Source organism: Geomonas propionica, from assembly GCF_016458235.1.
In the GTDB taxonomy this organism is placed as follows: domain Bacteria; phylum Desulfobacterota; class Desulfuromonadia; order Geobacterales; family Geobacteraceae; genus Geomonas; species Geomonas propionica.
Genome location: NZ_JAEMHK010000009.1, coordinates 1 through 115,343, shown reverse-complemented (window position 1 = coordinate 115,343; position 115,343 = coordinate 1). Strand labels below are relative to the sequence as shown.

The following is a 115,343-nucleotide window of genomic DNA, read 5'->3' as shown; positions in this document are numbered from 1 at the left end:
TGAACGGAAGCTGCCACCAACCCGGCACCACCCACCGTACCGTCGGCATGGCCTGCTCGGGGTGCCACGGCAGCTACAAATCCCACAACCCCGCTACCACCTTCTCCGTCGCGTTGAACGCCTGTTTCTCCTGCCATGGTGCTCCCAACTCCACCCACTACCAGGTCAAGGCCAGCCTCGCCTCCAGCAACTGCCTGGTCTGCCACAACCCCGCGGGGCACGACCCGGCTCCGGATGCCCGCGTGACCGCGGCACACTTCAACGGCTACACCTCCTACACCAACCCCGCCTATGCCGCGGCCTATGTGACCCCGGCCACCGGTTGCGCCGACTGCCATCAGGATGGAACTCCCAAAGGGAGTGCCGATCAGGCCCTGCTCCCGTACCGCAGCGAATGGGCGGCCTCGGGCCACGGCGACGGCAGTGCCGCCGCCTGGAAGAACTCTCCTTCTTTCAACTGGAAGAGCGCTGGCACCGCGGGCGCTACCGCCACGAAGAGCATCAGTGTGGTGACCGACTGCCAACGCTGCCACAGCGCCTCCGGCTACCTCCAGTTCGCCTTCTACACCAGCGTCGCCCCGGTTTCGGCCAGCGCCGAACGCTACAGCGAGCCACTGACCTGCAACGCCTGTCACCAAAGCGGCGACTTCGCCGCGCCCCGGGCACTCTCCCCCCGCACCGGCTACTACAACTACTCGTCCGCAGCGACGGGAAGGCTCGGGGTCACGACATCCTACCCGGATGCGGGCAGGTCCAACATCTGCTTGGGGTGCCATGTCGGCCGCCAATCGGGCACCACGGTGCAGGCGCTCTCCCAGGCGACGGCGCAAAAGAGCTACTCCAGTTCCTTCTGGCGCAACCTGCGCTTCGTCGACGCGCACTACCTCTCCGCCGGGGGCCAACTCTACGGCGCCACCGGCTACCACTACCCGGGCGTCTCCTACGATAACGCCGGGGTCAACCACATCGCCGTGGGCGCGACGGGCGCCGGCCCCTGCGTCGCCTGCCACCTCCCCGGGAGTTCGCACACCCTGTCCGCCGCCGCCGGCAACTTCACGCTCTGCAACGGCTGCCACATCGACGGCGGGATAGTGAGCGCCGGGTTCCTGGCCCAGAGAAGTGCCGAGTTCGCCTCGGGGCTGAAGGCGCTGGCCGCGGCCCTGGCCGGCAAGGGGTTCACCCCCCTTAGCGATGCCGCCGGCAAACCGCAGTACCCGTACTTCAGCACCACCAACTGGGGCGGACACGGTGACGGGCCGGGCAACCTCGGCGCCGCCTTCAACTACAACCTTTTGGTGCACGACCCCGGCGCCTTCGCCCACAATCCCGCTTATGTGAAGCGCCTGGTGCGGGACTCCATCGACTTCTTGAGCTTCGGCAGCGTCGACCGCGGCCGCGACTTGAGCTCGACCATCGACACCCTGCTCAGCTCGAGCTCCGACCGGGAAAGCGCCGCCGCCTTCCTCACTTCCGCCGGAAGCGGCGCCTCCGCCTGCCAGGTCTGCCACCGGGGCGCCACCGACCCGTTGACGGGGGGGAGCATATTCGCCGACTACGGGGCGAGCAAGCACGCGCTGAGCGCTGGGGGCGCCGCCTGCGTCTCCTGTCATGCGCCCTCCGCCACCAGCGTCCATCCCAACGGTCAGCCGATGTTGAAGGCCACCGCCGACATCAACGCGAAGTGCCTCAACTGTCACCCGCTGCATTCCTGGCCCAGCGAAGGGATCTGCACCAACTGCCATAACGGGCACCGTTTGAAGGCCGTACTTCCGGCGCCGCACCTGGCCAGCTTCACCACGGCGCAATATGTGACCCCCAACGTGCAGTGTCTGAACTGCCACCACCAGGACAACGGCCAGGGGGGCACCTCCTTCCAGGTGCTTGGCGAGCACCGCGACTGGGAGAAGAGCGCCAAGGGGAACTACCGCGCCGCCGCACTCACCAGCTTCGACTTCAAGACCATGGGAACGGCCGGTGCCTCGCCCGCGACCACCGTGCAGCAGGATTGCGTCCGCTGCCACACCGCGACCGGCTACCGCAACTACGTCGGCTCCGCCTTCACCGACATTTCCCCCTTCGGCATCCCCGGCGACGCACCCGGCGGTGACCGCACCCGCGAAATGATCGGCTGTCCTGCCTGCCACGCTCCCACCCCGTTCAACAGCACCTATGGCAGAGTGAGCGTCGGGATCGTCGACGAGCTGACCGGCACGCGGGACGTCAGGTCCTGGTATAACTACTCCTCCGCAGCCACGGGAAAGATCCTACGCTCCAAGCTCTTCTTGGACGGCAACGCCTACGACCTGGGAGACTCCAACATCTGCATCACCTGCCACGCCGGCAGGCTGGCCGGCGACGTGATCAAGCAGACGATCACCAACACCGAGACCGGGACCGTCAGCTGCTCCCCGGTCCCCTCCATCGTCTGCCGCCTCGGGAAGAACAACCCGGCCAACGGACTGGTCGACGATTTCTGGGGGAACGTCGACTTCATCGATCCCCATGGCGGCGTCGCCGCCAACATGATCTACCCCGACAACCTGCGGCCCGGCTACGAGTACATCGGAGCGGCCTTGACCACCGCCCACACCAACGTCAGCACCAGCGCCGGCAAAGGCCCCTGCGTCGGGTGCCACATGAGCGCTCCTGCCGCCAAACACGCCTTCACCGCCTTATCAACCGCGACAAACGGTGTCATCGGGGCGATCAGGAGCAAGGCCTGCACCAACTGCCACGGCGTAAACGCAGTGACCATCACCCCGTCCGATCTGCAGACAAAAAAGGAGGGATACAACGCAGCGCTCTCCTTCATCGCCGCGCAACTCACCGCCCAGGGGATCCACTACAACCGGGGACAGTCCCCCTACTTCTTCAACACCGGTGCAGTCGCCGAGCAGTCACCCGCCACGCGCGTGACCAACTGGAACAAATCCGCCACCTTCCGGGGCGCCCACCTGATGGGGGCGGCGTTCAACCTGAGGCTGCTCGACTCGGGGAGTGGCTGGGTTCACAACGGGGTCTATACCAAGCGACTCCTCTACGACACCATTGACTACCTGGACGACGGACTGCTGAACGACACCGTGGCCCAGACGCTCGAGGACCAGACGTTCATCTCCTACGTCGTCCCGCGGCGCTAGCGCCGCCCCCGGCAGCCACGAACCGGTGCCGCAAAAGAGCAGAACAAGCTGAAAACGCAAAGAAGGCTTCGAGGTCATTGCCCTCGAAGCCTTCTTTTTGTAAAAACCCTGTCGTAACGCAAAGCCGCAGAGGCGCAAAGACAGCTACTGCGTTTGTTGTCTCAACCCGATTTCGGGTTTCTTCGCGGCTTCGCGCCTTTGCGTGAAATAAGCCTTTGCTTTACTGCTTTTGCACCTTTTGCTGCTCCCTCAGATCCTCCACCTGCTTTCTCAAAAGAGCCACTTCCTGGGCCAGGTTATGGTTGCTCTCGGAGAGCCGGGAAAGGGTGACCGAGTGCCCGACGGCTACCAACAGCAGGAACAAAACGCCGACCAGGAACAGCAGGGAGGGAGGGTAGTAGATGCCGATGGAGAGTGCCGCAACTTCGAGGATGCGGCGCGACACGGTAAGGAGGATGACGAAAACGGAAGTACACAACCAGAGCAGGGCGTACTTCTCGCGCAGGCGGCGCTCCCTGACCAGCCAGACCACGAAGCAGAAAATGCCGACGCTAAGGCCCAGCGACGCAATTTTGGTTAAATCCAAGTTATGATTCCCCGACTAGGTCCCTGCCGCGCATGGCGTCCACCACCATCGCCAGCGTGACCTTCAGCATGTAGTAGGCGGACTTCCTCCTGGTGATGGAAGAATGCCCGGAGAGCCTGCCGCGCATCAGCACCGGGACCTCCACCACCCGCAGCCCGTTGCGTGCGGCGGTGATGATCGACTCGACCTCGGGGTAGTCGTCGGTGTAAAAGCGCGAGAACAGGCGAATGGTCTTCTTGCCGTAGCAGCGGAACCCGGACGTCGGGTCGTGGATCGCTTTTCCGGCCAGGCAGCGGATCAGGCAGTGGAATATGCGCGAGCCGATGAAGCGGGTGATCCCCATTTTGTAGCCGCCCGGCAGCGTCCGCGAACCGATCACCAGGTCCGCCTCCCCCTTCTGCACCAGCTCGAGGATCTTGAAGACCTGGTCGCCGCGGTGCTGGCCGTCGCCGTCGAACTGGATGGCCATGTCATAGCCATGTTCGTAGGCGTATCTCAGGCCGGTCTGCACCGTCCCGCCGATGCCGAGGTTGAAGGGGTGGCTGACCACGTGGGCGCCGAGGCTCTTGGCAACGGCGGCGGTATCGTCGGTCGAGCCGTCGTTCACCACCAGGATGTCACCGCGAAAAGACTTGAGGTCCTCGATGACTGCCGTGATATTACGGGCCTCGTTGTAGGCCGGTATTATTGCAAGAATCCTCATATCCCCACCTATGCCAACGCCATATGACGTAAAAAAAAGCCGAAAACGGATCGTTTCTGAATGAATACAAGATCCGCACCAACTTTCCTGGCATAAAACTGGAGATAACGCTTGCCAAGCGACCCGATACTAATATAAATATCGGGCCGGTAGCAATTAAAAAAATTATAGAGAGAACGGGAGCGACTGCAGCAAAGCGTTATGCAGTTTTAACCGAAGTGCTGTGCCGTCCCCTCCCCTTCCCGCAGTTCCATCAATCAGCTTTACGGAGCAGTCGTGCGCGTATCGGTCATCATCGTCAACTGGAACGGCCTTGGCCATTTGCCGGAATGCCTGGACAGCCTGCAACAGCAGACCTTCAGGGATTTTGAGGTGATCGTGGTCGACAACGGCTCCAGCGACGGCTCCGTTTCCTACCTGAAGCAGCGCCCGGAGGTCCGACTGGTGCCGTTCCAGGAGAATGTCGGTTTCGCCGCCGGCAACAACGCCACCCTCCCCGTATCAAGGGGCGAGTACCTGATCACCCTGAACAACGACACCAAGGCCGAGCCGGACTGGCTGGAAAAGCTGGTGCGGGTAGCCGACCGGCACCCGGAGGCGGGCATGGTGGGGTGCCGGATCATGAACTATCACGAGCGGGAGCGGGTCGACTCGCTGGGGATGGCGATCTGCAGTGACGGCATGTCTCGCGGCAACTTCAGGGGGAGGCGCTTCGCGGAACTTGCCGTCGAGGATGAGGCCGAGATCCTGTTTCCCTCCGCCTGCGTCGCGTTGTACCGGCGCGCCATGGTGGACGAGATCGGCTTCTTCGACGGCGACTTCTTCGCCTACTGCGAGGACAGCGACCTGGGGCTGCGGGGGCGCCTCGCGGGCTGGCAGGCGCTTCTCGCGCGCGACGCCGTCGTCTACCACAAGTACTCCATGACCGCGGGCTCGCTCTCCCCCTTGAAGCTCTACCTGGTGGAGCGCAACCACTTCTACGCGGTGCTGAAGAACTTCCCCCTGGTGCTGCTCGTATTGCTCCCCCTGTACACCCTGCTGCGCTACCTGGTCCAGGCCCGGGTGGTTTTGCGCGGCAAAGGCACCGGAGGCGAATTCATGGCCAGCGGCAGCAGGAACGATTGTATCCTCGCCCTGCTGCGTGGCATGCGCGACGCCCTCCTTGCCCTCCCCACCCTCCTAAGGAAACGCGCCGAGGTCATGCGGCACAAGAAACTGTCGAACCGGGAAACGTTGCGGCTGCTAAAACGCCACCAGCTCACCTTCCACGAACTGCTCGACGTGCAGGACTAACGCCCCGCCCCCCCGCCCCGTCGATCTCCGGAATTTCGAACCTCTCAGTGCATCGCGGCAAATTTGGTTATCAACGCTGAAAGCGAGCCACCGTATATGCGATATCAACAGCGGCTAACAAGCACCCCATGCACCGCCTCCTGTTGAGATCCCTCCATCAAAGAAAGTGGTCGCGTAAGCCAGACAATCGGCGGTTAATGTAACGATTACATGACACCATGTAACGGTTACATGATCCTCAGTAGTGGTTACAGCTCCTCCGGCCTGCCATGCATCGTCCAAATCACCGCCCCCAAATCCCAAAATGAAAGTAAATCTTGCGCCGACAGGCGTGCCGCCCCCCACGAGCGGACTACTTTCTCCTCCGCAGCCCGCTCGCCCCCCATGTCAATAGTCAAATCGTCCAAAATTGGCGTTACCAGTTCCATGTAAGCGTTACATTGCCCCATGTAACAGTTACATCGCCATGTACAGTCTCCGCAATTCGGCACAACCGTTTCCAAGACGGCACCGGACGGCTACGGCCCACCGTATCCGGTCGCAGCGGGCACCAAGCACCACCAGTACATCGCCGCTTGACACGTTAGAGAAAACTTATAAACTTCAGAAAAATGCTTTACACACTTCATAAAATATCTGGCTGGGCCGAAGGAGGTGAGAGTCTGTGGGCGCAAATACCACCACGATGATTACGCGCATGAGTCACTCCGAGGTTATCGTCAGAGTAGAACCGATCGTCGACGCCTTCATCACGGGCAATCCGATACAGGGGTCAATCCCGTCGTTTCTCGTTGTCGGCGAGCCACTAAAAAGCATGTTCGAGCATTTCAAGGAAGTGCACCGAGGAGCAGAAACGGGGAATCACACCATGGTCGCTGAACGCAACGCCCTTCGCCCCCCGTTCAACCAGGTTTTTATCGACATCATGGATTTCGTGGAATTAGCAGCACGGAAGGATTCCACTCTGCCTTACCGGGCCGGGTGCGAGTACTTCTGGCACAAGAAAGCCGCCCCGCTTCGCACTGTAGCGGTGGGCAAAAACATCCCAAGACTTACGGTGTCAAACCTCAACGAGCGGGGAGCCATCTTAGGGAAGGTGACGGGGGTGTCAAAAGCCAGGAGTTTCGAAATGCAGTACACCTATGGTGATCCTACCGTAGAGGCGAACTGGGGACATCTGGCCGTACATCCGACCGCCAGCAAGATGGTCACAAAGAATCTTGAAGCAGGAAAGAACTGTTCCCTCAGAGTCAGAGCAGTGGCCACCACCGGGGTCAGTCCCTGGTCCAACTATGTCACACTCATCATCACCTAATTAGCAAAGGGCACTCAATTCAGCAATGAAACGGGCTCAGCGTTTGACCGCTGGGCCCGTTTCATTGCTGCGAACAGCGGTATTCGCGTAAAATGGTCTTGTGTGGGGGAGTGCAAAAGGCTCAATTGCCAGAAAGGCTGACGGTATATCTAAGGTAATGGTATTGCAGGTGTGCCCCCCCAAATATCTATTGTACCGGTTCAGCAATTCAATTATATTAACAGCGATCTAGAAATTCCTGCTGCTCCTAAAATTGCAAAGGAAGTGCATGCACAGTATCAGGATGTTCATCTTTTTCCTCCAGGAGCTGCTCTCGCGCCGGAACGTCGTCTACGAGTTGACCAAGCGGGACTTCAAGACAGGGTACTTGGGCTCGTATCTGGGCATAATCTGGGCTTTCATCCTCCCCATTGCAACGACGCTCATATTTTGGTTCGTGTTTCAGGTCGGATTCAACTCGAAGCCAGTAGCCGATCATCCCTACATCCTCTGGCTGGTCTGCGGTCTTGCTCCTTGGTTCTTCATCAGCGACTGTGTCAACAACACTGCCAACTCAATCATCCAGAATGCCTTCGTGGTCAAGAAGGTAGCCTTCAGTATCGCGATATTGCCGATAACTAAAATTCTGTCGGCTCTCATCATCCATCTTATCTTCGTAGTCGTGGTATTCAGCCTCTTCCTCTTTTACGGCTTCGCCACCGACCTCTATGTCCTCCAGGTGTTTTACTACCTTTTTTGCGCCCTCGTCTTCCTGACGGGGCTGTCGTGGATCACCTCGTCGGTGATGATCTTCTTTCGCGACCTGGGTCCCATCATCACCATCGCGCTGCAGATGGGTTTCTACCTGACGCCGATTTTTTGGAATCTGGAAATCCTGCCCAAGCAGTACCACCTCTTCATACAGTTCAACCCCATATTCTACATAGTCCAAGGCTACCGTGAGAGCTTCATTCTGAAGGTGTGGTTCTGGCAACATTGGACCACCACCATTTATTTCTGGGCGGTGGCGGCGACCGTACTGGTCGCCGGAGCAGTGGTGTTCAGGCGGCTGCGCCCGCATTTCGCCGACGTACTGTAAAACATCTGAAAGGTTAGAACATGCATACCAGTTCACTGGAACATATGGGCAGGCTGGTCGCCCAGTACCTCGACCCCGCCCAGCCACTTGACGTCCTGGATATTGGGAGTTGGGATAAAAACGGCAGCTACAAACAGTTCTTCCATCACCCCGCATGGACCTATACCGGCGTCGATCTCAGCCCCGGCAATAACGTGGACGTGGTACTGGACACCCCGTACCGCCTTCCTTTCGCCTCCAACTCGGCCGATCTCGTCATCTCCGGACAGGCCTTCGAGCACATTGAATACTTCTGGCTCACCTGGCTCGAGATGGTTCGGGTGGTGAAGCCCGGAGGGCAGATCTTCCTCATTGCCCCCTCGCGCGGCAACCAACATCGCTACCCGGTCGACTGCTGGCGCTATTATCCGGATGGGTATAGCGCGTTGGCCAAATATGGCGCCATGGAGCTGCGCGAAGTCCATACGGACTGGACCCCACATGAAGCCAAGGACAGCGCTCTATGGGGTGACACCGTGGGTGTCTTCAGGAAACCCGTTTTCACTTTCTGGCAGGAGGCGAAGCAGAAGCTGCGCTACCTGCTCTCACAAAAATTGTGGCCTGGCGACAATGTCTGAAAACACAGCCATAACAGTAGAAAACCTGACCAAGGTGTACCGCCTTTACGACTCTCCGTCTCTGAGGCTCAAGGAGGCGCTCAACCCGTTCGGCACGTGCTACCACAAGGACTTCTACGCACTCTCCGGTGTCTCCTTCGAGATCCGCAAAGGCGAGACAGTGGGCATCATAGGGCGTAACGGCACCGGGAAATCCACGCTGCTCAAGATCATCACCGGCGTCATCGCCCCGACCAGTGGAAAGGTGACCGTGAGCGGCAGGATCTCGGCACTGCTCGAGCTCGGAGCCGGTTTCAACCCCCTGATTAGCGGCCTCGAGAACATCTACTTCAACGGCACCCTTATCGGGTTCAGCAAGGAGGAGATAGATGCGAAACTCGATGACATCCTCGCCTTTGCCGACATCGGCGACTTCATTCACCAGCCGGTACAGACCTATTCCAGTGGCATGTTCATCCGCCTCGCGTTTGCCGTCGCGGTGCATGCCGAGCCAGAGATACTGATTGTCGACGAGGCGTTGTCCGTCGGCGACCTCATGTTCCAGGCCAAGTGCATGGACAGGATCAAATCCATGATGGAGGCTGGTGTCACCACCCTCTTTGTCACGCACTCCATGGAATCGGTCAACACGCTTTGCAACCGGGCCATCATGCTCGACGGCGGCAAAATCTTCACGGAAGGCAAACCCCAGGTGGTGACCCTGCAGTACTACCAGCTGCTGCGCGAACAGGAACACGCGGCGCAGGAAAGCAAGAAGATGGGACACACCAAGGAAGCCCAGGATGAGAAGTACCGCAAGATAAAGGAAGAGATCCAGGTGAAGGACCAGCAGGAGGATTACCGCTACGGCACGGGCGGAGCACGCATCACCGATTTTGATCTGTTAAACGGCGCGAATCAGCAGGTTCCCGTGGTCCGCTGCGGTGAAAAATTCAAGGTGCGTATGGCGGTGGAGTTTCTGGCCGAGGTCCGCAACCCGTGCTTCGGTTTGATCATCAGCAACGTCGCCGGGCAGAACCTCCTCTCCGTTCACACCTATCACGACGGGAACGTGACCTTTCCGCCTCAAAAGCCGGGCGACGTCCTCGAGGTCGAGTTGGAAACCAGCATGCTGCTCAATCCCGGCAACTACCTGGTTTCCATCGGGGTCTCTGATGTCCGCACCCTAGGTGACTTCACCAGTCTGGATGCGCGAAAGAACATCTGCAAGATCGAGGTATACGGCAAAGAGCACCACCACGGCATAATCCACCACCAGCCGGCGGTCAGGATCGTCGGCCCACAGGCGCCTGAGTTGTGCCTGAACCAGCTGCAGGAGCTCTTCTGCAGTTGGAACGCCGAGCGGCTCGGCATCAGTGAGGCGGAAAGCAGAGAGCGCTACGAGAAGTCCTGGAACGTGCTCCCGGGTGGCCACAAGGGGGCGGCTTACCGGGAGTTCGGCGCGACCTCCCACGAGATATACAGCGTATTTTGGAGCGACAGCAAAAGCGAGATGTTCCAGGCCTGCAAGATGCATGAGTACCTGCATTTACTGCGCATGATCGCCTACTCCAAGCCCTCCTGGCCCCAGGATCACGTGATCATCCGCGAACTGCTGAAGCTGCCGTCAGTTTCCATCATCGACTACGGCTGCGGCATGGCCCAGAGCTCGATGGCGCTCGCCCAACGGCTGAAGGCCCAAGGCAAAAACGTCCGACTGACACTGGTTGACATCCCCTCAATCGTCACCGACTTCCTCACCTGGACCACATCGAAGCTCGGTCTCGATGCCTCCTTTGCCGGGTGCACCGGTGATACCCCTCTGCCAGAGCTCCCCGGATGCGACCTGGTCATCGCCACCGAGGTCTTCGAGCACATCCACGAACCGGTCGAGGCGTTCCGCGTGCTCGATGCCGCCCTCGCCCCCGGCGGTTTCGTGGTAACCGACGTGAGCGACCATGCCGAGGAGTTCATGCACGTCACCCCGAACCTTGCACCGCTTCGGGACGAGATCGAGAAGCTCGGCTATGACGCCCTGGAAGAGAACCGCATCTTCAGAAAGATGCGAGACTGAGGCCGCCCATGGAACCCGTGATCAAGATAGATCTCGACACCATGCTCGCCGCCGGCGCTCCCATCGTCCTGGAGCTTGGCTGCGGCAGGACCAGAAGGCCGGGCCGAATCGGCATCGACCGGCTCGATTCCGTGGCGGTCGATATCGTGGCGGACGTGGAAGAAGGGCTCTCGTTCCTCCCCGACAACTCGGTCGACGCCATCCACTCCAAGAGCTTCTTCGAACATGTCGAAAACCTGGAAGGGCTGATGAGGGAGATCGTCCGGGTGCTGAAGCCCGGTGCGCTATGCCATGTCTTCGTCCCCCATTTCTCCAACCCTTATTACTACTCGGATTACACCCACAGCAAGTTCATGGGGCTGTACACCTTCTACTATTTCGTGGACGAGCAGCATCAGCTGAAAAGGAAAGTGCCTTCCTTCTACACGGACATTCGTATCAGGGTCTCCACTCAGCGTCTGGTCATCGCGAACCCGTTCAAGAAAGGCGCCTGGTTCAAGAGGCTACTGGAGGGGCTGTTCAACCGAAGCACCGCGCTCCAGGAGTTTTACGAGGAGAACCTCTGCTACATCTTCCCGTGCTATGGCCTCCAGATAGCATTCAGGGCCGACAAGTGAACAAAATGCTTCAGCGGCTCGCAACCCTTTTCCGTCGCCCCCGACCACTGAAGGTCGGCTGGCTGCTCCTGGGCAACGTCAACACCGGAAGCTCCCGAATCCACGGGCTCAACATCCACAACTACCTGCTCGAGCAGGGCGTCGAATCGGTTATTTTGCAAAGCAGCCCCCGGATGTTCAACGGTCTGCAACTCTCCCGGGAGCAACAGGAGTCGGTACTCTCTGCGGGATTCAACGTGCTGATGTTTCAAAAGGTGCGGGACGAGAACGTACAAGCCTTTGTCCAGGAAGCCCGCAGGCGCGGCATCCGCACCGTGTTCATCCAGTGCGACTGCATCGAGACCGACATGGTCACGGGCGTCGATGACGTAGTGGTGACTTCCCGGAACCTGCGGGACTTCTACCAGGGGAAATACGGCATCGAGGCGCAGATCATAGAGGACGCCATAGAGGTCGACCCAAGTCGCGCCAAGGTCCACGCCGCAAAAGAGCCCCTTGGGCTGGTCTGGGTGGGGCATTCCGACAACTGGGACTCGGTCGGCATGGTGCGGGAGGTGCTCTCCCTTCCTGGCGGAACGGGATTCACACTGAAGACCATCTCAAACCATCCCGACGCCGACGTCCCCTGGGCCATCGATACGGTGACCGATGAAATCCTGTCGCAGGACATCGCGGTGATCCCGGCCCATCTGCAGCATTGGGGAATGGCGAAATCGAGTAATCGACTGACCATGTTCATGGCGCTTGGCATGCCGGTTATCGCCTCACCTGTGCCCTCCTACCTCGATGTGGTGCAAAACGGCAGGAACGGCTTCGTCGCGGGAAACACGCCGGAATGGCTGGACGCACTGGCAAAGCTGCGCGATGTCGAGACCCGGGCCGCAGTGGGAAAACAGGCACGGGAGGACGCCAAGAGGGATTTCAGTCTCGACACGATCGGTCCTCAATGGCTCCGGTTTCTACAGTCGTGGACGAGAACGTGAGGCGCATGTCAAAAGTAAATCGCTGCACCGACTTCTTCTGGATAGCCCCCGGCCCACACCAATCCAGCAAAACGGTGACTCGCGGAGGTACCGCTTGAACAACATACTGAACTTCTTCGGGCACGACGCGTCGCTCTCCGCTAACCGGGTGGAGTCCCACGACTGGCAGGCGGCCGGAGTGGATTGCATCTACATCATCTTCATCACGGGGCGCTGCGGCAGCACCTGGCTCACCCACCTGCTGGAAGACTCCGGGATCTGCGGGCACCCGCACGAGCTGTTCAACGAGACGCTGATGCCCCGGTTCAACCAGAGCATCGAAGCGGGCAACTTCAAGGAGTACTTCGCCGGAGCGGTGACCCAGTTTTCCAGCGGCGGCCGGTTCGGGTTCAAAATAGACGAGTGGCGCCTAAGTCACCTGCTACCGCTCGTCGACTTCAAGACCCTGTTCCCGGCGGAGATCACGCACTGTTTCTGGATGACCCGGCGCGACCTGGTGAGCCAGGCCTTCTCCTTCGGGCGTGCCAAGACGACCGGCCACTGGCACGACTTCACAGCCAAAGTCGCGGAGCAGAAGCAGGATCTCGTCGAGCTGTCGGACGCGCAGATGTGGAAGGAGATCATCGACATCCTGGCCAAGGAGCGCCGCATGGCGGCCTTCTTCGAGAGGGAGGGGATCGCCTACTTCCCGGTCGACTACGAGCAGATGCTCGCGGACCGGCTGCTCACGGTGATGCGGGTGATGATCGAACTTGGCTGCGGCCACGAAGAAATCAACGGCTTCATCCAACGGATGGAGGACAAGACGCTCCGGCTCGAATTCGGCAACAAGTACGAGGTGCTGGGGCGCTTCTGCGCCAAGTACGGCAAAGTCCTCCTTACCCTCGACAAGGAGCGCAGCCAGTTCCCCGTTGAGGAACTGAAGCGGCAGCTCGAACTCGACTACCACCTCTCCCTGTGAAAGAGGCGGGCAAATGATCCCAGCGGGAGAGTGATCGCATGGCATCACCAGCAACAGATATCATCATCGTGGCGGGTTCGGGCCGCAGCGGGACCACGTGGCTTGGCAACGTCATCGCCGGTGACGACCGCCGCATTATCTTCGAGCCCTTCGAGTGCCGACGCGTGACGGAATTCGCCGAACTCGGCATGCGCCCCTACTTCCCAGCCACCGAGCCCCAGCCGCAATGGCATCCGAAGGTAGAGGCGCTCTTCTCCGGCCGGATCGGTAACGACTGGACCGACCAGGACCGGAAGCGCCTGGCCCCGGAGCGCGACACGGGCGGGGTGGTGATCAAGGAGATCCGGGCCAACGGCATGCTGGCCTGGCTCAGCAACAACTTCCCCTGCCGCATCGTCTACCTGGTACGGCACCCGTACGCCGTCATCGCCTCGCGCGTCAAGCAGCAGTGGGATTCCCACCTGGAGGCCTACCTTTCCCAGCCCCGCATGGTGCAGGATTTCCTCGAACCGTATCTCCCGGTGATCGAGTCCGCGCAGGGGAGCGTACAAAGACACGCCGTCATGTGGTGCCTGGAAAACCTGGTCCCCTTGGGCCAGATGCCTAGCTACCCCTGGCTCTTCTGCCGCTACGAGGACCTGGCGGTACACCCCGAGGCGGAAGCGCGCCGGCTGCTCGGCTTGTTGGGGCTCGAGTTCACCGAAAGCCGCAGGCAGGCACTCGCCGAGCTCTCCAGAACGTGCTCCCTGCGCCCCACGGACCGCTCCACCGAGATGCTCACCGACCCGCGGGGCGCACTGCCGGACGAGGAGCGCCGGGAGGTGGCGCGGATTATCGATGCCTTCGGCATCCACCTGTACCAAGAACAGATGTGACCCGGGAAAGGGACGTTGCGCCGCCCTTTCCGGCAAGGTTTCGCCGGTCCAAGCATCAAGGCAACGACAGTTATTCCCGTAACCGCTTCAGGAGTATCGGATGACAAAGATAAACAGCAACATCAGATGGGAACATCGGAAGCTCTCCCGCGAGGACTACCTCGAGCGCAACGGTCATCCCTCCATGGTGCTCTGGTTCACCGGTCTGTCGGGTGCGGGGAAATCGACCCTGGCTCAAAGGGTCGAGGAAAAGCTCTTCGCCACGGGGTGGTACACCTACATCCTGGACGGGGACAACGTGCGACACGGCCTGAACAGTGATCTCGGCTTCTCGGAGCATGACCGCCGCGAGAACATCAGACGGGTCGGCGAGGTTGCCAAACTCTTCACCGATTCAGGCGTGGTGGTGCTGGCGGCATTCATATCCCCTTACCGGGAGGACCGTGACCGCGTTCGTGCCCTGTTCGAGCCGGGCGATTTCATAGAGATCCACGTGAAATGCGCGTTGGACGTCTGCGAAAAGAGGGATCCCAAAGGGCTTTACCGCAAGTCCCGGGCCGGGGAGCTGCCGGAGTTCACCGGCATAGACAGCCCCTACGAGGAGCCGCTCGTTCCGGAACTTGTGGTCGACACCGCACGCCTGGACATAGACCAGTGCGTGGCGCTGATCCTCGACCACCTCCGGGGCAGGGAGTCTAAGCGAAGAATGGTCGATGCGGCCGGTACCGGTGCAGGAGTCTCTCCATGAAGCACCTGCAAGAGCTAGAGGACAAGTCTGTCTATATCCTGCGCGAGGCCTACAAGAACTTCGACAACCTGTGCATGCTGTGGTCGATCGGAAAAGACTCCACCGTGCTGCTTTGGCTCATGCGCAAGGCGTTCTTCGGGCACGCCCCCATCCCGCTGGTGCACATAGACACCTCCTACAAGATCAAGGAAATGATCGAGTACCGGGACCGCCTGGCGCGCGACTGGGACCTCACGCTAGTGGTCGGCCAGAACAAGGATGCGCTGGAGGCGGGGATGTCGCCCGAGCGCGGCCGGATGGAATGCTGCACGGCGCTGAAGACCCGGGGGCTGCAGATGGTGCTCGACCAGAAGCGCTACAACGGCGTCATCGTGGGAGTCAGGTCGGACGAAGAAGGGACCCGGGCCAAGGAGCGTTACTTCTCACCCCGGGACAAGAACAACGACTGGGACTTCAGGGACCAGCCCCCCGAGCTTTGGGACCAGTTCAAGACCCGTTTCGAGCCCGGCACCCATGTCAGGATCCACCCTCTGCTGGACTGGACGGAAATCAACATCTGGGAATACATCAAGAAGGAAGACATCCCGGTGATCCCGCTTTACTTCGATCGTGGCGAGGGGCTTCGCTACCGCAGCCTCGGCTGCGCCCCCTGCACTTCCCCGATAAGATCCACCGCCAGGACCGTTGACGAGATCATCACGGAACTGCGCAACACCAAGGTCGCCGAGCGCTCCGGAAGAGCGCAGGACGCCGACCGCGGCATGGAAAAACTGCGCAAAGACGGGTACATGTGATGGATACAGCCAAGGAGCATTTCCAGATAGTTTTCGTTGGGCACGTCGACCACGGGAAGTCCACCCTGCTCGGACGCCTCTACGCGGACACCGACTCCCTCCCGATGGGGCACCTGGACAAGGTACGGGACATCTGCGCGAAACAGGGCAAGGTCTTCGAGTACGCCTTTCTTTTCGACGCCTTCCTGGAGGAGCAGGAGCAGGGGATCACCATCGATACCGCTCGCACCTTCTTCAGTTGGGGGGAGCGGCAGTACATCATCATCGACGCACCCGGGCACAAAGAGTTTCTCAAGAACATGATCTCCGGCGCCGCACGGGCCGAAGCGGCGGTGCTGATCATAGACGCCGGAGAGGGGATCCAGGAACAGTCCAAGCGGCATGGCTACCTGCTGAGCCTGTTGGGGATCCGGCAGGTCGTGGTGGTGGTCAACAAGATGGACCTGGTGGAGTACGGTGAGGAAGCCTTCCGAAATATCGAGCAGGAGTACCGCGCCTTTCTCGCGCCACTGGGTCTGCAACCGCAGTACTTCATCCCTGCCAGCGCCCGCAACGGCGACAACGTGGCGGCATCAAGCGGCGCCATGCCGTGGTACGGCGGCCCCACCCTCCTCGAAAGCCTTGCCAATTTCGTGAAGCGTCCGGCGCGAACCGATCTTCCGTTGAGATTGCCGGTGCAAGACATCTACAAGTTCGATCCCAGGCGCATCCTCGCGGGCAGGGTAGAAGCCGGCCAGTTCAGCGTCGGCGACACCCTGGTGTTCTCCCCGTCCAACAAGACCGCCGTGGTAAAAAGCATCGAAGCCTTCAACGTGCCCAATGTCATCCACTCGGTCCCCGCCGGGAGGTCGGCCGGATTGACGCTGGACGAGCAGATTTTCGTGGAAAGGGGCGAGGTGGCGTCGCACAAGGATGCCGCGCCGGAGGTTTCCGATCGTTTCAAAGCCAACATCTTCTGGATGGGGAAAAACCCGGTGCTCGCCGGCGGCCGCTACCTGCTCCGGGTCGCCACGACCGAGGTGGAAATGGAGGTGGAGGCCATCCTCGGGATCATCGACGCCTCAACCCTAGGACGCGGCGAATCACCCCAGCGGATCGAGCGAAACGACGTCGCCGAGGTGCTCATCAGGACCAGACGTCCCATCGCACTTGACCGCTTCGCCGACATCGACACCACCGGCCGCTTCGTCATCATCGAGGGGTACGACATTCAGGGGGGCGGCATCGTCATCGAGGTGTTCAAGGACGAGCAGGAGCCGTTCCGCGCGGAGGCCCGCCGACGTGATTTCGAATGGCGACGTGGGGAGATTCACCTCGAGGAAAGGGTGCGAAGAAATGGGCACTATCCCGGCATCATCCTCTTCACCGGCGAAAAAGGAAGCGGCAAGGCCCGACTAGCCAGGCACCTCGAACGCCGCCTGTTCAACGGGGGCAAACAGGTCTACCTCCTTGACGGCAAGAACCTGCTGTACGGGCTGGGGACCGATCTGAGCGGAGCGGACAAGGAAGAGATGGTGCGCCGTTTCGGCGAAGTGGCGCAAATCCTGCTCCGCGCCGGCCAGATCGTGGTCTCCACCACCAACACCTTCGCCTTGGCCGACCACCAGATCATCCGTGCACTGGTGCACCCCCACATGGTGATCACCGTGCACATGTCCTTTGTCGAGGGGCCACTGCCGGACAACACGGACCTCCACTTCCTCGAGTCAGACGACCTGAAGGCGGCGGCCAAGACCATCATGGAATTAATGGAAGCAAAAAACATCCTTTTGTGATACTAATCGGGGCTGCAAGACCCCTAATACCGTAGGTGGTGCACAAGGTGCCGTTGTGAGCAAGCCATTGATATCCGTAGTGATGAGCGTGTACAACGGGGAACGGTACCTTGGCGAGGCGGTGGACAGTGTCCTCAACCAGTCTTGCACCGACTTCGAGTTCATCGTCGTTGACGATGGCTCAACCGACGGCACGGCCGCCATCCTCGCGTCCTACAGCGATCCACGCCTCAGGATCATCCGCCACGACAACCTGGGACTGACCCGGTCCCTGAACCTGGCCATCGCGCAGGCACGGGGGGAGTACGTGGCGCGCCAGGACGCGGACGACCGCTCCCTCCCCGAGCGGCTGGCCATCCAGGCGGAGTTCCTTGACTCCCACCCCGAATTAGCCCTGGTCGGCACCGCCGTGAAGGTCATCAGCAGCGCGGGGGCCGAACTGGCCACCTTCCGCCACCCGACCGAACCCGCCGAGATAGCTGTCACCCTGCGCACCTACAACTGTTTCTGGCACGGTTCCATCATGTTCCGGCGCGACAGCTTCCTGGAGTTGGGTGGCTACGACGAGCGGTTCGTGACCGCCCAGGACTATGACATGTGGCTGCGCTTCAGCGAGCGGCACCAACTCGCCAACCTCCCCGAGCCCCTCTACGCCTACCGTTTCACCGTGGAGTCGGTGACCGTGAAGCGGATGGTGTCGCAACACCGCCTGGCGGTGCTGGCACGACGCTGGGCCGAGGAGCGGATAGCCGGCACCGACACGAGCGGCCGTGACGTCACCGGCCATCTCGCCGCGCCGCTCACACCCGCAGAGAGGCTCCAGATCATCAGCAATTACAAACCCTGGTGCCGGCTGCTCCTCAAAAACGGCCTCTCTGCGGAGGCCGCGACCTTGATGGCTGCCCTGTTCAAACACCACCCGCACCCCCTGTTCCGACTCACGTTTGCCATCGCCCGGCAGATGAACAACCCATCGCTGCTCACGAGGTTCCTGGAACATGCCTAAGCTGAAAATCCTCTTCATCTCCCACTCCTCGTACCTGTTCGGCGCCGAGAATTGCGCCCTGTCACTGATCGAGGGGCTGGACCGGGAACGCTTCGACACGGCGGTGGTGCTCCCGGCCAACGGCCCCTTCCAGGAAAGGCTCGCCGGCCTCGGCGTGAAGACCCACATCCTGCCGCTCGAGTGGTGGGTGAAAAACGAGGGACGGCTGCTCCACGCCCAACACGAGATCCCGCTGGCCCTGGACCGACTCCTGCGCATCATCGACGAGGAGAAGCCGGATGTCATCCACTCCAACACCTCGGTGATCTGCTGGGGAGCGGTCGCCGCGGCGTTGAAAGGAATCCCGCACGTCTGGCACCTGCACGAGATCCTGAACGGGCACCCGAGCCTGCAATCCATCCTACCCCTCCCCCTGCTCTACGAGTCGGTGAACTTCCTGACCGACCAGGCGGTCACCGTTTCGCAGGCGGTAAGCGACGAGCTCGCCGGTTTCGTCGCCCCTGCCAAGGTGCGGCTCATTTACAACGGGGTTCCCTACCATACTCCCACCGCCCCGGGAAAACTGCGCGCCGAGCTTGGTGCCTCTCCGGAGCAGCACATCGCGGTCTGCGTCACGTCGCTGCAGAAATACAAGGGGCTCGACAACCTGATGGCGGCGGCCGCAAAAGCCTGTGCGCGGGACGAAGGGCTGCTGTTCGCCATAGCCGGAGCCGGGCCACCCGAGGCCGTTGCCGCCCTGCAGCGGCAGGTCAAGGAACTGGACCTGGAGGGAAAGGTCTTCCACCTCGGGTTCCGTAACGACGTCGCGGACCTCCTCGCCGGCTCCGATTTGTTCGTGCTCCCTTCGACCAAGGAGGCCTTCCCCCTGGTGGTCCTCGAGGCCATGTCGCACGGCAGGCCGGTAGTGGCGACCGACTGCGGCGGGACCCGCGAGATGGTCTTGGAGGGGGAGACCGGGTTCGTGGTTCCGGTCGAGGACCCCGAGGCACTGGCAGAGAAGATCGTCGAGCTCTGCAACGATCCCGCGCGTGGGATCGCCATGGGCGAAGCAGGACGTCGGCGCTACTGCGACAGCTTCACCCTGGAACGGTACGTCGAGGCCTTCTCGAGTCTCTACCGCGAACTTTCTGTCGCAACGAAGACGCCGCTCACCTCGCGCCAGGCATCGCTGCTGGACAGTTTCGTGGCGGCCTACGTCGAGCACCTGAAAACCATGCGGGTGATCCCGAATCTGGAGCAGGAGCTCAATCTGCAGAAAAGGCAGCTGGCGGAGGTGAGCGCCCAGCTGTCGCGGCAGCAGGAGGCACTGCTGAATTGCGAGCAGCAGAAGACGCTCCTGGCGCAGGAGCATGCACAACAGCTGTTGTCCCTCGCCAAGGAGGTCGAGGACAGGTACGCGCAGCTCGAGTCGCGGCTGGAGATGAAGAAGCTCCAGAAGGCCGACCTGAACGACGAACTGGCGCTCGCACGCGAGCTGCGTGCGGAGCTGGAAAGTTACCTCGACTACCGCTCCACCGAGCTGGAGAGCCGGGATCAGCGGATCAGGCAGATGGAACTGGAGCTGGCGGAACGCTCGGCACTGCAAAGTGGTCTCGAAGCGGGGTTGCGCCAGCGGGATGCAGAAATTGCAGCCCTGACGGCGCGGGCGCAGGAACAGGAATCGGCTTTGGAGGCGGCGGAGGCGACACGGGTCAGCCTTGCGGCCAGCCTGGACGAGGCTACATCAGACCTCGCATCAGCACAACGCTACGCGGTGGAATTGAAAGAAGAGCTGCAGTCGAAGCACGTGGAGATTGCCGCCCTGAACCAGCGGCTGCAGCAAGTCGAGGAGGAGATGTTCCGGGAGCAGGAGCGGGTCGCGCAGTTCGTGGCGCTGCATGAAGAGAACATGGCGGCTGCGGAAACTCTCAGGGGCGACCTGGAGCGCCGGCTGCAGCAGCAGGCGGTCCGAATCCAGGATCATGAACAGCGCAACCGCCAAGCCCTGGAAGAACTGGAGCGCCAAAGCGCGCAGTCCCAAGCACATCTAGGCGAGAAGGAAGAAACCATCCGTCACCTCGGCGAAATGCTGGAGAGCACCGCGCACAAGCTCAAGGCTGCGGAACAGGGACTGGCGCAGGCTAAAAAGGAGCAGGAGGAGGAGAAGGCATGCTGCGACTCGCTGCTGCGGGAGAAGGACCAGAGGATCGACGATCTGCTCAATTCCTTGAGCTGGAAAATCACGGCGCCGCTACGGAAGGCTTACGATCTGGCACGGGGAAAGTAGACAATGAGCAGCGAATCAACAACTTGTTTTTTAGACATCTTTCCACTATAACAAGGAAGTTTTAATTACGAAGGAGACACGCATGAGAACAATTACACGCACTTCATCCACAGTAGCTATCGCTTTGATAGCCGCATCTTTTTTCACTGGCTGCAAGAAAGAAGAAACCGCGAAAGAGCCGGCACCGGCTCAGCCCCCGGCACAGCAGGTCGCGGCACCGGCTCCTTCCCAGGCAACCGGAAGCTATGACTTCGAGAGTGGAGCAGCAGGGTGGATTCCGAGCACTAAAGGGGTGACTGTTGCAACCTCGACAGAACAGAAGCATAACGGGCAGGAGAGCCTAAAGGTATCCGGGACCTCGGCCGATGTCTGGAACTTCGCCTCCTCTCCGAAATTCGACATTGAAGCCGGGAAAAAGTACAAGATCAGCTGCTGGATGTACATCGACTCGTGGGACAAGGCTGCATTCCCCCCGCTGGTGAAATACGGCGTCTATCAGGACAACAAATTTGCCAGCAACGCCTTTACCGCCAAATATGACATGACCAAGGTGAAGCAGTGGCAACAAATCGGAACCATTTTTACGGCACCAAAGGATGGCAAGATAAACGGGTACCTGTCGATCGAGAAGGGGACCAAGGATCCGATTACGGCTACCATCTATCTTGATGACGTGAAAGTCGTCGCCGCCCAGTAGCCTGTGGCGGCCAATGGGGCGGATGCGGAAACCTCACGCCCCTTTGGCCGCACTTGGAGTTCGTGCACAATGTCCAAAGCCCGCCTCATAGCCCTTTACCTCCCCCAGTTCCACCCGATCCCCGAGAACGACGAATGGTGGGGCCCCGGTTTCACCGAGTGGACCAACACCGTGAAAGCCAAGCCGCTGTACATCGGGCACCAGCAACCCAACCTCCCTGCGGACCTCGGCTTTTACGACCTGCGCCTCCCCGAGTCACGGGAGGAGCAGGCGAACCTCGCGCGCGAGTACGGCATCGAAGGGTTCTGCTACTGGCACTACTGGTTCGGCGGCGGCAGGAGGCTCCTGGAGCGCCCCTTCCGCGAGGTGGTGCAGTCGGGCAAGCCCGATTTTCCCTTCTGCCTGGCCTGGGCCAACCACACCTGGTCCGGTGTCTGGCACGGCTGCCCTGACCGCATCCTGATCGAGCAGACCTACCCCGGCGTCGAGGACTACACCGCGCATTTCTACCACATGCTCGACGCCTTCCGCGACCCGCGCTACCTCAAGGTCAACGGCAAGAACATCTTCGGGGTCTACAAGCCCAAAGACCTCAAGGAACCGGAACTGTTCATGAACACCTGGCGCGAGCTCGCCGCCAAGGAAGGGCTCGGCGGCTTCCATTTCGTCGCCATGGTGGACTACCCATGGGACCCGGTACCCGGCGGCTTCGACGCCTTCTCCTCCAACCCGCCGGTCGCCATGGTGACCCGCCAGGATGTGCAACCGCTCAACGAGGAACTCGAGAAAGAGATCCTCAAGTGGCGCTTCTTCAGCAAGGAGAAACCCGAGCTACCGCAGGTCTATTCCTACCAGTCCTTCGTCGAAAACGCTTTCCCTGAGAAGACACTGCGTCGCGATTTCCACCCGTGCGTCGTGCCGAACTGGGACAACACTCCGCGTTCGGGGAAAAACGGGTTCGTCCTGCACGGCTCCACACCTCAACTGTACGAGCGACACCTGGAGGAGGCGGTCGACCTCGTCGAGGACCGTCCGGAAGACGAGCGGGTCATCTTTGTGCAATCCTGGAACGAGTGGGCGGAAACCAACTACCTGGAGCCCGACCTCAGGTGGGGCAACGCCTACCTGGAGGCGACGCTCAGGGCCGTGACGCGGGAGACTAGCGACCGGATCAGGGTTCACTTCGTGAACGTGAGAACCGCGCATCACTCGCCGCACTCCGGCTACGATCGTTTTCTCGACTACATCCCCAATCGCAGGCTCCCCAAGGCGGTCAGCTTCGGCGCCGTCAGCGAGGAGGAACGTGAGCGCCGCTACCAGCAGGCGAAGCGGGAGGTTAGCTGGTACAACCCGAGCGACCTCGAACTGGAGAGCGCGGTGAACGAGTTCGCCGCCGGCGAGCACCGGCACGTCTGCCACTACCTGTACGGCGAGAACTCCCTTTACCACACCGAGCGCTCGAAGGATCCGAACAAGAAGGTGTTTGTTTCCTTCCATCAGCCCCCGGCGGCCCACCAGGAGTTCGTCCGGAACAGGGAGCCTCTCATGAACGTGGACGGCGTGGTCGTAGTGGGAACGAACCAGATCCCGTTCTTCTCCCAGTTCGTCGATCCCGCCAAGATCCACTTCGTGCCGCACGGCGTTGACACCGACTTCTTCCATCCCAACCCGGGACTTAGGCGGGAGGACCGGATCCTCTTCGTCGGCAACTGGCTGAGGGATTTCGACACCCTGGTCGCGGTCTCCAAAATCCTCGCGGTGAAGGCGCCGCAGCTTGTTCTCGACGTGGTGACGCTTGAGCGAAATCGCCCTCACTTCGAAGGGTGCGCCAACGTCAGGTTCCACGCCGGTATTCCCGAGGCGGAACTGCTCGCCAAGTACCAGGAGGCGATGCTGCTCGTGGTACCGATGAAGGATTGCACCGCCAACAACTCGGTGCTGGAAGGAATGGCCTGCGGGCTCCCCATCGTCACCACCGACATCGGCGGCATCCGGGACTACGTTGATGAGGATTGCACCAGGTTGTGCAGCGTCGGAGCTGCGGAGGAGATGGCTGCTGCCGTGCTCGCCCTGGTTGCCGATGCCAACCAGAGACAGCGGATGGGATCGAAATCACGTGAGAAATCCCTCGCGTTCGATTGGAGCATCGTTTCCAAGACGTTGATGGACGCCTACGAGAAAAGCTTCAGGTGAACACAGCGCCGGCGCTACGAGAGTTTGTTAGTAACTACAGTTTTTGACGTTCCGGGCGAGGGCCTGTCATGAATATCTGTCTCATTTCACAAGAATATCCACCCGAAACCAACTGGGGCGGGATTGCCACCTACACCCAGGTGCTGGCGCGCCAACTAGCCGCCACGGGGCACCGGGTGCACGTGATCAGCCTCGCCGACGCCGAGGAATACAGCAAGGATGACATGGGTGTCACGGTGCACCGCGTATCGCGCACACCGCACTCCCCCGTCGACCTGGAAGCCATGCCGGAACTCGCCGGCCTGTCGCACTGGACCCTCTCTTACAGCCAACGGGTGTACGAAAAAGTCCGGGAGCTGCACCTCGCCGCCCCCTTCGATACCATCGAGGCACCGGAAACCTGCGCCCAGGCGGTGGTCCTCTTCAAGCTGCTGGATGGCCCGGCCAAGGTCACCCGCCTGCACACCCCATTCTTCTGGGTTCGTCACCTGAACGACATGCCCGAGGCGCCGGAACACTTGGTGCGGGACGAGCTGGAGAAACTGCAAACCGAACTCTCCACGGCCGTCACGTCCCCCACCCATGCCATGGCTGAGGTGGTACGGCAGAAGTGGAGCACACCGGACATCGCGGTCATACCTAACTTCTTCAACCTCAAGGTCTACACGCCCAACACTGCCGTCTACGACGAGCTGCTGCAGGACAAGGAGTACCTGCTCTTCTTCGGCCGCCTGGAATACCGGAAAGGGGCGCACGTTCTGGCAGAAGCGCTGCCCAAGGTTCTCGATGCCGCCCCCGGTCTTGTCGCCGTCCTGGTCGGCAGCGACTCCATCCACAACTCCGTCTCCATGAAGCAAAAGCTGCTGGCGGCGCTGGCGGGGTACGAAGACAGGATCATCTTCATCGAGAACATCCCGCACGAGAGCCTCTACCCGATCATCGAGAGGTCTAAGTTCGTGGTGCTCCCTTCCCTTTGGGAAAACTTCCCCTATGCCTGCATCGAGGCCATGGCTCTTGGCAAGACCGTGGTGACCTCCGACTCCGGCGGCTTCCCCGAGATCATCGACAACGGAGTGGAAGGGATCCTCTGCCCTCCCAACGACAGCGCGCAGTTGCAAGAAGCCATCCTCGACTGCCTTGCCGGAACAGACCTCGCCTCGATGGGAACCCGGGCCAAGGAGAAGGTCAAGGTGTTCGATACCGCCAAGGTGACGGCGCAGATGGTGAAGTTCTACTCCGGTCTGGCCGCCCCGGCTGCCGGCGCGAGTGCCCTGAAGGTCGCCTACATTCTGCGCCACATCCCGGTCCCTTCGGAGACTTTCGTCATCAACGAGATCATTGCCATGCAGGAAGAGGGGCTCGAGGTTTATCCGGTCTCCATACTGCCGGCGCAAAAGTGCCATGAGACCTTGATGGCGAAGCTGAACCACCAGGTCTTCGACATCGCCCAGCCCGAGGCCCACCCGCACCGGGAGGAACTACTGGCCGCGGCGCAGGGGGTGGCGAGCGAAGCCGGCATCGCGCCAGTCCTGGCGCTGCAGGCGGCGTTGACGGCGGCCTACGTGCAACAAAACGGCATCGGCCACATGCACGCCCATTTCGCCACCGAGTCGGCTCTGGTCGCCTTCGTCACCTCGAAGATCACCGGCGTCCCCTTCTCTTTCACGGCGCACGCCTACGACATCTTCATGCGGGACCGCAAGGTGATAGACGAAGAGAGTCCGGTGAAAAGACTGACGCTTTTGACGGAAGCGGCGGCCAAGGTGGTCACCATCTCGGAGTACAACAAGGCGTACATCCTGGGCCTGATCGGCGAACGCTACCGGGACAAGATTGAAATCGTCCGCTGCGGCATCAACCCCACCCGCTTCACCTTCCTGGAGAGGGGCGACCGGGGCAAGGTGACCTTCTTGAGCATCGGTCGCTTCGTGGAAAAGAAAGGGCACGACTACCTTCTGCGGGCCTTCGCGGAAGTGAAGTGCGTCGTCCCTGCGAGCGAGCTGCGTCTTTTAGGTGACGGTTACCACCGCCTGGCAATGATGGAGCTGGCCGCGCAACTCGGCATCGCCGAGAGCGTACATTTCGGGGGCTCCGTCTCCAGCGAGGAGGTCATCGCGGAAATGGAGCGCGCAGACGTCTTCGTGCTGCATTCCGTGACCGGGGCCAACGGCGACCGGGAAGGGATTCCCGTGTCCATCATGGAGGCGTGCGCCACCGGTCTCCCCGTCGTCTCGACCCGTCACTCCGGTATCCCTGAACTGGTGCTCGACGGTGTCACCGGACTCCTGTCGGACGAAAGGGACGTAGCCGCCTTCGCGAACCACATGATTGCCCTCTGCTACGCGGCCCCCTTGCGGCAGCGGTTCGGCGCCGCGGGCAAAGACATCGTCCTGACCAAGTTCAATCAGGCCACCGAAGCGAAGAAGCTGGCCGCCATGTTCCGCTCACTCCCCCCCCCCGCCGCGGCGGGCGCCGGTGCGCAGGCCACCGATGTCGACATCATCATGCCGACCTACCGCCCGAACCTCACCTTCCTGAGAAGCGCCGTGGAAAGCATCCGGAGCCAGAGCTTCACGAACTGGAACCTCTACCTCGTGCAGGACGGCGAAGACGTCGACCTCGGGCCGCTCGTGGAGAGCTTCAACGACGGCAGAATCCACTACCGCGCGATTCCGCACAAGGGGAAACCCGCGGCGCTGAACTTCGCCATATCCTGCGGCTCCGGCAAGTACATCGCCTATCTCGACGACGACGACACCTGGTACCCGAACCACCTGGAAACCACGGTTTCCCACATGGAGCAGACCGGACAGCAGTTCGTGCACACCGATGCCTACGAAATCGAGGTGAGGATAGAGGAAGACCGGCTGGTGAAGCTCTCCAGCAAGCCGCTGAACAAGGGCGTGCTGACCGACAAGACCATGTGGTACATAAGCCACATCAACTCGGCCCACACCCGGGCGCTCCTCGAGAAGGCGGGACCGTACGACGAGGAGAAGAGCTTCTTCATCGACTGGGACATGCTGCAACGGCTGGCGACACTGGAGCGGCCGGCCCACCTGAAGGTGGTGACCTGCGAGCACTACAACTACCTGAACCGGCAGACCAAGAACATAAGCCGGGTGCACAAGGAAGACCCGGGGACCTCGGCGCAAAAGCACAAGGAGATGTTCAAGCGCGCCTTCTCCCTCCTTTCTGCCGACGACTTCGTGGAGGTGGTGGAAGAGCACCAGTCCCTGCTTTGGCACCTGGACCAGCTCAAGCTGAAGCTCGCCGCAGTTGAAAAGGAACAGGCGAACCTTTCGGAGAGCGCGGCGGCCAACGGCGAGTGCTGCAACGAGCTGAAGGCGAAACTGGTGGAGTTGGAGAGCAAGTACAGCGAGCTGAACCAGGTCGTCGAGGAGAAGGAGCGCCACATAGCGGCCCTGTACGAGTCACTCAGCTGGAAGGTCACCGCTCCGCTCAGGTGGGCGTACGACCTTGTAAGGGGTCATTGATGGCGGTGAAAGCCTCGGTAGTGTATCTCACCAAAAACGGCGGCGACCTGTTCAAGGATTCTCTGCGAGCGGTGTTGTCTCAGCAGGCGGAGTTCGAGTACGAGGTCGTCGCGGTCGATTCGGGTTCCAGCGACGGAACTCTGGAGACGCTCACGGCCCATCCGGTCGTGCTGCACCAGGTCGAGCCGAAGGAATTCAACTTCGGCCGGACCCGCGATTACGGGTTTGAGGTGGCGCAGGGCGAGATCGTCGTCGTCATATCCCAGGACTCGGTCCCGGTGGGCACCGACTGGCTCGCCAACCTGATGGCTCCCTTCGACGACCCGCAGGTGGCGGTGGTCCAGGCGATGGACGTGCTCCCCGAGTGGAGCGACGAGGAGCTCTTCTTCTGGGAGAAAGTGCGCAAGTTCTACTACACGCGTGACTGCAAGATGTGGATGGAGAATAACAACAACATCGGACTCTCGTTCACCTGCTGCGCCATCAGGCGCTCGGTATGGAAAGAGCACCCACTCGGCACCGTGGAGATGAGCGAGGACAAGGTGTTCCAGCAGAGGGTGGCGCAAGCCGGGCACAAGATCGTCTTCCAGGACAAAGCGAGGAGCGCCCACACCCACATGTACACGGTCACCAGCCTGGCCAAGCGCTGCGAGAACGAGGGACTGGGCTGGCGCAACGTGGGCGTGCACTACGGCTTCTCGGACATGATCGCGGACATGACCAACGGCGAAATCTGGCAGACGCTTCGCGAGGGCTTGGCGAAGTCCGAGGTGAAGCGGATTGCGGAGGTGCTGTTCCCCTTCATCCGGCCCTTCTTCATCTACAAAGGAAACAAGTTCACCAGATCGTACGTTAAATAAAGAAAGCGCAGGTCTATCATGAAAGCATCGGTAATCATTTGTACTTACAACAGGGTGGAGCTCCTGCGGGATTCCATCGCTGCCATTCAGAAGCAGCAGTTTCCTGCTGCCGATTTTGAAATCGTGGTGGTCGACAACAACTCGTCCGATGACACCCGTGCGGTTACCGAACAGGCGGCGGCCTCCTCCGAGGTCGCCATCAAGTACATCTTCGAAGCGCGACAGGGACTCTCCTTCGCCCGCAACGCCGGCATCGAGAATGCGGCGGGAGAAATCGTCGCCTTCGTGGACGACGACATCGACGCCGAGCCCGGTTGGCTGGCGGCTATCGTGGACGCTTTCGCCGACGCCGACGTCGCCTGCGCCGGAGGCCCGATCCGCCCGGTCTGGCCCTCCGAGCGCCCGGCCTGGCTCTCCGACGACTGGGTCCCCTACCTCACCATCAACGAGTTCGATGCAGCCAGAAAGGCCGGGGCCTTCACATGGCCCGACACCCCTTGGGGTGCCAACATAACCTTCCGCAAGAGCGTTTTCGACAGCATCGGCGTTTTCCCGACCAACCTCGGACGTATTGGCAACTCCCTGCTCTCCAACGAGGAAGTGAACATCTGCAAGAAGATCGCGCAGGCGGGCCTGCGCATCGCCTTCGCACCCGAGGCCGTCATCCACCACAAGATCGATCCGCGCCGGGTCACCATGCAGTGGTTCTACCACCGCACCTACTGGCAAGGCAGATCGGACGCCATCCTGGATGCCTCCTCACAGGCCGGCAGCTACGACGGCATCTGTCAGCGCCTGCGCCGCTACCTCGACGTCGCCGCCAAGGAAGGGGCCACTTCCTTTACGGCCCGCTGCGCCAGGAAGATCGTGATCGGCTACCTGTTCGAGGTCGCCTTCGCCGGACTGCAGGAACGGAGCGCCCCGGCGCTCCGGGCGCTGCTGCGCTACCTCGACCAGGTGCAGACGGTGCCACGGCTGCAGTCCGCCGCCACGTCGCTGCCGCAGGAGGCCTCCGCGCTGCGCGGCCAGTCGATCCTGGTGATCGACTACGAGGTGCCACAGTTCGACAAGTACGCGGGGTCGCGCACCACCTTCATGTACCTGAAACTCCTGGCAGAACTGGGCCTCAAGGTCTACTTCCTGCCGGACGACTTCGAGCGGCGCGAGCCCTACTCCTCTGCGCTCGAAGAACTGGGCATCACCATGTTAGAGGGGGAGTGGTACCGCGAGAACTGGCAGCGCTGGGTTCTGGAACATGGCCAGGAACTGAACTACGTCCTGTTCAACCGTCCCAACATCACGGTCTCCTACATCGACTTCGTCCGGGCCCACACCGAAAGCGCCCTGCTGTTCCAGGGGCACGACCTGCACTACCTCAGGCTGTCGAGAAAATACGAAGTCGACGGGAATCCCGAGACCCTGAAGGAAGCGGAGAGCTACCGCCAGATCGAATTCGATATCATCGAGAAGTCCGACGCCACGCTGACTTACAGCGACTATGAGCGACAGGTCCTCGCCGACCTGCTGCCTGCTGAAAAGATTCACGCGGTCCCCCTCTTCTTCTATGAGGACTTCCCTGCCGAGCGCCAAAGCTTTGCCGGCCGCAAGGACATCATGTTCGTGGGAGGCTGCGGCCACAAGCCGAACCTCGATGCCATCCTCTGGTTCACGCGCGAGATCTTCCCCAAGGTCCTCGCAGAGGTGCCCGACATGGTGCTGCACGTCATCGGCACCTATCCTCCCCAGGAAGTCAGGGACCTGGCCTCGGACAACATCAGCATCCACGGCCATGTGAGCGAGCAGGAGCTCGAGGATTTCTACCGCCAGATCAGGATGGTCGTGATCCCGCTGCGCTTCGGCGCCGGCGTGAAAGGCAAAACCGTGGAGGCGCTGCGCAACGGGGTGCCCATGGTGTCGACCGCTATCGGCCTAGAGGGAATACCGGGCATCGAAGCCGTGAGCGAGGCCGCCGACAGCGCCGAGGAGTTCGCCCGGGCGCTGATCGCCCGGTACCGGGACCAGCAGGGCCTGGAGTTGACCAGCGCCCTGTACCGCGAGTTCGCCAAAACAACCTTCCATTCCTCAGGGGCCAAGAAAACGCTGGCAGAAATTCTCATCGGAGTGCCACGCAAGGAGCGGCCTGCCGCCCGCAAACCCGAACCGGAGCAAACCATGCCGCGTCTTATCGCCATGTATCTGCCCCAGTACCACCCGATCCCGGAGAACGACGAGTGGTGGGGCAAAGGGTTCACCGAGTGGCGCAACGTCGCCAAGGCGAAGCCGCTCTTCAAAGGGCACTACCAGCCCCACGTCCCCGCAGATCTGAGTTTTTACGATCTGCGCCTTGAGGAGACCAGGATCGCCCAAGCAGAGCTGGCGCGGCAGTACGGCGTACACGGCTTCTGCTACTACCACTACTGGTTCAACGGCAGAAGGCTCCTGGAAACTCCGCTCGAAGCGGTGCTCAATTCCGGCAAGCCGGACTTCCCCTTCTGTGTCTGCTGGGCCAACGAAAACTGGACCCGGCGCTGGGACGGCGAGGAGCAGCACGTCCTGATGAAGCAGGACTACAGCGAGGCGGACGACCGGAACCACATCCGGGACCAGTTCCGGGTCTTCCGGGATCCGCGCTACATACGGGTGAACGGCAAGCCCATGTTCCTGGTCTACCGCACCGAGAACATACCGGACCCCGCCGCCACCGCGCGCCTCTGGCGCGAGGAGGCCCGCGCCGCCGGCATCGGCGAACTGTACCTGGTGCGCGTGGAGAGCATCGGCAACTGCGACCCCGCGTCCATAGGCTTCGACGCCGCCCTCGAATTCGCCCCGGACTGGCAGAAGAAGGGTCCGCGCATCATGCCGGAGCAGAATGAAAAGTTGCCGGGCCTGGACCTTCTAAACGAGGTCTACCGCAACAACTACGTGCACCGCTACGACAACCTGGCGGACGAGATGATGGCAAAGCCGGACGTCGCCTACAAGAGATTCCGCTGCGCCACCCCCTCGTGGGACAACTCCGCGAGGCGGCAGGAGGGCGCCAACATCTTCGTCGGCTCCACGCCGGACAAGTACCGCCAGTGGTTGGAGCACGTCATTGCCTTTACCAGGCATCGCTTCCAGGGAAGCGAGCGCATCGCCTTCGTGAACGCCTGGAACGAATGGGCCGAAGGGAACCACCTGGAACCGGACCAGAAGTTCGGCAGGGCCTATCTCGAAGCAACGAAGAGCGTTGTCGAGGGGGTGTATGAAGTGCAGGTTCAGCCGGCCGCGGTACAGGAGGTAGATATATCCCAGTACCAGCACGAGGTGCTCGCGCTGCAGCAGCAACTGGCGGCGGTTCAAAGAGAGAAAGAGGACCTGGAAAGGACGGCGGCCCTGCTCAAGGAACAGTTGGCGGCAAAGGATGAGTTGGTGGCGGCGCGCGAAGCGCGCATAGAGGACCTGTTGCAGTCGGCCAGTTGGAGAGTCACGGAACCGCTCAGAAAGGCGTACGAAGTCGCGCAGAAGGTACAGGGAAAGAAATGAGGCCACGCCTTCTTGCCACCATGCTGCTGGTCGCGATTAGTTTGTGGCGCTGTCTGTCCCATGCCTCAGGCAGTGTCACATCGACAGAAGCCGGGCAGACGGTGGTAGAAGGAGTGCTCACACAGGTCTCGAAACTACCGAAGGCGGAGACCAACCCTTATCCCGACTGCTACTATACGGCTGTCATAGAGATCAAAAACATCCTTTCGGGCCGAAGCGTTCCAAAGAAGGCCGTTCTCGTGCTGCCCGGTTTTTTTGCCAGACAGTATGCACCCGAAGCTCACTTCAAGGCTGGGGACATGGTCCGGGCCACCGTCGTGCCGTTTGCATCCATGCCGGAAAAGGTCAGGCAGACACAGCAGGCCGATGAAGTCGAGGATACAGAACTCGAACTACTTTCCCCCCAGCAGATCACGGCGATCGGCGCGTTCACTTCCGCAGGGCAACAGCCTGCCTTTGCCGTAAGCCCTCCCGCCCCACGTGGAGCAGTAACGGACAAAAAGCGTGACAACAACGCCGCCAGTGAAAGAAGGGAGCAGATAAAACGCGATCTAAATCAGATAAACCAGCTACTTGAAGCACATGGGGGAGACTGGGACAAATGGTACAAGTCGCTTGAAAAGCATAGAAATCAGTACTGGCAACAGTTCCAGTCCAGTCCCGTCAAATGGATCGACGACAGCTTCTTCGGCATTGGGGAATTGCCGTTGGACACGGCTTATTCTCCCGATTTCGTCAGGTCCCTCGTCGCCTTCAAAAACTACCTTTCAGCCCGCAACGTGGACCTAATAGTACTTCGGGTGCCATACAAAGGAGAGATAACCGACGACCTCTTTTCCGACCTTCCCGCGGGGGAGGTGCCGAATCCATACCTTTTGCGGATGTATAAGGAACTTCTCGAAGCAGATGTGGAGATAGTGACGGACATCGTTCCCAGGGCGAAGGCGTCGCGCTTCAAATTCCCGCTGATGTACTGGTACTCCGACCGCTCGGAAAGGCACCCTGCAGAAGGAATGGCATGGGTAGCGGCAGAAGCTCTCGCGGAACGGGTCAAGCGTTACGAGACAATCGTCGCAGTTCCTCCTGCCAAATTACATCTAGAAAAAGTCTCAACCGGGATGGACCTGAACAGCTTTCTCTGGGCAACCGAGAAGTGCAATCCGTTCTGGCCTAAGGGAAACTCCAAATACAAGGCCACCGACTACGTGACCTTCCACGGAGTGTACACGGATAACCAAAAGCCGCTGGGCAGGAAACTTGGTTCCGATTCCCCCATACTAGTTGTCGGCTCTTCCTTCACTGAGTACCCGTCCTTGAAACTCGGCGGCAACATCACCTCGTACCTTGCGTACCTCACAGGTGTTGTTCCGGATATGCTGTACCGGGCAGGTTCTGACGCCAGTATCCCGCGGATGCTGGCGCGCGAAGGGGACAGTTTTTTGGAGAAGCGGGCGGTTTGTATTTTCCCGATGGTTCCCATGATAACGGCCAGTGCCTTGGACCTGCCTCCTGTTGTTGATCCGACGAAAGCCGCCCGCACCTCTGTAGCTTCCTACGCGGCGGAAACGCTCGTTCAATCAATCAAGCTACGCAATGCCCCCAAAGACGCCATTTGCACCCTCTCTCCGAGCGAAGGACTCACTTTTAAAGCCCGTGAAGCCAAGGGACGTGAAGAAGCGGAATTCATCCTTCAACTGCCCACGCTGGACAAGTACAGCTTCTTCATAATCGAACTGGAAACAAAGCCTGGTGATGCTGCCATTATAAAAGCTACCCACGGCAGCAAGGTGGATATGGTCCACAAGAGTTATTCCCAGCCCGATAAAATCGACACCCTGGTATTTCCAGTCACCTCAGAAGACAGCGTTACCTTCAATATTAGCAACATACGTTCGGATATTCCAACGCAACTGCTAAGAATCAATATCTATGGCGTCGAAAGATGAAGCTGAAAATCCAATTGTAATAGCGGCTGCGCAACTATAGATCAAGATTCAATGTGTTGCGCAGCCTCTTTACTACAAGACTCAGAAATAAGTGCAGAATCATTTACAGATTATTAAGGTAGCTTTTGCAGGCAGAAGAATGTAGTTTCTTCGGAACTGCCAGAGAGATTGAGGAAGACCTTACCGTGTTAGTCGAGAGTCAATTTAATATAGGTCACATCTGCACCCGCTACCAATGCGATCTCGGCAGAGCTGACAAAGTTGCCATGCGCTGGATTTCCCAGCACATGGAGCAAACAGATTACACGTTTGCGGAGCTCGACCAGCAGAGCAACAGGTTCGCCAACGTCCTTGCCGGCCTGGGCTTCACCCCCGGAGATATCCTTTTCACCTTCCTGCCCAAGATGCCGGAGCAGTTCTTCGCCTTCCTCGGCACCTTGAAGCTCCAGGTCATCGCCGGACCCCTTTTCTCCAACTTCGGGGAGGAGGCCCTGCTGGACCGGCTCGGGGACTCCAAGGCGAAAGGGATCATCACCAAGAAGAGTTTTCTGAAGAAGATCGGGCGCGTCCGCGACCAGTTACCCAACTTGCGTTACGTGATCGTGATCGATATAGAGGAGCACCAGTCGGATGACATCCTGAGCTACAGCCGCCTGATGCACGACGCGTCCAACCGGTTCACCGCGCCTGCCACCAGCGCCGATACCCCCTCGGTCCTGCACTACACCTCTGGCTCCACGGGGAACCCCAAAGGTGTGCAGCATGTGCACAGCAGCATCCTGTCCCAGAACATGACGGCGCGCGAGATCCTGCAACTGAGCGAGGACGACGTCTACTGGTGCACGGCCGACCAGGGCTGGGTCACCGGCACCTCCTACGGCATCATCGGCCCCTGGAGCATCGGGGTCACCCAGGTCCACTTCGGCGGCGGATACAATGCGGAGCACTGGTTCAGCATCCTGGAGCGCGAAAAGATAACGGTGTGGTACTCGGCGCCGACCGCGCTCCGTATGCTCCTGAAGGAAGAGCCTGAACTCTTCGCCAGGTGCGACCTGTCAAACCTCAGGCACATCTTCAGCGTGGGCGAGCCGCTGAATCCCGAAGTTATCCATTGGGCGCGCCGCACCCTGAACCGGGATATCTACGACACCTGGTTCCAGACCGAAACCGGCGCCATCATGATTGCCAACCGTCCAGGGATCGAGGTGCGCCCCGGTTCCATGGGCAAGCCCGCCCCGGGCATCGAGGCGGCCATAATCGCCGACGACGGTTCGCCCGTGCCGGACGGCGAGCAGGGCAACCTTTGCGTCAAGCCGGGCTGGCCCTCCATGTTCGTCACCTACCTCAACAATCCCGAGGTGTACGGACAGAAGTTCCGCGGCGGCTACTACTATTCCGGCGACACAGCCTACCGCGACGCCGACGGCTTCTTCTGGTTCATGGGACGCAGCGACGACGTGATCAACACAGCCGGTCACTTGGTGAGCCCGTTCGAGGTGGAAAGCGCCCTGCTGGAGATCCCGGAGATCGCCGAGTCCGGCGTCATCGGCGCACCGGACGAGCTGCTCTTCGAAAAGGTGGTGGCCTACATCGCGTTGCACGACAACTGCGAGTACACGCCTCAACTGGAGTTGAAGATAAGGCTGCACGTTTCCAACAAGGCGTCCACCATAGCGACGCCGCAGGAGATCTTCGTCATGGACAAGATCCCCAAGAACAAGAGCGGCAAGATAATGCGCAGGGTCCTGAAGGCTCGCTACCTGGGGACCGATGCCGGTGATATTTCTACCATGGAGGAAGAATAACGATGGATACCATGACTACCTTGAACGGCATCTTCTGCGAGGTCTTCGACGAAGAGTCGCTTCAGATCACCAGGGCGACGACCGCTGACGACGTCGACGGCTGGGATTCGCTCTCCCACACCAACCTCATCGTGGCGGTGGAGATGGCCTTCAACGTCAGGTTCAACCTGAAGGACACAAGAGTTCTCAAGGACGTCGGCGAACTGGTCGACCTGATCGACAGGAAACTGGCGGAGAAAGGCTAGGAAGCCGGATGCTTTTCAGTTCGTACATTTTCCTGTTCGTGTTCCTGCCCGCGGCGCTCCTTTTGTACTACCTCACGCCCGCGCGCGGCCGCAATCTGGCGCTGACCGGGCTCAGCTACTTCTTCTATGGCTGGGCCAACCCGTACTTCACCCTGCTCCTCTTCGCTTCGACGGCGATCTCCTACTTCTGCGCCGTCATCATGGCACGCCGGCCGGGTGATCCTGCCACGAAAGAGCTACCCCTGCTGGACGACGAGGCCCCGGTAAGCCTGAGGCAGAAAGCGGCCTTCTGGCTCTCCATAGTCGCCAACCTGTCGCTGCTCGGCTTTTTCAAGTACTTTAACTTCGGCCTGGAGAACCTGAACGCGCTCCTCGTGACGCTCGGCCTGGACCACCTGCAGGTGGAGGGCCTCTTCCGCATCGCGCTCCCGCTCGGTATCAGCTTCTACGTGTTCAAAACAGTGAGCTACACCATCGACGTCTGGCAGGGAAGCGTGCGCGCCACCCGCAACTTCGCCGATTTCGCCTGCTACGTCTCGTTGTTCCCACAGCTGATCGCCGGCCCCATCGTGCGCTACCGGGAGGTGGCGGCGCAGCTTGCTTCCCGCATCCACACCTCCGAAAAGTTCGCCCGCGGCACCTCTTTCATGTGCCTCGGTTTGGCGAAGAAGGTCCTGCTTGCGGACACGTGCGGCAAAGTGGCAGACACCTGCTTCAACGCGGCGACGCTGAGCACATTAGACGCCTGGTACGGACTCTTCGCCTACACCATGCAGATTTATTTCGACTTCAGCGCCTATTCAGACATGGCCATCGGCGTCTGCCTCATGTTCGGCTTCGTCATCTCCAAAAATTTCGACTCGCCCTATCACGCCGATTCCTTCGCCGATTTCTGGCGGCGCTGGCACATCTCCCTCTCCACCTGGCTGCGGGACTACCTCTTCACTCCGCTCAACTACATGCTCTTGACGGACCGGGTCCGTGAGCGCATGGTGCGCGAGAAGTTCCGCTACAACTATCCGGCCATCGCCAGCAGCGTCGTGGTCTTCACCATCTGCGGCATCTGGCACGGCGCAGGCTGGACCTTCGCGGCCTGGGGGGCGATGCATGGGATTTTGCTGGCTCTGGAGCAGCTGAGAACCAAGAAGAGCGCCTACTGGAAGTGGCCCAAAGCCCTCCGCGTCTGTTGCACCTTCGTGCCGATATCGCTGGCCTGGGTCTTTTTCCGCGCCGCCGACCTCGGCTCCGCCTTCGGCTATTTCGGCAGCTTGTTCGGGCTGGCCCCCAAAACGGCAGGCACCGACCTCGTGGCAGGAGTGATCTACCAGCCCTACTACCTGTTGACTGTGGCCGCGGCCGCGGTGCTGGTCTGGAGCGCACCGCAGACCTGGGACTTCACCCGCGCCCTGACCTGGAGGAAAGCGACCTGGTGCTACGTCCTGCTGCTGATCAGCATAGCGACCTTGGTAACCAAGGCCCACAGCCCCTTTATCTACGCGGCTTTTTAAGACCTTGGGCCACGGAGAAGATCTGAGGAAGTCTGAGAGAACCAAAAGCGTATGTCCGTGAAAAGGTCACGCCCGGTTCCCGTCTTGTTTTTCTCAGAAGTTCTCAGATTTTCTCCATGGCTAACGGTTCATGTTTTTTTCGGGAGTTACTGCAATGTCCAAGAATAAGGCGGGAACCGGCATAGAAAGCACCGAGGTAAACGCTGCGGTGAAATGGTTTCTGCTGCTTGCCTTCGTCTGCACCATCGCCGCGGTGCCGCTCTTTCAGTACATCTTCGAAGCCCCCTCGCTGCAAAAGTCGCTGGCCGCTTTCTCATATCAAGAACAATCCTTCGATCTGGAAAGGCTTCATGCCAAGCACAGCGGTGTGGGTTACGGCCTTGCGGCGACGCGACTGATCAACGATAAAACCATCGAAAACGCAAGGAAGTTCGAGAGCAACATCGAGGAGGACTCCTGGCTTCTCTCCGCGCTTGGCCCCGCCGTTGAGAAGGTCCTGATCGGCAACCTGGGCGCCGGTAGCCGCGACGTCTACTGCGGGCGGGATGGCTGGCTCTTTTTCCGCCCCACCATCGACTACCTGACCGGAGCCCCTTTCCTCGCCCCCGCGGTGCTGAAAGCCAGGAGGGATGTGCAGCCAGACCCGGTGAAGGCCATCATCGACTTCAAGAAGCAACTGGCCCGGCGCGGCATCGAACTGGTGGTCCTCCCCTCCCCTGCCAAGGCGAGCATCTACCCCGAGTACTTTTCCAGCCGCTACGATAAACCGGCGGCCCCGCTGCAGAACCCTTCCTTTCCTGAGTTCGTGCGCCGGCTTGAAGCGCAGGGAGTGCGCGTGCTCGACCCTGCGCCCTTGCTGCTCCAGGCCAAGGGGAAGGACGATCTGTTCCTGAAGCGGGACACCCACTGGACCCCATCCGGCAGCGAGTTGGTGGCACGGCAGCTCGCTGCTTATCTGCAAAAGAACAAGCTGCTGCAACAGCTTGCCCCGGCTCCCTACACGCGGGTCGCGAGTTCTGCAGAGAACAGGGGCGACCTGGCTGCGATGCTGAAGACCGCTGCCGATTACGGCAAGCAGCGCGTGGCGCTGCACCAGGTACGGCAGCCGGACGGCGCCCCCTGGTCCGCCTCGCGCGACGCTGACATTCTCTTCCTCGGTGACAGCTACGCCAACATCTTCTCGCTCGACGGCATGGGCTGGGGCACCGGAAGCGGCTTGGTGGAACAGTTGAGCTTCCAGTTGCGCCGCCCGGTTGACGCCATAGTGATTAACGACAAGGGCTCTTTCTCCACGCGGCAACAGCTTGGGAAGGAGCTGAAACGGGGCGAGGACCGGCTGGCCGGGAAAAAGGTAGTGGTCTACGAATTCGCCGCGCGCGAACTCGCACTCGGGGATTGGAAGCTGGTCGACCTCGGCGTGGGCAGGCGTGCAGGGGCCGAAAAACCGGCGGCAGCGCTGCGCGCCGTCGACGCAGCCAAGGAGGCGCCGGACGGGGTGCAGGTCGAAGGGATCATAGAAGAGATCACGCGGCCGCCCCGCCCGGGGAGCACTGCATACAAGGACGCCGTCATCGCCATGCACCTGAAGCAGGTGACCTCCGGCGGCAAACCCTTCCCCACCGGCCAGATCGTCGTTTTCGCCTGGGGCATGCGTAACGATGCCCTCACGCCCGCCACGCGTTATCGTCGGGGCGAGCGGGTCAGCTTGAAACTGCGTCCCTGGGCGCAGGTTGAGAAGAAGTACGGCAGCTACCAGCGCAGCGAGCTGCAAAACGAGGCGACCATGCTGCTCGACATCTTCTGGCTGGCACAGCCCGACGATGGTGTCGCAGGGGCGGCTGCCGCAGCGAAACCAGCCGCAACGGCAACAACCGAAGCGGCATCCCCCGCCCCCTCCCTCGCCGCTGCAGTTAATCGGAAACTGGATGACAAAGGCGCCCTGCCGGTTCCTGCAGGCGATGCGAAAGCATTGTTTCTGAAGCGGGTGGCGGAGCTGAACGCCGCCAAGGAGGAAGGAAGGGCCGTCGCTGGCGTGGAGGGGTGGCTCTTCTCACGCCAGGAGCTGAACCATATCGGCAAGGGTGAGTTCTGGGGTGACGCCGCCCAGAACACCAGTCTCGCCGGAAAGCCGGACAGCCGCGACCCGCTTGCGGCAATCGCGGACTTCAAGCAGCAGTTGGACCGCGCCGGCATAGAACTGATCCTGGTGCCGGTGCCAGCGAAGGCCCATGTCTACCCCGACAAATTGGTACCGGGAATCAACGCCGGCCAGGTGGGGCGCTGGGACTCGTCACACCAGCAGTTCCTGCAGTTATTGGGCAAGGCGGGGATTGACTGCCTGGACGTAACCAAGCTCTTCCTCGAAGCGCGCAAAAGCGGCTCCCCCCCCCTCTTTCTGCAAAAGGACACGCACTGGTCGCCGATCGGCATAGCGGCCGTGGCGCGTGCCCTTAAGGAGAAGATCGCCTCCCGCCCGTGGTACCAGGGGCTCGAGAAGCAGCAGTTTGCCAGGAACAAGGAAAGCGTGCAGGTGGCGGGCGACCTGGGCGACGGGAGCGGTGCGGCCAGCGAAACGGTTACTGTGACTCGCATCTCTCCAGCTCCGCAGCCGGATCGCAACAGTCCGATCGTGCTCCTGGGTGACAGCCACACACTCATCTTCCACTCCGGCGGCGACATGCATGCCAGGGACGCCGGGCTACTCGAGAACCTCGCAGCAGAGCTGGGGCTGCGCCTCGACCTCGTTGGCGTACGCGGCTCCGGTGCGACACCGGCGCGCGTCGAGCTCGCGCGCAGGAAGGACAACATGGCCGGCAAAAAACTGGCGATCTGGTGCTTCACCGTGCGGGAGTACACCGAATCCCAGACCGGCTGGCGCAAAGTGCCGGTGATCCGCCCGTGACGTGAGCTAAACACCTTGCACGGCCCGCATCTATGATGTATTTTGGCCAACGGCGCAATCCTCCATCTACCTGACATCAGTGGTTTATCAATGAAGATATCTGTCGTCGTATGTACCTACAATCGATCCGCCCTGCTCAAGGATTCCATCGTGGACCTGCAAGCGCAGGATTTCCCGTCCCCTGACTTTGAAATCCTGGTGGTCGATAACAACTCCTCCGACGACACCCGCTCCGTTGTCGAGTCGCTGGCCGCCTCCTCCAGCATCACCATCCGTTATCTTCTTGAACCGAACCAAGGCCTCTCCTTTGCCCGAAACACCGGCATTCTCAATGCCCGGGGGGAGATCGTCGTTTTCACTGACGATGACATAGCCGCCCCGACCAACTACCTGCGGGAGATCGCCAAGGTCTTCGCCGACCCCGCAGTTGCAGCGGCGGGCGGGCCGATCCGCCCCATCTGGCCCGGCCCGGTGCCGGAGTGGCTCACCGGCGACTGGCACGGCTTTCTTACCATCAACGAATTTCCGGCTGCCGCCGAAACCGGTTTCTTCAAAGGGCCGCACGAGTACCCGTGGGGAGCCAACATCGCCTTCAAGAGAGAGGTCTTCCAGCGCATTGGGACCTTCCCCACGGACCTCGGCAGGGTGGCTAAATGCCTGCTCTCCAACGAGGAGGTGGGATTGTGCCGCAAGATCGAAGCAGCCGGGCTGAAGATCGCCTGCGCCGCCGATGCGGTGATCTTCCACAAGATCCCTTCCGAGCGGCTGACCAGACAGTGGTACTACCATCGGACCTACTGGCAGGGACGCTCCAACGCCGTCATGAACGCGCAGGACGACGCGGAACTGTTCAAGGGGTTGCAGCGCTACCTCGACCTGCTAGCGGTCTACCGCTTCGGCTCCTCATTCTCCAACTTCGACAGGGAATGTATCAGGCGCGAAGCGGTGGGTTATATCCTGCAACTCACGCAGCAGGAAAGCGGTAGCGCTGCCCCCGCTCCCAGCCTGAAGCACCTCAGGTGGGTCGTCGGCTCACTGGAGGCCATCGTCGCCAGTTCCGCGCGCTGTGCATTGCAGCCGGGCCTGGCGGATAGGAGCCTTGAGCTGCAGTCCGAGCTGGAAGTTTTGGTCAAGGAGATTGCCGTGCTGCGATCAGAATTGGACGGCCAAAAGAGCCTGGCGCTGGAGAAGGCAGAGGAAGCAAAGTCAAAGGGCGAACAGGTCGAGGCACTTTTGAACTCCCTGAGTTGGCGCGTCACGCAGCCTCTGCGGTATGTCTACGATCTGCTGAAAGCCGGCTCGGTGTTGGTTTTCCTGAAGCTGGCCCTGAACATCCTGCGCCACCCGAGGACCGTGCTCGGTGCCGTCAATCGCGATACCCTAAAGCTGGCCTGGGGCTACCTGAAGAAAGGCGACCTGCAGGGGCTGGCCGGCGGCGTCACCTACTTCGTCGGAAGGACATCCCCCTCTACCCAGTTCCACCCCGAGATACTACACGGCAGCCTCGACCCGGCCGCGCCGCTTTCGCTGCCGCTCTGCGACCAGCCGCTGGTGTCCATCATTATCCCAGTGCACAACCAGTGGTCCTTCACCCACTCCTGCCTCGCCTCCATCATCAAGCAATCAGGGAGTGTTCCCTACGAGGTCATCATAGCCGACGATCTCTCCAGCGACGAAACCTGCCACATCGCGGACCTGGTGCAGAACGTGCGTGTGGTCAGACACGAAACCAACCTCGGCTTCCTGCGCAATTGCAACGAAGCCGCCAAGCACACCAAGGGAAAGTACCTGCTCTTCTTAAACAACGACACCAACGTTCAACAGGATTGGCTCGCCCCCATGGTCGAGCTGATGGAACGGGATTCCTCTGTCGGCATCGCGGGCTCCAAGCTCGTCTACCCGGACGGCATGCTTCAGGAGGCGGGCGGCATAATCTGGCAGGACGCCTCGGGCTGGAACTTCGGCTGGCGCGACGACCCGGAGAAATCTGACTATAACTACATAAAGGACGCCGATTACCTCTCCGGCGCAAGCCTCATGGTGCGCCGGGAGCTCTGGGAAAAGACCGGCGGCTTCGACGAGCGCTACGTCCCCGCCTATTTCGAGGACACCGACCTTGCCTTCCAGGCGCGCAGTCTAGGGTACCGCGTCGTGTTCCAGCCCAAGTCGGTGGTGGTGCACTTCGAAGGTGTCTCACACGGCAAGGATGTGGGATCCGGGATCAAATCCTACCAGGAGACGAACAAGCAAAAATTCCTCGAACGCTGGCAGGATGTGTTGCCGCGCGACCACTTCCCCAACGGCCAGCACGTGTTCCAGGCCCGCGACAGGAGCCGGTTCCGCAAGACCCTTCTGGTCATCGACCACTACGTCCCGATGTACGACAGGGACGCCGGCTCCTTCTTCATGTACAGCCTGCTGCGGGCGCTGGTGGCGCTCGACTACAAGGTGGTGTTCTGGCCGGAAAACCTTTACGCACACCAGCCGTACACCGACGAGCTGCAGCAGATGGGGGTGGAGGTGATACTTGGCTACCACGACTTCGAGGCCTACCTCTCGGAGTTCGGCAGCTACTTCGACGGCGCTATCTTGACCCGCAACCACATCTCCATCAAGTTCATCGATGCGGTGCGCAGGCACATACCCAAGGTGATCTACCACGACCCGGACCTGGAGTTCCTGCGGGAGCAGAGGCGCTTCGAGCAGGAAGGGGGCTCCCCCGCTCAACTACAGAAGATAAAGGAGCGGGAGTTCTATCTCTTTCGCAACTGCGACATTATCGGCATCCATAGCCCGGTGGAGCGCGACATCATCCTAACGGAAATGCCCGGTGCCGATGTGGAGGTTATACCGCTTCCGATTCAGGATACGACGCCGTCGTCGACACCGTTCTCCCAAAGAAGCGGCCTCCTCTTCGTCGGGGGAACCCATCCCCCTAACGTCGACGCGCTACGCTACTTCATCCAGGAGATACTTCCCCTCCTGCTGATCGAGATCCCGGACCTCACTCTTACCGTGGCAGGCGCCGTCTCGCACCACGAATTGAAAGGCCTCGACCTCAGTCACGTGACCTTCACGGGATTTGTCGACGATCTTCGCCCGCTCTTTGAGAAGGCGCTCGTCTATATCGCCCCGCTGCGTTTCGGGGCCGGCATCAAGGGGAAGGTACTTGAGGCGGCGAATTACGGCGTGCCAGTGGTAACCACCTCGGTCGGCGCCGAGGGCATCGGCCTGACCAACGGCAAAAGCGTTGCCATAGCGGACAGCGCGCATGAATTCAGCACAGCGGTATTGACGTTACACAGGGACCAGGAACTGTGGGAGACTATTCGAGAGGAGAGTCGCAACTACGTCGAAGGCAACTTCTCACAGCAGGCTCTAAAGGCCAAGGTCGAGCAGGTGCTTGGGAAGCTGCTGAAGAGGGACGTAAAGAAGACGGCATAGCAGCAAACAGCTGCCACAATAGCTTCCATTAGTCAAAAAAACGAGAAGGGGTGACACATCAAGTGTCACCCCTTCTCGTTTGCTTTGAGTCTTTTCAGGTCTAGTAGAGTGTCTTCCAGGAATACGCGTCAGCGGCGTCCTTCACGCAGACTTCGACGGTGTCCGCCACGCCGGTAGCGCCCTGGGCGACCCAGAAGGTGCCCCTGATGGTGCTGCTGCAGGTCGGTTTGGCGGTGACGGTATTGAGGCGGATACCGCCATTTACCTCGAGCTTTTGCGCCGGGGTGGTCACGCCTATGCCAACATTGCCTTCGCCTGTAACGCGAAACTTTTCGGTGCGACTCGTGGTGCCGGGCGCAGTTGTCAGGAAGGCGATATCTGCACCTTTGGCGGTGGTAGTGAAGTTCTCGCGGGCAGGCATCATGATCGCCGTAGAAGCGACCGGATATGTAGTGCCATTGTGACCAATCCCGCTAAGGGTGAAGAGGTTATCGCCGGCTTGCGTCGCTGTCGGCGCTGTCAGGGTGCCGCGTGCCTTGCGCCCGATAAAGCTGGGGGCTTGTCCAGCGGTGTCGGTGGCGGAAGTAAGGATCATCTGCGGGGAAATGCCGTAGCTGTCGACCCGGAGCACACCGTCAGGTGTAAAGGCAATCTTGTCGACGCCAGAAGGATCCTTGATGGAGAACTTGTTGTTGGTCCCTAGTTCACCAGAAGCCTGCTGGACCGTAAGTACGGCACCGGAGGTCTGGGTCTTAATCTTGTTCAGGATGTCGGTCTGGGTATCGGGAGAGCCGGCCGGTCCCTGAGGCCCTTGGATGCCCTGCGGACCCTGGGGGCCGGTGGCACCGGTAGCGCCGGCCGCGCCGTCGGCTCCTGCAGCGCCTTTTTGTGCCATCACGCTCCAGCTTGTGGCGGAGACATCGGGCTGCGCGTTGGTGCTCGCCTGGAGAGCGATATAGGTGCTGCCGCCGTAGGAAACGCAGTCGTCTTTGGCGTAGACGGTGGCGGAGCTCCAGGCCCCTTTGAAGTGGGCGACGTTGGCGAGCTTGGCACCGTCTCCGTTGTACTGGGCGGCGGTCACGTTACCATCGGAGGTGACTTTGAACTTAACGGTCCCAGTTGAGGGGTCCTCGACGGTGATCCTGTCGGTCTCGACGGCTCCGGCCACTACGGGGAGCACACTCAGGGGTACGGCGCACAGCGCTGCGATAATCATCTTCCTGCTGTTCATGTCTTACTCCTTTTCCGCAATTTGATTAAATGGTTTAACCGCAAATTGATTGCAAAGATTACTTGAAGGCCAGTTTGTCAATGGCGACGGTTCCCTTACTGACGCGCAGCTTGCCGAGCACACCGGTCTTGTTGGAGTTGTCGGTATAAGCGCAGTCGTTGCCACCGCTCAGCGAGACAGTGATATCCCTGTCAAAAACGAAGTCGGCATTGAAATCCAGAGCCTGCAGCTGGAGATCAGCCCCGGTGGCCGCGGCCGCATACGCCGAGCTGAAGTCGGGGTAGAGAACGGGGGTGGCGCCGGAGATCTCTACGGGCTGGTTGCTGCAAGCCGTGGCGCTGACGGCGTGGGAGAAGCTCTTGGTGACGGTGGTGTTGATCGAATCCTTCACCTGAACGGTGAAGCTGAACACGCCAGTGGTGGTCGGCGTTCCGCTCAAGGTGCCGCCGCTGGTGAGGGTCATGCCGGCGGAGAGACTGCCGCTTATGACGGTCCAAGTGTACGGAGCGCTGCCGCCGGATGCGGAGAGGGAGGTACTGTAGGCGACGCCCTGGGTGCCGTTGGCAAGGGAGGCCGCAGTGATGACAAGCGGCGGTGCGGAGGGCCAGTTGGCGGCCAGTGCGTTGGCATCGACCGAACCGAGGCCGGTAACAAGGTCGTAGCCGGTGGTGCAGGAGTAGCCGGTGACTCCGGGAACGGAGCTGGTGCCGGAGGTGGTGTCGTGGAAGACGGTCGGACCGGTGGAGGTGTACTGCGCGTTGGCCAACTGGTACAGCTTGATGTTGGCGTTACCTTGGCGTACCCCGGTCTTTTGCACGATGAGCGCCATAATGCTGGCAAAGGCGGGCGACGAGGCGGAGGTGCCGCTCATCATGTAGGTCGCGTTCTTGCTCCTTACCAGGTAAGGAATGTGCGCCGACGCGGTCAGAGAGACGTCCGGGATGCCGCGCATGCCGCTGGCCGGTACGCCCGGCGCCACCTGCCAGGAGGGCTTGGTATAGATGCTGGAAAGACCGCTGCCCGTGGCCCAAAGCTGGTAACCACCGGAAACCGTGCCGCTTTCATTCCATGCGCTTTCCGGGATGTAGCCAAAGGCCGAATTGTAGTAGGGGCCATTGACAGGACTCCAATAGCCGCCCCCTTGGTCATTGAAGTTGGTACCGCCAACTGCGACGTTGTAAGGGGTTGAGGCAAGACCGTTGATACCGAGGCCGGAACCGGAGGCGGCGTCCGGGCTGCTGCAACCGGCCGCACCGGAGTCGCCGGCGGCGACGAAGGAGGTGATCCCCTGCGCGGCGGCCTGCTGCCACAGGTTGTTGTAGAAGCTGTTTTGCGCAGCTCCCATGGAAGCCTCGCACAGACCGAAGCTGGTGGTCATGACCGGCGCAATGTTGTTGTCGACGATGTACTTGGCGGAGAGGTCAACGCCATCGGTGGTGATTGTAGTCTTGGAGATGACGAACTGGACGGTGGCGTTCTTGGCGATGGCGCCCGCCCACTCGACGTCCAAGTCCGCCTCGTTAGCCTCTGCGGTCCCGATGTCTCCGGGGTCAGTGCCGTTCACTATCACCGTCACCGGTTTCGGGGCCAGTCCCATGATGCTGCGGAAATCGGACCAGTTGCTGCCGGTCGGATGGGTGCGACCGACAACGGCGATGCTCTGCCCGGTACCGTCGTAACCTGCCGTGTAAAGCGGGTTGACGTTGTAGATGGCGGCGAAGTCAATGGGCGACATGTAATGAATACTGGAACTGTAGGTGTATTCCGGCTGCACCTCGTCCAACAGACGCGCACCCGTGTTCATGGGGGCATGGCCGAAGTCGTGCAGGGTCACGATACCGGCGACGACGTCGGCAAGCCCACGCGGAATTTCCGGGTCCTTCGAGTTCGCGTGACGCTCTTTGCCGTCGACCTTGTATTTCCGGATCTTGGTGCGGAATGCCTTTTCCACCTTCTCGACATTGCCGGTGAAGTTGATAGAGGTGCGCCCGCGGGAAACCTCGTCGATGGTAAAGCCCTGCGAGGTGAGCCACCCCTTGATGGCACCGATGTCTTCCGGGTCGGGCGCAAAGCGCTCGGCGAACTCTTCGGGGGTAAGCCAGTGCTGGTAGTTGGGAGAAGCAGGATCGTGCTGCTCCACCAGGAACCGGTCCAGCTTCTCTTTCTTTTCAGGCGGCAGATGCAGCGTGATGATCATGCGCTCCATCGGGAGTGCCGGATCGACTGGCCCGGCGTCGAATTCAGGACGGGCGTTGGGGTGAACGTTGCCCCGCAGGGAGACCCTGTCGTTGTCGTCGATGACACGCGGCGAACGAGCGAACGCAGGGACGGCAGCCAGCAGGAGTGTTACGGCCACAGCCGTGGCAAGACATTGTTTTTTGCGCATCGGGTCACCTTCGCCCGCAAACCGCACGGGCATAATTTTATTGCATAAAAATATTGTTACGGACTGGCGAACAACCATTCTCACAGTTTTGATGCCGTTTCGATACCAAAGGCCTCGCGAAAACACCGGGTGAAAACATAGCTAAGTCGCAATATGGCGTAAGCACCATGACAATCATCGTATAAAATTAAGGGAATTAGGGTACGCCGAACATCTATGTCTACGCCTTTGCCAAAACCGTACCCGTGAAAGAGCGTTACGAAAAACCTGTCACCCCAAAACCTAAAAAGCAGTTACGCAAAGAACGCCGAGTCGCCGTGAAGGACGGGAAGGAAAGCTGTTTTGGATGACAAAGCTCAAGCTGTAGGGACTTTTCCAAATCCAATCATGCATTAAACTTATCCAATTCCACCTACAGGAGGTGTATGCATGGAGAAGATCGAGGAAGTGGGAAGGATTATCCTGGGCGCCGCGATCAATGTGCACAGCCACTTGGGCCCCGGGCTGCTGGAGTCCGCCTATGAGCAATGCCTCTGCTATGAACTCAAATTGCAAGGGCTCACCGTCCAGTGCGAGGTCGCGTTGCCGCTACGGTATCGCGACCTCTGCCTGGACGTCAGCTACCGAGTCGACATGATCGTTGACAATTGTGTCCTGATTGAAAATAAGTGCGTGGACAAAATCAGTCCTGTGCATGAAGCTCAACTTCTGACCTATCTGAGGCTGACCGGCTTGAAGCTAGGCTACGTCCTAAACTGGAACGTATCACTCATGAAGGATGGCATGAAGAGAATGGTCAACAACTTGGGCGGCAAAGCGTAACTCCGAAAAGCGGTTACGCGAAGAACGCCGAGTATCTGCGAAGGACGGGAAGAAGGACTTTGGGTTAAGCCTCAAGCAGGAGGATTACCTTGGCGCCCATCGTGTCTCCTTTGGGCACTTTGCGTAACTGCTTCTAAAAGCGGTGCTTCGAAAAGCTGTTACGCAAAGAACGCCGAGTCGCCGCTATGAACGGGAAGAAGGACTTTGGGTTAAACCTCCAGCAGGAGGATTACCTTGGTGCCCTTCGTGTCTCCTTTGGGTACTTTGCGTAACAGCTTCTAAAAGCGGTGCTTCGAAAAGCTGTTACGCGAAGAACGCTGAGTATCCGCGAAGGACGGGAAGAAGGACTTTGGGTTAAACCTCAAGCTGGAGGATTACCTTGGCGCCCTTCGCGCCTCCTTTGGGTACTTTGCGTAACTGCTTCTAAAAGCGGTGCTTCGAAAAGCTGTTACGCAAAGAACGCCGAGTCGCCGCTATGAACGGGAAGAAGGACTTTGGGTTAAACCTCAAGCAGGAGGATTACCTTGCGCCCTTCGCGCCTCCTTTGGGTACTTTGCGTAACCGCTTTTGCCTGTTTAGCTCTTTAAAAGTCCCATCTTTTTGTGCTAGATTACCCGCCATGAAAAAGTCAGCTCACAGCTTATTACTTCTCCTCTTCGCGCTCCTTACCGCCGGCACGGAGGCACCCGCCTCATCCATTCCGGAAACGCTCAACTACCAGCTGACCTGGACAGGGGTAAAGATCGGCACCTCAACCCTCGCCACGGTGACCACCGGCGACGGGATCGAGATCACCTCGAAAGTCCGCTCTGAAACGTGGTCCGCCCCCTTTTACAAGGTGGACGACCTGGAGACCAGCAAACTCGACAGGGATGGCAAGGGCTATGCGCTGCACAGCTACAAGATGAAGCTTCGGGAGGGGAAAAACGACTGGTACCGCGCCGCCAGCGTGAACCGTAAGAGCAAGCGCTTCGAGTTCGTAGACCTGAAGAGTTTCGAGAAGTCGTCCACGAAGCTGGTCGAGCCGGCCTGGGATCCGGTGTCCTGCATGTTCTACCTGCGCCAGCTGCCGCTTACCGTCGGCAAGGAGGTCGAGGTGAACGTGCTCGACAAGGGGAAGCTGAACCGGATCAAGGTGAGCGTACTGCGGCGCGAGACGGTCCATACCCCGGCCGGCAGTTTCAAGACCATCGTCGTGGCGCCGAACATGGACATCGAAAGCCAGGGGCTTTTCTACGCGCGCGGGCCGCTTACCATCTGGCTTACCGATGACGCCAGAAAGGTGCCGGTCATGATCGAAAAGAGAATCAAGGATCTCTTCCGTGACGGCATCCCGCCCTACCTGCAGCAGTTCACCCCCGAAAGCGTGAGGAACAACATCCCCCGCATGGAGACCATCAAGGCGGTCCTGGTCGGCGGCAGTTACTGACAGGGCATGACACACCCGACGGCGCGGAGGCACCAGACTCGCGCCGCCTTTTTATCGTTCTAGGTTTTACTTTTTTGTGATAGATTACGGCCTATTCTGCCGTCCACGAAAGGTAAGCCGATGTCGAACAAATCTGTCTGGTCCCGCCTTCCCCTGCACCTGTTCCTTATCGCAGCCGTCGCGCTGCTCGCCTATAGCAATTCTTTTCACGTCCCTTTCATCTTCGATGACGAGGGGTCCATCGTGACCAACAACGTCATCAAGGATCTGCATCGCTTCTTGTATGATGACGGGTACATCTACAATCCCCGCCGCTTCCTGGGTTACCTCACCGTGGCCCTCAACTACCGCTTCGGAGCCCTCGACGTAACCGGCTACCACGTGGTCAACCTGGCGATCCACATCGGCACCGGGGTCCTGAGCTACCTCCTGGCGCGGCTCACCCTCTCCACGCCGGCGCTCACGCGCGAGGGCGAAGCCGGCGACGCATCGTGGTTCATCCCGCTGTTCGCCGCGCTCTTGTTCGTCGCCCACCCGGTGCAGACCCAGGCCGTCACCTACGTGATCCAGCGCCTGGCATCGCTGGCCGCCCTTTTCTTTGTGGCGTCCATTGCCAGCTACGCCAAGGCCCGCCTGCTCCAGGAAGAGACCGGCCGCCCCTTTGCGCTCAAGCCGCTCAGCTTTTACATCCTCGCCCTGGCAGCAGCGGGCTGCGCCATGAAGACCAAGGAAATCGCCTTCACCCTCCCCTTCGTGGTGGTGCTCTACGAGTTCATGTTCTTCCGGATGACTGCTGTGAAAAAGCTCCTCTTCCTGCTGCCGGTGGCCCTCACGGTGCTGATCGTGCCGCTGAGCCTTCTGGGCACCAACAAGCCTATCGGACAGATCATCTCCGACGTGACCGCGGCGACCCGGGTGGACAGCGAACTGTCGCGCCTGGATTACCTGTTCACACAGTTCCCCGTCCTCGCCACCTACCTGCGCCTGCTCGTTGTGCCGGTGCGGCAGAATCTCGATTACGACTTCCCGGTGTACCACTCGCTGGCGAGCTTGCCGGTCCTGTTCTCGCTGCTGCTTCTGCTGGTGCTCTTTGGCGCTGCGCTGGTGCTCTGGTACCGCTCGCGCGCACCCCAGGCAGAGCCGGAACTGCGTCTCATCAGCTTCGGCATACTCTGGTTCTTCATCACGATCGCCGTCGAATCAAGCGTCATCCCCATCGCGGACGTGATCTTCGAGCACAGGGTGTACCTCCCCTCCGTGGGCGCCTTCATCGCGCTGGCGGCCCTCTTCTCCCTCTGCTTCAAAGGCGGCATATCACGTAGCGCTGTGGCGACCGCAGGCGTGGTAGTCCTCGCGCTGACGGCCACCACTTTTGTACGCAACCTGGTATGGGGGAGTGAACTGAGCCTGTGGGGGGACACGGCGCTGAAATCGCCTAATAAGGCGCGGCCGCACTACAACCTGGCGTTGGCCCTGGAGAAATCGGGGCGGCTGGACGAATCGCTGCAGGAGGCTCTCATCGCCACCAGGCTCTCTCCCAAGGAGGCGCCCCCATTCAACCTGATCGGCACCATCTTCGGGAAGAAAGGGGATTACGACCAGGCTATAGCCTCCCTCTCCCAGGCTGTGAAGCTCGACCCCACGCTCGCGGAGGCGCAGGTGAACCTGGGGGACGCCTACCGACTCAAGCGGATGCTGCCGCAGGCGATGGACCAGTACCAGGCCGCGATGAAGCAAAGACCCACCGATGCCAGCATCTATCACAAGATCGGGGTCACCTTCGCCCTGCAACAGAACCTCCCGAAGGCCGCCGTCTTCTTTCAGTGCGCGGCGAGCCTCGACCCTGCCACACCGCAGTACCGGCTGGACCTGATGCGGGCCAAGGCGGGCGCACAGGGTCAATAGACAAAAGAACAGACCTGATTCACAGGGATAAAAGGGATAAATGAAAAGGCATCAGGCTTTTGGTACTCAAAGACTTTTTTTGCCGTTATCCCCTGCAACCCCTTTATCCCTGTTAAACGATTTTCGACTTTACGTTTAGACGGGAACTTTTTCCCGTGAAAGCAGCTACACCTGAAAAGGAGCAAATGACTATGTGGCATCACCTGAAACCGTTGGCACTTTGTGCAGCAACCCTCACTCTCGCAGCAGGATGCGCCCACACGACCGGCCAAGCACCGGACGCTGCACCGACCACGCCTGCCGCCGAACCGGCTCCCGCCGCGAAGGAAGCACCTGCCGTCCCTACCGGTAACATCAACAAGGGGACCATCACCGAGGTGTTCCAAGCCGGCCGGTACAGCTACGTCAACGTCGACAGCGGCAGCGCCAAGACCTGGTTCGCCATTCCCACCGCCGACGTGAAAGTGGGGCAGCAGGTCGAGGTGAAAACGGGCATGCTGGTGACCAACTACCTCGCCAAAAGCCTGAACAGGACCTTCGACACCATCTACTTCAGCGATGAACTGGTGATCAAGGAAGTGGTCAAGCCGGCGACATCGGACAAGAAGCTTCCGGCGTGGCACTCGCCCCTCACCCCGACCACCAAGACCACGGGCAGCGTGAGCGTGGCTGGCAAGATCCTCGAGGTGGTCAATGGCGGTGAGTACACCTATGCGCGGGTGGACCAGGGTGAGACTGATATCTGGGTCGCGGTCCCGGCAAGTAACAAGGTCGAACAGGGACAGGTCGTGAAGTTCCTTCCCGGCTCCCTGGTCAAGAACTTCGGCAGCGCAGCTTTGAACCGCAACCTCGACAAGGTCATCTTCTCCGGCGGCATCGACAAGCAGTAGTTCCCATCTGAAAGTCCCCTCCCCCGCCATGGGGGAGGAGCCCTCCTCATCTGAACCTTTCCCCGCAAGAACCCACGTCAAAAGCAGTCACGCAAAGTACGCGCAGTACCCGCAAGTACGCGAAGGTCCTGTCAGCCTATCCCAAGACAAAGATTCTCCTAGCGTCCTTTGGCGTGAACCCAGCGTTCTTTGCGAACCTGCTCTTGAATGTTTCAAGGTTTCTACGGCCCCAATAAAAAAGCCCCCCGTCTCACGACGGGGGGCATTGTATGGCATTGCTTCTGATTACAGGTTACGGACGAGCATCACCCAGCCACTTAGCAGCGAAGGGATACCTCAAGGAGTCGATCACGACCGAGTTGTCCATCTGGTTGTTGTCGAGCCAGTCGAGGGAGTCGTAGATCAGGCGCTTGGTGTAGAACCTGTTGTGGGCGTATGCACCCGGCTCACGCTGGAGGAAGTTGAAGTTGTGAGCCGCACCGAGGTCACCCTGGGTACGCCACTTCAGAGCAGCTTTAGTGCTGTCTGCGCTGGTGAAGAGGAAGTACGGGTAAGCAGTGGTGTAGGTGTAACCTTGTGCAACAAGAGCGCCGTTGAAGGCGGCGAGGGCGTCACTGAAGCCCCTCTCCTCTTCCTTGAGCTTAGACACGGTCATTGCGTAGGTGCCGCTGTGGCACTCTAAACACTTCGCGGACTTGATCTCGGTGATCACGCCTTTGCTGTCTTTCTCGACGACTTCGAACTTGTGGTTCTTGCCGCCCATGTGGCAATCGTTGCAGCCCAGGGTGTTGTGCTCGAAGTAGACCGGTGCAGCGTAGCTGCGGCCCGGGAACTCGTAGCCGGTCTTGGTCTGGGCAGCGAAGATGGAAGCTGCAGCACCAAGGTAGTGGGTTGCGGTTGCAGTTGCGCTGTTCTTCGGCGTGGTGGTGCCGGAGAGTACAGCTGCCGGGTCGATGGTGGATGCACCGAACAGGGTTGCTGCGTTGCCGCGGCCTGCATGGCAGGACACGCAGACTGCGCCTTTGCCCGGCACGTTGATCACGATGTTGCTGGTGTCGGTGGAGGCTGCTTTGTAGTCGAGGGTCATGTTGCCTTCGACGCGCAGCGCGCCGGTCTCAGCGTTGTTGTGGCAACCCCAGCAGTACAGCAGTTCGTTCTGCGGGGAAACCTTGGTGGTAGCCCAATTTGCCAGGTGGCTGAAGTCGTTGTTGGCTGCGCTGTATGCGACGGCAACGGTCTGGTCGCCGCCAGCGTTCTTGGTGGCCACAGCGTTCAGGTAGTTGGACACACCGGTGGAGGTGTGGCACTTCTGGCAGGCCTGGCGGTCGGTGGTGCTGGCAGCGTTGATCAGCTTGGTGCTGTCATCCCAGTCGTAGTGCTCCCAGGCGATGCCGGTTGCACCGGTAACGCCAACGGACTGTGTTGCTGCGTTGGAAGCCGCGGACCTCTCCCTCTTGAGGTAAGTGGTGCCGTTGAAGGACCCAGTGGAGGTGGTGAATGCTGCGAATTTCACGCTGAGGATCTTACCAGCGTGACCGGACTGTGCCCACTCGGTCTGGATGGTTTCCTCGGTCGCCGGGGAGGCTACAACACCATTGGTGTTGGTGTAGAAGTTGTGACCGTGGCAGTCGGTGCAGGCGGTCGTGCTGTTGTAACGGATGTTGTAACCTTCGATGGTGGTACCAACATTGGTGACGGTACCGGTGCTCGGAAGGTCGTAGTGGGTGGATGCGATGTTGCGGTAGAAGTCTTTGTAGTGCTGCTGCATTGCGACCGTCTGGGTGCCGTTAACGAGCAGGCCGGAGGCCATGACGTTACCAGCTGCATCGGTCAGGTTGTGGCAGGAGGTGCACAGTTTGTACTGGGCAGAAGCTGCAGCTGAGGTGTCTTTCGGCTGCGGAGTCCAAGCGACGTTGCGGGTGCCGCCGTGCGTATCGTGGCAAGCAACGCAGGAGACGTTCTGGGAACCGTTGTAAGCATTGTCGAGGCCGTTGAAGCTGGGGTTACCGGCCAAAGCGGTCTTGGTGTAGTTGCCGGTCGGGCTGTTGCCGGTTGCAAGGAAGGCAACGTAGCCTTCAGTGGTGTGGCAACGGCCGCAGGTGCCGGAGTGGGTGGAAACTTCGTTGGCGTGCTTGCCAGTAGCAACGAGGGCGTCTTTAGAAGCGTGGCAGACTGCGCAACCATTGCTGGCAACGTATTTTTCTGCTTTTTCTTTATCGGCTGCAGTAAGAGCGCTGGCAGCGATGGTAGCTTCTGCAGTGCCGTTGATCTTAGCATCGTCGACGTAGTCGATGGTTTCCATCAGGATCTGACGTGCGAGGCTCGGGTTGTGAACGAAAGCCGCTTTGTCGTAGGTGGCAAGGATCTGCCAGTTGTACCATGCGCCGTAGGCGTTCTTGGCACGAACCTCCGGGGCAAGCGGATAACCGGTGCCGGTCAACTCAGCGCCGAAGCGGCCGAAACGGACGTAAGCGCGCTCTGCGGCGAGGTCGCCAACAGTGATCTGCAGCGGTGCGAACTTCGTGCGAATCAGGGCGTCAAGAACTGCTACGCCTGCATCGAACTCAGCCTTCTTCTCTTCTACGTCAGTGGCGCCGAAACCAGCACGGTGGCAGAATCCACAAACCTCGGTGTAAGCGGTAACCTCGAGGGAGTGGGTCTTGTCAGTGGTGCTGTAGTGGCAACCAACGCAGGGGCCCTGCGTATCAGTGAAACCATTCTTGACGTTGGCATGGGTGTTGTTGGTGCCGACGAAATCGGTACCGTCGAAGTTGTATGCGCCTTTGCCGATGAAGGTCTGGCCCATGTTGGCAGCGTGCTGGTAGTAGCTGGTCTGGATGGTGGTGTAGTTCTTGTTCAGTGCTTTGGCCTGGTCGATGACCGCTACAAAGACATCATCGGTGCTGCGGCCGGAGTGGCACGGAATGCAAATCGAAGACTTCTTGAACCCGGGGAACTGAACCGTGATCTTGGTCTTGTCGGCAGCAACGAGGGTGCCCGAGGTGGAGAACAGCGCGAAGTAGCCGCTGGTCAACGGAGCGGAGAGACCTACCGGCGTAGCGCCAGTGCGAAGCTCACCAGTTGCGTAGTTGCTGGTGTGGCAGCTCTGGCAGCCCAGGACGTTCTGGGCGCCTGCGACCGGCTTGAACTTGGTGTACGCAGCGGTGTCGCCGAGGAACTGGGCGAAGCCACCAGTGGTGTGGCAGCGGATGCAGTTGCTGTTGCCGCGCAGAGTGGTGTTGGTACGGCTCGCTGCGGACCAGTCATAGTGGGTGAAGGCATTCAGGGCCTCGTCGGAAATCTTGCCGTGGCCGCCTTCAGCGTAGCCTTTGTTCATGCCGTTGGAGAGCGGGTTGTGGCAGTCGGCGCAGGTTGCGCCCTGGGTCACGTACGCGGTCCTGGAAGTGCCGTCGGCGACAGCACCGGTAGCGGGAGTTGCCAGGCCCGCGAAGTGATTCTGGCCGATCTGGTTGAAGTAGTGCGGGGTGTGGCAGCTGCTGCAGGTGGTGGTGGGGACAACGCCAACGCCTGTCGAATGGTCGTAAGCCCTAACACCGTTGTGGCAAGTGTCGCAGTAGTTGTCGCCGAGGTTTCCTGCGGAAGCACCCGTGATGGTAAAGGTATCCTTGTTTACCGTCAGGGTGTTTACCGGGGTCGGCATGAGAGCGTCGGTATGGCAGGTTATGCAGGTAATACCGGCGGTTTTGTGGTCGGAAACCTTCCAGCCGTTGTTCGCGGTGCTCGGAACCACACCGGTGGTGGCATTGTGGCAGCCACCGCAAGTCGAATCCATGTAAGCAGCCACGTCGCTGGCGACGGTAATCTGAACGGTGTCAGTCAGGCCTTTGAGGGATTCAGTTGCCTGGAAGACATAGGTGCCGGCAGCAACCGGGGTGAAGCTCGGCGTGGCGGTGGTCGGACCTGTGAGGGTAACAGTGTCGCCGCTCACCTGGGTCCAGGCGATGGTGTCGCCAGCGGCAACACTGCCCTTGATGGTGACCGGCTTGTTGATCTCGACCACGCTGTCAGGACCAGCGGAAACACTGGCAGTGGTGAAGGTCGCGGTGACGGTCTTGGGAGCCTGAATGTTGGTCAGAGTAACGTAGACGGCGCCGCTGTACGGCAGAGTGACCGTCTTGCCCAGGTTGTCCTGAAGCGTAAGTCCGCTCGGCGAAATCTGGGTCACAACGTCGTAGTTGTTCTTGGGGACAATGGTCAACGTGCTCGATCCGCCAGGATAGACGGCAGCGGGAGTAGCTGTGACGGTGCCCGAGCCGGAGCCGATGGCCGTGCCGGTAATGGTGAACTGGCTGGCGATAAAGCTGGCGGTAATGTTCTGGCTAAGGCCGCTGGTTTTGTTGAGGCTGACGGAGTAAATCCCAGAGGAAATCTGGTCGCTGGTCAAGGTCTGCGCTACACCACCCTTGTAGATGGTGCCGAGCTTGTAGCCGGCTTTCGCGGTAACCGTGACAGGGATGTCGGCGGAGGTGGTGAAGTTGTTATAAACTAGTGAGCCCACGGCGGTTTGGAGCGCTTTATTGCGCACCTGGATTGTACCGCCGGTATTGCTGAGCTTGGTCTGCACCTGCCATGTCGTTGCCGCGTAGGACCACCCCGCAGCAACTATGGCTAGGCACCCCGCAGCTGCAATGCCTTTCTTTAACATAGGTGTCTCCCTTTCATTGAATGATTGCCCGTGACTAGAGTAGTCACGGGCAGCCAATTTCATCAACGGAGGGGGCTAAACGCCCCCTCTGCATGACCAGAACAACCTTACTTGATGTGGCAGGAGAGGCAGATCAGGGACTGAGCTTCCTTGGCATACAGGAAGTAGTTCGGAGCGCCGGACATGCCGCTACCAGCAACGTAGTTATCCTGAATGACGTTCTCTTTGTTGTGAACCTCATGGCAGGATGCGCAGGTCATGATGTTACCCTGGAAGAGTACATCCTTGATCTTTTTGGTGCCGAGACGCTCAACCGTGTTGTAGGTACCCTGGGCGACGGCGGTGTCAACAGCAGTAGCAAACTTCTGGTCGGAACTAACGATTTCGGTATCGCCCGTAGTCGCATCAGCGAGCCCGCCGGTAGCAGCAGTGTTACGCAGAGTCCTGATGTCCTCGTAGTTGAAACCGATCGGGTGGGTCTTGGTCAGGTCGCCGGTAAGGTTAGCACGTCCGCTATTGATATCACCCATCTTCTTGGTGCCGATCTGCTCCACGGCCTTGCCGTGCTGGTCAACGGCAATGGAACCGTCATGGCAGGTCATGCAGAGACGGCTCGGCCCCTGCAGGGCCTCAGTACCGCTGAGCGGCCCGAAGTCAGCACCGCCGCTGTCCTTCTGGTTGAGCGGAGTGACCCAGACATACGGAAGGTAAGTTGCGGTTCCGGCTTTGTGGTTCCAAAGCGGCGCATTGGCTTCCGGGTTGAGGGCCGAGTTGGCTTCCGCGTTGTGCGGGGTGTGGCAGAATACACAAACTCGGGCCATGCTGTCCGCGTTGGTGACGACTGCGTTCATGTCGTGAAGGGAACCGTTGACACCTGTCCTTGCCGACATGCCTGCCATTGCAACGCCTGCTACAGCCATGGAACCGAGAACAACTGCACTAACCAGAACCTTTTTCATTTCCGTCTCCTTTTTTTGGTTGATAACAACCAGGTTTAATGTCAGCCCCATGCGGGGCCAAACGACATGTTCTGAATTCCTATCAGCAAACCTCGTTCCCAACTGCGGCAAAAAATGCATACATTTTTCATCTGCCCCGCAAAGACCTGTATTTTAGATCACTTAGTTTTTTCTGTTTGCCATTATCGCGGCTTGTCAGGAGGTATCGCGCAGGAAAACGAGCCATGACGTACCGGTGTCTTGGCGAAATAACGGAGAGTGATGCGGTCTTTTAACCGCATTGGAAACGGCGATTACGCGAGGGGGCGAAGCGGTGTTGTGCCGGACGAGGATTGTGCAACTGCAGTGGGGGAAAAGGAGGTGAAGTAATGCTCCCGCCCCGTCAGGGGGGGGAGCATTCGGTGTCACGAAAGGGGATTACTCAGCGGGATTTGGGAACGGCGGCCGGCCTGAAGCGCAGTAAGGACTTGGCCGCAGACTTGGCATAGCTGTGGGTGTTGCCGGCGACGGCATGGCAGTTAACGGTGCAACTACCGGAGCCCGGACTGTTGGTAACGTAGACGGGAGTGGTTACTTGGGCACCCACGGTGTAATCCTTGTCGAAGTTCACCAGGTGCGCGTTGTTGGTGGCCGTCCCGCCTAGCTTCCAGGGAACCCCGTGGGGGTCGTGGCAGGCGAAGCAGGGAATAAGGCGGTCACGCACATGGGTGGCGTGCTCGTTCACGCCGGCGTCGTTGAACGCAGTCCCGGTCACCATCACGTAATCCTCGGAATGGCACCGAAAACAAAGGGCGTACTGCGACTTGTTGTAGGAGGTTGTCGCCGACCCGGCTACTGGCATGTCGTACTGGCCGATCAATATGTGCGGATACTGTGACCCGTGAGGCCCGTCCGGGCCGCTCCCCCCCGCCTTGGTGCCAAGGCTGTTGCTGTGGCAGTCCGAGCAGTAGATGCGCTTCATGGAGCTCTGCAACTCAACAAGCAGGCTGGCGCCGGAGGTCTTGCGGTCGGCCACGACCGGGTGAAAAGACGGATTGAGGATGTCAAAACGAAACGACTGGTTCTGCTCCGCGATGATGCGGTTCGGCTTGGCCTCAAGGACGCCGGAGAACTTGTAGGAGTTCGCCCCGGAATGACACTTGAAGCAGATCTCGTACTCGTAATCGGCCTTCGCGCCCAAGCTGTCCTTGACGACCCCTTTCAGGGTGCCGTTTACCAGCGGCGGCAGCGAAAGGGAAGTCGTCTCGACCATGGCTTGATGCGGGTTGTGGCAGTCGACACACTGGACATGGTGTTCGACGGCAGGCAGCGACTCCTTCTCGTCATGCCCGGCACCGCCCCCTCCCTCACCTACCGGATGCCGGTGCATGCCGACCCCAAGGAGTGACTTTATGTCTGCCCCGCCCCCGGTGCCATTGTGGCAGCTTAGGTAACAGGTATCCTCGAGCTTTGCGCCGCGCAGAAGACGCACGGGCCCAGGGGCGTTATGCACCACGTGGCAGGTCACGCAGCCGTTGGGAAGGGTGGGGGTGCGGACAGGATTGTGGGCAGCGGTGTCCCACCCCAAAGGACGATGGCACGCCGTGCAGAGCGGTGAGCCGGGCTGGTAGTTGGGGAGCGCGGGGTCGGTGTTGTTGATAACGAGAAAATTGCCGAATTGATTATCATGAGGGTCGTGGCACGAGGTGCATTGCAGTACGGCCCCACCCTCAAGACGCACCCGTCCCTGCAGGGCGGATGGCGACACGAGCTGGCTTTGCTGCGCCACGGCCTCTGTGTACTGGATGGATATGGGGTGGTCGTCCGTCAGGTTGATAGTGAGGTTGGGGTTGTCGGTTGCACCGCCGGGCATGGTGACCGCGGTCGTGATGCCGCTGCCGACGAACTGACCAAGGGCGATGGTGCCGTCATGGCAGCTAAGGCACAGTCGCGAGGCGCCAGTGGGCTTTCCCGTCACCGCAGCGGCGCTGAGGGTAGAAGACTGGTACAGCTTGTAATCGGTGGCTTCAGGGGGAAGCGGGCGGCTCCAAAGCGGCAGACCGGGAGTAGCCTGGTGGGGAACATGACAGAACACACACACCCTGTTTTCCTCGCTGAAGCTGACGCCGGGGCGGCTCCCCCCTTTGCCTCCGCTGGCCGAGAGATTATGGGGAGAGCTTAGCACGCTCAGCTTGGCGTGGGCCTGCGTGACGGCAATGCAGGCTGCCAGTGCAGCGGTTATGAGACAACGGCCCATCCGCGTCAATGTTGGGGCGCTCATCGGATTCACCTCTTATCTTGTTGCCGCACGGCCGGTTCGTCATTCGCTGAGTCCTCGTCAGAGAGGATCTGGAACACCTGCACGCGATTGTTATAGGTATCGGAAACGAAAACCCAGTTATTGGCGATCTGTATGCCCGATGGCATCCAGAACTCACCGGCGCCGGTGCCGTTGGCGCCGAAGCTGAACAGGTACGTGCCGCTGGGATCGTAGAGTTGCACCGTATCGAGGAGGGAGTCACAGACGAAGATGCGTCCCATGGAGTCTACCGCCACCCCTTTGGGCTTGTTCATCTGTCCCGTACCGTCCCCCATTTCGCCGAACTTGTGCTGCAGTTTGCCGTCCGGGCTGAAAATATTGATCTTGTAGTTGAGAGGGTCGTTAACATAGACACGCCCTGCCCCGTCAACAGCGAGGTCGACAGGCCTGTTGAACAAGCCGTCCCCATTCTTCGAGGTATAAATGGTAAGTTTCTGCCCACCGCTGCGATCGACAGCGACCACGCGACTGTAACCTGTTTCCGCTATGTAAAGGAGTTTGTTCAGCTTGTTATAGGCAATGCCGGTGGGACGGGCAACCTCGCGGAGAAAGGGGGAGATTACACCGCTGGCGAGATCGTAGCGGTAGACGGTATCGGCGCCGGAATCGGAGATAAAGAGCCCGCCGTTTTCATCCCGGGCAAGACCGATCGGCGAGCGGAAAGGGGCCCCCGAAGGTGCCGTTATGCGCTTGTAGAGACTATTGCGCGTGTCGTACACATGCACCACCCCCAGGCCGGAGTCCGCCACAAAAAGCCGACCGGCATCGTCGTAGTAGACCCCGTGGGGCTTGACGATGTTATCCGCCTCGGAACCAGTAAAAAATTCCAAGGCGTGCTTCCAGGCGCTGCGAGCGACCCCCGCGTCTCGAGGAGTGACGACGTTTTTGACCCACCGGATCTTGGCGTGCATCGGAGGCTCCGGCCACTGGGGACCGGGGGCGTCGCTACGCTGTAAAAGCGGCACCACCGGAGTCGCGCACCCCCCCACGAGCAGCATCACACCGATTAGCACACCTGCCTGAACAAGGCGTACCACGTTATTGCCAATCCCCCTGCTGAAACCGCAGCGACGCATCAGAAACTCCTTACCACACGCACTATGACGTTGGTGTCACGGGTGGAGGTCTTTTCGGTAAGACGAAATAAGTTGGTGACGTCAACTGAACAACTCAGTTTGCGGAAGACCGTGCTCAGTCCGAGCCTGGTCATAAGCGTATCGGTGGTGCCGTATGGATTACGGCTGTCAGCCCCTGTCACTGAGGCGGTGGTCCTGACGCTCTGCCAGAACAATCCGGTATAACTAACGGCGGCAGAAAGGGTATTTTCAGTATAGCCGCGCCCCGTGCTGCCTCCTTCGGGATACATGTAGTAGTTGTCTTCCAGGTTCACCCCCAGAGAATCGGTCGTGGTAAGAGCGGTGTTGTAACTGGCAAAAGATTGAACCTTGGAATAAGTCTGTGAGACGGTATCAGAGTAAGAATACTCTCCCCCGCACTTCAGGTTGCCAAAGTCAGCGTTACCACGCAGGCTGTAACTGGTGCTCTTGCTGAGTGGCACGACAACTTGCCCCCCCACTTGTCTCTCGTTGTGCACCGACATGTTGCCCGAAATGGTGTAAAGGCTTCCGAGCAAACTGAGAAGGAACCCGCTGGAGTACCCAGTTGACTCGTAGGTGAGATTTGGATTGACCGCCATCGCGTAGGAGACCAGCAGATTGGTCCCGGGCGGGATATTCCCTCCAGCCAGTATCTCTATGGCCCCTTGGGCCAGATGTACCCGGTAGTCGATGTTTTCGACCCATGTGGTATCCGGGTTCAGACTGCGGACACTGACGACTCGGGTCAGCACGCCTTGCATTTGCAGGAGGATGAATTGTCCCGGTTGCGTCACCTGGTGTTGTTCATCGTTTACCGCTATTTCGGACGTGAGAAGCTTCTGGTCAGTCATGGTCGCAGCGTAGTTGAAGTTAAGCCCTAGCACGCTCTTGGCGGGAAGTATCTTGGTATACCGAAAATCCACTCCGCCGCCATAGGAAGAGGCCCCACCGCCGTAGGCGCTGCTGTCACTCATGTGAGCAGAGAGGGTCGTGCTCAGGCTCTGAAAGAGATGATGGGAAAGCTGTCCACTGAGTTGCCTGGTCGTCTGGCTCTGGTTGGCGCCGAAAAAGTCGACCGTGGAACTGTCGGAAAGATCGAAAGCCAGCGAACCGGTCAATGCCTTCCCCAGATTCGCGTTGAGGGTCTCTGCCCAGGTGACGGTCCTGTTTAACGCGTCGAGAGGCTTCGTGTCGTTGATGCTGACCGAGGATTTGAGCTGGTACCCCTTGATCAACTCGCTCGTGTTGTCAATGTTGGCCCTGTAGGATCTGCTGTCCCGCTCACCTGAGCGGTCCGAAGTGAAATTGATGTTAAAGGTAGTGTTGCTCGATTGGAGATGATGCGTACCCGCGAGCATCACGGAGTCGCTAGCAGAACTGAAGTCTACGGGGAGGCCGCTGGATGTCGAGGTCCCATGCATGTAGTTAAGCTGCAGCGGCAAGACGTCGTGCACGAACCGCCCGTAAACGGAAGTGTTGGTAGTGGTAACGGTATGAGAGGGGGAATAACCGTCAGCAATGAAGTTTGAATTGCGGGAGGTGCTCACGCCGAAGGGGGTAGAACTAGCAGAGAGGCCTGTCGCCAGGATGTTGTACTGTGCATCGAGCCTCGAAGACCGGCGACCACCCAACTCGTTCTGGTAGCTACCACCGAGGTTGATGTCAAACAGCATCAGGTTCGGGTCCAGTAAGGCGGCAGTCGTCATGAGCAAGTATCGCTCACCGAGGGACTGACCGGTGCGCTTGGCGTTGTCGGTGACATGCTGGCTGGCCGTATAGGTCACCGCAACGCGCTGCTCCACGTCGCCGAACATGAGGAGGCTTGGCTGCTGAATGACCTCCACGTTGCGCGCGGCGCTGCATGGGCGTGGCAGTGCCAGACAGATCAGGATGTAGGAGAACAGAACGCGAAAGGACATGGCGCTAGCGGAGAAAGTACGCCGATGCGCCGCCATGGGGATCATGACAGTCCATGCAGAACATACCGTTGCTGGAGACCTTCTGGTGCATCGCCAGTGCGAGCCGTTTCTCCTGATGGCATCCGGCGCAAAGTTTGCCTTTTTCAGCCTTCAGGAGTGCCGGATAATTGGATGAGTGTGCCTCATGGCACTCCAGGCAGCTGCCGACAGCAGCCGGCCCGTGGGCCATGCTCCCTTTGATGATGTTGGGGTGACAGACGAAGCAAAGTTGCGCCTTCGGCTTTATCAGGCCGGATTCCTGGGTTTTGTCGTGGCAGCCATTGCAGCGTTTCTCGCGGTAGGGTAGATGGCTGGAACCGCTACCCGAGCCATCAGACGGCAGCTTCGCATTCTCCTTCTTTTTCTCCTCTTCCACCTTTGTCACCTGGTACTCCTGGCACAACTGCTCTGCAGGTGGCAGACTTGGCACCCCATCGAAGATGGTGGACGTGACCTTATGCAAGGTGACCGGATCGCAACCCCATAGCATGCTCATGACATACACAACAAAAATAATGGTCGCTAGCTTCTTCCGCATCGCCACTCCAGGTACCTGATGATCAATAAAAGGGGGCTACTTCTCCCCGGTCTTTCCGCCTTTCGCCTTGTCAGCCTTGTCAGCCTTGTCAGCCTTGTCAGCCTTGTCAGCCTTGTCAGCCTTGTCAGCCTTATCAGCCTTATCAGCCTCCTTGGGCTGGGCTTTCCCGCCGGTCATCGCTCCCATCCCATAGATGGAAATTAAGTTATTGACGCTGCTCGGGAACTGATTGGTGACGAATATCAGCTCCTGCAGTTTGAAGCCCGGAGCCGCGTATTTCTGGAACAGGTCCAGATGGTCTTTGGTCGTGGCCACTCCTGCGGGGAGATTGAGGGAACCTTGCAGGAGCCCCGATCTGCCGAAATCGCCAAGGATGCGACGCTCGGAGTTGAAGACCTGAACGACACCGTGTCCCGCGTCCACCACGAAAATGTTGCCGTCATCATCCACGTCTACCCCCCTGGGGCGGGTGAACTGACCGGGAACGTCCCCCAAGCTGCCGAAAGAGGAGCGCAGGTTGCCATCCAGGTCATATTCCTTGACTGTGCCATTGCCGATGCTAACCACGTGAATGAACCCCTGCTTGTCCACCGTCAACCCGTTGGGAAGAGCCGGGTTCTTGGAAGAGTCGGGGCTGTTCCCCAACGTGTTGATGAGTTCCCCGCTCTTCCGGTCCAGGACAAAGATGAGCCCGCTGGCGTTGTCCACGGTAATTACGAAATCCTTGTAGACGGCCACAGCGACCAGCGTCCTCTTGGCAAGCCCCTTCCCCATTGACTTTATGAACTTCCCGCTTGCATCGAAGACGGCGATGTCTTTCCGGCCGGAATCCGCCACGTAGACGTTACCGTCGTCATCAACCCCGACGCTGATCGGTTTTTTCAGTTCCGCTGCACCAGCCTCGTCGCTTAGGTTGCGCATAGTGTTCTGCACAATATCGATCACGATGACCTGTGCGGATTCTATGTCGGCGACGTAGATTTTCCCTTTTTTGTACGTGATGCCGTAGGGCTTTCCGATCCGCGTTACGACTTGCGAGCCGCCCAGGAGCAGTTTGCCGACTCCGCCGCTCGAGCCCCCCAGGTCACTCGAGTTGCTAATCCCGGTGAGGTACTGGATGTGCGGTTCGTCGGGCGGTGGCGGGAAGAACGCCGGCGGCAGGTCCGGTTTCGAGGTCGCGCAACCGGAAAGCGCAGCAGCCACGCAGAAGAATGCAATGAGACGCTTGAAGTTTCTGCTCAAGTTGTACGTCAGGGTCATGTCACTGCTCCTTTTGCATCCCCTCCCTGCGTCAGTGCTCGGGAGGGGGGTGAGTGGTCACTAGTTGTACTTCACCGGACTCTGCCGGTCATAACTGAAGGGCTTATGGCACCCGGGCGCACAGCTGCCACCGGTCCCATTTACAACGAAATTGATGGGGATCTTCCAGTCTCCGAAGCGCGCGCCGTCCTTGTTGATCAACTTTTCACCGTCGCTGGCATGGGGTTCATGGCAGACGCGACAGGTGCGTCCCTTGCGGATTTTGACGTGAACGATGTGCAGGTTGCGGTTGCCGTTTCTGAACTTGGTGTAGATGGTCGTTTCGGGGAACCGGAGCAGGTTCCTGTCGTGGCACTTGAGACAGGCGTCGTAGAGGCCGTCCTGGTACGGAGCGTAAAGATCCTCCGGATATTTGCCACGCAGAAGGCGCGTGTTGTCGGAGCCGTGCGGGTCGTGGCAGGCGCTGCAGGAACCCTTCTGGAGCGGGCCGTGCAGAAATTTCTTGTCCTTGATCTCCGCCTGGATGTCGCGCAGGTTGCCGGCCTTCCCCTTGACATGGCAGGAAAGGCAAACCTCCATCTCACTGCCGGAGAGAAGCTTCTTCGCCTTGGAGAAGTGAGCGGAATGGCAGTTGGAGCAGCTCCCTTTTTCCAGCATCGGCTTGTGCGGCACTTTCACCTGTGCGATCTGTTTGCCGATTTTTGCGTGACATCCGACGCAGAGGTCCGGCGACTTGACCTTCAGGAACATCTCGACGGCGGAACCGTGCGGGTCATGACAGGCCGTGCAGGGATCCTTGGACACGGGAGAATGCACGAAGGTCGCCTGCTTGAGTTGCGTGGCGAAATCGGCATGGCACCCAAGGCAGATGGTGCGCGTCGGTCCCTTCATGAGCCGATTTTCAGCGGAAGCGTGAGGGTCGTGACAGGTATTGCAGGAACCAACGGCGGCCGGGCCGTGCATGAACTTGACCTTGAAGGGTGCGGCGTCATGACAGTTGAAACAGAGCTTGGAGCGATCCTCTCCCACGTCGAGGAGGAAACGGTTGCTGGCGCCGTGAGGCTGGTGGCAACTGGCGCAGTCACCTTCCTTCACCGGTGCATGCACCACCCTCTTCTGCCCGGGCACGTCATGGCAGTCCTTGCACAGGGCCGCCCCTTTGGCCGTCAGCTCGAAGCTCTTTGCCCCCTTCACGGGATGCTCTTTCCCCTTCTGGGTGTGACAGGGGGAGCAGTCGCCCTCCTTGACGGGAGAGTGGGGGTACTTGAGGGCGGCGATGGGGGCGTGGCATTCCGTTGTCGTACAGGACGCACCGAAGGCCGCGCCACAGCAGGAAAAGAGGACGGCAGCCAGCGCAATTGACGCTAAAGACAGCACTTTCATGGAAGGGCTTCCTAATCCAGGTGGTTAATGGGGTTAAGGGTATAACTGTGCGGCGCGCCAGCGGAAAGAGCCTCACCCTTCAGAGCGCGGAACAGGACGACCGCACAGTCCACCGGGATATGAACAGCTGCCCGCAAGGGAAATAGGCAACAGATACATAACACTAACGGAAAAACATTTCAATATTAAAGATCTCGCCGCGACGCGCGTAGATCCAGTGGTGGCGGGAGGAAGGAGGTACCCCGTGGGGTCAGCCTTCGGGGTAGTCGGAGAGGGCGAGGAAGGTCTCTTTCAGCTCGAAGGAGAAGATGGAGAACATCCGTTCGGCCAGCCGGGCGGTGAGCACCGGTGGGAAAAGCGGCACGGCCAGGCGGTAGATCAGGTCCAGCATCCCGTCGTGGGGGTTCTCCTCAAGGAACAGGGCGCCGTACTGCAGAACGGGCGCAAAGAGCAGCGCCTCTTCCATGACCGCGTCGTCCTCGCTGAAGTAGGGGAGAATCATCTCCAGTGAGAAGCAAAGCCCGGAGCCGCCGGCGTCTTCGGAGATGCTCAGAAGCAGTTCGTCCTGCGGCGAGCCGTACTCCAGCGCCTCGGGGGAGACGTTCCCCGCGGGAAGCACCATTACCTTGCCGTGCACGGGATCGATACCATAGGGGGCGCCGCGGTTGGCCAGGTAGCGTTCCAACTGCTGATACCCCTTGGTCTGCAGCCTCCCCATGCCACGGTAGAAGGCGGGGCGGAACAGGTCCCGGTTGGTAATCAGCTCCTCGAGAGGAACGAACTCCTGTTCGGCGCCTGAAGGCCTGGCGCTCCTGATTTCCGGGTTATTTACCACGAGCTTGAGGTGCGACCTCTTGCGCTCGTCCTTGTCCTTGCTCACGTGTTACCCCCTGATGCTGACTGCCCTTCTGTAATACACCTCCGGCCAGACGGGTGTCAACCAGCAAAACCGGTGCGGGTCGACGGCCCGCCCCGCCGCGCCGGAAAGGGGACAAAAAAACGCCGGGCGCGCTCGTGGGCGCGTTCCGGCGTTATCACTGTTTCGGTGCGGTTCGACTCGCGCCGCCCCTAGAAGAAGCGGGCACCCGCCTTGAGTTCGCTGACCGGGATGGTCACCTTGCCTCCGTCGTACTTGGCGGGGAGGTGGGAGGGGTTGCAGCCGCCGGCGGAAGCCGCGCCGATCTTGTTGATGGCGAATTTCTGATTGCAGTTCAGGCAGTTCATCTTGTCACCCGCCTGCTCGTACCCCTTCTTCTCGCGGTAGCAAACGTCGCAGGCGTCGAAGGCGACGTGAAGCTGGCCGTCGCTTCCTTTGACGATGAAGAAGTTGATCTCCTTGCCGGCGTCGGTGAACTTGTAGTAGTGCGCCTTGCCGTCGCTCACCTTGTCCGCCGGGATGATGACGTTGCCGCCGGACGGCTTCACCTTCTCGTATTTCCCCATACCGGGGAGGCTGAAGGCGAAAGCGACGCTCGCCATGGCCGCCAGGGCGACCACGATGAGAAGGAGGGTCTGGAATCCTTTTTTGCTCGAGTGAACCATGTGTTGCTCCTTTTGGGGCCTGCAGGCAGGCTCGTGCTGAATCGCGCCACGCGGGCGTGACGAAAAAACTTTACTGGGCACCGCCGCAGCCGCGCGGGCCGCAGCACCCGCCGGGGGCGGCCTTGCCGCCGACGTCCCGCCCGACCACGCTGCGGAACTGCTGCGGGGTAATCACTTGGGCCACCTGGGACTGAAAGCCGCTCTTGCGCACGGCCTGGGCCAGTTTCTCGGGCGCGGTCTTTTTCGAGTCGTACCCTGCGACCACCAGGCCCGACTCCAGGTCCACCTCCGCCGCCGCCACCCCCCCTTGGGACTGCAGGGCCTCGGTGATCTTCTTGACGCAGCTGCCGCAGGTCATCCCGGAGGTGCGCAGCACTACCACCTGGTCGGCGGTGGCCCCCACCCGCACGTAAAAGGCGAAAATGGCCAGGACGGCGACCACGATCAGAATGAGCGCGGTGTTCAGGATCTTGTTTCTCATGGGCTGCTCCCGCTCGGGCGCAGCAGGCGCGGGTTGCGCCGGCTTGGCCCGGACGGTCGACCTGTTACAAGGAGCGTGCCACGGCACCGGCAACAGCTAACCTCCGGAGATCACTGCAACGGGTGTTGCCGGAACAGCCGAGGGGGGACGCACGGGTGCCGAATATCCCACACGCGCAGTAGAATTCTCCACAGCTTCACTCCGCTGCGGGGAGCAGCACCGTGAAGGTCGCCCCTCGCCCCGGCTCACTCGCCACCTCGACGCTCCCCCCGTGTCCCTCGACGATCTTCTTGGTGATCGAAAGCCCCAACCCAGTGCCGCTCCCCTTGGTAGTGAAGAAGGGTTCGAAGATCTGGCTGATGGCGTCGGCTGCGATGCCGCCCCCTTGGTCGGCGATGCGGATCTCGACCAGACCGCTCTCGCGGTTGTAGGAGGTCGCCACCTGGACGGTCCCCCCTTCCGGGGAGGCCTGGATCGCGTTGAGCATGAGGTTTAGGAAAGCCTGGCGCAGCTTTTCCGGGTCCGCCACCAAGCGCGGCACAGTCCCGCGTGAAAATTCGAGGTGCACGCTGCAGCCGCGCGCCTGGGCGGACAGCAGCGTAACCATGTTGGCCAGTTCCTCGTTGATGTCGCATTCCCTCTTGTCGGCGGGCTCGGGGCGCGCCATGCGCAGGAAATCCTCCACCACCCGGTTCAGCCGGTCCGACTCCTTGACCAGGATCTCCAGGAACTCTCCGCGCCGCTCGGCCGGCACCCCCTGCTCCATCAGGATCTCGGCGGTGCCGCGGATCGAGGCGAGCGGGTTTCTGATCTCGTGGGCCAGTATGGCGGAGAGTTCGCCCAGGGCGGAGAGGCGCTCCGCGCGCCGCAACTGCTCCTCGATCCTGATGATCAACTCGGACTGGGTCTTGAGCTGGCGGTAGGAATCCTCGAGCCCCTGGGCGGTCTGCTCCAGTTCCTCGCGGCGGCAACGCTCCTGCTGCGACAACAATCCGGTGATTCCCCCCACCACGTTGTAGAGGATCACCTCCAGGTACTTCTCCATCTCCATGGAGATGTGCCCTCCCCACTGGAACAGGATGTGCGGCGCGTACGCCACGGTCACCAGGATCGCGCAGCCGATGCCGCCGCGGAACCCGAACCAGTAGGCTGCCAGGATGATGGGGATGTAGTACAGGCGCTGGAAGATGTCGTGCAGCATCCCGAGCCTGAGCGGGGTCAGGTAGTGCAACAGGCTGATCGCCACCACGCAGGCGAACAGCGCCGCCCCTTTGATGAGGCCCGCAGGCCGGTTCGCGATGGGCACCCTACGCCTCCTCCCACCCGATGCACGACACCGGGCAGAGCTCCACCGCCTGCGTCTGGATCACGTCCTCCGCGGCGCCGGCAGGGTCGTGACATTCCGACTTGCCGTGCGCGTCAAAGCGGAACACCTGCGGGCAGTTGGCGACGCAGATGCCGCAGCTGATGCATTGTTCCTTGTCCACCCATGGTCTTTTTGCCACCGAATCCCCCTTCTCTTACCCAGGACCCCGGCCGGACACCGGGACCATTCGCCACTATAACGCAGATGGTTGTCAACTTCCCAATGAAAAATGGCTGAAGGCAACCTTGACAATCACACCGGCCACCGGAGAATCGTTAGATTGTTTTAAAGCGCAGAACGGGGGGACGGGATGCGTGAATGGAGTGACATGACCGGCAAGATCTGCCTGGTGACGGGAGCCAGTTCCGGGATCGGCAGAGCCACCGCCCTCGCCCTGGCCCGGCAGGGGGCGACGCTGATCGGGGTGGGACGAGACCGGGTGCGCTGCGAGAGGAGCGCCCAAGCGATCATGCGGGAAAGCGGCAACTACCGGGTCGAGTTCTGGCTGGCGGACCTCTCCCGGCAGGAGGAGATCCGCGGCCTCGCCCGCCGCTTCCACGCGGTCTATCCGCGCCTGGACCTGTTGGTGAACAACGCCGGAGGGAGATTCGCCCGACGTTTCACCACGCCTGAGGGGGTGGAGATGACCTTCGCCCTCAACCACCTGGGGTACTTCCTCGTGACCCTGCTCCTGATGGAGCGGCTGCGCCAGGGGAAGCAGGCCAGGGTGGTGAACGTGTCATCCGCCGCCCATCGCGGCTGCCCCGGGATCGATTTCGACGACCTGAACCTGGAGCGCGGGTACGACGGCAGGAAGGCCTATGCCCGGTCCAAGCTGGCGAACCTGCTCTTCACTTACGAACTGGCCCGGCGTCTGGCGGGAAGCGGCATCACGGCCAACGCGGCCGCCCCCGGCAACGTGCTGACCCGCTTCTCGCTCAATAACGGCTTGGGGAGCTGGCTCTGCCATGTCGCCGGCTCACTGAGAAGCGGCCATCTGGTCGGACCCGAGCGGGGCGTGCGCACCGTGCTCTACCTGGCCTGCGCCGGCGAGGTCGCCGGCAGAAGCGGCGGCTACTACGCCGCCCCAAAAGAGACGCCGTCCTCGCCCGCCTCCTATGACCAGGCCGCCGCGGAGCGCCTTTGGCGGGCCAGCCTGGACCTGACTGGGCTGGCGGACCAGGCGCGGCAAGGGAGGCTGCCATGAAACGACTCTGGATCTTGACGCTCACGCTCACCGCCGTGGCCTGGAGCGCGCACGGTGGTGAGGGCACCTACTACCCGTACCAGTACTACGACGAGTACTACCGGCAGCAGCAGGAGGAGGCTCCCCCCGCTGCCGCGCCCCGGGAGAGGGAGCCCTCACGGGAGGTGCCGGCGACGACGCAGCGGGCGCCGCTCTTTTTATTTCCCGCCGAACTTGGTTTCGGCATGGCGGCCGGCAGGGACGAGAACCTCTTCTACCTCTCCCAGACCTACTTCAAGGTCAGCGGCGGGGTCTGGTACCGTTCCGGGTCCTGGCGCGGCCCCTGGATCCGGGTGCCGCGCGGCAAGCTCCCGCCCAAACTGGCGAGGCACCCCCTCGCCCAGATGCGCGTGCTGCGCAACCGGGAGTTCCGCCTGTTCTGGGAGCAAAAGGGGAGCTACCTGGGGCGGGTGTTCCGCCCCGGCGTGGAGCCGGCCCAGCCGGCAGGGAAGCGGCCTAACTAGGCCACGATGCTGCCGCCTCAGGTGAAGCCGGAGCCGACCGTGCAGGCGAAGCAGTGATCGGCGGCGGAAATGGGAGTGCCGGTGAGGGGAAGCTCGGTGAGCGAGGCGATGAAACGCTCTCCGCCGCCAAGGAAGATCCCTTGGGCCAGGTGGAAGTCGCAGTCGTAGAGCCGCCCGTGCCAATCCACGGAGAGCTGGCTGCGGCACATGAGCCCGGCCACGGCGCAGGGGTTGAAGCCGGTGCTGAGCGTCTCCAGGTAGCGATCCAGGTTTCCCGAACGCTCCAGGAAACGGCGAAACCGCCCCAGCGGGACGTTGGCGAAGGTGTAGAGGTTGTGGAAACTGACGCCGTGCTTGCGGGCGAGGTCGCGCTGGAACTTCACCTGGGCCTGGAGCTGCGGTGGCGGCAGAAAGGCACCGGAAGGGTTGCTGACCAGGTCGAGTTGGAGGGGGCTGTCCGGCAGGCCGTATCCCAGCGCGTTCAGCCGCTTCAGTGCCCGAATGCTCTTCTCCCACACCCCCGCACCGCGTTGGGCATCGGTCTGGGCCTTGTTGCCGGCCGGCAGCGAGGCCACCAGCGCCACATTCAAGTCGCGATACAGTCCCAGGAGTTCCTCGCCCCGCTCCCCCTCCAGCGAAACCAGGTTGGTCCGTACGATCAGCCGCGGGGTCTCCGGCGCCACCCCCCGCACCAGGTAGGACAGATCCGGGACCAGTTCTGGGGCGCCGCCGGTCAGATCAATACTGTCGAACCTGAACCGGCGCGCACAGGCGATCACCTCCGCCATTACGGCCCGCGACATCATCTCCCCGCGCGCCGGCCCCGCCTCGAGGTGACAGTGACCGCAGGCAAGGTCGCAGGCAAGTCCCACGTTCACCTGCAGCGCCGTGGTCCGCTCCCGGGTGAGCGAAAGCCCGTGGCACGCCAGCCGCTCTGCGAAACTCTCCCCCAGCCTCTCTTTCGCCCCGTCCATTCCGTCTCCTAAAGCGAGAGTTTCTCGGCGATCTTGCGCATCTGCACGCCGTGCACCAGGGAAGCGCCGCCGCGGATCGCCGTCACCACGTGCAGCGCCTCTGTCATTTCGCCCAGGTGCGACCCCTTCTCCAGGCAGGCCCGGGTGTAGGCGTCGATGCAGTAGGGGCATTGCACGGTGTGGGCGACGGCAAGGGCGATGAGCGCCTTTTCCCGTTCGGTGAGATCCCCCTCGGCGAATACCTCGTTGTAGTAGTCGAAAAACTTGCCGGCCAGTTCCGGCGCGTCCTTGCCGATCTCGGCGAAGCTCCCCAGGTCTTTGGGATCGTAATAAGTTTCCATCGGTTCTCCTTGGTGTAAGGGTGCGGGCGAGTGGGCCAGCATACCGGAAAACCCCGGCGGGGGTAAAGAGGGAAAGGGCTATCGACTCATTAGATTTGCGACGCCCCTTGGGGAACTGCAGCCCCGTACCGCGCCGGTGGCGGCGCGACAGCCGTCACGTGAAGGCTGGCACCACCCCAGCTTCATGAAAAAGTCGCTTGAAATGGGGCAAGCTATCATTATACTTGAGCCGAATCGACAGACAACAGCAGGGAGGATGCATGGAGAACGAGGGGAGGAGGAAGTTTCTGGGAGTCTGCGTGGCCGGGGCCACGGCCGCCGCCGCGGTCGCCGCGGGCTACCCGGTTTTCCGCTACCTGGCGCCCAGATCGGGCCAGGGTGGGGCTGCCAAGCTGGTGATACCGGCTGGCGAGCTCAAAGAAGGAGACGCCAAGTTTTTCGAGTTCGCCGGCTCCTCGGCGGTCCTGATCAAAACAAAGAGCGGCGAGTTGGTCGCCCTCTCCGCGGTCTGCACCCACCTGGGCTGCATCGTGCAGTGGGTCAAGGAGAAGCAGCAGTTTCTCTGTCCCTGCCACGGCGGCCAGTTCTCCACCGACGGCACGGTGCTGGGAGGCCCCCCGCCGCGCCCGCTCGCCAAGATCCCGCTCACCGTAACCGAAGGCAACATCACCATCGGGTAACCGTCCAGGGAGGCAAAGTCCATGCTAAAAAGGCTGTACCGCTGGCTCGATCTGCGCATCGGGGTCGGCGAGATCGTGGAGAAGGAGCTGACCGGCTACCTGTTGCCGCGCAATATCAACGAGTGGTATTCACTGGGGAGCGTGCTCCTGCTCATCTTCGCCCTGCAGGTGATCACCGGGATGCTGCTCATGATCTACTACGTCCCCGACGCCGACAAGGCTTTCAAGAGCGTCACCTTCATCATGAACGAGGTCCCCTTCGGCTGGCTGATCCGCCTGTGCCACGCGGTGGGCTCCAACATGATGGTGGCGGTGCTGATCCTGCACATGCTCTCCACCCTGCTCATGGGGAGCTACAAGGCGCCGCGCGAGCTGAACTGGGTCACCGGTTTCACGCTGCTCGCCCTGGTGCAGGGGATCTCGCTCACCGGCTACCTGGCCCCCTGGAGCCAGCTCTCTTTCTGGGCCACCACGGTCGCGACCAACAGCGCCAGCGCCATCCCGGTGGTCGGGCCGTACCTGGTGGAGTTCCTGCGCGGCGGCAAGCTGGTCGGCCCTCCCACCCTGGGACGCTTTTTCGCCCTGCACGCCGCCGTGCTCCCGGTGGTGATCGCCGCCTTTATCGGGGCGCACCTGTTCCTTTTGAAGCGCACCGGCATCTCGGCGCCCCCCTTCGGCAGGGAGGGCACCGCCAATCCCTTTGAGGCACAACAGTACCACTACCAGGGGCACCCGGGCGGGATACCCTTCTTCCCCAACTACGTGCTGCAGGACCTGACCTCGATCTCCATCTACTTCGCCATCTTCCTGGCGGTGGTCTTCTTCTGGCCGGGCATGCCCTTCACCCCGGATGCCTTCGTGCCGGCAGACCCCTTCAGGACACCGGCACACATCAAGCCGGAGTGGTACTTCCTGGCCAACTACCAGACACTGAAGATCTTCCCCAGCGAGCTTTTTGGTCTCTCCGTGCAGGCGGCGGCCATGACCTTCCTGGCGTTGCTTCCCTTCATCGACCGCTCCCCGGAACGGCATCCGCTGAAGCGGCCGGTATTCCTGACTCTGGTGATAGCGGGCGTCCTGCTCTGGATCGCTCTTAGCGTATGGGGGCACCTGTCATGATTCGCACAAACACCTTGGCCATCCTGCTGCTTGCCTCGCTCGCCTTCCTGAAGCCGGCCCAGGCCGTCCCGGTGGAGCAACCGGAAACGGTCTGCATCCAGTGCCACGGGACGCTCCCGGACCCGCTTGGGACGCCGGTCAAACTCTGGCGCAGCAGCATCCACGCCGAGAACGGCATCTCCTGCAACAGTTGCCATGGCGGCGACCCCAAGGACGCGGCCAACGCCATGACCCCGCAACGAGGCTTTCTCGGCGCGCCCAAGGAAAAGGACATCCCCGCCTTCTGCGGGCGCTGCCATCCCGGCGTCTACAAGGACTACCTCTCCAGCGCCCACGGCAGGGCTCTTGGTGCCGGCGGTCCCACCTGCGTGACCTGCCACGGCAACCACCAGGTGGTGAAGGCGTCACTGGCACTGATCAACGAGAAGAGCTGCACCCGCTGCCACAGTTTCGAAAGGGCTAAGGCGATCCGGGACGCCATGCAGCAGACCGAAGGGTACATCGACAACATCTCGAGCAGAATTGCCGACTTCCAGGTGAGCGGCGTGGACACCGAAAAGATGGGCAGATCGCTCTTCGCGGTAAGGAACCGTTTTCACACCCTGTTCCACGACGTGGACGTGGCCCGGGTCAAGGGTGAGTCGGCGGCCATCAACAATGAGCTGGGGAAACTGGACGCGGCCCTCAAGGAGATCGAGCGGTCGCACGAGAAAAGGCGTCTTGCAGGGGGGATCGCGGTCGGCTTCATGGTCCTGCTCGCGATCCTGTTTCACCTGATGAAGAAGAGCTACGACTAGAGCTTCTTGAGTCCGAAGAGGAACTTCTGGTACTGGACCTGGCCGTTTTCCGTGAGCGGGTGGGTGATCCGGGCCAGGGGTTCCGCCGCCGGGGGGCCGTAGAGGACGCCGGGGGGGATGTTGCGGGTAACCACGCTCCCCGCCACCACGACGGCCCCATCGCCGATAGTGACCCCATGCAGGATGGTGCAGTTGGGGCCGATGAAAACGTCCTTTCCGACGACCACGCCAGACTTGACATCATCTGGAGCGTGGTCGCCGAGGTAGAAGTGGGCAAAGATGGTGCAGCGCAACCCAATGGTAACGTTGTCACCGAACTCGATCATTTCTGGATGCTGGTCGTCCAAGTAAACTAACTGGCTGATCCACACGTTTTTTCCCATGCGTACACCGCGCAACTTGTGCAGCCAGGGACGCAACGAGTATCCCCCTGGGACAATCATCGCGAGCTTCCCCAGCACCCTCTGCAGGATCCTGCCGCTCATCGTCGCACGCATCGCCTTCCCCTACCCTTCGCCGCCGGCGCAGGACCCCCCACCACGCTTCCCTTCCACGAACGTGGCCACCCGCTGCACCGAGTCGAGGTTTTCCGGGATCAACTCCTCGTCCGCCACCGCGACCTGGTAACGCTCCTGGAGGTAGGCCACCAGTTGCAGGATTCCAGTTGAATCGACGATCCCTTCCCTGATGAAGGAGCTGTCGTCGGTTAGTCCCTCGGCATCGCCGAACAGAAAATTGTCCACCACGAAGCTTCTGATCTCATCCTTTAGGTCCATCTGTTGCCTCCTTTGTCTGCACTGTCACTCCCACTCCACATCTTCGATCAGCAGCGGCGGGAGGTGCAAGTAGCGCGTCGTCTTTCGCTTGGTGTCGATATCCCGGTACACCATCAGCACCTGCTGCGGCTCAAGCCCCAGGACCGGGGCGGCGCTTTCTGCAGGAACTCCGTGGTTCCGGGCATAGAGGCAGAGGTCCATCATCTGGTAGGGAAGCGAGAAGTAGAATTCGTCCTGTCCTTGAGCCAACGAATAGGTGTCGGTGGTCGGCTTTCTGCTGCGAATTTCTTCCGGGATACCCAGGAACTCAGCGAGTTGGTAGACCTGGGACTTGTACAGGTGGGCAATCGGCTTGATGTCGGCTGCGCCGTCACCGAGCTTCACGAAAAACCCCTGGTCGTACTCCAGGCGGTTGGGGGTGCCGGCGACGGCGTAGTTGAGGCGATCGGCATGGTAGTACTCCAGCATCTTCCTGATGCGCTGCTTGAAGTTGGTGGCGGCCACAATCTCCAGGTAGGGTTGCAGGGGTAGACGCACCGTGGACTGCACCTTCTGGCTGTTCTGGGTGACGAGGTAAAACGAGGTGAAACGGGGCTGATTCGCCACTGCGGAGATCACGATCTTGGAGGTCCAACCATCACCGTACTCCGGCACGACCATCCTCACCGCGTTGTCGTACTTCTCGTAGAACCCCACCGACTGCAGGATCCCCGAGATGTCCTCGACCAGGGTCGGGATGCCGAGCGCGCGGGCGACCTTGCCGCTGAGCGCCAGTGTCTCCCGCGCCGAGTGCCGTTCGGGCATCTCCAGCCCGATCACCCGCTCCCTTCCCAGCGCCCGCACCGACAACGCCGCGGTAACGCTGCTGTCTATCCCGCCGGAGAGAGCCACCACCACCCCTCCCCTCTTCACCTGGTTGCGCATCAGACCCCTGATCCTGGTGCAGATCCGGTCCGCCTCCTGTTGATGGTCGAGCCGGAGCACCTCGGGGGAAAATCCTTTTGTCATTGTCATAAGGCACCTTTCTTTCACGCCCCTACACCATGGGTCGTGCAGCATAAGTTGATGTTGTCGCAATGGTGCGCCTCTACAGGCAGCCTCAGCCGCACAGGCTCAGGCAGGATACACGATCGATCTTGCCGCTTGGGTATTTGGGTAGCGCCGCGACTAGCCGGATCTCCCCCGGGACCTTGTGCCTGGGGAGCTTGCCATGGCAAAAGGAGATCAGGGACCGGTCGCTGGGATTGCCTCCCAGGGGAACCGCCAGCGCCACCAGCTTCTTGCCCAACAGCGGGTCATCCAGGCCGAGCACTACCACCTCCAGCAGCGACCCGCTTGACATGAGCACCTCCTCGACCTCTTGCGGGTCGATCCGGTGCCCCCCCACCTTTAGCAGGTGGTCCTTCCTCCCCGTGACGTAGAGGTAGCCTTCGGCGTCACGGTAACCGAGGTCGCCGGTGTGATAGCCGTTGCTATCCAGCACCCGGGCGGTTCCCTCGGGATCGTTCCAGTAGCCGATCATGATGTTGGGGCCCGATGCCACCAGTTCACCGCACTCCCCGTCGGGTAGTTCCTCACCGTGCGGGTCCAGTACACGGACCGACACGCCCGGTATGGCCCTGCCGATGGAGCCCAGCTTTTCCGGTAGCCGCTCCGGCTCAACGTAGGTGAGCCGCGCCGCAGCCTCGGTGGCACCATACATGACGAACAACTTGGTGTGCGGAGGGAGGACCTGCAGCAGTCGTTCCTTGATGTCGCGCGGCATGTGGCCGCCGGCCTGGGTGCAGTAGCGCAGGTTCGGGAGCCGGTCCCGGAAAGAGGCTAGTGGTGATCGGTGCAACAGGTAGGCGTAGGTCGAGGGGACCCCAGAAAAACCGGTCACCCCCTCTTCGGCCATCTGCCTGATCACCGACGCGGTGTAGGCGAAGTTGTTGTTGATCACTACCGTTCCCCCCACGGCCATATGGGTGTTCAGCAGCGACTTGCCCATGACATAAAAGAACGGGAGCACCACCATCTGGATATCGTTTTCGGTCAGGCGCAGATACTCGGTGATAGAGCGGGTGTTGCTCACGATGTTACGGTGAGACAGCATCACCCCTTTGGGCTGTCCGGTCGAGCCCGAGGTGTAGATGATGCTGGCGAGCGCATCCGGAGCAATGGTGCGTCCCCCTTGGGGAAGCTCCTCCCCCGTAAGCGCCTCGTCCCATCCCCATACCAGGTGCGCCCCCCCTTGCGCGAAGGAGGCGTCCGCGGCCAGGAGGAAACGGACCGAAGGGGGCGCCAGGTGGAACTGCTGCAACAGGTGCCCTGCCCCCTGCTCCAGGACAATCCCGGCCGGTTGCAGTTCGTCCAGCAGGCGACTCAGCGTTTCCTGCCCGGTTTCCAGGTTCAGCGGCACGGCCACCGCTCCTGCTTTCAGCACGCCGTAGTAGCTCGCTACGTACTTCACACCGTTACTTAACAAGATCACCACCCGGTCCCCGGGGAGCACGCCCCGCTGTACCAGGAACCCGGCCAGCAGGTTCGCCGCCCGGTTCAACTGCCGGTAGCTGACCCGCTCGCCGTCGTGGACCAAGGCGACCTTGTCCGGTCGTGCCGCCGCGCTCGATTCCAGGAAACTATGCACCCTCTGCAGTTCCATGGTCTCTCCCGTCAACAGGGGGCATCGCAGATGTCCACTCCCGCCCCTCTATTGTCCGCTCAGCCCCGTAGCGTACCAGGTCCGGGCTCACCCTGCGCACCCCTTTGTACGACGCGGATGCGAGGAACTGCCGGTGCAGGATCTCGGTGGAGATCACCCCCATCAGGGCCATGTTGGCGAACTCCCCGACTGTCCCCGGCGGAGCCTCCAGCACGCGTTGGTAGAGACGCGCCACCTTGGCCGCATCGAAGTACCCGCTCGCCCTCAAGCTCTGCCCGGACAACAGCTCGTCCACGTAGTCCGCAGGCGCGGCGGCAGTGAAAAGTGCGCTCACCGGCGCCCGGTAGGGGTGTTTGCCCCTGCTGGCTATCCCCTGCGGCAGAAGGTCGCGGCAGGCCCTGCGCAGTAAATACTTCTCCTGCAGCCCCCTCATCTTCCACTTGGCCGGCAACCGGAATGCAAAGTCGATCACCCGGTAGTCCAAGAAGGGGTGGCGCATCTCCACCGAGTGAGCCATGGCGACCCGGTCCCCCTGAGAGGAGAGGAGGAAGCCCGCCAGAAAGAGTTCGATCTCCAGCACCTGCGCCCGGCTAAAGAGGTCCCGTCCGCCGAAGCTCTCCGGCAGCCAGCGGGCCAGTTCCTCACGCGGGTCGTAGCCGGAGAGGCAGTTGCGGTACTCCGGGGAGAGGAAGGCGAGGTTACGGATCCCTCCCCCCCAGCGCACGGCATGGGAGAAGAAGGGATCCTCCAGCTGCTCCGGCCTGGCGGCGAAAAACTCCTGCAGGAAGGAGCGACCGCGCGAGGGGTTGTTGAAGATGTAGGGGTAGAGCCGCTCCAAAAGCCGCGGCCGCCGGAGGGAAGCAGGGCGCTGCCCCCAGTAGTCCCTCACTTTGGCCTCTTTGAACGTCGACGCGAGGCTCCCCGACGGCTCGCGCGTGAACGCCATCATCCCCCCGCTGGCCCTGGACGGTCCCGTCCTATCCATCCGCCGCTTCGGCCGCGAACCGCTGACCATGAAAGACCTGATCCAACTGGAAACACTCGACGAGCGGATGGCCGAGCTCCTGGAAGGTGCGGTGCAGACCCGGCTCAACATCCTCGTTTCCGGGGGGACCGGCACCGGCAAGACCACGATGCTGAACGTCCTCTCCGCCTTCGTACCTTCCGACGAGCGCCTGGTCACCATCGAGGATTCGGCGGAACTGCACCTGAAGCAGGACCACGTGGTGCGCCTGGAAACGAGGCCGCCCAACCTGGAGGGAAAGGGAGAGGTGACCTCGAGGGACCTGTTGCGCAACGCGCTCAGGATGAGGCCCGACCGCATCATCATCGGTGAGGTGCGCGGCGCCGAGGCGCTGGACCTGCTGCAGGCGATGAACACCGGGCACGACGGCTCCCTCTCCACCGTGCACGCCAACACCACCCGCGACGCGCTCTCCCGCCTGGAAACCATGGTGCTCATGTCCGGAGTCGACCTGCCGGACCGGGCCGTGAAAGAGCAGATGGCCTCGGCCCTGAACATCGTGCTGCAGTTGGTCAGGTTCTGCGACGGTACCAGGCGGGTGGTGAAGCTCTCCGAAATCACCGGCATGGAGGGGGGGACCATCATGATGCACGACGTGATGGTGTTCCATCAAAAGGGCATCGACCGGGACGGCAGGGTGGTCGGCGATTTCCGCGCCACAGGAGTGAGACCACTCTTCGCCGATCGCTTCAGGCTCTACGGGCACGAACTTCCCGAGGCGATGTTCCGGAACTAGGAGTCGACCATGATCGTTCCCATCGTGGCACTTATCTTTCTCACCACCTTCTGCGCAACGTGCGCCGTCTGTCTCTATGTCATCAGGCGCAGCGCCTCCGCGAGGACCGAGCTCCGGAGGAGACTGCACCAAATGACGCCCGGGGGGACCGGGGATTACGAACTGCGCGAGGCGCTGACCAGAAACGCGCACCGTGCCGGAGAGCTGCTGGTCCGACTGCCGCAGGCACACCGGCTGGGCAAACGGCTGGAACAGGCAGGGCTCGGAATCTCCGCATCGCTGTTCATGGTCGCGACGGTTTCGTCCGCGCTCCTGCTCGCCTTGCTGGTGGGGCTGCAGACCCATTCCGTGCTTGCGGCCGTGGCGGCCGCGGCCCTTCCCCCTGTGGCCGGGGAAATCACCATACGGATCACCACCTCGCGCAGGATAACCCGGTTCACAGAACTCTTCCCCAGCGGGCTCAGCATAATCGCGCGCTCGCTCAGGGCCGGACACTCGCTCACCGCCGCCATTCAATTGGTGGGCGAGGAGGTCTCCGACCCGGTGGGGGCGCTGTTCCGAACCGCCTACGAGCAGCAGCAACTGGGACTCAGGCTGGTGGACGCCCTGGCAGCCATGAATGAGCGTATCGACAGCCTCGACCTCAGGTTTTTCACGACCCTGGTGACCATCAACTCCGACATCGGTGGGAACCTCTCGGAGCTGCTCGACAAGCTCGCGGCCACCATCAAGGAGAGGCTCAAGATCCGCCGGCAGGTCCAGGTTTACACCGCCCAGGGAAGGCTATCGGGGTACGTGCTGGGGGCGCTGCCGGTAGCCGCCTTCTTCTGCTTCAACATTGTCAGCCCCGAGTACGAGGGCGAACTGATCAAGGAGCCGCTGGGCCTTTACATCCTGGCCTTCGCGGCATTCATGCAGCTGGTCGGACTGATGATCATCCGAAAGATCATCAGGATCCAGATCTGAGGTGCCACATGCTCTACCTCATTTCCTTCACCGTTTTCTGTTCCACCCTGCTCCTGGCGCTGGCCCTGTCCCGGCTGCTACTGGGAAGCAGGAGCATCGTGGCGGAACGCATGGCGGCCCTGCTCCCGACGCACAAGGCGGCGAGACTGTTTCCCGAGGTGGAATCGGGCACCTGGGCCGCAAAACTGCGCCGCATCGGGGAGCGGGTGAAGCTCCCCCAGAAGGAGCATTCCCGGTACCGCAAGAACCTTGTCGCCGCAGGGTTCCACCGGGACAGCGTCTACGTCTTTTTGGGGAGCAAGATCCTGCTAGCCCTGCTGCTGCCGCTCCCCTATCTGCTCCTGATCGCCGCGCCCAGGCAGGCCTATTTTGACAGCGTCCCCCTGCTGATCCTGTTGGGGTGCGCCATCGTCGGGTACCTGCTGCCGAGCTACTGGCTGTACGCCAAGGTAAAAAGCCGCCAGTTGGTCATCTTCCACACCCTGCCGGACCTGCTTGACCTGGTGACGCTCTGCGTGGAGGCGGGGCTCAGCATGGACGCAGCGTTAGTGCGCGGCGCCGACACGCCGCAGTTCGAGCAGAACGCGCTGACCCAGGAGATACGCCAGGCGACCATGGAGATCAGGGCCGGGAAACCACGCACCGAAGCCTTCAAGGACATGGCTGAGCGCACCATGGTGGAGGACATCAAATCCTTCACCACCATGCTCTCCCAGACCGAGCGCTTTGGGACCAGCCTGAGCCAGGCGCTGCGCTCCTTTTCCGATGAACTGAGGACCAAACGAAGGCAGCTCGCCGAAGAAGCCGCCGCGAAGACCACCATCAAGCTGATCTTCCCCCTGGTATTCGCCATCTTTCCGGCGCTGCTGGTCGTGGTCCTGGGGCCGGCGGTGGTCCAGATCGCCCGGGTCTTCAAATAACGCGCAAAGAACTGAGTGGAGGTAAATTCTCGAGCAAGGAGGTGATGACATGAAAATCGACTTCAACACGTTCATCCTGCTGATAATTTCCGTCCAACTGGCACTAGGCTACGTGCAGCAATCCAAAAAGTAGAAGCCCCACCTTGCCGGCATGCACAGCGCCGGCAAGGCTGGCTCTCCCCTCCTCCACACTGCCGCCCGCGTCCCGCGGCACCCGCACCAATCCCGGCCGCACGATCGGCCACACCGGACCGCCATGCAGAGCAAACCACGCCTGGTACACTGCCTGATCCCCTCGGTCGCCGACCTGTTCCTGGTGACGGTGCTCTTTGCGCTGTTCTTCACCACCCCTTCCCAGCTGCTGGTCGACGGCGACACCAGCTACCACATCCGCGCCGGCGAGGAGATCATCAGGACCGGTGCCGTTCCCCTGTTCGACATGTTCTCGCAGCACGTCCCGCCCCTTCCCTGGACCGCCCACGAATGGCTGGCCGAGGTGATCATGGCGCTTTCACACCAATGGGCGGGGCTGGCCGGCGTCGTCGCGCTGTACGCGCTCTTACTGGCGCTGACCTTCCGGCTGCTGTTCAAGGCCCTGCTGAGCCTGGACGCCGGGGTCCTCCCGGCCGTGGCCGTCACGCTCGCCACCCTCATCTGCTCCCAGATGCACTGGCTGGCGCGGCCGCACCTTTTCACATTCTTGTTCCTGGCCCTCTTCCACCACCTGCTGGAGAGCTGGCGCAGGAGGGGGGGCAGAAAAGTGTGGCTGTTGCCGCCCTTCATGCTGTTGTGGGCCAACCTGCACGGCGGCTTCGTTGCCGGGTTTCTGTTACTGGCCGCTTACCTCGCCGGAACGGCGGCAGGGACGCTGGGCGGCACAGCCGAGACCCGGCGCGCGGCGCGGGGGAAGAGCACGCAGCTTCTGGCCCTGGCGCTCGCGTCCTTGGCCGCCACCCTGGTCAACCCATACGGGTGGCGCCTCTTGCTGTTCCCGCTCAGGCTGGTGTCGGACCGTTACCTGATGGAGCACGTGGCGGAGTTTCTGCCGCCGGCGGTGCATGGCTGGCTCCCCTTCAACTGCCTGCTGCTGCTCCTGCTGGCCCTTTTCGCCCTGTCCCCCAAAAAGCCCGAGCCAACGGAGTTGCTGCTGGTGCTTGGTTTCGGCTACATGGCCCTCACCTCGGTGCGCTACATCCCCCTGTTCGCCCTGGTGACGGCGCCGGCGCTGGCGGCCCGGCTCGGGGAACTGGTGGAGCGAGGCAGGGGCAGGTGGGGGCGCGCGCTACGTGACCTCTCTGCCCGCCTTGCCCCCCTGGAGCGGCGCGCCCGCCCCCCGGTTTGGGGAGCGGTGGCCGTGGCGGCGGTGACGGTGGCCACGGCAGGCGGTCTCTTCCGCCACTCCTTCGACCGGCGACTGATGCCGGTGGACGCCTGCGAGTTCGTGCTGCGCCAAGGGATCACGGGCAAGGTGTTCAACAGCGACGAGTTCGGAGATTACCTCATCTACCGCGGCTACCCCGCCTGCCGGGTCTTCATCGACGGGAGACTGGACATGTACGGCGCGCAGCGGCTCAAGGAATACAACGAGATCATCGATTTCCGGCCGGGATGGGACCAGGCGCTGGAGCGATACGGCATCAGCTGGATCATCTTCGAAGCCGACTCGCGGTTCGCCAGGTTTCTGCAGCAAAGGGGAGAATGGCAACTGGTGTACGGGGACCAGGTCGCCAAGGTCTTCCGGAAAAAACCCGTCTCGCGCTAGCTCTGCCCTTCCCCTTCCCGTCCTCTTTCCGTCTTATGATCCCCCCGGATTGCCTCAGATTCCGCCCGCGCTTCGCCCCCATTTCGCTTCATTCCCGCCCCGCTTTACGTCCCACTTCCACCCGCTTTTTCCATGGCGATTCCTTCACGCCGCTCCCGCCCAAGCCGCGATGCCAGGTCGTCCCGCCACACCCACCTCCCTCAACGCCAGATGCCGGGCATCAGGAAATACCTTCCCAACCATAAACGCCTAAAGTAAGCGCCCTCATTGCCGATATGACCAGTACATATAACACTGGTTGCAAATCTCCCCCCAGAGGTTTGCCCGAAAACAAAAACCCCTGAAAGGGCGGCACAAAATGGGTAAAAAAGTTTTTGTTAATAATAAAAACATCACACCCAATGGACCGATAACGATCGAACGCGCCAAGGAGCTGCACCAGTTCTTCGCCGAGCGTCTCGACGGGCTGCCGGAGCAGCCCCTGCAGGAGACCATCGACCTCTCCCGGGTGGACGACATCGATGCCTGCGGCTGCCAACTGCTCGCCCTCTTCCTGGAAAGTATGAAAACTCGGGGGGCCACCCCTATTCTCGCCGCAGCGCCGGCCGCCCTGAGGGAACGGATCGACGCCCTCGGGTTCCACGACCTTCTGGCGCTGCAGCCCGAGCCATGAACCGGCGACGGCAGACCGCAAAGGAACTGGCATGACGACTCCCAGTGGAGAAAACAACAGCATCGACCTGAACCGCTTCAATCAGGTCTTCTTCGAGGAATGCGCGGAGAACCTCGCGGAGATGGAGCAGATCCTGATCTCTCTCGGCGACCGCGAACCGGACCAGGAGCAGATGAACGCGATCTTCCGTGCGGCCCACTCCATCAAGGGTGGCGCTGGGATCTTCGGCTTCAACGACATGACCGTGGTGACCCACGTCATGGAGTCTCTGCTGGACCGGCTCAGGAACCAGGAGATTCCCTTCGCCCCGGGCATGATTGACCTCTTTCTCGAGGCCGGCGACGCCATCTCGATGCAGCTCGCCTGGCACCGCGAGGGGAAACCGGTGGACCAGGAGGCGATCGACGGGGTGCGGGCCAAGCTGCAACAGACCATCGATGCCGGCGCCCCCGCTCCAGTGCCCGCAGACGCGCCGAAAGAAGGGACGCCTCTCTCACCCGAGGAGCTCCTGCCGCGCCGCTGCCGGCTTGCTTTCACCCCTGACCCGGAGATCTTCGCCAGGGGGATCCGGATGGAGAGCATCGTTGCGGAGTTGACCGAACTGGCCGAGCCCGGCGAGTTCGACTGCCACGCGCAGCTCATGGAAGTCCCGGAATTCGCCGAACTCGACCCGGAGCGCTGCCTCACCCGCTGGGATTTCACCCTGCTCACCCGGGCCAGCCGGGAGCAGATCCTGGACGTTTTCATGTTCGTGGCGGACGAGGAGCAGCTCTGCATCGAGGAGGAGCCCGTAGACCGGCGCACCAAAGCGGCAGAGCCCGCGCCCGAGCAGGGTGTCATCCCCGCCGCCGGCAGACGAGCCTACGACAACGGTGAAACAGCTCCCGGCGCCTTCGGCAGGCGCGGCGGCGAAATCGAGTCTTCCATCAGGGTCAACGTCACCAAGGTGGACCAGTTGGTGAACCAGGTCGGCGAGCTCCTGATCACCCAGGCCATGCTGACCCAGATCGCGGCGGGGCTCGACCCCATCCTGCACCAGGCGCTGCAGAGGGGGCTCGTCCAACTGGAGCGCAACACCCGCGACCTGCAGGGGAGCGTGATGTCGATCCGGCTGGTGCCGATCAGCATCGTCTTCAGCCGCTTCCCGCGCCTGGTGCGCGAGATCGCCGCCAAGCTCGGCAAGCAGGTGGAGTTGAAAACCACCGGCGACAGCACGGAGCTGGACCGCGGCCTCATCGAAAAGATAGCCGACCCCCTGGGACACCTGGTGCGCAACGCGCTGGACCACGGGCTGGAAACGCCGGAGAAGCGGGTCGCCTGCGGCAAGAACCCCATGGGGACGCTGCAGCTTTCCGCCTCCCAGGTCGGCGGCAGGATCGTCATCGACGTGACCGATGACGGCGCCGGGCTGAACCGGGACCGGATCCTGGCCAAGGCGCTCGAGTGCGGCATCCCCTGCTCGGAGGCGATGAGCGACGAGGAGGTCTGGCCGCTCATCTTCGCCCCCGGCTTCTCCACGGCCAGCGAGGTGACCGACATCTCCGGCCGCGGCGTGGGCATGGACGTGGTGCTCAAGAACGTCCAGGGGATCGGCGGCCGGGTGCAGATCGCCTCGGAGGCGGGCAAAGGCGCCCGCTTCACCATCAGCCTGCCGCTCACCCTGGCCATACTGGAAGGGCTCTCGGTAGCCATCGGGAAGGAGAAGTTCATCATCCCGCTCAACGTGGTGATCGAATCGCTGCAGCCCAAAGCCGAGCAGTTGAAGAGCGTCAACGGCCGCGAGGTGGTCCAGGTGCGCGGCGAATATCTACCCATCCTCAAGCTGCACCGCATCTTCAACCTCGAAGCGGAGGTGACCGAGCCGCAGCGTGGCATCCTGGTGCTGGTGGAGGCGGACGGGGAACGGGGCGCCATCCTGGTGGACGCCCTCCTGGATGAGCAGCAGGTCGTAGTGAAAAGCATCGAGACCAATTACCGGCAGGTGGAAGGGAGCGCCGGGGCCACCATCCTCGGAGACGGGCGCGTTGCGCTCATCCTGGACCTTCCCGAGCTGTTCGCGATGCACAAGAGGCTATAGCAGTGGAAAGGAGAAGAGACATCATGCAGACGGCACACGGCAGTGCGGTAGAACAACTGACAGCGGAAGGGGGGGCGGAGTACCTCACCTTCACCCTGGGAGGCGAAAGCTACGGCCTCGACATTCTCAAGGTGCAGGAGATCCGGGGATACGACTGCGTCACGCGCATCGCCAACACCCCTGCCTTCATCAAGGGGGTCATCAACCTGCGCGGGGTGATCGTCCCCATCGTCGACCTGCGCATCAAGTTCAACATGGGCGAGGTGACCTACCACGAGTTCACCGTGGTGATCATCATCAACGTGCTGAACAAGGTGGTGGGGATCGTGGTGGACGGCGTCTCCGACGTGGTGGCTCTTCCCCCACAGAGCATCAAGCCGGCCCCGGAGCTGGGTGCGTCGCTGGACACCCGCTACATCACCGGGCTGGGGACCTTGAACGACGAGATGCTGATCCTGGTGGACATCGAGAAACTGATCGGCAGCGATGAGCTGCAGATCGTTGACAGTACGGCGGAGAATACTCAGAAAGAGGCGGTGAACCTATGAAAATTGCGCGATTTAAAGACTGGAAGATCCTGACCAAAATCCTCAGCATCTCGGTGGCCACCATCGTCATGATGGTGCTGGGTGTCATGCTCTACGTGCTCCCCTTCATGCAAAACAAGCTCATGGACGAGAAGATCCAGGCCACCAAGGCGGTGGTCGACGTGGCCTACGACGTGCTGACCGCGAACCAGAACGCGGTGAAGGAGGGTCGAAAAACCCTGCCGCAGGCCCAGGCCGACGCGCTCAAGCAAATCTCCGAGATGAGGTACCACGGTAGTGAGTACTTCTGGGTCAACGACCTGGACACCAAGGTGCTCATGCACCCGATCAAGCCGGAGTTGGTGGGCAAGACCCAGTACGACAACAAGGACCCCAACGGCAAAAGGCTCTACGTCGAATTCGTCAACGTCTGCAAGGAGAAAGGCGAAGGGGTGGTGGATTACATGTGGGCCAAGCCCGGCTCCACGATCCCAGTCCCCAAGATCTCCTACGTCATGCTGATGAAGGAGTGGGGCTGGATCGTGGGTAGCGGCATCTACGTCGACAGCGTGACGGCCGAGATGAACAAGATGAAGTACCAGATCATCGGCGGCACCGCGCTGCTCGCTGTGGTCATCTTCGCGTTCGCCTGGTTCGTTGCACGCCGGATTAAGCTGGCGCTGGACCAGGCCATCGGCGCCTCCCGGCGCATCGCCTCGGGCGATCTCACCGCCCGCATCGCCGTCGACAGCGAGGACGAGACCGGAGAACTGCTCGCCTCGCTCAAGGAGATGAACGAGGGGCTCGCCCACATCGTGGGCGACGTGAGAAACGGCGCCGAGTCGATCGCCACGGCGACCGAGGAGATCGCGGCGGGCAACGCCGACCTCTCCCAGCGCACCGAGGAGCAGGCAAGCGCCCTGGAGGAGACCGCCTCCAGCATGGAGGAGCTCACCTCCACCGTGAAGCAGAACGCCGACAACGCCCAGGCGGCGAACCAGCTCGCCATCAACGCCAGCGGCGTGGCGGTCAAGGGGGGCGAGGTGATCACCCGAGTGGTGCGCACCATGGAGAGCATCACCGACAGTTCCAAGAAGATCTCGGACATCATCGGCGTCATCGACGGCATCGCCTTCCAGACCAACATCCTGGCCTTGAATGCCGCGGTGGAGGCGGCGCGCGCCGGCGAACAGGGGAGAGGGTTCGCCGTGGTCGCGGCCGAGGTCAGAAGCCTCGCCCAGAGAAGCGCCGCGGCGGCCAAGGAGATCAAGACCCTCATCGAGGACTCGGTGTCCAAGGTGCAGGACGGCAGCCGCCTGGTCGAGGAGGCCGGACGCACCACCCAGGACATCGTCACCAGCATCAAGCGCGTGACCGACATCATGGCGGAGATCTCGGCGGCCTCGCTGGAACAGTCCAGCGGCATCGAGCAGGTCAACACCGCCATTACCCAGATGGACGACGTCACCCAGCAAAACGCGGCCCTGGTCGAGGAGGCGGCGGCCGCCGCCGAATCGCTCGAGGACCAGGCCCAGCAGCTGGTGGCGGTGGTGGCGCGGTTCACCCTGGAGCAGGGCAATAAGAGCGTCCATCCGGCCCCGGCGGAGAAGCGCAAGCTGACCCACGCGGCGGTACGCCCCAAGGCGCCCGAGAAGAAGATGAAACCCGTAGCGGCGGCAGCAGGGGTAAAAGCGCAGGAACAACGTCTCTCCCGGTCCGCCGAGGCCGCCGAGGTGGACGATGATTGGAAGGAGTTCTGAAAACCGTGATGCGCGCAGAGCCGGCGCACCCCCTGACGGGGGGGGGAGGCGCCGTGGCATTCGGCGCCGCAGAACCGGCCTGGAACAACTTCCAGTACCGCTTCACCGCTGACGACTTCGCCCGCGTGCGCGGCTTCATCTACCGCAACGCGGGGATCTCGCTGGCCCCGGGCAAGATGGACATGGTCTACAGCCGGCTGGCGCGCCGGCTGCGGGCCACGGGGGTGGAAAGCTTCGCACAGTACCTGGACCTGGTGGAAAGCGGCGATCCCCAGGAGCTGGAGGCGTTCATCAACGCCCTGACCACCAACATGACCTCCTTCTTCCGGGAGCCCCACCACTTTCGGCTCCTTTCCGAGCGCCTGCGCCAGCATCGGGACCAGAGGCAGGTGGCGATCTGGAGCTGCGCCTCCTCCAGCGGCGAAGAGCCGTATTCCATAGCGATGACGGCGCTGGACGCGCTGCCGGCCGGGGCGGGGGTCAGCATCCTGGCCACCGACATCGACACCAACGTGCTCGGCAGGGGGAGCGAGGGAATCTACCCGGTGGACCAGTTGCCCAAGATCCCGGAACCGTACCGGAAGCGCTTCTTCCTCAGGGGGGAAGGAAACAACGAGGGGTTCATCAGGGTGAAGGAGGAGCTGCGCCGCGTGGTGACCTTCAAGAGGCTGAACCTTTTGGACGGGCAGTGGCCCATGCGGGGGAAATTCGACTTCGTCTTCTGCCGCAACGTGATGATCTATTTCGACCGGCCGACCCAACTCGCCATCCTGGAACGGATTTCCCGGGTGCTGCACCCGGACGGGCTGTTGTTCGTCGGTCATTCCGAGAGTCTGCACCACGCCCAGGAACTGTTCCGGGTCTGCGGCAACACGACCTACGCCTTGAGGAGCTGACGGTGCCGCACAAGAGTACAACGGGAGCGACAAGGCCGGGGCATCCCGACCGCGGGAAGCTCAGCTACTTCGATCCGGAGTTCAAGATCGTGGCGGTCAAGATCGTGGCGGGGGAGTTCTTCGCCACCGATGAGGCCGTGGCCATCACCACCGTGCTCGGCTCCTGCGTCTCGGTCTGCCTGTACGATCTGGAACTGGGCATCGGGGGGATGAACCACTTCATGCTACCGGAACTGCAGCAAGGGGTGAGCGCCCCCCCCTGCTTGGGCGCCTGCGACGACAACGCGCAAAGCTGCGCCCGCTACGGGGCCTGCGCCATGCGCCGGCTGCTGGAACAGCTCGAGCTCTTGGGCGCCAGCCGCAAGCGCCTCGTCGCCAAGCTCTTCGGCGCCGGCCGGGTCATGCAAAGCAGCACCGACATCGGCGCCAACAACGCGGCCTTCGCCGTCGATTACTTGAAGAAACAGGGAATACCGATCATCGCCTCGGACCTGGGGGAGCGTTGCCCCAGGAAGGTGATGTTCTTCCCCCAAACCGGCCGCGCCCTGGTCAAAAGGATTCGCGCCCTGCACGCAGGAAGACACTGAATGCCCATAAAGGTGCTGATAATAGACGACTCGGCCCTGATCCGATCGCTGTTGACCGAGATCATCAACAAGGCCCCCGACCTCCAGGTGGTGGGAACCGCACCGGACCCGCTGGTGGCCCGGCAACGCATCAAGGAACTGAACCCGGACGTGCTCACCCTCGACGTGGAGATGCCCAAGATGGACGGGCTCGCTTTCCTGGAAAAGCTGATGAGGCTGCGCCCCATGCCGGTGGTGATGGTCTCCTCGCTCACCGAGAAAAGTTCGACCGTGACGCTGAAGGCGCTGGAACTGGGCGCCTTCGACTTCGTCACCAAGCCGAAGATCGACATCCGCAACGGTCTGTTGGAATACGCCCAGGAGCTCACCGAGAAGATCCGCTGCGCCCATAGCGCCTTCAGAAGACGGGGTGCGGCCAAAGCGGCCCCGCTGCAGGTGGAGGCGAAGCTCTCCGCGGACGCGGTGCTCCCCAGCCGCCACCAGAATTTTTCCACCACGGAAAAGGTGGTGGCGGTCGGGTCCTCCACCGGCGGCACCGAGGCGCTCAAGGTGCTCCTGAGCGCGCTCCCGGCCGACTGCCCGGCGATACTGGTCACCCAGCACATGCCCGAGACCTTCACCCGGACCTTCGCGGCGCGCCTGGACAGCCTGTGCGCCCTGGCGGTCAAGGAAGCGGAGCACGGGGAGCGGGTGCTCCCGGGGCACGCCTACATCGCGCCCGGCAACCGGCACATGATGCTCTCCCGTAGCGGCGCAAACTACACCATCGCCCTGGGAGACGGGCCGCCGGTATCCCGCCACCGCCCCTCGGTCGACGTGCTGTTCCGGTCGGCCGCCAACTGCGCGGCGGACAACAGCCTCGGCATCATCCTCACCGGGATGGGGGACGACGGGGCGGCGGGGATGCTAGAGATGCACAATGCCGGCGCCAGGACTCTCGCCCAGGACGAGGAGAGCTGCGTAGTGTTCGGCATGCCGCGCGAGGCGATCGCGCACGGGGGCGTGGACGAGGTGGTCCCGCTCTCCGAGATGGCGGGACGACTTTTGGGGTGGCTCGCCTCGCACGGCAAGCGCAGTTTCAGGGTGTAAAGCGGAAAAAAGAGGCTCACCGCCGGGAGAAGCACGTGAAGTTCCCCAATGCACGCGACAAGATATCGCTTCCCCTCCTCATCAGCGCGCTGACCGTGGCCGTGGTGATGATGGTCGGCAACCACCTCATGCTGGACCAGATCCATGAGGAGGCGGTGCGCCAGGCCAACCGGCAGCAGGAAAACAGCATGATGGCGTTCTGGGAGCTCATGAACCGGCGCGGCAGGAACTTCCACATCGACAACGGCAGGATGATCCTGGGCGATTACTACGTCCTGAACGGCGCCAACGAGCTCACTGACAAGATCTTCTGTATCACCGGGAGCAGGGCCACCATCTTCATGGGGGATACCCGGGTGGCCACCAACGTGCTCAAGGAGGACGGCACCAGGGCCCTCGGGACCAAACTGGCCGGCGCCGCCTACGACGCCATCTTCAAGGAGGGGGTCCGCTACCGCGGCGAAGCCGACATCCTCGGTGCCCCGTACTTCACCGCCTACGACCCGATCCGCGACCTGAACGGCAAGGTCGTCGGCGCCCTGTTCGTGGGGGTGAAGCAGAGCGAGTACCTGGCGCGCTACGACCGGATCAACGTGAAGATCGGCATCATCAATGGTGCGCTGGCGGCCGTATTCGTACTGTGCGCCGTGATCCTGGGCCTGAACCGCAAACGCGCCGAGAACGAGATCAAGAGACAGCTGAACTTCCAGCAGCAGCTCATGGATACCATACCGAGCCCGATCTTCTCCAAGGACGCGCAAGGGCGCTACAACCTGTGCAACAAGGCCTTCCAGGGGTATGTAGGGCTCAGCCGGGAACAACTGATGGGACACTCGGTGTACGACCTGTGGGAGCCTGAACTGGCGCAAAAGTACCACGACATGGACCAGGAAATCATGGAATCGCCGGGTATCCAGGTCTACGAGTCCCAGGTCGGCCACGCCGACGGCAGCGTGCGTGACGTGATTTTCCACAAGGCTGCGGTTCGGGACGACAGCGGCGCCGCCCAGGGGCTGGTCGGCGTGATCCTGGATATCACCGAGCGTAAGGCGGTCGAGCAGGAGAGCCGCCGGCTCGAGGCCCAGAAGCACCACTCGCGCATGATCGAATCCCTGATGATGCAGCTGAACCACGACCTGAACACGCCGCTCACCCCGCTCTTCGCCCTGATCCCCATGATCCGCGCCAAGGTGAGCGATCCGGGGGTGGAGCGGATGCTGGAGATCTGCCAGCAGTGCGTGAACCAGATCCAGGGGCTGGCGGGCAAGGCCTTCGACCTGGTGCGTATCTCCTCGAGCCGTCCCCGTTTGATCCCGGTGAGCCTGTGCGCTGCGGCCGAGAGCGCGCTCGGTGAGATTTCCTCCTCCCTCGCCGAGCGCGGCGTGATCTGCTGCAACGCGATCAGTCCCGATCTCCAGGTACTGGGATCGGCCGACCAGCTCACGCTCTTGTTCAAGAACCTGCTCAGTAACGCTGTGCGCTATGCCGCCCAAAAGGGAAAGGTGATCATCAGCGCCGAGTTGAAAGGGGCGGAGGTCGAGGTGTCCGTCCAGGACGACGGCATCGGGCTGGACCACGAGCAGCTCACCCAGGTGTTCGACGAGTTCTACAAGGCGGACACGGCGCGGCACGACCTGAACACGCAGGGGCTTGGGCTCGCCATCTGCCGCAGGATCGTGGCCAACCACGAGGGGAGACTCTGGGCGGCCAGCCCGGGAGCCGGGTACGGCACCACCATGTTCTTCACCCTGAAACAGGTGGGACACGAGTCACCGGCGATCGTCGAAGACGAGCCGTTGCAGGAAAACTATCTCGAGAGCTATCAGATATGAGACATTTCTCCCTTACAGAGCTGAAAAAGCGCATCGGCATAACGGTGGCCATCACGATAGCCGCGGTAATCGGCATCTTCGCCCTGGGTGAGAGCGGGATGACGGCCGGCCAGCCGCTGCAGCAGTCGGTGCTGATCCTCGTGCTCTGCGTGGTAATCGTGATACTGACCCGCATCCTGTTCTCCCACCTGGACCACCTCGAGGAAGCGCAGCGGATCGTCCAGGGGCAGCAGTCGGAACTGGCGCTTGCCGAGCAGCGGGAGCGCAGCCGGCTGAAGGCGCTGGAGCGGATCGCCACCGACGCGGCACTCGATGACCTGCTGGTGGACGTGGTGCAGTTCGTGGAGGATTGCCTGCCGGGGTCGCTCTGCTCGATACTCCTCGTCGACGAGTCGGGGACCAGGCTGCGCCACGGCTGCGCGCCGTCGCTCCCGGCGGAGTACAACCAGGCGGTGGACGGGGTGAAGATCGGCAAGGGGAAAGGTTCCTGCGGCACCGCCGCCTTCCTGCGCCAGCGCGTGGTGGTCGAGGACCTGGAACCGCACCCCTACTGGCACAACTTCCAGCCGGCCCGGGACGCCGGCCTCAGGTCCTGCTGGTCGGAGCCGGTCTTCGCCAGCAACGGCACCCTCCTGGGTACCCTGGCGGTGTACCACCGTGAACCGCGCGCACCCGGGAAGGAGGATCTCCACCTGCTGGAGTCGGCGGCCCATCTGGCCGGCATCGCCATCAGCCGGGTGCGGGCCGACGAGGGGCGCCACGTGCTGGAAGAGCAGCTGCGCCACACCCAGAAGATCGAGGCGGTGGGACAGCTGGCCGCGGGGGTCGCCCACGATTTCAACAACCTGCTGACCCCGATCATCGTCTACGCCGACATGCTGCTGCGCGTTTCTCCCGAAGGAAGCCCGCAGACGCGCATGATCCAGTCCATGAGCTCGGCCGCCCACAAGGCGAGCGACCTGACCCAGAAGCTCCTCTCCTTCGGACGCAAGCAGGTGCTGCACATGAACCTGCTGGACCTGAACGAGGTGATCGGCTCCTTCAAGGAGATCATGCGCGCCACCGTCAGGGACAGCATCGAGATCGACCTGCTGCTCTCCCCCGGCGCCACCAAGGTGCAGGCGGACCGCGGCCAACTGGAACAGGTGCTGTTGAACCTGGTCCTGAACGCACAGGACGCCATCGAGGGGAGCGGTTCCATCTGCATCGAGACCGGCCACCTGATCCTGGACGAAGAGTTCCACCGGCAGCACCCGGTCGCCAAACCCGGCCATTACATCCTTTTGGCCTTCAGCGATGACGGCTGCGGCATGAGCGACGAAACGCTCAGGCACATGTACGAGCCCTTCTTCACCACCAAGGAGAGCGGCCGCGGCACCGGCCTGGGCCTCGCCACCGTCTACGGCGTCATCAAGCACCACGGCGGCTGCATCGACGTCAGGAGCCGCCCGGGGCAAGGGACCAGGTTCGCGATCTACCTCCCGGCCAGCGCGAGTGCCGCGGAGCCGATCATGCGCCCCTTGGCCGACGTCGCGCCGCCGGAGCTGGACAACGCCGAGCGGACCATCCTGCTGGTAGAGGACAACCAGATGATCCGCGAAGTCGCCGCCGACCTCCTCACCTCCTTCGGCTACCGTGTCCTGGTTGCCGAGACCCCGTCGCGGGCGCTGGAGCTGGCGGACGCGGAGGAACAGACTATCGACCTACTGGCGACGGACGTGGTCATGCCGGAGATGACCGGCCCGGAACTGTACGAGAAGCTGCAGGAGCGTCACCCCGCGCTGCCGGTGCTCTACATCTCCGGATACACCAACGCCTTGGCGCCGCAGGAGGATCCCCTGCGCCAGGAGGCAATCTTCCTGGCCAAGCCCTTCACCCTGGAGCAGTTTATGGCCAGGATCAACGAGATGCTGTACCAGGTGAAAGCGCCGCAGGACGACCCTCCGCCGCTGGACCACCGCACCATGGCCCAGCTCTTCGAAGCACATCAAGGCGCATCCGCGCCGGAACATAAGGAAACGCAACCATGAACAGACGGGTAATGATCGTAGACGACAACGAGTACGTCAGGGCGTCGGTGGACATCATCTGCGAATCGGCGCAGCTCGAATTGGCCAGCTCGGCCAGCGGCGTCGAATGCCTGGAGCAGCTGCAGGGGGGATTCCGCGGGGTCATCCTCATGGACATCATGATGCCCGAGATGGATGGTTGGGACACCATCAGGGAGATCGTGGACCGCGGACTCTACCCGGGCAACATCATCGTCATGCTGACCGGGATGGGCGAGCCCGACTCGAAGATGGAGGGGCTCCAGGAATACGTTTCGGACTACATGACCAAGCCCTTCGGTCCGGAGGAGTTGCTGGATTCCATCGAGTACTACCTCACCCTGCTGAACGCGCCGGCCGACCATGACTAGCAGGAACCTGGTGGTCATAGGCGTCTCCACGGGGGGGCCGCTGACGCTCAAGGCGCTGTTCAAGGAACTGCCGCCGCTGGACGCCGCCTTTCTCATCGTGCTGCACATCACCCCGCAGATGGATTACCGCATCGCCCAGGGGCTGGGAGCAGCCGCCTCGATGCCGGTGAAACTGGCCGAGGACGGCGAATTCCTGAAACGCGGCCACGTCTACATGGCGCCGGGGGGGCTCCACCTGCAGCTGACCGGCAACAACAGGGTGGTCCTCTGCGAAGGGCCCCGCGTCAACTACGTGCAGCCGGCAGCGGACGTCACCATGCTCTCGCTGAGCCGCCCCCTGAAGGGAAAGCTGATCGGCATCGTGCTCACCGGCATGGGGCGCGACGGCGCGGACGGGATCAAGCACATCCATGACATCGGGGGCATCACCATTGCCCAGGATCAGCAATCCTCCACCATTTACGGCATGCCCAAGGCGGCCGCCCAGACCGGTGCCGTCGATTACGTACTCCCCCCAAAAAAGATAGCCGGCAAGCTGATGGAGCTGCTGGCTCCGATCTGACGGCAGGCTAGCCAAGGCCGCCACCAGGCTTCCCCGGGGCATGTTCCAGCAGGAAGTCGACAAAGGCGCGATTGGCCAGGGAAAGGTAGGTGTCCTTCTTCCAGGCGATGAGCAGATCGAGGTGCAGCGGAGGATCGAAGGAAACCGCGGCGAGGTCGTTGTCCTCGGTGACCACCATTTTTAGGAAGATCGAAATCCCGGTCCCGTTGCGGACCAGCGATTTGACCAGCGAGAAGAGGTTGGTCTCGAAGATGATCCGGGGCGCGCTGCCGATCCCCTTGAGCGCCTCCAGGAAGAATTCCCTGATGTAATATCCCTCCTTGTAAAAGACCAGCGGCTCGCCGATGAACTCGGCCAGCGTGACGGCCTGACGGCCGGCGAAGGGATGGTCCAGCGGCACGCAGACCACGATCTCCTCGCGGAGGAAACGGCGCACCTCCAAGGTGGCGGGAAAGACTGCGCTTCCCCCGGCCGCCACCACTCCCATGTCCAATTCTCCCTCCCCTATCATCTTCTGGATCCGCCCCGAACCCTCGCCAAGCACCGAGATGCTCAACTGGGGATAGGCCCTCTTGAAATCGCGGAAGATGTCCGGAAAGAAATAGGCGCTGATCATAGGGGTGATGCCGATCCTCACCTCTCCCCTGGTGAGCCCCTTGAGCTCCGCCATCTCCAGCTCGGCGCCGCGCAGGTCGTCCAGGATGCGCTTGGCATGGGCCAGGAAGATCTCCCCCTCCGCGGTGAGGGCGACCTTCTTGTCCTGGCGGCTGAAGAGGACCAAGTCCAGTTCCTCCTCCAGCTTCTTCACCGCCATGCTGACGGCAGGCTGCGCTATACGCAGCGACTCCGCCGCCTTGGTGAAGTTGTTGAGCCGCGCCACCTCCAGAAAATACCGCAACTGCCTGATGTCCATGCCGCCTCCTTTCATAATTAAATACTATCGAAGCGATAAGCATTATATATTTTTCTTATGACACGGCAACGATTATAGTAGCTTCGAAAAGGGCGGGTAACAGCAGGGGAGAATTACGATGGGATCCATCAAGAGCGGCACCAAAAGATACCGGCAGATCAACTGGGCCTTTTTCTTCGCGGGCTTTGTCACCTTTATCACTCTGTACGACGTGCAGCCCCTGTTGCCGGTCTTCACCCGTGAGTTCAGCGTCAGCGCCATGTTCGCGAGCCTCCCCCTTTCGGTCACCTCCTGCGCCCTCGCCATCTCCATGCTTTTCGCCGGCACCATCTCCGAGACTCTGGGAAGAAAGACCGTCATGGTCGCTTCGCTAGTGACCACCTCCATACTGGCCTACCTCACTTCCCAGACCCACAGCCTGGAGCAGCTGGTCGCGGTGCGGTTTCTACAGGGGATCGCGCTGGCAGGCCTTCCGGCCGTCGCTTTGGCCTATCTGAGCGAGGAGATCGCCCCGGCTTCACTCACCTCGGCCATCGGGCTCTACATCAGTGGCAACGCCATCGGCGGCATGACCGGCAGGATCTTCACCGCCACCATGGCGGAAGCGACGTCGTGGCGCACGGCCCTTGCCGTCATCGGTGTGGTCTGCTTCGTGCTGAGCCTGTATTTTGCCAAGAGCCTCCCCCCTTCCGAGAACTTCAAGAAGCGCCCCTTCGTGGCGCGCTACCTGTTCAGTTCCCTGTACCGGCAATTGCAGGACCCGGGGCTCATCTGCCTGTACGGGATCTCCTTCCTGATCATGGGGAGCTTCGTGACGCTGTACAACTACATCACCTTCAGGCTTCTGGGTGCACCGTACCACCTCCCGGCCTCTCTGGTGAGCCTGATCTTCCTGGTCTACATGCTGGGCTCCTTCAGCTCCTCCATGATCGGGGTGCAGGTCGAGCGTTTCGGACGCGGCCGGATGCTGTTTCTCACCATAGCCACCATGGTGGTCGGGGCGCTCTTCACCGTGAGCCGGGACCTGGGCACCATCGTCACCGGGATCGCCATTTTCACCTGCGGTTTCTTCGGCGCCCACACCATCGCCTCCAGCTGGGTCGGCAGCCGCGCCAAGACTGCCCGGGCCCAGGCAGCCTCCCTCTATCTCTTTTTCTACTATCTCGGTTCCAGCGTTTCCGGCACCGTCGGAGGCGTCTTCTGGACCTCGTTCGGCTGGCAGGGTGTGGTGCTCCTGATACTGGGGCTCCTGGGAGCGGGGCTGGTACTTTTGAAGTTCCTCACCAGTTGCGCCGAGGGCGCCTGTCCCGCCCGCAGCGCCGTTGCCAGCCTCGACGTCCTGCGCAGTTAAGCACTCAAGTTCCCGGCGTGCATGCCGATAAATGCCTCAGTAGTCAGGAGGAACGCGCATGCAGGAACTCATTCGAGTAGCGGACGGGGTAGCCATCCCCCTGGAAATGTTAGGCACGTGGGACAAGGTATCTGAGTTGGCGTCGAAGTACGGTCGTGTCTTCGAGGCCGACCTGGCGCGGCTCGGTTTCAACTTGCGTCCCATCTACCATCTGAACAACTACATCGGCGGCCAGGAAGCGATAGCCTTTGGCACAGCGACCTCATCGAGGTTGCAGTTCGTGCTCCGTCCCGACATCTACAAGGCCATGGTAGGGAGCATAGTCCACTAAGCGCGGCGTCGCATGGTAGTGCCCGTGCGGCGCCCAGCCTCCTCAGCCTCCTCAGCCTCCTCAGCCTTCCCAGCTTCACAGCGTGTCCAGCTTATCCCCCCCGCTTCTCGCTCAGCTCGCTCCCCCCAGCCTCTCCCATTCCGCCCAGCCCCTCCTATCCCCCTAGCTCCCATCAACCCACGCTTCCCATCACTCCCACAACTCCCATCATCCCCCAGAAGACAAAAAAGATCCCCAAACCCACAAACCCCGTTTTTATGACTTAGGTCAAGGTTGCTGGCGGCATTAGCCGTTACAGTCACAACATCGAAGCGGCGCACAGGAGCCGACGGCTGCCAGAGGGACCGCTTCGACAGATCAAAGACAAACCAGGAGATTGGATGAAGAGCTTTTTGAAGAACCTTTTCGGTATGACAACCCCAACTCAAACCAATGCTAAGGAGGAAGTGATGGACAACATGTTTTGCTACCAGTGTGAACAAGCCGCCAACGGCGGTTGCTCTAAAGTCGGTGTCTGCGGCAAGAAGCCGGAAGTAGCGGCTCTGCAGGACCTGCTCATCTACAACCTGAAAGGGATCGCCTTCTGGGCCAACCTGGCCCGCGAGAAAGGCGCCAAGGATGCAGCCATCGACCGCTTCATGCTGGACGGCCTCTTCACCACCGTAACCAACGTCGACTTCGACGCCGAAGAAATCGCCAAGCTGGTACGCGATGCGGCCACCCTGCGCAACCAGGCACAGGCACTCTACGAGAAAGCCAACGGCGCCCCCTACACCGGCACCGTACCCGAGGCGGCACAGGCATTCCACGCCGGCACCACCTCCGAACTGGTCGCGTTGGGCGCCAAGCACGGCGTCAAGAGCGAAGAGATCGACGCTGACGTCCACTCCGTCAAGGAAATCCTCATCTACGGCATGAAAGGGTACGCCGCTTACGCCCACCACGCGCTGGTGATCGGCCTCGAAAGCGACGAAGTCTATGCCTTCACCCACAAGGCTCTCGCCGCCACCCTCGACCTCACCCTCGGCCTGATGGACTTCGTCGGCCTCTCCATGGAGTGCGGCAGGATCAACCTGGTCACCATGGAACTCCTCGACAAGGCCAACACCGACAGCTTCGGCCATCCGGTACCGACCCCGGTACAGCTCGGCACCAAGGCAGGCAAGGCGATCCTCGTTTCCGGCCACGACCTGCGCATGCTCGAAGAGCTCCTGAAGCAGACCGAAGGCAAAGGGATCAACATCTACACCCACGGCGAGATGCTCCCCGCCCACGGCTACCCGGGCCTCAAGAAATACGCCCACCTGGCCGGCAACTTTGGCGGCGCATGGCAGGACCAGGCCAAGGAATTCGTCGAGTTCCCCGGCGCCATCATCTTCAACACCAACTGCATCCAGCGCCCTGCCGAGAGCTACAAAGACCGTCTCTTCACCTGGGGCCTGGTTCAGTGGCCGGACGTCAAGAACATCAACGGCTGGGACTTCTCCCCGGTCATCGAGAAGGCGCTATCCCTCCCCGGCTTCGAAGAAGCCCCGGGCAAGGAGATCCTCACCGGCTTCGGGCACAACGCGGTGCTCGGCGTGGCAGACAAGGTCATCGACGCGGTGAAAGCCGGTCAGATCCGTCACTTCTTCCTGATCGGCGGCTGCGACGGCGCCAAAACCGGCCGTAACTACTACACCGAGTTCGCCGAGCAGGTACCGAGCGACTGCGTCATCCTGACCCTGGCCTGCGGCAAGTACCGCTTCAACAAGCTCGACTTCGGCGACATCGGCGGCATCCCGCGCCTGCTCGACATCGGCCAGTGCAACGACGCCTACTCCGCGATCCAGATCGCCGTGGCCCTCGCCGGCGCCTTCAACTGCGGCGTCAACGACCTGCCGCTCTCCTTCATCCTCTCCTGGTACGAGCAGAAGGCGGTGGCGATCCTGCTCACCCTGCTCCACCTGGGCGTGAAGAACATCAAGCTCGGACCGAGCCTGCCGGCCTTCATCACCCCGAACGTGCTGAACTTCCTGGTCGAGAACTTCAACATCGGCCCGATCGGCACCGCCGAAGGCGACCTGAAGCAGATCCTCGGGTAATCGAACAAACTGCAGCATGAACAATAAAGGCGGCCCCGGTAACTACCAGGGCCGCCTTTAGTTTTGCCCTCTTTTTAACGAGCTCCTCCCCCGGAGGGGGGAGGCTGAGTGGGGGGAAACTTCATGCGGATCCCCCTCCCTAGCCCTCCCCCTCCGGGGGAGGGTACTTACTCTTCCTTCTTATCCACGGTCACGCTCTCGCAGATGATCTTCTTGCTGTCCTGCATGTCCGAGTATTTGAAGCCGCCTCCCAACGTGGTCGGCGAGCAGACGTTGTCGGGTGAATTGGCGTTGACCAGGCAGATGGCGCAGGTCACGGTGGGATTGTCGGTCAGTTTTTCCACTTCCTCAACCAACCCTTTGCTGTGCAAAAAGCAGATGTGGTGTTCGTGGTCCCCTGCACAGATACACTTGTCGTTGGCGTCCATCGGGTTCCCCCTGTTGTTTTCTCTTAAGCGCCGTTTCTGAAACCGGCACATCGGGATATGCTACCCCTTCTTGTTTTCCCTGTCATCTCTCAACTTGTCCATGTTTCTCCTGCTACTTCTGCATCGGCTTTTTCTTCTGCTTGAGTGCTTCCTTCAGCCGCTGCTGTGCCTGGGCGATCAACATCTGCTGCGTTCCTTCACCGCTTTCACCCTCCACCGGCTGGCGCTGCAGGTAACTGCCGTCGGCCTGCATGTCCCAGGCGGATCGGCGGTCGGCATCATGGCAATCAAGCACGGCCCGCAGCTCCGCGGTCAGCTCGGGCGCCGCAACCGGACAAAGGACTTCCACGCGCGCCTCGAGGTTGCGCTTCATGGCGTCGGCCGAAGAAATGAAATACTCCTCCGCGCCGTCGTTTCTGAAGTAGTAGATCCGGGCGTGTTCCAGGAAACGGCCGACGATGCTGGCCACCCGGATGTTGTCCGACAGCCCCGGGATGCCGGGGCGGAGCCGGCAGGTGTCACGCACGTACAGGTCGATCTTCACCCCCGCCATGGAGGCGCGGTAGAGCGCCCGGACGATGTCCCCATCCTCAAGCGCATTCATCTTGAACCTGATCAACCCGCCGCCGTTTTGCCGGTGCATCTCGACCTCCCGCTCGATGCGCGTCAGGAGGGCCTTTTTCAAGAGCTTGGGCGCCGGCATCACCGCACGATAATTGCGCTTGGCGGTGAAGCCGGTGGTCAGGTAGTTGAACAGTTCGGTGACGTCCTGGGCGATGGCGTCGTCGCAGGTGATAAGACCTACGTCGCTGTACATACGTGCCGTGTCGGTATGGTAATTCCCGGTGCCGATGTGGACGTAGCGCCTGAGTCCCTGGAAGTCCTGGCGCACCACCAGGATCACCTTGCAATGGGTCTTCAACCCGACCACGCCGTAGGTGACGTGGATCCCAGCCTCTTCCATCACCTCGGCCAGATGGATGTTGGTCGCCTCGTCGAAGCGCGCCTTCAGTTCCACGACCACCGCCACCTGCTTGCCGTTTTGCGCCGCCTGGACCAGCGCGTCGATAATGCGCCCCTGGATGGAGGTGCGGTACAGGGTCATCTTGATGGCGCGGACCTTGGGGTCGTTGGCGGCTTCGCGCAAGAAGCGCTCCACCGAGGTGGAGAAGGAGACGTAAGGGTGCTGCAGCAGCACCGAATCGAGGTCGCGGATGGTATGGAAGATGTTCCGCTCGGCGATTAGCTGCGGGTGGTCGATGGGATGGTGCGGCGGGTCGTGCAGGCGCGGGTAATCCAGCTTCGAGATCTCGAACAGGTCCCGCAGGGCGAGCATCCCGGAAACCTCCAGCACGTCGTTTTCCTCGTCCAGTTCCAGTTCGGCGGCAAGCCGGCCGCGATGGAGGGGCTCCATCCCCTCCCCCACCTCGAGCCGGACGATGGGCGCGAATTTGCGCTCCTTCAACTCCGACTCGATCATGGACATAAGGTCGTCCGCCTCTTCCTCGTCCTTTTCGGTATTGGCGTTGCGGGTGACCCGGAAAATCTCGCAGGAAACAATCAGCATGCCCGGGAAAAGCATGTCCAGGTTGTTCATCATGACCTGCTCGATCGGGATGAAGTGGTCCCCCTTGCCGACCCGGATGAAGCGCGACGTCCCCAGTCCTATCGGCACCTTGACCCGCGCCAGGGTGTGCTCGCGCGATTTCGGGTAACGCAGCGTCACCAGGAGGTTTAGTGACAGGTTGGAGATGAACGGGAAAGGATGGGCCGGATCGATAGACTGTGGCGTCAGCAGCGGATAGATGTTGCTGTAGTAGTACTCGCGCAACAGCTTTTTCTCTTTGGGCGAAAGGGTGTCATAGCTTTCGATGACGATGCCCTTCCCCTCCAGGAGTTCCCTCACCTCGCGGAAAGCTTCCCTCTTGGCGGCCTCGATCTCCCGAACCGAGGCGTTGCATTCGATCACCTGCTGGCGCGGCGTTCGGCCATCCGGGGTCAGCTCGTGCAGGCCGGCACCGATCTGCTGCTTCAGGCCGCCGATCCTTTTCATCGCGAATTCGTCGAGATTGGAACTGACGATAGCGATGAACTTGAGCCGCTCCAGCAAAGGGGTTCGCTCGTCCGTCGCCTCGTGCAGGACCCGGCGGTTGAACTCGAGCCAGGTCAACTCGCGGTTCAAGTACCAGCGGCTCTCGCCCAGATCGAACTCCGGGTGCTCCACGCCGGCGGGACCGCCCGGTTTGGCAGGCTGCTTCGCCCCCGGCTTGACCGCCTTGGCGGCCTTGGGCTTGGCGCTCTTTGCCTTGGCTGCCTTCGCAGCGGCGGCCTTAGGCTTGGCGGCTTTAGGCTTGGCAATGTTGGCCTTGGCCGTCTTGGCTTCAGCATTCTTGGGGGCAGCAGCTTTGGCAGCTTTAGTCGCTTTGGCGGGTTTGACAGCCTTGCCGTCTTTGCTTGCCTTACCTGTTTTGACAGCCTTGGGAGCTTTCACGGCCTTGGCCCCTTTGCTGGTCTTGGATTTGCCCGCCTGGCCCTCTTTTTCTTGCTGCAGCGCCTGCTGCTGCACGACTTCGGGCCGCTGCGGGGCGCTGGCAGCGTCAGAGGCAGTGATCACCGTCATATTACCGTCAATGAAATGAGGGTTGCTCTCTAAGGGATCACCTGATGACTCAGGGCCCTGAAGCGGGTACATCTGCGGGATCTCGAGCACACTCTGAACGGCTTGCTCTTGATCATTTATGAGGTGGAAGACATCGTCTTCTTGCTCTGTTTTCTGAGGTGCGACAGGCTTGGTCTCCATGACCTTACTCTCCGGATCTGTAGGATAGTAATATTATTTCATTATTATCTGACTTAGGCAACTGGCGCACTTGTTTTGCCTGGCACGGACAAAGAAAAGGCCCCCGCCGGTCCTGTTTACTGTCACCGGTTCGGGGGCCTTTCCCTGTTGCTGTTGCCGATGCCGCTTCTTTATTCCACAGGCGGAATTTTTCGCGCCCGCGCCGCCCTCTTTCTCAAGATCCTCATAACCTCAGTTGAGCTGAACTCTCTCTCCTTCTGCTTGCGCCGCTCTACGATGACCACCACCGGTGCTCTCTCTTCCTTGCCATCCCTTTCACCCATGGTCCACCTCCAGCTGCGGCGGCATCCACGCCGCAGCATCCGGTTAATGACGAATATTTTATCTTCATTGCCCCTCCTCGCCACCCCCCGAGCAAATTTGCTAATCCCGTCCCCCCTTCTATAATCCTTAAGTTCCAATCACACCGCCCCCCAAGGAAGCCGATGAAGATACTCCTTTTGGCGATGCCGGACGCCGCCAACAACTTCCATCGCATCATCAAGGTACCCAACCTGGGGCTCTGCTCGATCGCCGCCCACCTCACGCTGCACGAGGTGAAGGTAGTGGACCTGGTGCTGGTGCACCGCGACATAGAGCCCTGGCTGCAGCGCTTCCTGCGCGAGTTTCAGCCGGAGGTAGTGGGCATCAGCAGCATGAGCTTCCAATACGAAAGCGCCCTCAAGGTAATGTACATCTGCCGCGCCTGCCTCCCCCGGACCAAGCTGGTGCTGGGCGGCTACCACGCCACGCTCGCCTTCGGGGAACTGACCGCTGAGTCGCCTCCCTTCGATTTTCTGGTGCGCGGCGAGGGAGAACACGCTTTTCCGGCACTCTTGGAGGCGCTGGACGGGCAACGCTCCTTCTTCGATGTCCCCGGCTTATCCTGGCCACACCATGGCACTTTCATTCACAATCCCCCCGCAGCCTTGCTCGATCTCGCCCAGCTCCCGCTACCGGCCCGCGACGCGCGCGTCCTCGACGGCTTCACCTATTTCGACCGCAAGCTCGACTGCGTGGAGACCTCGCGCGGCTGCACCATGACCTGCACCTTCTGCTCGATCACCGGGATGTACGGAACCAGCTTCCGCTGCCACCAAGTCGATCGGGTCATCAAAGACCTGAAGGCGCTGCAACAAAGGGGAACCCGGACCGTGCTGCTGGTGGATGACAATATCACCCTGGACAGCCGCCGCTTCACTAGCCTCGCCCGGGCCATCGTGGAGCACGGGCTGAACAGCATGGAGTACCTGGTGCAGGCTTCGGTTGCCGGCATCGTGGCCGATCCGGAGCTGATACCGGCACTGGCCCAGGCCAACTTTGCCATGGTGTTCCTGGGCATCGAGTCGGTGCTCCCTCAAAACCTGGCTCTTTTTCAGAAGGGGGACATCCGCGAGAAAACGGAACGGGCGGTGGGCTTGCTGCGGCAGCACGGCATCGGCGTCATGGGGGGATTCATCATCGGCAATCCGGACGACGGCCCGGAGGAGATCCGGGAGGTGTTCCGCGCCTCGCGCCGGCTGGGCATCGACCTCCCCTACGTGCAGTGCGTCACCCCGTATCCCGGCACCAGGATCAGGGAGGAACTTTTACAGGCGGGCCTAGTGACCAATCCCGACCGACTGAGCAGGTACACCGGGTTCATGTGCAATGTGAGGACGAAACGCCTGACGGTAGGGCAGTTGAACCGGATCATGAACTGGGAGAACCTGAAGGCGTTTCTGAGCCCTTCCATGTTCGTCGGCAACTACTTCGTCAAGAAGCGCGAGAAGGGCGGCTTGAAAGTGCTCTTGAACAACCTGGATCTGGTCAGGGGCTTTTTCACCGGCGACCAATTCCGCTCACGGCACAGGTTTTAACTGCGGTTCTACGTTCTATGTTCTACGTTCTACGTTCTACGTTAGAGTCCCCGGCAGTCCGCAGTCCGCAGCCCTAGCCTCTTTCTTACACCTTCCTCAAAAGACACGCATGCGCCGATAGGCCGGCGCCGTATGCGAGGAGGACGCACCACTGGCCGGATGGCATCCCCTCCTGCAGCATCTCGTCCAGCACAAACCACACGGTCGGTGAGGACATATTGCCGTATTGCGACAGGACGCGCCGTGTCGCCCGGAGCAGCTCCTCCGGTATGCCCACTTGGTCCCGAACCGCGTTGATCACCTTCTCGCCACCGGTGTGCAGCGCCCAGCCTCCGATCTCGTCCTTACTGACCGGCGACATCGCCAGCAGATCGTCCACCACGTCGGCGGCGGCCTTACCGACCAGTTTGGGGAGGTCGGTCGACAACTGGTTGTGCAGCTGCCCCCCCTTGTGCACGAAGCGAATCGCCTCCCGCTGCTCCGGCACATGGCGCCCGGCGGAACTGTGCAACTCGAAGCCGGACGGCTTTTCCCACAGCACCGCGGCGGCAGCACCGTCGCCAAAGAGCGCGTTGGAGAGGATCAGGCTCAGGTCGTTGCCCATCTGGAACGCAGCGCTGCAGATCTCCACCGCCACGCTCACCACCACCCCGCCCGTCATCCTCAGCATCGATTCGGCCACCTGGAGATTGGGAATGGCGCCGCCGCAGCCGCTGCCGACCAGGTCGTACAGCCTGGCACGGGGGGAGAGCCCCAAACGCTGCGCCAGGTAAGTCGAGATGCCGGGGCAGATGTATCCGGTGCAGGTATTGACCACCAGCCCGTTCACTTCCTGAACGGACAACCCAACCTTTTCCAGCGCCTGGGTTACCGCCTGGGCTGCCAGGTTCACCGACTCCCGCGTGAAGCGCTCCACCCTCTCGTCCTGGCTTTCGTTGAAGATGCGGGCGGGATGATCCACCGCGAAATGCCGCTTCTCGATGCTCGGATGCTCGAAGGTGGCCCGGATCAGCCCCACGCTTCTAGGTGTCAGCGTTTCCTTGAAATGATCTCGAACCAGGTCCGCAGCGAATCTCTGGCACGCGCTGAAGCGCGGCACAGCGGATGCTATCGATGCGACGTAGGCTTTTGCTCCTGGTGGCTGTCCCCCGGTAACGGCTTCGTTCCTCATTCTCCCCTCCTCCCTGCCATACCCCACAGTGCGCCGGAATACATATCATCGAAAGCTTCCTGGTAGAGCTGCAGCATCTCCCGCCGGTACCCTTCATCCACCCGCACGGCCTGCCTGGTCCAGTGCTCACAGTAGCCGCACCGCGAGCAATCGCTGTTTCGGCAATCAATCTCCCTCATGCCGTCCAGGAAACCGTCCAAAAAACTGTTGTCGATGAAAACCGGATCCCACTCAAGCCCCGCCACCAGGCCGCGCTTCTCGGCCAGCCGCTTCAGGCGAAGCAGGCCCGTCTGCCTCACCGCCATCGGCCGGAAGAAGAACTTGGCGAACCGCCTGATATCCAACAGGGCGCCTCCCCTCGGCGAGGATTTCTTGTAACCGTAGGGCTGGATCAGGTCCAACAGGTTGCCGTCGAAGCGCCCCTCGGCATAGGCCCGGACCCGGCGCGCCAGCACCGCGGTCGGCGCCCCGCGCTCCAGGATCTTGAAGGAGTCGAAGCCGAGGTCGGTATATGCCTTGAGGTCCTCGGGCCTGATGAACTCGGAGCGCAGGTAGTGCGACGGCTCAGCGAGTTTCAGGGCGGAACATCTGAGCGCGCAGTAGTCGATCATGAAGCCGCGGCTCGCGTGCCCCCGCTGCGAGGCGTGGGATAGGTTCACCATGTGCTGGCCCGACAGCGGACAGAAGATGAGGCAGTTGGAGTTGGCGATCAGCTGCAGTTCCAGTCCGACCGCCTGCCGGATCGAGCGCAGCATGGTGAAGTCACGGTTGATAGCGATCGATTCCAAGGTGATGCAATCCGCCCCGAGTTCCTCCCAGAACTTCGCCTTCGCCACGCAGTCCACACGGGCGTACACGCCGACGCGCACCTTGAGGCGCGGATGCCGCTTCTTGATGATGGGGAGCAGAAGGGGAAGGGAAACCGTGACCGAGGTAACGCCGCACTCCTCCACAAAACAGAGCAGACGCTCCAGTTCCGCCTGCCCTTTGCGGACGAACTCCCGGTTGTCCATGCAAGCGGGGTTCAACAGGTAGTTGAAGCCGATGCCGCGGCGCGCCGCGTCCTGCACGTGCGCACGAAACCGCGCCTTACTCAGGGGCGCCAGCATAAATGAGGCCCGGCCGCCCCCGATGCTGTCGGAAGGGAGCTTGCCGAACAGCTCGGCGACCGGGTACCCTTCCAGGGCCGGCAGGAGGTCTGCTTCGAAATTGGTAGCGACCGAAAACTTCATGCCCCCTCCCCGGAAACCACCAGCAGCCAAAACGGCTCGCGGTGAACCTCCACCGACCTCGCTCCCGCCTTCACCGCACATTGCCGAAGTTCGTCATCGGTAAAGGCCTTGAGGACGGAGAGAGGGCCGTCGTATCGAGTCATCCGGTTGCTGGTGAAGATCCTGGTGAGTAGGTAGATGAGGACGTAGGCGATCCAACTCCTGCGCAGGTCCATGACGATGAAGCCGCGGCGCGCCACCCGAAGCATCTCCTGCATCGCCTTGACCGCTTCTGGCTCCTTCAGGTGATGCAGGGTCTTGCTGCAAAGGACGACGTCGAAGCTATGGTCCCGGAAAGGGAGCTGCAGGGCGTCCGCCACCAGCAGCTTGATCTCGGGGTATTCGGAAGTGTAATCGTGCGCGATCTCGATGATCCTGCTGTTGAGGTCGACGCCGGTCACCTGGATGTCGATCCCGTGTTTTCTGGCCCACTCCACGATGGCGACAGGCAGGTCGGCCGAACCGGTCGCGACATCGAGCATGGAAATCTGCCGCTGCCCCTGTATCTTTCGGGACAGGTACTTGAACAGCGCCCGGGTGTCACCCAAGTAACGGTTCACCGTCCTCAGGTCGGCCAAGCTCCCGGCCAATTCCTCCTGGGTGCACACCTCGGGAGGAAGGTCGAGAAACTCAAGGGCTGTTCTCTTGCGGGGGATCAGAGACATAGGGCTGACAAACCTCCACGTTCTATTGCCGCCGTTCCGGGATACCGCACGGCCCTCGCCACCCGAGCACCCCTTTGGCATATCCGGCGTAGCGCCAGAAAGGAGTAGGCAGACCAACGGCGGTGCCAATGCGGCGCAGGGTGTTCAGCACTGGAGCCTCGGTATCGGTTAGGTGGATGCAGCGACCGTGGCGCACCCCCTGGTCCAGGAGGGACCGGGCCCGTTCCGGAGTGAGCTTGGGGGAGAAATAGAAGGAGGGCATCAGCAGGTCGTCATCTGCCTGCACCGTCCCCTCCCGCACGGCGAGCCGATGCAGCCCCGTCCCCGGGTAGATGCGTATCCCGGTGGTGATGAAGGCGGCGTCCTTGCTGCCGACATGGCGATTCAGAAAGGCCACCGTCCGCCCCAGCGTCTCCTCGTCCTCCTGGGGCGCGCCGAGAAGGAAGCACCAGAGCGCCCGCAGTCGGGAACGCCCCAAAAGCTCCGCGGCCCGGTGCACCTCGTCCTCGTCGAACCCCTTCTGCAACGCTGCCAGGGTGGCTCCGGCCGCGCTTTCCGGGGTGATCACGAGCGAGGTCATGCCGGCCCGCTCCATGAGCCGCAGCTGCCCCTCCGTCAATCCTTTCGGTGAGAGCGAGGAGGCGCAGAAGCGGGCCTTCACCCCGCGCCTCAGCACCTCTTCCAGCAGCAACTCCAGGTACCCCTCAGGCTCGTTGAAGATGCTGTCCACGAACTCGAATTCCCGCGCCGGGGTGTGACGCATCATCTCGGCAATCTCGTCCACCACCGCAACCGGATCCCTCACGCGCCAGGAGGATCCTTCTATAATGCGATAGGTGCAGTAAAGGCAGCGCTGGGCACAGCCCCGCTTGCCTTGTACCGGGAGCACCGGCTCCCGGGCCAGGTATCTTCCGACATCCACCCAGCCATGCAGGCGCGGCATCACGATGTCCCCGGCGGCTACCGGGGTCGTATCGTTTTCCTGCCGGAGTGCTCCCTTCCTGCACACCACCCCCGCCACGTGTCCGGCGGCGTCTGCATCCGGGGCGCTGAAAAACTGAACCGCCGCCCGCTCCCCCTCCCCCACCACGGCGAAGTCGAGTTCCAGATACTCCAGGACCTGGTGCGGCAGGATGCTGACCCCGGCTCCCCCGATCAGGATCCGGGCCTCGGAATGCGCCTTGATCAAGCGCACCACTTCCCGTAGCTCACGGAGGTACGACTTCGGCGCGAGGAGGTTGCAGTTGTCAAGATTCCTGACGGAAAGGGCGATGCCGTCGGGGGCGAACCCGGCAAGGGCATCGGCGACCGCGGCGACCGGGTCCGGCAGGAAACAAAGGTCCAGGAACCGGACCTGGAACCCCGCCAGCTGTAGCGCTTCGGTCACCCAGGCAGCCCCAAGCGGCACCACCGGCTGAGGCGCCGTTTCCCGGTTGGTGCTTATCATGAGGATACGTGACTGCACCTGATTGTCCTCCCGGGAATGTACTTTGCGGTACCGTGACGACAGAAAAAAGGTATTGAACGCCGTAAGGGCCGGTAGTACAATGGTTCTTATGGAGGGAAGCAAAGACCAACGAACCTTGACAACCACATAGATACAACTCCGAGATGCATGAAGCGGCATCCGGAGTTGGTAACTGACGTCCGGTAGGCCAAGCCGAAAGGCTCTTATATCTCGTCTGTTATGGCATAAAAAGACCAGACAAGGATGGAATCCCGAACAAACTTCCCAGCAACAACCCCATCCCTACGGACTGAGGAGGTTCCACTGAACGTCAGTTATTTTTTCGGAAAAAGCTCGATGATCCACATCATCGGGCTTTTTTTATGCCTGGCGTTATCCGCTGCACCTTTCTTTGAGCCGCGTTTGAGTCGCGCAGTCGGCCAGCGCCGTCGTGCCAGGTACAGCAGCGCCTGTACAATTAATAGAGTTTCCCAATAGTAGCAGACTTCGCAAATTTTGCTGCTGCCTGTCACGATTCCTTCCGCTTTCTGTTAAACTACCCGACATGGACTTGGTCGACCTTCCCCTGCACCAGTGCCGTCTTTCCGAACGGGAGATCCTGGCGTACCGCCGTTACGGCAGCGGCCCCGTCGAGGCCATTCTCGTGCACGGTCTTGCCGCACGGTCCGAAACGTGGTCCGACTTGGTGCTTTTGTTCCCCCCCGAACGCTACACCCTCTACCTCCTCGACCTTCTCGGCTCCGGGGCATCGTCGAAGCCGAAACTGGCCGACTATTCCATCCGCGGCCACAGCGCGAGGCTGCTGGACTTCCTCTATCAGACGGGATTGCAGCGGGTAACCCTGGTCGGCCATTCGCTCGGCGGGGCAGTGGTGCTGCTTACCGCGGTGGAAGCGATGCTGCGCAAGACGGACGACCTGCTGGCGGCGATAGTGATCATGGCCGGCCCGGGCTACATCCAGCGGCTTCCGCTCATGGCGGAAATCTTTGCGAACCGCTTGGCGGCGGCCTTGTTTATCGCCCTTTACGCTCCGGACATTTGGGTCAAGGCCGGGCTCAAGATGGCCTACTACGACCAGAAACTCGTCGACCGGGAGCATATCGCCAGGTACGCCCCCTGCTACCGCGACCGGGAGGCGAAACGCGCCCTGGTGGCAACGTGCCGCAGCTTGGTCCCGCTGGACCAGGAAAAGATTGCCGCCCGCTATCGGGACCTGCGCCTGCCGGTACTGTTGCTCTGGGGAAGTCACGACCAGATCGTGCCGCTATCACAGGGAACCCGGTTGCAGGAGGCTATTGTCGGGGCAAAACTTCAGGTGCTGGAGGAATGCGGCCATAACCCGCAAGAGGAAAAGCCGGCGCAAACTTTCACGATCCTGCACAGTTTCATATCACAGGTCACGGAATCTATTGGTTGAGCGCAAAGAGGTCATTGATCTTGGACAGATGAGGTGATATCTTTTGTGTGTTCTGTGACTATTACATTCATTAAGGAGATGGAGCAATGAGAGCACGCTTGATCGCAAGAATTATCGTTGGTATGACAGCCGTTGCCTTGTTAGCAACCGGCTGCGCCACCAATCCTGACGGAAGCTACGAGTACAAGAGAACCGGACTGGGTGCATTAGGCGGCGCTGTGCTCGGCGCAGGTGCCGGTGCGCTCATCGGAGGGAAATCGCATCGTGGCCGCAACGCAGCTATCGGCGGTCTCACCGGGGCTGTGGTCGGCGGCGGCGTCGGCAACTACATGGATCGCCAGGCGGCGGCCCTCAAGAAGGAGATGCCGCAAGCCGAGGTCGTGCGCGACGGCGACAAAGTCTATGTGGCGCTTCCCTCCGGCATCCTGTTCGACCTGGGCAAGGATACCCTGAAGCCTGAGGCGAAGGACGCACTCAGCAAGGCGGTCCCGACCCTGCGCGACTCCCAGACCACCATCGTCATCGAGGGACACACTGACTCCAGCGGCTCCGATGCGGTCAACCAGCCCTTGAGCGAGCGGCGTGCCGGCCGGGTACGCGATTTCCTCGTCTCGCAGGGCGTGCCGGCATCCAAGATGGCGGCAGTCGGCTACGGCTCCACCCGCCCCGCGGTCCCCAACGATTCCGACGCCAACCGGGCCTTGAACCGCCGCGTCCAGATCGAACTCTCCCCGAACGAGAAACTCAAAGCCCAGGGAACCGGCGGAAGCGGCAACAACTGATCCACCTGAGATACCATCCAACACAAAAGCGGGGCGCCTGTAAAGACGCCCCGCTTTCTTTTCCCACTACCGCTTCCAACCGCGCTACTTCACGAACGTCCCTTTCTGGTACTCCTCGAACGCCACCTGCAGTTCCTCCTGGGTATTCATCACGATGGGGCCGTACCACGCCACCGGTTCCCCGATGGGTTTGCCCGAGATGAGCAGGAAACGCACCGGTTTCCCCTGGGTGGTGATCGAGACGAGGTCGCCATCTTCGAACAGGATCAGGTTCTCTGCTCCGCATTCGCAATGGCGCTCCAAGTCGAAGTAATTCGTGCCCACCACTTCGTGTTCATAGGCGTTGCGTTCATGGTCGAAGTACGCCTCGCCGTCAATGACGTAAGCCAGGACGGTGTAACCCCGCTTAATGGCGTGGGTGAAGGTGGCCCCTTCCGGCATGGTGACGTCGAGGTACTCCGGATCGGCCACCACGTCCCGCACCGGCCCCTGGACACCGCCCGCCGTGCCGGCGATGACCTTCACCTTGATCCCGTTCATGGTCACCTCCGGGATCTCCTCGGCCAGGATACCGCGGTAGCGTGGCGTCATCATCTTGTGGGAGGCGGGAAGGTTGGCCCAGAGCTGGAATCCCCACATGAGCCCCTCGTCGTCCCCCAGCGGCATCTCCTGGTGAATGATGCCACTGCCGGCGGTCATCCACTGCAAGTCGCCCGGACCGATCACCCCCTTGTTCCCCATGCTGTCGCCGTGTTCGACCCGGCCGTGCAGCACGTACGTGATGGTCTCGATGCCGCGGTGGGGGTGCCAGGGGAAACCTTTCAGGTAGTGGGGCGGGTAATTGGAGTGAAAGTCGTCCATGAGCAGGAACGGATCGAACAGGGGTACCTCGTGGTTTCCGAAGGCACGTTTCAGGTGCACGCCGGCCCCCTCGATGGTTGGCTTGCTTTTCCAGACCTTTTTTATCTTGCGCAAAGCGTCCATAACGTCTCCTTTCCCCTCACTGTAGAACGGGATCGCACACTTTACCGACCTTATCGCGGGGTGAGCAGTCGCAACAGGGCCTCGGCTGCCGGTGCCGAGGATGCAGGATTTTGCCCCGTCACCAACTTGCCATCAACCTCGACGTAGGGGGCCCAGTTGTCACCGTGTCTGAATTGCGCACCCCGCTCCTTCAACCGGTCCTCGAGCAGGAACGGGACCACGTCGGTCAGCCCCACAGCTTCCTCCTCTGCGTTGGTGAACCCGGTGACACGCTTACCCCTGACTAGGAAGTCATCATCCTTTCCCCTCACGTCTCCCAGCGCCGCCGGTGCGTGGCACACCGCGCCGATCGGCTTGTCGGCCTTGGCGAAGGCGGCAACCAAGGCTATGGCATCGGGGTCGGCGGCCAGATCCCAGAGGGGGCCGTGGCCTCCCGGCAAGAAGATGGCGTCGTAGTCATTTACCGACACCTCCCGCAGCCGAATGGAATGCGCGAGGTCATCCTGGGCCGCCTGGTCCGCCTTGAAGCGATGGGTCGCTTCCGTCTCGCTGTCAGGCAGGTTGCTTTTCGGGTCCACCGGCGGCATCCCCCCTTTAGGTGACGCTATGGTGACTTTGGCTCCGGCGTCCCGGAACACGTAATAAGGGGCGGCGAATTCTTCCAACCAGAAACCCGTCTTCTCCCCGGTTTCCCCTAGTTTGTCATGGGAGGTTACTACCATCAGAACTTTCATGGCTGACTCCTTTGCCTCAGCTAGCACAGTATGGTTGGTGCGAAGATCGGACTCGCACCTGTATGTGTGTACAACATTCGCGGGGATTATCAACCAGGACATGCGGGTGGGGGCCGCCTCCGGTGGGGGCTCCTCAAGGGGGGACGGGGTGAGAATACGGCCGCAGCCAGTAGGGTTGGAGGGTGACCGCACATAACCGGGGGCTGGACGCGAAAAAGCCCCGTCTGTAATCAGACGGGGCTTTTTCAATTAAATTCCCTGCGGCGACCTACTCTCCCACATCGTTACCAATGCAGTACCATCGGCCCTGAGAGGCTTAACTTCCGTGTTCGGGATGGGAACGGGTGTGACCCTCTCGGCATTGCCACAGAGAAACTCTTAGCTTGGACTTTCGCCCGCGCAATTTATTTCTCACAATCGCATCATCATGAATGTAGGTTTGCAGCATAAGCAGTTATGATCGGGGGGTGGAGAACCACCCCCCTCTCTAAGAATTTTTTATGGTCAAGCCTCACGGCCGATTAGTACCGG

At 61.3% G+C, this 115,343-nt stretch carries 91 protein-coding genes and 1 rRNA gene (1 of these 92 running past the window's edge); 56 read left to right on the top strand and 36 right to left on the bottom strand.

Annotation, left to right across the window (positions count from 1 at the left end):
• Positions 1 to 3,140 carry the 3' portion of a cytochrome c3 family protein gene (locus JFN90_RS13030; protein ID WP_199395550.1) on the top strand. Its footprint begins 949 nt before the window's first position, so 3,140 of the gene's 4,089 nt are visible here — the last part of the coding sequence; its start codon lies beyond the left edge, outside the window; it ends in the stop codon at positions 3,138 to 3,140.
• A gap of 220 nt (positions 3,141 to 3,360) precedes the next feature.
• Here JFN90_RS13030 and JFN90_RS13025 read toward each other — a convergent pair whose 3' ends face one another.
• Positions 3,361 to 3,726, bottom strand: a complete 366-nt coding sequence (locus JFN90_RS13025) for a DUF2304 domain-containing protein (RefSeq protein ID WP_199395549.1) — start codon at positions 3,724 to 3,726, stop codon at positions 3,361 to 3,363.
• A gap of 1 nt (position 3,727) precedes the next feature.
• Entirely contained in the window at positions 3,728 to 4,429 is a 702-nt protein-coding gene (locus tag JFN90_RS13020) for a glycosyltransferase family 2 protein (protein WP_199395548.1), read from the bottom strand.
• A gap of 276 nt (positions 4,430 to 4,705) precedes the next feature.
• Here JFN90_RS13020 and JFN90_RS13015 point away from each other — a divergent pair, with 276 nt between their 5' ends.
• The 25 genes from JFN90_RS13015 (at position 4,706) to JFN90_RS12895 (ending at position 43,432) form a co-directional block, all read left to right on the top strand.
• Positions 4,706 to 5,722, top strand: a complete 1,017-nt coding sequence (locus tag JFN90_RS13015; RefSeq protein WP_199395547.1) for a glycosyltransferase family 2 protein — start codon at positions 4,706 to 4,708, stop codon at positions 5,720 to 5,722.
• A gap of 664 nt (positions 5,723 to 6,386) precedes the next feature.
• On the top strand, positions 6,387 to 7,037 hold the full coding sequence (locus tag JFN90_RS13010) for a hypothetical protein (RefSeq protein ID WP_199395546.1): 651 nt from the start codon (positions 6,387 to 6,389) through the stop codon (positions 7,035 to 7,037).
• Positions 7,038 to 7,305: 268 nt separating this feature from the next.
• Complete coding sequence (locus JFN90_RS13005; protein ID WP_199395545.1) at positions 7,306 to 8,115, top strand: ABC transporter permease; 810 nt, start codon at positions 7,306 to 7,308, stop codon at positions 8,113 to 8,115.
• A 20-nt stretch (positions 8,116 to 8,135) separates the two neighbouring features.
• Positions 8,136 to 8,732 carry a methyltransferase domain-containing protein gene (locus JFN90_RS13000; RefSeq protein WP_199395544.1) on the top strand — a complete coding sequence of 199 codons (597 nt, stop codon included), beginning with the start codon at positions 8,136 to 8,138 and terminating at the stop codon, positions 8,730 to 8,732.
• On the top strand, positions 8,725 to 10,785 hold the full coding sequence (locus JFN90_RS12995) for a Wzt carbohydrate-binding domain-containing protein (protein WP_199395543.1): 2,061 nt from the start codon (positions 8,725 to 8,727) through the stop codon (positions 10,783 to 10,785). Before JFN90_RS13000 ends, JFN90_RS12995 begins: the two co-directional genes overlap by 8 nt.
• 8 nt (positions 10,786 to 10,793) lie before the next feature.
• Positions 10,794 to 11,402: a class I SAM-dependent methyltransferase gene (locus JFN90_RS12990; protein WP_199395542.1), complete on the top strand. Its 609-nt coding sequence runs from the start codon at positions 10,794 to 10,796 to the stop codon at positions 11,400 to 11,402.
• 5 nt (positions 11,403 to 11,407) lie between these two features.
• Positions 11,408 to 12,385 carry a glycosyltransferase gene (locus JFN90_RS12985; RefSeq protein ID WP_199395541.1) on the top strand — a complete coding sequence of 326 codons (978 nt, stop codon included), beginning with the start codon at positions 11,408 to 11,410 and terminating at the stop codon, positions 12,383 to 12,385.
• Positions 12,386 to 12,479: 94 nt separating this feature from the next.
• Positions 12,480 to 13,346 (top strand): Stf0 family sulfotransferase, encoded by an 867-nt coding sequence (locus JFN90_RS12980; protein ID WP_199395540.1) that lies wholly within the window; start codon positions 12,480 to 12,482, stop codon positions 13,344 to 13,346.
• A gap of 38 nt (positions 13,347 to 13,384) precedes the next feature.
• Complete coding sequence (locus JFN90_RS12975; RefSeq protein ID WP_199395539.1) at positions 13,385 to 14,221, top strand: sulfotransferase domain-containing protein; 837 nt, start codon at positions 13,385 to 13,387, stop codon at positions 14,219 to 14,221.
• A 100-nt stretch (positions 14,222 to 14,321) separates the two neighbouring features.
• Positions 14,322 to 14,969, top strand: a complete 648-nt coding sequence (cysC, locus tag JFN90_RS12970; RefSeq protein WP_236018992.1) for an adenylyl-sulfate kinase — start codon at positions 14,322 to 14,324, stop codon at positions 14,967 to 14,969.
• Positions 14,966 to 15,763: a sulfate adenylyltransferase subunit CysD gene (gene cysD, locus JFN90_RS12965; protein WP_199395538.1), complete on the top strand. Its 798-nt coding sequence runs from the start codon at positions 14,966 to 14,968 to the stop codon at positions 15,761 to 15,763. Before cysC ends, cysD begins: the two co-directional genes overlap by 4 nt.
• Entirely contained in the window at positions 15,763 to 17,538 is a 1,776-nt protein-coding gene (locus JFN90_RS12960; RefSeq protein ID WP_199395537.1) for a GTP-binding protein, read from the top strand. Before cysD ends, JFN90_RS12960 begins: the two co-directional genes overlap by 1 nt.
• Positions 17,539 to 17,593: 55 nt before the next feature.
• On the top strand, positions 17,594 to 18,544 hold the full coding sequence (locus tag JFN90_RS12955; RefSeq protein ID WP_199395536.1) for a glycosyltransferase family 2 protein: 951 nt from the start codon (positions 17,594 to 17,596) through the stop codon (positions 18,542 to 18,544).
• The gene (locus tag JFN90_RS12950; RefSeq protein WP_199395535.1) at positions 18,537 to 20,810 is read left to right on the top strand and encodes a glycosyltransferase; all 2,274 of its coding nucleotides are present in this window, start codon (positions 18,537 to 18,539) and stop codon (positions 20,808 to 20,810) included. Before JFN90_RS12955 ends, JFN90_RS12950 begins: the two co-directional genes overlap by 8 nt.
• An 82-nt stretch (positions 20,811 to 20,892) precedes the next feature.
• Positions 20,893 to 21,507, top strand: coding sequence for a carbohydrate binding domain-containing protein (locus JFN90_RS12945; protein ID WP_199395534.1), 615 nt, complete (start codon positions 20,893 to 20,895; stop codon positions 21,505 to 21,507).
• A 69-nt stretch (positions 21,508 to 21,576) separates the two neighbouring features.
• Entirely contained in the window at positions 21,577 to 23,700 is a 2,124-nt protein-coding gene (locus tag JFN90_RS12940) for a glycoside hydrolase family 99-like domain-containing protein (RefSeq protein ID WP_199395533.1), read from the top strand.
• 68 nt (positions 23,701 to 23,768) lie between these two features.
• The gene (locus tag JFN90_RS12935) at positions 23,769 to 27,197 is read left to right on the top strand and encodes a glycosyltransferase (protein WP_199395532.1); all 3,429 of its coding nucleotides are present in this window, start codon (positions 23,769 to 23,771) and stop codon (positions 27,195 to 27,197) included.
• Positions 27,197 to 28,057 (top strand): glycosyltransferase family 2 protein, encoded by an 861-nt coding sequence (locus JFN90_RS12930; RefSeq protein ID WP_199395531.1) that lies wholly within the window; start codon positions 27,197 to 27,199, stop codon positions 28,055 to 28,057. Before JFN90_RS12935 ends, JFN90_RS12930 begins: the two co-directional genes overlap by 1 nt.
• Positions 28,058 to 28,075: 18 nt before the next feature.
• A complete protein-coding gene (locus JFN90_RS12925) occupies positions 28,076 to 31,582 on the top strand; it encodes a glycoside hydrolase family 99-like domain-containing protein (protein ID WP_199395530.1) in 3,507 nt (1,168 codons plus the stop codon).
• A 101-nt stretch (positions 31,583 to 31,683) separates the two neighbouring features.
• The gene (locus JFN90_RS12920; protein ID WP_199395529.1) at positions 31,684 to 33,528 is read left to right on the top strand and encodes an alginate O-acetyltransferase AlgX-related protein; all 1,845 of its coding nucleotides are present in this window, start codon (positions 31,684 to 31,686) and stop codon (positions 33,526 to 33,528) included.
• 185 nt (positions 33,529 to 33,713) lie between these two features.
• Positions 33,714 to 35,333, top strand: coding sequence for an AMP-binding protein (locus tag JFN90_RS12915; protein WP_199395528.1), 1,620 nt, complete (start codon positions 33,714 to 33,716; stop codon positions 35,331 to 35,333).
• 2 nt (positions 35,334 to 35,335) lie between these two features.
• Entirely contained in the window at positions 35,336 to 35,578 is a 243-nt protein-coding gene (locus JFN90_RS12910) for an acyl carrier protein (RefSeq protein WP_199395527.1), read from the top strand.
• Between the two features lie 8 nt (positions 35,579 to 35,586).
• Positions 35,587 to 37,086 carry an MBOAT family O-acyltransferase gene (locus JFN90_RS12905; RefSeq protein WP_199395526.1) on the top strand — a complete coding sequence of 500 codons (1,500 nt, stop codon included), beginning with the start codon at positions 35,587 to 35,589 and terminating at the stop codon, positions 37,084 to 37,086.
• Positions 37,087 to 37,240: 154 nt separating this feature from the next.
• Positions 37,241 to 39,988: an alginate O-acetyltransferase AlgX-related protein gene (locus tag JFN90_RS12900; protein ID WP_199395525.1), complete on the top strand. Its 2,748-nt coding sequence runs from the start codon at positions 37,241 to 37,243 to the stop codon at positions 39,986 to 39,988.
• Positions 39,989 to 40,078: 90 nt separating this feature from the next.
• Complete coding sequence (locus JFN90_RS12895) at positions 40,079 to 43,432, top strand: glycosyltransferase (RefSeq protein ID WP_199395524.1); 3,354 nt, start codon at positions 40,079 to 40,081, stop codon at positions 43,430 to 43,432.
• 100 nt (positions 43,433 to 43,532) lie between these two features.
• Here the strand turns inward: JFN90_RS12895 and JFN90_RS12890 are convergent, their stop codons facing one another.
• Both JFN90_RS12890 and JFN90_RS12885 read right to left on the bottom strand, forming a co-directional pair.
• Complete coding sequence (locus JFN90_RS12890; RefSeq protein WP_199395523.1) at positions 43,533 to 44,663, bottom strand: carbohydrate-binding protein; 1,131 nt, start codon at positions 44,661 to 44,663, stop codon at positions 43,533 to 43,535.
• Between the two features lie 58 nt (positions 44,664 to 44,721).
• Positions 44,722 to 47,049, bottom strand: a complete 2,328-nt coding sequence (locus tag JFN90_RS12885) for a protease pro-enzyme activation domain-containing protein (RefSeq protein WP_199395522.1) — start codon at positions 47,047 to 47,049, stop codon at positions 44,722 to 44,724.
• 429 nt (positions 47,050 to 47,478) lie between these two features.
• On the opposite strand from JFN90_RS12885, the gene JFN90_RS12880 reads away from it, so the two are divergent.
• From JFN90_RS12880 to JFN90_RS12865, 4 genes are all read left to right on the top strand, one after another.
• On the top strand, positions 47,479 to 47,871 hold the full coding sequence (locus tag JFN90_RS12880; RefSeq protein WP_199395521.1) for a GxxExxY protein: 393 nt from the start codon (positions 47,479 to 47,481) through the stop codon (positions 47,869 to 47,871).
• A gap of 619 nt (positions 47,872 to 48,490) precedes the next feature.
• Positions 48,491 to 49,300 carry a DUF3108 domain-containing protein gene (locus JFN90_RS12875; RefSeq protein ID WP_199395520.1) on the top strand — a complete coding sequence of 270 codons (810 nt, stop codon included), beginning with the start codon at positions 48,491 to 48,493 and terminating at the stop codon, positions 49,298 to 49,300.
• A 120-nt stretch (positions 49,301 to 49,420) separates the two neighbouring features.
• The gene (locus JFN90_RS12870; protein WP_199395519.1) at positions 49,421 to 51,205 is read left to right on the top strand and encodes a tetratricopeptide repeat protein; all 1,785 of its coding nucleotides are present in this window, start codon (positions 49,421 to 49,423) and stop codon (positions 51,203 to 51,205) included.
• A 191-nt stretch (positions 51,206 to 51,396) separates the two neighbouring features.
• Entirely contained in the window at positions 51,397 to 52,095 is a 699-nt protein-coding gene (locus JFN90_RS12865; protein WP_199395518.1) for a hypothetical protein, read from the top strand.
• Positions 52,096 to 52,387: 292 nt separating this feature from the next.
• Here the strand turns inward: JFN90_RS12865 and JFN90_RS12860 are convergent, their stop codons facing one another.
• From JFN90_RS12860 to JFN90_RS12800, 13 genes are all read right to left on the bottom strand, one after another.
• Positions 52,388 to 56,761: a PKD domain-containing protein gene (locus JFN90_RS12860; protein ID WP_199395517.1), complete on the bottom strand. Its 4,374-nt coding sequence runs from the start codon at positions 56,759 to 56,761 to the stop codon at positions 52,388 to 52,390.
• A gap of 107 nt (positions 56,762 to 56,868) precedes the next feature.
• Positions 56,869 to 57,720 carry a cytochrome C gene (locus tag JFN90_RS12855; protein WP_199395516.1) on the bottom strand — a complete coding sequence of 284 codons (852 nt, stop codon included), beginning with the start codon at positions 57,718 to 57,720 and terminating at the stop codon, positions 56,869 to 56,871.
• Positions 57,721 to 58,141: 421 nt separating this feature from the next.
• On the bottom strand, positions 58,142 to 59,980 hold the full coding sequence (locus JFN90_RS12850) for a cytochrome c3 family protein (protein WP_199395515.1): 1,839 nt from the start codon (positions 59,978 to 59,980) through the stop codon (positions 58,142 to 58,144).
• A gap of 5 nt (positions 59,981 to 59,985) precedes the next feature.
• Positions 59,986 to 60,930: a 6-bladed beta-propeller gene (locus JFN90_RS12845; protein WP_199395514.1), complete on the bottom strand. Its 945-nt coding sequence runs from the start codon at positions 60,928 to 60,930 to the stop codon at positions 59,986 to 59,988.
• Positions 60,931 to 61,094: 164 nt separating this feature from the next.
• Positions 61,095 to 63,080, bottom strand: coding sequence for a hypothetical protein (locus JFN90_RS12840; RefSeq protein WP_199395513.1), 1,986 nt, complete (start codon positions 63,078 to 63,080; stop codon positions 61,095 to 61,097).
• Entirely contained in the window at positions 63,040 to 63,459 is a 420-nt protein-coding gene (locus tag JFN90_RS12835) for a cytochrome c3 family protein (RefSeq protein WP_328755658.1), read from the bottom strand. The genes JFN90_RS12840 and JFN90_RS12835 overlap by 41 nt, the downstream gene beginning before the upstream one ends.
• Before the next feature lie 189 nt (positions 63,460 to 63,648).
• Positions 63,649 to 64,872: an NHL repeat-containing protein gene (locus JFN90_RS12830; protein ID WP_199395511.1), complete on the bottom strand. Its 1,224-nt coding sequence runs from the start codon at positions 64,870 to 64,872 to the stop codon at positions 63,649 to 63,651.
• Between the two features lie 60 nt (positions 64,873 to 64,932).
• Positions 64,933 to 66,255: a cytochrome c3 family protein gene (locus tag JFN90_RS12825; protein ID WP_199395510.1), complete on the bottom strand. Its 1,323-nt coding sequence runs from the start codon at positions 66,253 to 66,255 to the stop codon at positions 64,933 to 64,935.
• 250 nt (positions 66,256 to 66,505) lie between these two features.
• Positions 66,506 to 67,135 (bottom strand): hypothetical protein, encoded by a 630-nt coding sequence (locus JFN90_RS12820; RefSeq protein WP_199395509.1) that lies wholly within the window; start codon positions 67,133 to 67,135, stop codon positions 66,506 to 66,508.
• Between the two features lie 188 nt (positions 67,136 to 67,323).
• Positions 67,324 to 67,797 carry a DUF2318 domain-containing protein gene (locus JFN90_RS12815; protein WP_199395508.1) on the bottom strand — a complete coding sequence of 158 codons (474 nt, stop codon included), beginning with the start codon at positions 67,795 to 67,797 and terminating at the stop codon, positions 67,324 to 67,326.
• 70 nt (positions 67,798 to 67,867) lie between these two features.
• Complete coding sequence (locus JFN90_RS12810; protein ID WP_199395507.1) at positions 67,868 to 68,278, bottom strand: heavy-metal-associated domain-containing protein; 411 nt, start codon at positions 68,276 to 68,278, stop codon at positions 67,868 to 67,870.
• 196 nt (positions 68,279 to 68,474) lie between these two features.
• Positions 68,475 to 69,584: a two-component system sensor histidine kinase NtrB gene (locus JFN90_RS12805; protein ID WP_407931926.1), complete on the bottom strand. Its 1,110-nt coding sequence runs from the start codon at positions 69,582 to 69,584 to the stop codon at positions 68,475 to 68,477.
• 1 nt (position 69,585) lies between these two features.
• Positions 69,586 to 69,783, bottom strand: a complete 198-nt coding sequence (locus JFN90_RS12800; RefSeq protein WP_199395506.1) for a ferredoxin — start codon at positions 69,781 to 69,783, stop codon at positions 69,586 to 69,588.
• Between the two features lie 171 nt (positions 69,784 to 69,954).
• Here JFN90_RS12800 and JFN90_RS12795 point away from each other — a divergent pair, with 171 nt between their 5' ends.
• The gene (locus JFN90_RS12795; protein ID WP_199395505.1) at positions 69,955 to 70,851 is read left to right on the top strand and encodes an SDR family oxidoreductase; all 897 of its coding nucleotides are present in this window, start codon (positions 69,955 to 69,957) and stop codon (positions 70,849 to 70,851) included.
• The gene (locus tag JFN90_RS12790; protein WP_199395504.1) at positions 70,848 to 71,354 is read left to right on the top strand and encodes a hypothetical protein; all 507 of its coding nucleotides are present in this window, start codon (positions 70,848 to 70,850) and stop codon (positions 71,352 to 71,354) included. The genes JFN90_RS12795 and JFN90_RS12790 overlap by 4 nt, the downstream gene beginning before the upstream one ends.
• Before the next feature lie 17 nt (positions 71,355 to 71,371).
• On the opposite strand, the gene arsS is transcribed toward JFN90_RS12790, so the two are convergent.
• On the bottom strand, positions 71,372 to 72,328 hold the full coding sequence (gene arsS, locus JFN90_RS12785; protein ID WP_199395503.1) for an arsenosugar biosynthesis radical SAM (seleno)protein ArsS: 957 nt from the start codon (positions 72,326 to 72,328) through the stop codon (positions 71,372 to 71,374).
• An 8-nt stretch (positions 72,329 to 72,336) separates the two neighbouring features.
• A complete protein-coding gene (locus tag JFN90_RS12780; protein ID WP_135872495.1) occupies positions 72,337 to 72,669 on the bottom strand; it encodes an arsenosugar biosynthesis-associated peroxidase-like protein in 333 nt (110 codons plus the stop codon).
• A gap of 260 nt (positions 72,670 to 72,929) precedes the next feature.
• On the opposite strand from JFN90_RS12780, the gene JFN90_RS12775 reads away from it, so the two are divergent.
• From JFN90_RS12775 to JFN90_RS12765, 3 genes are read left to right on the top strand one after another with little or no spacing between them, the layout of a single operon-like run.
• Entirely contained in the window at positions 72,930 to 73,349 is a 420-nt protein-coding gene (locus JFN90_RS12775; protein WP_199395502.1) for a QcrA and Rieske domain-containing protein, read from the top strand.
• 21 nt (positions 73,350 to 73,370) lie between these two features.
• Entirely contained in the window at positions 73,371 to 74,468 is a 1,098-nt protein-coding gene (locus JFN90_RS12770; protein WP_199395501.1) for a cytochrome b, read from the top strand.
• Positions 74,465 to 75,265, top strand: a complete 801-nt coding sequence (locus tag JFN90_RS12765; protein ID WP_199395500.1) for a multiheme c-type cytochrome — start codon at positions 74,465 to 74,467, stop codon at positions 75,263 to 75,265. The genes JFN90_RS12770 and JFN90_RS12765 overlap by 4 nt, the downstream gene beginning before the upstream one ends.
• On the opposite strand, the gene JFN90_RS12760 is transcribed toward JFN90_RS12765, so the two are convergent.
• The 5 genes from JFN90_RS12760 to JFN90_RS12740 all read right to left on the bottom strand — a co-directional run bounded on the left by JFN90_RS12760 (position 75,262) and on the right by JFN90_RS12740 (position 79,574).
• The gene (locus JFN90_RS12760) at positions 75,262 to 75,762 is read right to left on the bottom strand and encodes an acyltransferase (RefSeq protein WP_328755653.1); all 501 of its coding nucleotides are present in this window, start codon (positions 75,760 to 75,762) and stop codon (positions 75,262 to 75,264) included. The two genes, JFN90_RS12765 and JFN90_RS12760, sit on opposite strands and share 4 nt — an antisense overlap.
• Positions 75,763 to 75,771: 9 nt before the next feature.
• On the bottom strand, positions 75,772 to 76,041 hold the full coding sequence (locus JFN90_RS12755) for an acyl carrier protein (RefSeq protein WP_199395499.1): 270 nt from the start codon (positions 76,039 to 76,041) through the stop codon (positions 75,772 to 75,774).
• A 24-nt stretch (positions 76,042 to 76,065) separates the two neighbouring features.
• A complete protein-coding gene (nadE, locus tag JFN90_RS12750) occupies positions 76,066 to 77,049 on the bottom strand; it encodes an NAD(+) synthase (protein ID WP_199395498.1) in 984 nt (327 codons plus the stop codon).
• A 91-nt stretch (positions 77,050 to 77,140) separates the two neighbouring features.
• Positions 77,141 to 78,685 carry a class I adenylate-forming enzyme family protein gene (locus JFN90_RS12745; RefSeq protein WP_199395497.1) on the bottom strand — a complete coding sequence of 515 codons (1,545 nt, stop codon included), beginning with the start codon at positions 78,683 to 78,685 and terminating at the stop codon, positions 77,141 to 77,143.
• On the bottom strand, positions 78,663 to 79,574 hold the full coding sequence (locus JFN90_RS12740; RefSeq protein WP_328755652.1) for an asparagine synthase C-terminal domain-containing protein: 912 nt from the start codon (positions 79,572 to 79,574) through the stop codon (positions 78,663 to 78,665). The genes JFN90_RS12745 and JFN90_RS12740 overlap by 23 nt, the downstream gene beginning before the upstream one ends.
• A gap of 1 nt (position 79,575) precedes the next feature.
• On the opposite strand from JFN90_RS12740, the gene JFN90_RS12735 reads away from it, so the two are divergent.
• The 15 genes from JFN90_RS12735 (at position 79,576) to JFN90_RS12665 (ending at position 96,515) form a co-directional block, all read left to right on the top strand.
• The gene (locus JFN90_RS12735; RefSeq protein WP_328755651.1) at positions 79,576 to 80,445 is read left to right on the top strand and encodes a CpaF family protein; all 870 of its coding nucleotides are present in this window, start codon (positions 79,576 to 79,578) and stop codon (positions 80,443 to 80,445) included.
• Between the two features lie 9 nt (positions 80,446 to 80,454).
• Entirely contained in the window at positions 80,455 to 81,411 is a 957-nt protein-coding gene (locus JFN90_RS12730; protein WP_199395495.1) for a type II secretion system F family protein, read from the top strand.
• 8 nt (positions 81,412 to 81,419) lie between these two features.
• The gene (locus JFN90_RS12725) at positions 81,420 to 82,331 is read left to right on the top strand and encodes a type II secretion system F family protein (protein ID WP_199395494.1); all 912 of its coding nucleotides are present in this window, start codon (positions 81,420 to 81,422) and stop codon (positions 82,329 to 82,331) included.
• A 256-nt stretch (positions 82,332 to 82,587) separates the two neighbouring features.
• Positions 82,588 to 84,093: a hypothetical protein gene (locus tag JFN90_RS12720; RefSeq protein ID WP_199395493.1), complete on the top strand. Its 1,506-nt coding sequence runs from the start codon at positions 82,588 to 82,590 to the stop codon at positions 84,091 to 84,093.
• Positions 84,094 to 84,451: 358 nt separating this feature from the next.
• Positions 84,452 to 84,766, top strand: a complete 315-nt coding sequence (locus tag JFN90_RS12715; RefSeq protein ID WP_199395492.1) for an STAS domain-containing protein — start codon at positions 84,452 to 84,454, stop codon at positions 84,764 to 84,766.
• A gap of 31 nt (positions 84,767 to 84,797) precedes the next feature.
• Positions 84,798 to 86,843, top strand: a complete 2,046-nt coding sequence (locus JFN90_RS12710) for a chemotaxis protein CheW (protein WP_199395491.1) — start codon at positions 84,798 to 84,800, stop codon at positions 86,841 to 86,843.
• Between the two features lie 23 nt (positions 86,844 to 86,866).
• Positions 86,867 to 87,391, top strand: a complete 525-nt coding sequence (locus JFN90_RS12705; protein ID WP_199395638.1) for a chemotaxis protein CheW — start codon at positions 86,867 to 86,869, stop codon at positions 87,389 to 87,391.
• A complete protein-coding gene (locus JFN90_RS12700; RefSeq protein ID WP_199395490.1) occupies positions 87,388 to 89,130 on the top strand; it encodes a methyl-accepting chemotaxis protein in 1,743 nt (580 codons plus the stop codon). The genes JFN90_RS12705 and JFN90_RS12700 overlap by 4 nt, the downstream gene beginning before the upstream one ends.
• On the top strand, positions 89,115 to 90,026 hold the full coding sequence (locus JFN90_RS12695) for a CheR family methyltransferase (RefSeq protein WP_236018989.1): 912 nt from the start codon (positions 89,115 to 89,117) through the stop codon (positions 90,024 to 90,026). Before JFN90_RS12700 ends, JFN90_RS12695 begins: the two co-directional genes overlap by 16 nt.
• Before the next feature lie 2 nt (positions 90,027 to 90,028).
• Complete coding sequence (locus JFN90_RS22535) at positions 90,029 to 90,613, top strand: histidine kinase (protein WP_199395489.1); 585 nt, start codon at positions 90,029 to 90,031, stop codon at positions 90,611 to 90,613.
• Entirely contained in the window at positions 90,614 to 91,702 is a 1,089-nt protein-coding gene (locus JFN90_RS12685) for a protein-glutamate methylesterase/protein-glutamine glutaminase (protein WP_199395488.1), read from the top strand.
• A gap of 35 nt (positions 91,703 to 91,737) precedes the next feature.
• Positions 91,738 to 93,534: a cache domain-containing protein gene (locus tag JFN90_RS12680; RefSeq protein ID WP_328755649.1), complete on the top strand. Its 1,797-nt coding sequence runs from the start codon at positions 91,738 to 91,740 to the stop codon at positions 93,532 to 93,534.
• On the top strand, positions 93,531 to 95,564 hold the full coding sequence (locus tag JFN90_RS12675) for a GAF domain-containing protein (RefSeq protein ID WP_199395487.1): 2,034 nt from the start codon (positions 93,531 to 93,533) through the stop codon (positions 95,562 to 95,564). The genes JFN90_RS12680 and JFN90_RS12675 overlap by 4 nt, the downstream gene beginning before the upstream one ends.
• Entirely contained in the window at positions 95,561 to 95,953 is a 393-nt protein-coding gene (locus JFN90_RS12670) for a response regulator (RefSeq protein ID WP_199395486.1), read from the top strand. The genes JFN90_RS12675 and JFN90_RS12670 overlap by 4 nt, the downstream gene beginning before the upstream one ends.
• Positions 95,946 to 96,515 (top strand): CheB methylesterase domain-containing protein, encoded by a 570-nt coding sequence (locus JFN90_RS12665; protein WP_199395485.1) that lies wholly within the window; start codon positions 95,946 to 95,948, stop codon positions 96,513 to 96,515. The genes JFN90_RS12670 and JFN90_RS12665 overlap by 8 nt, the downstream gene beginning before the upstream one ends.
• 7 nt (positions 96,516 to 96,522) lie before the next feature.
• Here the strand turns inward: JFN90_RS12665 and JFN90_RS12660 are convergent, their stop codons facing one another.
• Positions 96,523 to 97,428, bottom strand: coding sequence for a LysR family transcriptional regulator (locus JFN90_RS12660; protein WP_199395484.1), 906 nt, complete (start codon positions 97,426 to 97,428; stop codon positions 96,523 to 96,525).
• A gap of 118 nt (positions 97,429 to 97,546) precedes the next feature.
• Between JFN90_RS12660 and JFN90_RS12655 the strand changes: the two genes are divergently transcribed.
• The 3 genes from JFN90_RS12655 (at position 97,547) to hcp (ending at position 101,194) form a co-directional block, all read left to right on the top strand.
• Positions 97,547 to 98,779, top strand: a complete 1,233-nt coding sequence (locus JFN90_RS12655) for an MFS transporter (RefSeq protein ID WP_199395483.1) — start codon at positions 97,547 to 97,549, stop codon at positions 98,777 to 98,779.
• Positions 98,780 to 98,837: 58 nt separating this feature from the next.
• Positions 98,838 to 99,110 carry a hypothetical protein gene (locus JFN90_RS12650; protein ID WP_199395482.1) on the top strand — a complete coding sequence of 91 codons (273 nt, stop codon included), beginning with the start codon at positions 98,838 to 98,840 and terminating at the stop codon, positions 99,108 to 99,110.
• Between the two features lie 449 nt (positions 99,111 to 99,559).
• Entirely contained in the window at positions 99,560 to 101,194 is a 1,635-nt protein-coding gene (hcp, locus tag JFN90_RS12645; protein ID WP_328755647.1) for a hydroxylamine reductase, read from the top strand.
• Positions 101,195 to 101,361: 167 nt separating this feature from the next.
• Here the strand turns inward: hcp and JFN90_RS12640 are convergent, their stop codons facing one another.
• The 3 genes from JFN90_RS12640 to JFN90_RS12630 all read right to left on the bottom strand — a co-directional run bounded on the left by JFN90_RS12640 (position 101,362) and on the right by JFN90_RS12630 (position 104,745).
• Entirely contained in the window at positions 101,362 to 101,622 is a 261-nt protein-coding gene (locus JFN90_RS12640; RefSeq protein WP_199395481.1) for a hypothetical protein, read from the bottom strand.
• A gap of 112 nt (positions 101,623 to 101,734) precedes the next feature.
• Complete coding sequence (gene ppk1 / locus JFN90_RS12635) at positions 101,735 to 104,422, bottom strand: polyphosphate kinase 1 (protein ID WP_236018988.1); 2,688 nt, start codon at positions 104,420 to 104,422, stop codon at positions 101,735 to 101,737.
• A gap of 170 nt (positions 104,423 to 104,592) precedes the next feature.
• Positions 104,593 to 104,745, bottom strand: coding sequence for a hypothetical protein (locus JFN90_RS12630; protein ID WP_199395480.1), 153 nt, complete (start codon positions 104,743 to 104,745; stop codon positions 104,593 to 104,595).
• Between the two features lie 162 nt (positions 104,746 to 104,907).
• On the opposite strand from JFN90_RS12630, the gene JFN90_RS12625 reads away from it, so the two are divergent.
• On the top strand, positions 104,908 to 106,320 hold the full coding sequence (locus tag JFN90_RS12625) for a B12-binding domain-containing radical SAM protein (protein WP_199395479.1): 1,413 nt from the start codon (positions 104,908 to 104,910) through the stop codon (positions 106,318 to 106,320).
• A gap of 85 nt (positions 106,321 to 106,405) precedes the next feature.
• Here JFN90_RS12625 and JFN90_RS12620 read toward each other — a convergent pair whose 3' ends face one another.
• From JFN90_RS12620 to JFN90_RS12600, 5 genes are all read right to left on the bottom strand, one after another.
• Positions 106,406 to 107,491 (bottom strand): type III polyketide synthase, encoded by a 1,086-nt coding sequence (locus tag JFN90_RS12620; RefSeq protein WP_199395478.1) that lies wholly within the window; start codon positions 107,489 to 107,491, stop codon positions 106,406 to 106,408.
• Entirely contained in the window at positions 107,488 to 108,723 is a 1,236-nt protein-coding gene (locus tag JFN90_RS12615) for a U32 family peptidase (RefSeq protein ID WP_199395477.1), read from the bottom strand. The genes JFN90_RS12620 and JFN90_RS12615 overlap by 4 nt, the downstream gene beginning before the upstream one ends.
• On the bottom strand, positions 108,720 to 109,427 hold the full coding sequence (locus JFN90_RS12610; protein ID WP_199395476.1) for a methyltransferase domain-containing protein: 708 nt from the start codon (positions 109,425 to 109,427) through the stop codon (positions 108,720 to 108,722). The genes JFN90_RS12615 and JFN90_RS12610 overlap by 4 nt, the downstream gene beginning before the upstream one ends.
• A 22-nt stretch (positions 109,428 to 109,449) precedes the next feature.
• Positions 109,450 to 110,892: a B12-binding domain-containing radical SAM protein gene (locus tag JFN90_RS12605; RefSeq protein ID WP_328755646.1), complete on the bottom strand. Its 1,443-nt coding sequence runs from the start codon at positions 110,890 to 110,892 to the stop codon at positions 109,450 to 109,452.
• A gap of 317 nt (positions 110,893 to 111,209) precedes the next feature.
• On the bottom strand, positions 111,210 to 111,407 hold the full coding sequence (locus tag JFN90_RS12600; protein ID WP_199395475.1) for a hypothetical protein: 198 nt from the start codon (positions 111,405 to 111,407) through the stop codon (positions 111,210 to 111,212).
• Between the two features lie 32 nt (positions 111,408 to 111,439).
• Here JFN90_RS12600 and JFN90_RS12595 point away from each other — a divergent pair, with 32 nt between their 5' ends.
• Both JFN90_RS12595 and JFN90_RS12590 read left to right on the top strand, forming a co-directional pair.
• On the top strand, positions 111,440 to 112,312 hold the full coding sequence (locus JFN90_RS12595; protein ID WP_199395474.1) for an alpha/beta fold hydrolase: 873 nt from the start codon (positions 111,440 to 111,442) through the stop codon (positions 112,310 to 112,312).
• Between the two features lie 86 nt (positions 112,313 to 112,398).
• Positions 112,399 to 113,094, top strand: a complete 696-nt coding sequence (locus tag JFN90_RS12590) for an OmpA family protein (RefSeq protein WP_199395473.1) — start codon at positions 112,399 to 112,401, stop codon at positions 113,092 to 113,094.
• An 84-nt stretch (positions 113,095 to 113,178) separates the two neighbouring features.
• Here JFN90_RS12590 and JFN90_RS12585 read toward each other — a convergent pair whose 3' ends face one another.
• The 3 genes from JFN90_RS12585 to rrf all read right to left on the bottom strand — a co-directional run bounded on the left by JFN90_RS12585 (position 113,179) and on the right by rrf (position 115,184).
• Complete coding sequence (locus JFN90_RS12585) at positions 113,179 to 114,078, bottom strand: pirin family protein (RefSeq protein ID WP_199395472.1); 900 nt, start codon at positions 114,076 to 114,078, stop codon at positions 113,179 to 113,181.
• Between the two features lie 50 nt (positions 114,079 to 114,128).
• Complete coding sequence (locus tag JFN90_RS12580) at positions 114,129 to 114,812, bottom strand: type 1 glutamine amidotransferase domain-containing protein (RefSeq protein ID WP_199395471.1); 684 nt, start codon at positions 114,810 to 114,812, stop codon at positions 114,129 to 114,131.
• A 255-nt stretch (positions 114,813 to 115,067) separates the two neighbouring features.
• A 5S ribosomal RNA gene (gene rrf, locus JFN90_RS12575) occupies positions 115,068 to 115,184 on the bottom strand.
• Positions 115,185 to 115,343 lie beyond the last annotated feature (159 nt).

Excerpts from the sequence above, each read along its gene's own strand:
- JFN90_RS13020 (WP_199395548.1), bottom strand. The coding sequence starts at position 4,429 with ATGAGGATTCTTGCAATAATACCGGCCTACAACGAGGCCCGTAATATC.
- JFN90_RS13005 (WP_199395545.1), top strand. The coding sequence starts at position 7,306 with ATGCACAGTATCAGGATGTTCATCTTTTTCCTCCAGGAGCTGCTCTCG.
- JFN90_RS13000 (WP_199395544.1), top strand. The coding sequence starts at position 8,136 with ATGCATACCAGTTCACTGGAACATATGGGCAGGCTGGTCGCCCAGTAC.
- JFN90_RS12995 (WP_199395543.1), top strand. The coding sequence starts at position 8,725 with ATGTCTGAAAACACAGCCATAACAGTAGAAAACCTGACCAAGGTGTAC.
- JFN90_RS12990 (WP_199395542.1), top strand. The coding sequence starts at position 10,794 with ATGGAACCCGTGATCAAGATAGATCTCGACACCATGCTCGCCGCCGGC.
- JFN90_RS12985 (WP_199395541.1), top strand. The coding sequence starts at position 11,408 with ATGCTTCAGCGGCTCGCAACCCTTTTCCGTCGCCCCCGACCACTGAAG.
- JFN90_RS12975 (WP_199395539.1), top strand. The coding sequence starts at position 13,385 with ATGGCATCACCAGCAACAGATATCATCATCGTGGCGGGTTCGGGCCGC.
- cysC (WP_236018992.1), top strand. The coding sequence starts at position 14,322 with ATGACAAAGATAAACAGCAACATCAGATGGGAACATCGGAAGCTCTCC.
- cysD (WP_199395538.1), top strand. The coding sequence starts at position 14,966 with ATGAAGCACCTGCAAGAGCTAGAGGACAAGTCTGTCTATATCCTGCGC.
- JFN90_RS12960 (WP_199395537.1), top strand. The coding sequence starts at position 15,763 with ATGGATACAGCCAAGGAGCATTTCCAGATAGTTTTCGTTGGGCACGTC.
- JFN90_RS12950 (WP_199395535.1), top strand. The coding sequence starts at position 18,537 with ATGCCTAAGCTGAAAATCCTCTTCATCTCCCACTCCTCGTACCTGTTC.
- JFN90_RS12945 (WP_199395534.1), top strand. The coding sequence starts at position 20,893 with ATGAGAACAATTACACGCACTTCATCCACAGTAGCTATCGCTTTGATA.
- JFN90_RS12940 (WP_199395533.1), top strand. The coding sequence starts at position 21,577 with ATGTCCAAAGCCCGCCTCATAGCCCTTTACCTCCCCCAGTTCCACCCG.
- JFN90_RS12935 (WP_199395532.1), top strand. The coding sequence starts at position 23,769 with ATGAATATCTGTCTCATTTCACAAGAATATCCACCCGAAACCAACTGG.
- JFN90_RS12930 (WP_199395531.1), top strand. The coding sequence starts at position 27,197 with ATGGCGGTGAAAGCCTCGGTAGTGTATCTCACCAAAAACGGCGGCGAC.
- JFN90_RS12925 (WP_199395530.1), top strand. The coding sequence starts at position 28,076 with ATGAAAGCATCGGTAATCATTTGTACTTACAACAGGGTGGAGCTCCTG.
- JFN90_RS12910 (WP_199395527.1), top strand. The coding sequence starts at position 35,336 with ATGGATACCATGACTACCTTGAACGGCATCTTCTGCGAGGTCTTCGAC.
- JFN90_RS12905 (WP_199395526.1), top strand. The coding sequence starts at position 35,587 with ATGCTTTTCAGTTCGTACATTTTCCTGTTCGTGTTCCTGCCCGCGGCG.
- JFN90_RS12900 (WP_199395525.1), top strand. The coding sequence starts at position 37,241 with ATGTCCAAGAATAAGGCGGGAACCGGCATAGAAAGCACCGAGGTAAAC.
- JFN90_RS12895 (WP_199395524.1), top strand. The coding sequence starts at position 40,079 with ATGAAGATATCTGTCGTCGTATGTACCTACAATCGATCCGCCCTGCTC.
- JFN90_RS12890 (WP_199395523.1), bottom strand. The coding sequence starts at position 44,663 with ATGAACAGCAGGAAGATGATTATCGCAGCGCTGTGCGCCGTACCCCTG.
- JFN90_RS12885 (WP_199395522.1), bottom strand. The coding sequence starts at position 47,049 with ATGCGCAAAAAACAATGTCTTGCCACGGCTGTGGCCGTAACACTCCTG.
- JFN90_RS12880 (WP_199395521.1), top strand. The coding sequence starts at position 47,479 with ATGGAGAAGATCGAGGAAGTGGGAAGGATTATCCTGGGCGCCGCGATC.
- JFN90_RS12875 (WP_199395520.1), top strand. The coding sequence starts at position 48,491 with ATGAAAAAGTCAGCTCACAGCTTATTACTTCTCCTCTTCGCGCTCCTT.
- JFN90_RS12870 (WP_199395519.1), top strand. The coding sequence starts at position 49,421 with ATGTCGAACAAATCTGTCTGGTCCCGCCTTCCCCTGCACCTGTTCCTT.
- JFN90_RS12865 (WP_199395518.1), top strand. The coding sequence starts at position 51,397 with ATGTGGCATCACCTGAAACCGTTGGCACTTTGTGCAGCAACCCTCACT.
- JFN90_RS12860 (WP_199395517.1), bottom strand. The coding sequence starts at position 56,761 with ATGTTAAAGAAAGGCATTGCAGCTGCGGGGTGCCTAGCCATAGTTGCT.
- JFN90_RS12855 (WP_199395516.1), bottom strand. The coding sequence starts at position 57,720 with ATGAAAAAGGTTCTGGTTAGTGCAGTTGTTCTCGGTTCCATGGCTGTA.
- JFN90_RS12850 (WP_199395515.1), bottom strand. The coding sequence starts at position 59,980 with ATGAGCGCCCCAACATTGACGCGGATGGGCCGTTGTCTCATAACCGCT.
- JFN90_RS12845 (WP_199395514.1), bottom strand. The coding sequence starts at position 60,930 with ATGCACGCCAAGATCCGGTGGGTCAAAAACGTCGTCACTCCTCGAGAC.
- JFN90_RS12840 (WP_199395513.1), bottom strand. The coding sequence starts at position 63,080 with ATGATCCCCATGGCGGCGCATCGGCGTACTTTCTCCGCTAGCGCCATG.
- JFN90_RS12830 (WP_199395511.1), bottom strand. The coding sequence starts at position 64,872 with ATGACCCTGACGTACAACTTGAGCAGAAACTTCAAGCGTCTCATTGCA.
- JFN90_RS12825 (WP_199395510.1), bottom strand. The coding sequence starts at position 66,255 with ATGAAAGTGCTGTCTTTAGCGTCAATTGCGCTGGCTGCCGTCCTCTTT.
- JFN90_RS12815 (WP_199395508.1), bottom strand. The coding sequence starts at position 67,797 with ATGGTTCACTCGAGCAAAAAAGGATTCCAGACCCTCCTTCTCATCGTG.
- JFN90_RS12810 (WP_199395507.1), bottom strand. The coding sequence starts at position 68,278 with ATGAGAAACAAGATCCTGAACACCGCGCTCATTCTGATCGTGGTCGCC.
- JFN90_RS12795 (WP_199395505.1), top strand. The coding sequence starts at position 69,955 with ATGCGTGAATGGAGTGACATGACCGGCAAGATCTGCCTGGTGACGGGA.
- JFN90_RS12790 (WP_199395504.1), top strand. The coding sequence starts at position 70,848 with ATGAAACGACTCTGGATCTTGACGCTCACGCTCACCGCCGTGGCCTGG.
- arsS (WP_199395503.1), bottom strand. The coding sequence starts at position 72,328 with ATGGACGGGGCGAAAGAGAGGCTGGGGGAGAGTTTCGCAGAGCGGCTG.
- JFN90_RS12780 (WP_135872495.1), bottom strand. The coding sequence starts at position 72,669 with ATGGAAACTTATTACGATCCCAAAGACCTGGGGAGCTTCGCCGAGATC.
- JFN90_RS12775 (WP_199395502.1), top strand. The coding sequence starts at position 72,930 with ATGGAGAACGAGGGGAGGAGGAAGTTTCTGGGAGTCTGCGTGGCCGGG.
- JFN90_RS12770 (WP_199395501.1), top strand. The coding sequence starts at position 73,371 with ATGCTAAAAAGGCTGTACCGCTGGCTCGATCTGCGCATCGGGGTCGGC.
- JFN90_RS12765 (WP_199395500.1), top strand. The coding sequence starts at position 74,465 with ATGATTCGCACAAACACCTTGGCCATCCTGCTGCTTGCCTCGCTCGCC.
- JFN90_RS12760 (WP_328755653.1), bottom strand. The coding sequence starts at position 75,762 with ATGCGTGCGACGATGAGCGGCAGGATCCTGCAGAGGGTGCTGGGGAAG.
- JFN90_RS12755 (WP_199395499.1), bottom strand. The coding sequence starts at position 76,041 with ATGGACCTAAAGGATGAGATCAGAAGCTTCGTGGTGGACAATTTTCTG.
- nadE (WP_199395498.1), bottom strand. The coding sequence starts at position 77,049 with ATGACAAAAGGATTTTCCCCCGAGGTGCTCCGGCTCGACCATCAACAG.
- JFN90_RS12745 (WP_199395497.1), bottom strand. The coding sequence starts at position 78,685 with ATGGAACTGCAGAGGGTGCATAGTTTCCTGGAATCGAGCGCGGCGGCA.
- JFN90_RS12730 (WP_199395495.1), top strand. The coding sequence starts at position 80,455 with ATGATCGTTCCCATCGTGGCACTTATCTTTCTCACCACCTTCTGCGCA.
- JFN90_RS12725 (WP_199395494.1), top strand. The coding sequence starts at position 81,420 with ATGCTCTACCTCATTTCCTTCACCGTTTTCTGTTCCACCCTGCTCCTG.
- JFN90_RS12720 (WP_199395493.1), top strand. The coding sequence starts at position 82,588 with ATGCAGAGCAAACCACGCCTGGTACACTGCCTGATCCCCTCGGTCGCC.
- JFN90_RS12715 (WP_199395492.1), top strand. The coding sequence starts at position 84,452 with ATGGGTAAAAAAGTTTTTGTTAATAATAAAAACATCACACCCAATGGA.
- JFN90_RS12710 (WP_199395491.1), top strand. The coding sequence starts at position 84,798 with ATGACGACTCCCAGTGGAGAAAACAACAGCATCGACCTGAACCGCTTC.
- JFN90_RS12705 (WP_199395638.1), top strand. The coding sequence starts at position 86,867 with ATGCAGACGGCACACGGCAGTGCGGTAGAACAACTGACAGCGGAAGGG.
- JFN90_RS12700 (WP_199395490.1), top strand. The coding sequence starts at position 87,388 with ATGAAAATTGCGCGATTTAAAGACTGGAAGATCCTGACCAAAATCCTC.
- JFN90_RS12685 (WP_199395488.1), top strand. The coding sequence starts at position 90,614 with ATGCCCATAAAGGTGCTGATAATAGACGACTCGGCCCTGATCCGATCG.
- JFN90_RS12675 (WP_199395487.1), top strand. The coding sequence starts at position 93,531 with ATGAGACATTTCTCCCTTACAGAGCTGAAAAAGCGCATCGGCATAACG.
- JFN90_RS12670 (WP_199395486.1), top strand. The coding sequence starts at position 95,561 with ATGAACAGACGGGTAATGATCGTAGACGACAACGAGTACGTCAGGGCG.
- JFN90_RS12665 (WP_199395485.1), top strand. The coding sequence starts at position 95,946 with ATGACTAGCAGGAACCTGGTGGTCATAGGCGTCTCCACGGGGGGGCCG.
- JFN90_RS12660 (WP_199395484.1), bottom strand. The coding sequence starts at position 97,428 with ATGGACATCAGGCAGTTGCGGTATTTTCTGGAGGTGGCGCGGCTCAAC.
- JFN90_RS12655 (WP_199395483.1), top strand. The coding sequence starts at position 97,547 with ATGGGATCCATCAAGAGCGGCACCAAAAGATACCGGCAGATCAACTGG.
- JFN90_RS12650 (WP_199395482.1), top strand. The coding sequence starts at position 98,838 with ATGCAGGAACTCATTCGAGTAGCGGACGGGGTAGCCATCCCCCTGGAA.
- hcp (WP_328755647.1), top strand. The coding sequence starts at position 99,560 with ATGGACAACATGTTTTGCTACCAGTGTGAACAAGCCGCCAACGGCGGT.
- JFN90_RS12640 (WP_199395481.1), bottom strand. The coding sequence starts at position 101,622 with ATGGACGCCAACGACAAGTGTATCTGTGCAGGGGACCACGAACACCAC.
- ppk1 (WP_236018988.1), bottom strand. The coding sequence starts at position 104,422 with ATGGAGACCAAGCCTGTCGCACCTCAGAAAACAGAGCAAGAAGACGAT.
- JFN90_RS12630 (WP_199395480.1), bottom strand. The coding sequence starts at position 104,745 with ATGGGTGAAAGGGATGGCAAGGAAGAGAGAGCACCGGTGGTGGTCATC.
- JFN90_RS12625 (WP_199395479.1), top strand. The coding sequence starts at position 104,908 with ATGAAGATACTCCTTTTGGCGATGCCGGACGCCGCCAACAACTTCCAT.
- JFN90_RS12620 (WP_199395478.1), bottom strand. The coding sequence starts at position 107,491 with ATGAGGAACGAAGCCGTTACCGGGGGACAGCCACCAGGAGCAAAAGCC.
- JFN90_RS12615 (WP_199395477.1), bottom strand. The coding sequence starts at position 108,723 with ATGAAGTTTTCGGTCGCTACCAATTTCGAAGCAGACCTCCTGCCGGCC.
- JFN90_RS12610 (WP_199395476.1), bottom strand. The coding sequence starts at position 109,427 with ATGTCTCTGATCCCCCGCAAGAGAACAGCCCTTGAGTTTCTCGACCTT.
- JFN90_RS12595 (WP_199395474.1), top strand. The coding sequence starts at position 111,440 with ATGGACTTGGTCGACCTTCCCCTGCACCAGTGCCGTCTTTCCGAACGG.
- JFN90_RS12590 (WP_199395473.1), top strand. The coding sequence starts at position 112,399 with ATGAGAGCACGCTTGATCGCAAGAATTATCGTTGGTATGACAGCCGTT.
- JFN90_RS12585 (WP_199395472.1), bottom strand. The coding sequence starts at position 114,078 with ATGGACGCTTTGCGCAAGATAAAAAAGGTCTGGAAAAGCAAGCCAACC.
- JFN90_RS12580 (WP_199395471.1), bottom strand. The coding sequence starts at position 114,812 with ATGAAAGTTCTGATGGTAGTAACCTCCCATGACAAACTAGGGGAAACC.